The 115,343-nt window shown below is 31.7% G+C and carries 107 protein-coding genes, 5 tRNA genes and 2 pseudogenes (2 of these 114 only partly in view); 70 read left to right on the top strand and 44 right to left on the bottom strand.

Annotated features, from left to right (window positions below; all coding sequences use genetic code 11):
- Positions 1–969 carry the 3' portion of a hypothetical protein gene (locus ACTPNM_RS07325; protein WP_440121182.1) on the top strand. Its footprint begins 528 nt before the window's first position, so the window shows 969 of its 1,497 coding nt (coding positions 529–1,497); the start codon falls outside the window, past its left edge; the stop codon is at positions 967–969.
- 339 nt (positions 970–1,308) lie between these two features.
- Here ACTPNM_RS07325 and ACTPNM_RS07320 read toward each other — a convergent pair whose 3' ends face one another.
- Entirely contained in the window at positions 1,309–2,595 is a 1,287-nt protein-coding gene (locus ACTPNM_RS07320) for an amidohydrolase family protein (protein WP_440121181.1), read from the bottom strand.
- A 74-nt stretch (positions 2,596–2,669) separates the two neighbouring features.
- Here ACTPNM_RS07320 and ACTPNM_RS07315 point away from each other — a divergent pair, with 74 nt between their 5' ends.
- From ACTPNM_RS07315 to ACTPNM_RS07300, 4 genes are all read left to right on the top strand, one after another.
- The gene (locus ACTPNM_RS07315; RefSeq protein ID WP_440121180.1) at positions 2,670–3,350 is read left to right on the top strand and encodes an SDR family NAD(P)-dependent oxidoreductase; all 681 of its coding nucleotides are present in this window, start codon (positions 2,670–2,672) and stop codon (positions 3,348–3,350) included.
- A gap of 151 nt (positions 3,351–3,501) precedes the next feature.
- On the top strand, positions 3,502–4,089 hold the full coding sequence (locus ACTPNM_RS07310; protein WP_440067341.1) for a SprT-like domain-containing protein: 588 nt from the start codon (positions 3,502–3,504) through the stop codon (positions 4,087–4,089).
- Positions 4,090–4,096: 7 nt separating this feature from the next.
- On the top strand, positions 4,097–5,158 hold the full coding sequence (locus ACTPNM_RS07305) for a mannose-1-phosphate guanylyltransferase (RefSeq protein ID WP_440121179.1): 1,062 nt from the start codon (positions 4,097–4,099) through the stop codon (positions 5,156–5,158).
- A 33-nt stretch (positions 5,159–5,191) separates the two neighbouring features.
- Complete coding sequence (locus tag ACTPNM_RS07300; RefSeq protein WP_440121178.1) at positions 5,192–7,177, top strand: GTP-binding protein; 1,986 nt, start codon at positions 5,192–5,194, stop codon at positions 7,175–7,177.
- Here ACTPNM_RS07300 and lpxK read toward each other — a convergent pair.
- Positions 7,174–8,208, bottom strand: a complete 1,035-nt coding sequence (lpxK, locus tag ACTPNM_RS07295; RefSeq protein ID WP_440121177.1) for a tetraacyldisaccharide 4'-kinase — start codon at positions 8,206–8,208, stop codon at positions 7,174–7,176. The genes ACTPNM_RS07300 and lpxK overlap by 4 nt on opposite strands.
- A 102-nt stretch (positions 8,209–8,310) precedes the next feature.
- Here lpxK and ACTPNM_RS07290 point away from each other — a divergent pair, with 102 nt between their 5' ends.
- The 21 genes from ACTPNM_RS07290 (at position 8,311) to ACTPNM_RS07190 (ending at position 30,509) form a co-directional block, all read left to right on the top strand.
- Positions 8,311–9,405 (top strand): Nif3-like dinuclear metal center hexameric protein, encoded by a 1,095-nt coding sequence (locus ACTPNM_RS07290; RefSeq protein ID WP_440121176.1) that lies wholly within the window; start codon positions 8,311–8,313, stop codon positions 9,403–9,405.
- Positions 9,406–9,408: 3 nt separating this feature from the next.
- The gene (locus tag ACTPNM_RS07285; protein ID WP_440121175.1) at positions 9,409–10,179 is read left to right on the top strand and encodes a zinc ribbon domain-containing protein; all 771 of its coding nucleotides are present in this window, start codon (positions 9,409–9,411) and stop codon (positions 10,177–10,179) included.
- Between the two features lie 145 nt (positions 10,180–10,324).
- Positions 10,325–11,722 carry an FAD binding domain-containing protein gene (locus ACTPNM_RS07280; RefSeq protein WP_440121174.1) on the top strand — a complete coding sequence of 466 codons (1,398 nt, stop codon included), beginning with the start codon at positions 10,325–10,327 and terminating at the stop codon, positions 11,720–11,722.
- An 8-nt stretch (positions 11,723–11,730) separates the two neighbouring features.
- Complete coding sequence (locus ACTPNM_RS07275; RefSeq protein ID WP_440121173.1) at positions 11,731–13,983, top strand: xanthine dehydrogenase molybdopterin binding subunit; 2,253 nt, start codon at positions 11,731–11,733, stop codon at positions 13,981–13,983.
- Between the two features lie 120 nt (positions 13,984–14,103).
- A complete protein-coding gene (locus ACTPNM_RS07270; RefSeq protein WP_440121172.1) occupies positions 14,104–14,478 on the top strand; it encodes a hypothetical protein in 375 nt (124 codons plus the stop codon).
- A gap of 6 nt (positions 14,479–14,484) precedes the next feature.
- Positions 14,485–15,429 (top strand): XdhC family protein, encoded by a 945-nt coding sequence (locus ACTPNM_RS07265; RefSeq protein WP_440121171.1) that lies wholly within the window; start codon positions 14,485–14,487, stop codon positions 15,427–15,429.
- Positions 15,430–15,444: 15 nt separating this feature from the next.
- The gene (locus ACTPNM_RS07260) at positions 15,445–16,047 is read left to right on the top strand and encodes a Crp/Fnr family transcriptional regulator (protein ID WP_440121170.1); all 603 of its coding nucleotides are present in this window, start codon (positions 15,445–15,447) and stop codon (positions 16,045–16,047) included.
- A 51-nt stretch (positions 16,048–16,098) separates the two neighbouring features.
- Positions 16,099–16,548: a DMT family transporter gene (locus tag ACTPNM_RS07255; protein ID WP_440121169.1), complete on the top strand. Its 450-nt coding sequence runs from the start codon at positions 16,099–16,101 to the stop codon at positions 16,546–16,548.
- Complete coding sequence (locus ACTPNM_RS07250) at positions 16,545–17,276, top strand: GNAT family N-acetyltransferase (protein ID WP_440121168.1); 732 nt, start codon at positions 16,545–16,547, stop codon at positions 17,274–17,276. The genes ACTPNM_RS07255 and ACTPNM_RS07250 overlap by 4 nt, the downstream gene beginning before the upstream one ends.
- 76 nt (positions 17,277–17,352) lie before the next feature.
- Complete coding sequence (locus tag ACTPNM_RS07245; protein WP_440067362.1) at positions 17,353–17,934, top strand: Crp/Fnr family transcriptional regulator; 582 nt, start codon at positions 17,353–17,355, stop codon at positions 17,932–17,934.
- A 405-nt stretch (positions 17,935–18,339) separates the two neighbouring features.
- Positions 18,340–18,918, top strand: a complete 579-nt coding sequence (locus tag ACTPNM_RS07240) for an NAD(P)H-dependent oxidoreductase (protein WP_440121167.1) — start codon at positions 18,340–18,342, stop codon at positions 18,916–18,918.
- Between the two features lie 70 nt (positions 18,919–18,988).
- Positions 18,989–20,077, top strand: coding sequence for a serine hydrolase domain-containing protein (locus ACTPNM_RS07235; protein WP_440121166.1), 1,089 nt, complete (start codon positions 18,989–18,991; stop codon positions 20,075–20,077).
- An 817-nt stretch (positions 20,078–20,894) separates the two neighbouring features.
- The gene (locus tag ACTPNM_RS07230) at positions 20,895–21,749 is read left to right on the top strand and encodes a hypothetical protein (RefSeq protein WP_440121165.1); all 855 of its coding nucleotides are present in this window, start codon (positions 20,895–20,897) and stop codon (positions 21,747–21,749) included.
- A 155-nt stretch (positions 21,750–21,904) separates the two neighbouring features.
- Entirely contained in the window at positions 21,905–22,621 is a 717-nt protein-coding gene (locus tag ACTPNM_RS07225; RefSeq protein ID WP_440121164.1) for a hypothetical protein, read from the top strand.
- Positions 22,622–22,706: 85 nt separating this feature from the next.
- Entirely contained in the window at positions 22,707–23,117 is a 411-nt protein-coding gene (locus ACTPNM_RS07220) for a hypothetical protein (protein ID WP_440121163.1), read from the top strand.
- Positions 23,118–23,209: 92 nt separating this feature from the next.
- Entirely contained in the window at positions 23,210–23,761 is a 552-nt protein-coding gene (locus ACTPNM_RS07215) for an HD domain-containing protein (RefSeq protein ID WP_440121162.1), read from the top strand.
- A 393-nt stretch (positions 23,762–24,154) separates the two neighbouring features.
- A complete protein-coding gene (locus ACTPNM_RS07210; protein WP_440121161.1) occupies positions 24,155–26,293 on the top strand; it encodes an amino acid permease in 2,139 nt (712 codons plus the stop codon).
- Positions 26,294–26,412: 119 nt separating this feature from the next.
- Positions 26,413–26,811, top strand: a complete 399-nt coding sequence (locus ACTPNM_RS07205; protein ID WP_274640180.1) for a DUF6678 family protein — start codon at positions 26,413–26,415, stop codon at positions 26,809–26,811.
- Positions 26,812–27,054: 243 nt separating this feature from the next.
- Positions 27,055–27,870 carry an AraC family transcriptional regulator gene (locus tag ACTPNM_RS07200; protein WP_274640181.1) on the top strand — a complete coding sequence of 272 codons (816 nt, stop codon included), beginning with the start codon at positions 27,055–27,057 and terminating at the stop codon, positions 27,868–27,870.
- A 74-nt stretch (positions 27,871–27,944) separates the two neighbouring features.
- A complete protein-coding gene (locus ACTPNM_RS07195; protein WP_274640182.1) occupies positions 27,945–28,439 on the top strand; it encodes a VOC family protein in 495 nt (164 codons plus the stop codon).
- 225 nt (positions 28,440–28,664) lie between these two features.
- Positions 28,665–30,509, top strand: a complete 1,845-nt coding sequence (locus ACTPNM_RS07190) for a cystathionine beta-synthase (RefSeq protein WP_440121160.1) — start codon at positions 28,665–28,667, stop codon at positions 30,507–30,509.
- 300 nt (positions 30,510–30,809) lie between these two features.
- On the opposite strand, the gene rlmF is transcribed toward ACTPNM_RS07190, so the two are convergent.
- From rlmF to ACTPNM_RS07175, 3 genes are read right to left on the bottom strand one after another with little or no spacing between them, the layout of a single operon-like run.
- On the bottom strand, positions 30,810–31,664 hold the full coding sequence (rlmF, locus tag ACTPNM_RS07185; RefSeq protein WP_440121159.1) for a 23S rRNA (adenine(1618)-N(6))-methyltransferase RlmF: 855 nt from the start codon (positions 31,662–31,664) through the stop codon (positions 30,810–30,812).
- Positions 31,664–33,259 (bottom strand): bacillithiol biosynthesis cysteine-adding enzyme BshC, encoded by a 1,596-nt coding sequence (gene bshC, locus ACTPNM_RS07180; RefSeq protein WP_440121158.1) that lies wholly within the window; start codon positions 33,257–33,259, stop codon positions 31,664–31,666. Before bshC ends, rlmF begins: the two co-directional genes overlap by 1 nt.
- Positions 33,259–33,924, bottom strand: coding sequence for a class I SAM-dependent methyltransferase (locus ACTPNM_RS07175; protein WP_440121157.1), 666 nt, complete (start codon positions 33,922–33,924; stop codon positions 33,259–33,261). Before ACTPNM_RS07175 ends, bshC begins: the two co-directional genes overlap by 1 nt.
- Positions 33,925–34,045: 121 nt before the next feature.
- On the opposite strand from ACTPNM_RS07175, the gene ACTPNM_RS07170 reads away from it, so the two are divergent.
- From ACTPNM_RS07170 to ACTPNM_RS07150, 5 genes are read left to right on the top strand one after another with little or no spacing between them, the layout of a single operon-like run.
- Complete coding sequence (locus ACTPNM_RS07170) at positions 34,046–35,980, top strand: BatA domain-containing protein (protein WP_440121156.1); 1,935 nt, start codon at positions 34,046–34,048, stop codon at positions 35,978–35,980.
- Positions 35,977–37,236: a dihydroorotase gene (locus tag ACTPNM_RS07165; protein WP_440121155.1), complete on the top strand. Its 1,260-nt coding sequence runs from the start codon at positions 35,977–35,979 to the stop codon at positions 37,234–37,236. The genes ACTPNM_RS07170 and ACTPNM_RS07165 overlap by 4 nt, the downstream gene beginning before the upstream one ends.
- 4 nt (positions 37,237–37,240) lie before the next feature.
- Positions 37,241–37,567: a hypothetical protein gene (locus ACTPNM_RS07160; protein WP_099213844.1), complete on the top strand. Its 327-nt coding sequence runs from the start codon at positions 37,241–37,243 to the stop codon at positions 37,565–37,567.
- A 3-nt stretch (positions 37,568–37,570) separates the two neighbouring features.
- Positions 37,571–38,209, top strand: a complete 639-nt coding sequence (locus tag ACTPNM_RS07155) for an alpha/beta hydrolase (protein ID WP_440121154.1) — start codon at positions 37,571–37,573, stop codon at positions 38,207–38,209.
- Between the two features lie 54 nt (positions 38,210–38,263).
- Positions 38,264–39,235, top strand: coding sequence for a sterol desaturase family protein (locus tag ACTPNM_RS07150; protein ID WP_440121153.1), 972 nt, complete (start codon positions 38,264–38,266; stop codon positions 39,233–39,235).
- A gap of 33 nt (positions 39,236–39,268) precedes the next feature.
- Here the strand turns inward: ACTPNM_RS07150 and bcp are convergent, their stop codons facing one another.
- Positions 39,269–39,721, bottom strand: coding sequence for a thioredoxin-dependent thiol peroxidase (bcp, locus tag ACTPNM_RS07145; protein ID WP_274640191.1), 453 nt, complete (start codon positions 39,719–39,721; stop codon positions 39,269–39,271).
- A gap of 109 nt (positions 39,722–39,830) precedes the next feature.
- Here bcp and ACTPNM_RS07140 point away from each other — a divergent pair, with 109 nt between their 5' ends.
- Positions 39,831–40,487, top strand: a complete 657-nt coding sequence (locus ACTPNM_RS07140; protein WP_440121152.1) for an endonuclease III domain-containing protein — start codon at positions 39,831–39,833, stop codon at positions 40,485–40,487.
- A 242-nt stretch (positions 40,488–40,729) separates the two neighbouring features.
- Here the strand turns inward: ACTPNM_RS07140 and ACTPNM_RS07135 are convergent, their stop codons facing one another.
- Entirely contained in the window at positions 40,730–41,311 is a 582-nt protein-coding gene (locus ACTPNM_RS07135; protein ID WP_274640193.1) for an RNA polymerase sigma factor, read from the bottom strand.
- A gap of 234 nt (positions 41,312–41,545) precedes the next feature.
- Between ACTPNM_RS07135 and uvrA the strand changes: the two genes are divergently transcribed.
- Positions 41,546–44,338, top strand: a complete 2,793-nt coding sequence (gene uvrA, locus ACTPNM_RS07130; RefSeq protein ID WP_440121151.1) for an excinuclease ABC subunit UvrA — start codon at positions 41,546–41,548, stop codon at positions 44,336–44,338.
- 76 nt (positions 44,339–44,414) lie between these two features.
- Here the strand turns inward: uvrA and ACTPNM_RS07125 are convergent, their stop codons facing one another.
- Together ACTPNM_RS07125 and ACTPNM_RS07120 are read right to left on the bottom strand one after the other, a co-directional pair.
- On the bottom strand, positions 44,415–45,023 hold the full coding sequence (locus tag ACTPNM_RS07125; RefSeq protein WP_440121150.1) for an HmuY family protein: 609 nt from the start codon (positions 45,021–45,023) through the stop codon (positions 44,415–44,417).
- 15 nt (positions 45,024–45,038) lie between these two features.
- Positions 45,039–47,105 (bottom strand): TonB-dependent receptor plug domain-containing protein, encoded by a 2,067-nt coding sequence (locus ACTPNM_RS07120; protein ID WP_440121149.1) that lies wholly within the window; start codon positions 47,103–47,105, stop codon positions 45,039–45,041.
- 95 nt (positions 47,106–47,200) lie between these two features.
- Between ACTPNM_RS07120 and ACTPNM_RS07115 the strand changes: the two genes are divergently transcribed.
- From ACTPNM_RS07115 to ACTPNM_RS07070, 10 genes are all read left to right on the top strand, one after another.
- The gene (locus tag ACTPNM_RS07115; RefSeq protein ID WP_440121148.1) at positions 47,201–48,103 is read left to right on the top strand and encodes a DUF6607 family protein; all 903 of its coding nucleotides are present in this window, start codon (positions 47,201–47,203) and stop codon (positions 48,101–48,103) included.
- A gap of 34 nt (positions 48,104–48,137) precedes the next feature.
- Positions 48,138–50,561, top strand: a complete 2,424-nt coding sequence (locus ACTPNM_RS07110; protein ID WP_440121147.1) for a TonB-dependent siderophore receptor — start codon at positions 48,138–48,140, stop codon at positions 50,559–50,561.
- Between the two features lie 11 nt (positions 50,562–50,572).
- Positions 50,573–52,066, top strand: coding sequence for an ankyrin repeat domain-containing protein (locus tag ACTPNM_RS07105; protein WP_440121146.1), 1,494 nt, complete (start codon positions 50,573–50,575; stop codon positions 52,064–52,066).
- Between the two features lie 107 nt (positions 52,067–52,173).
- Entirely contained in the window at positions 52,174–52,605 is a 432-nt protein-coding gene (locus tag ACTPNM_RS07100; RefSeq protein ID WP_440122824.1) for a DUF2271 domain-containing protein, read from the top strand.
- A gap of 28 nt (positions 52,606–52,633) precedes the next feature.
- Complete coding sequence (locus ACTPNM_RS07095) at positions 52,634–54,811, top strand: PepSY domain-containing protein (RefSeq protein WP_440121145.1); 2,178 nt, start codon at positions 52,634–52,636, stop codon at positions 54,809–54,811.
- A 249-nt stretch (positions 54,812–55,060) separates the two neighbouring features.
- Positions 55,061–55,276, top strand: coding sequence for a hypothetical protein (locus tag ACTPNM_RS07090; protein ID WP_099213850.1), 216 nt, complete (start codon positions 55,061–55,063; stop codon positions 55,274–55,276).
- Between the two features lie 32 nt (positions 55,277–55,308).
- On the top strand, positions 55,309–56,403 hold the full coding sequence (locus tag ACTPNM_RS07085; protein ID WP_440121144.1) for a hypothetical protein: 1,095 nt from the start codon (positions 55,309–55,311) through the stop codon (positions 56,401–56,403).
- A 110-nt stretch (positions 56,404–56,513) separates the two neighbouring features.
- The gene (locus ACTPNM_RS07080) at positions 56,514–58,580 is read left to right on the top strand and encodes a sensor histidine kinase (protein WP_440121143.1); all 2,067 of its coding nucleotides are present in this window, start codon (positions 56,514–56,516) and stop codon (positions 58,578–58,580) included.
- A gap of 3 nt (positions 58,581–58,583) precedes the next feature.
- Positions 58,584–59,333 (top strand): LytR/AlgR family response regulator transcription factor, encoded by a 750-nt coding sequence (locus ACTPNM_RS07075; RefSeq protein ID WP_440121142.1) that lies wholly within the window; start codon positions 58,584–58,586, stop codon positions 59,331–59,333.
- Between the two features lie 96 nt (positions 59,334–59,429).
- A complete protein-coding gene (locus ACTPNM_RS07070; protein ID WP_274640206.1) occupies positions 59,430–59,987 on the top strand; it encodes a YqgE/AlgH family protein in 558 nt (185 codons plus the stop codon).
- A gap of 2 nt (positions 59,988–59,989) precedes the next feature.
- Here ACTPNM_RS07070 and ACTPNM_RS07065 read toward each other — a convergent pair whose 3' ends face one another.
- Together ACTPNM_RS07065 and ACTPNM_RS07060 are read right to left on the bottom strand one after the other, a co-directional pair.
- Positions 59,990–60,820 carry an aminotransferase class IV gene (locus ACTPNM_RS07065; RefSeq protein WP_274640207.1) on the bottom strand — a complete coding sequence of 277 codons (831 nt, stop codon included), beginning with the start codon at positions 60,818–60,820 and terminating at the stop codon, positions 59,990–59,992.
- A 105-nt stretch (positions 60,821–60,925) separates the two neighbouring features.
- Positions 60,926–61,309, bottom strand: a complete 384-nt coding sequence (locus tag ACTPNM_RS07060) for an START-like domain-containing protein (protein ID WP_274640208.1) — start codon at positions 61,307–61,309, stop codon at positions 60,926–60,928.
- A gap of 104 nt (positions 61,310–61,413) precedes the next feature.
- Between ACTPNM_RS07060 and ACTPNM_RS07055 the strand changes: the two genes are divergently transcribed.
- Positions 61,414–61,487, top strand: a tRNA-Met gene (locus ACTPNM_RS07055).
- Between the two features lie 34 nt (positions 61,488–61,521).
- Here the strand turns inward: ACTPNM_RS07055 and ACTPNM_RS07050 are convergent.
- Together ACTPNM_RS07050 and ACTPNM_RS07045 are read right to left on the bottom strand one after the other, a co-directional pair.
- The gene (locus tag ACTPNM_RS07050) at positions 61,522–62,406 is read right to left on the bottom strand and encodes an MBL fold metallo-hydrolase (RefSeq protein WP_440121141.1); all 885 of its coding nucleotides are present in this window, start codon (positions 62,404–62,406) and stop codon (positions 61,522–61,524) included.
- Between the two features lie 46 nt (positions 62,407–62,452).
- Positions 62,453–62,887: a GNAT family N-acetyltransferase gene (locus ACTPNM_RS07045; RefSeq protein WP_440121140.1), complete on the bottom strand. Its 435-nt coding sequence runs from the start codon at positions 62,885–62,887 to the stop codon at positions 62,453–62,455.
- 29 nt (positions 62,888–62,916) lie between these two features.
- On the opposite strand from ACTPNM_RS07045, the gene ACTPNM_RS07040 reads away from it, so the two are divergent.
- The 3 genes from ACTPNM_RS07040 to ACTPNM_RS07030 all read left to right on the top strand — a co-directional run bounded on the left by ACTPNM_RS07040 (position 62,917) and on the right by ACTPNM_RS07030 (position 64,324).
- Positions 62,917–63,363, top strand: coding sequence for a GNAT family N-acetyltransferase (locus tag ACTPNM_RS07040; protein WP_440121139.1), 447 nt, complete (start codon positions 62,917–62,919; stop codon positions 63,361–63,363).
- Positions 63,364–63,475: 112 nt separating this feature from the next.
- Positions 63,476–63,631 carry a hypothetical protein gene (locus ACTPNM_RS07035; protein ID WP_274640212.1) on the top strand — a complete coding sequence of 52 codons (156 nt, stop codon included), beginning with the start codon at positions 63,476–63,478 and terminating at the stop codon, positions 63,629–63,631.
- A gap of 486 nt (positions 63,632–64,117) precedes the next feature.
- Positions 64,118–64,324, top strand: a complete 207-nt coding sequence (locus ACTPNM_RS07030) for a hypothetical protein (RefSeq protein WP_099213860.1) — start codon at positions 64,118–64,120, stop codon at positions 64,322–64,324.
- Between the two features lie 165 nt (positions 64,325–64,489).
- Here ACTPNM_RS07030 and ACTPNM_RS07025 read toward each other — a convergent pair.
- Positions 64,490–64,666, bottom strand: a pseudogene (locus ACTPNM_RS07025) (cold-shock protein).
- A 456-nt stretch (positions 64,667–65,122) separates the two neighbouring features.
- Here ACTPNM_RS07025 and ACTPNM_RS07020 point away from each other — a divergent pair.
- The 3 genes from ACTPNM_RS07020 to ACTPNM_RS07010 all read left to right on the top strand — a co-directional run bounded on the left by ACTPNM_RS07020 (position 65,123) and on the right by ACTPNM_RS07010 (position 65,425).
- A tRNA-Gly gene (locus ACTPNM_RS07020) sits at positions 65,123–65,195 on the top strand.
- Between the two features lie 42 nt (positions 65,196–65,237).
- Positions 65,238–65,310: transfer RNA gene (locus tag ACTPNM_RS07015), tRNA-Gly, on the top strand.
- A gap of 42 nt (positions 65,311–65,352) precedes the next feature.
- Positions 65,353–65,425 (top strand) — tRNA-Gly (locus ACTPNM_RS07010).
- 31 nt (positions 65,426–65,456) lie between these two features.
- On the opposite strand, the gene ACTPNM_RS07005 is transcribed toward ACTPNM_RS07010, so the two are convergent.
- Positions 65,457–66,104, bottom strand: a complete 648-nt coding sequence (locus ACTPNM_RS07005; RefSeq protein ID WP_440121138.1) for a rhomboid family intramembrane serine protease — start codon at positions 66,102–66,104, stop codon at positions 65,457–65,459.
- 89 nt (positions 66,105–66,193) lie between these two features.
- Here ACTPNM_RS07005 and ACTPNM_RS07000 point away from each other — a divergent pair, with 89 nt between their 5' ends.
- On the top strand, positions 66,194–67,105 hold the full coding sequence (locus tag ACTPNM_RS07000) for a lysophospholipid acyltransferase family protein (RefSeq protein ID WP_440121137.1): 912 nt from the start codon (positions 66,194–66,196) through the stop codon (positions 67,103–67,105).
- A 70-nt stretch (positions 67,106–67,175) separates the two neighbouring features.
- On the opposite strand, the gene ACTPNM_RS06995 is transcribed toward ACTPNM_RS07000, so the two are convergent.
- The 4 genes from ACTPNM_RS06995 to ACTPNM_RS06980 form a co-directional block, all read right to left on the bottom strand.
- Positions 67,176–67,251, bottom strand: a tRNA-His gene (locus ACTPNM_RS06995).
- Positions 67,252–67,306: 55 nt separating this feature from the next.
- Complete coding sequence (bshB1, locus tag ACTPNM_RS06990) at positions 67,307–68,023, bottom strand: bacillithiol biosynthesis deacetylase BshB1 (protein ID WP_440121136.1); 717 nt, start codon at positions 68,021–68,023, stop codon at positions 67,307–67,309.
- Entirely contained in the window at positions 68,024–69,181 is a 1,158-nt protein-coding gene (locus tag ACTPNM_RS06985) for a trans-sulfuration enzyme family protein (protein WP_440121135.1), read from the bottom strand.
- Positions 69,182–69,256: 75 nt separating this feature from the next.
- Entirely contained in the window at positions 69,257–70,666 is a 1,410-nt protein-coding gene (locus ACTPNM_RS06980; protein WP_440121134.1) for an MATE family efflux transporter, read from the bottom strand.
- A gap of 152 nt (positions 70,667–70,818) precedes the next feature.
- On the opposite strand from ACTPNM_RS06980, the gene ACTPNM_RS06975 reads away from it, so the two are divergent.
- From ACTPNM_RS06975 to ACTPNM_RS06950, 6 genes are all read left to right on the top strand, one after another.
- Positions 70,819–71,577, top strand: a complete 759-nt coding sequence (locus ACTPNM_RS06975) for a Rossmann-like and DUF2520 domain-containing protein (protein ID WP_440121133.1) — start codon at positions 70,819–70,821, stop codon at positions 71,575–71,577.
- A complete protein-coding gene (locus ACTPNM_RS06970; protein WP_440121132.1) occupies positions 71,561–72,088 on the top strand; it encodes a KdsC family phosphatase in 528 nt (175 codons plus the stop codon). The genes ACTPNM_RS06975 and ACTPNM_RS06970 overlap by 17 nt, the downstream gene beginning before the upstream one ends.
- Positions 72,089–72,133: 45 nt before the next feature.
- On the top strand, positions 72,134–72,559 hold the full coding sequence (locus tag ACTPNM_RS06965; protein ID WP_440121131.1) for a DUF2147 domain-containing protein: 426 nt from the start codon (positions 72,134–72,136) through the stop codon (positions 72,557–72,559).
- Positions 72,560–72,675: 116 nt separating this feature from the next.
- On the top strand, positions 72,676–73,116 hold the full coding sequence (locus ACTPNM_RS06960) for an RrF2 family transcriptional regulator (RefSeq protein WP_099213869.1): 441 nt from the start codon (positions 72,676–72,678) through the stop codon (positions 73,114–73,116).
- Between the two features lie 66 nt (positions 73,117–73,182).
- Complete coding sequence (ric, locus tag ACTPNM_RS06955) at positions 73,183–73,902, top strand: iron-sulfur cluster repair di-iron protein (protein ID WP_440121130.1); 720 nt, start codon at positions 73,183–73,185, stop codon at positions 73,900–73,902.
- Positions 73,903–73,912: 10 nt separating this feature from the next.
- Positions 73,913–76,132, top strand: a complete 2,220-nt coding sequence (locus ACTPNM_RS06950; RefSeq protein WP_440121129.1) for a nitric-oxide reductase large subunit — start codon at positions 73,913–73,915, stop codon at positions 76,130–76,132.
- Positions 76,133–76,187: 55 nt separating this feature from the next.
- Here ACTPNM_RS06950 and ygiD read toward each other — a convergent pair whose 3' ends face one another.
- From ygiD to ACTPNM_RS06935, 3 genes are all read right to left on the bottom strand, one after another.
- Entirely contained in the window at positions 76,188–77,018 is an 831-nt protein-coding gene (ygiD, locus tag ACTPNM_RS06945) for a 4,5-DOPA dioxygenase extradiol (protein WP_440122823.1), read from the bottom strand.
- Positions 77,019–77,151: 133 nt separating this feature from the next.
- Complete coding sequence (locus ACTPNM_RS06940) at positions 77,152–77,727, bottom strand: YceI family protein (protein ID WP_440121128.1); 576 nt, start codon at positions 77,725–77,727, stop codon at positions 77,152–77,154.
- Between the two features lie 17 nt (positions 77,728–77,744).
- Positions 77,745–78,257 (bottom strand): NAD(P)H-dependent oxidoreductase, encoded by a 513-nt coding sequence (locus ACTPNM_RS06935; RefSeq protein ID WP_440121127.1) that lies wholly within the window; start codon positions 78,255–78,257, stop codon positions 77,745–77,747.
- Positions 78,258–78,369: 112 nt separating this feature from the next.
- On the opposite strand from ACTPNM_RS06935, the gene ACTPNM_RS06930 reads away from it, so the two are divergent.
- The gene (locus ACTPNM_RS06930) at positions 78,370–78,726 is read left to right on the top strand and encodes a winged helix-turn-helix transcriptional regulator (protein ID WP_099213874.1); all 357 of its coding nucleotides are present in this window, start codon (positions 78,370–78,372) and stop codon (positions 78,724–78,726) included.
- 155 nt (positions 78,727–78,881) lie between these two features.
- Here ACTPNM_RS06930 and ACTPNM_RS06925 read toward each other — a convergent pair.
- Together ACTPNM_RS06925 and rimO are read right to left on the bottom strand one after the other, a co-directional pair.
- Positions 78,882–78,956: pseudogene (locus tag ACTPNM_RS06925) on the bottom strand (ATP-binding protein); the annotation flags it as partial.
- Positions 78,957–79,000: 44 nt separating this feature from the next.
- Positions 79,001–80,353, bottom strand: coding sequence for a 30S ribosomal protein S12 methylthiotransferase RimO (rimO, locus tag ACTPNM_RS06920; protein WP_440121126.1), 1,353 nt, complete (start codon positions 80,351–80,353; stop codon positions 79,001–79,003).
- 127 nt (positions 80,354–80,480) lie between these two features.
- Here rimO and ACTPNM_RS06915 point away from each other — a divergent pair, with 127 nt between their 5' ends.
- Both ACTPNM_RS06915 and ACTPNM_RS06910 read left to right on the top strand, forming a co-directional pair.
- Positions 80,481–81,056 carry a Crp/Fnr family transcriptional regulator gene (locus ACTPNM_RS06915; RefSeq protein WP_440121125.1) on the top strand — a complete coding sequence of 192 codons (576 nt, stop codon included), beginning with the start codon at positions 80,481–80,483 and terminating at the stop codon, positions 81,054–81,056.
- A 67-nt stretch (positions 81,057–81,123) separates the two neighbouring features.
- A complete protein-coding gene (locus ACTPNM_RS06910; protein WP_440121124.1) occupies positions 81,124–82,227 on the top strand; it encodes an SMP-30/gluconolactonase/LRE family protein in 1,104 nt (367 codons plus the stop codon).
- A gap of 46 nt (positions 82,228–82,273) precedes the next feature.
- Here ACTPNM_RS06910 and ACTPNM_RS06905 read toward each other — a convergent pair whose 3' ends face one another.
- Together ACTPNM_RS06905 and ACTPNM_RS06900 are read right to left on the bottom strand one after the other, a co-directional pair.
- A complete protein-coding gene (locus ACTPNM_RS06905; protein WP_440121123.1) occupies positions 82,274–83,920 on the bottom strand; it encodes an amidase family protein in 1,647 nt (548 codons plus the stop codon).
- A gap of 111 nt (positions 83,921–84,031) precedes the next feature.
- Entirely contained in the window at positions 84,032–84,388 is a 357-nt protein-coding gene (locus ACTPNM_RS06900) for a winged helix-turn-helix transcriptional regulator (RefSeq protein ID WP_274641188.1), read from the bottom strand.
- A gap of 96 nt (positions 84,389–84,484) precedes the next feature.
- Here ACTPNM_RS06900 and ACTPNM_RS06895 point away from each other — a divergent pair, with 96 nt between their 5' ends.
- The gene (locus ACTPNM_RS06895; RefSeq protein WP_440121122.1) at positions 84,485–85,084 is read left to right on the top strand and encodes a nitroreductase family protein; all 600 of its coding nucleotides are present in this window, start codon (positions 84,485–84,487) and stop codon (positions 85,082–85,084) included.
- A gap of 67 nt (positions 85,085–85,151) precedes the next feature.
- Here the strand turns inward: ACTPNM_RS06895 and ftsY are convergent, their stop codons facing one another.
- From ftsY to ACTPNM_RS06860, 7 genes are all read right to left on the bottom strand, one after another.
- Positions 85,152–86,105: a signal recognition particle-docking protein FtsY gene (gene ftsY / locus ACTPNM_RS06890; protein ID WP_440121121.1), complete on the bottom strand. Its 954-nt coding sequence runs from the start codon at positions 86,103–86,105 to the stop codon at positions 85,152–85,154.
- 253 nt (positions 86,106–86,358) lie between these two features.
- On the bottom strand, positions 86,359–86,511 hold the full coding sequence (locus ACTPNM_RS06885; RefSeq protein ID WP_274641185.1) for a DUF4295 domain-containing protein: 153 nt from the start codon (positions 86,509–86,511) through the stop codon (positions 86,359–86,361).
- A gap of 28 nt (positions 86,512–86,539) precedes the next feature.
- On the bottom strand, positions 86,540–86,722 hold the full coding sequence (rpmG, locus tag ACTPNM_RS06880; RefSeq protein WP_013070733.1) for a 50S ribosomal protein L33: 183 nt from the start codon (positions 86,720–86,722) through the stop codon (positions 86,540–86,542).
- Between the two features lie 27 nt (positions 86,723–86,749).
- Complete coding sequence (gene rpmB, locus ACTPNM_RS06875) at positions 86,750–86,989, bottom strand: 50S ribosomal protein L28 (RefSeq protein ID WP_047790661.1); 240 nt, start codon at positions 86,987–86,989, stop codon at positions 86,750–86,752.
- Between the two features lie 166 nt (positions 86,990–87,155).
- Positions 87,156–88,400 (bottom strand): competence/damage-inducible protein A, encoded by a 1,245-nt coding sequence (locus tag ACTPNM_RS06870; protein WP_440121120.1) that lies wholly within the window; start codon positions 88,398–88,400, stop codon positions 87,156–87,158.
- Between the two features lie 41 nt (positions 88,401–88,441).
- Positions 88,442–89,050, bottom strand: a complete 609-nt coding sequence (locus ACTPNM_RS06865; RefSeq protein WP_099216545.1) for a fumarylacetoacetate hydrolase family protein — start codon at positions 89,048–89,050, stop codon at positions 88,442–88,444.
- 100 nt (positions 89,051–89,150) lie between these two features.
- Positions 89,151–89,990 carry a 1,4-dihydroxy-2-naphthoyl-CoA synthase gene (locus ACTPNM_RS06860; protein ID WP_047790629.1) on the bottom strand — a complete coding sequence of 280 codons (840 nt, stop codon included), beginning with the start codon at positions 89,988–89,990 and terminating at the stop codon, positions 89,151–89,153.
- 94 nt (positions 89,991–90,084) lie between these two features.
- Here ACTPNM_RS06860 and ACTPNM_RS06855 point away from each other — a divergent pair, with 94 nt between their 5' ends.
- A complete protein-coding gene (locus tag ACTPNM_RS06855; RefSeq protein WP_440121119.1) occupies positions 90,085–91,323 on the top strand; it encodes an alpha/beta hydrolase-fold protein in 1,239 nt (412 codons plus the stop codon).
- 1 nt (position 91,324) lies between these two features.
- Here the strand turns inward: ACTPNM_RS06855 and ACTPNM_RS06850 are convergent, their stop codons facing one another.
- From ACTPNM_RS06850 to ACTPNM_RS06835, 4 genes are all read right to left on the bottom strand, one after another.
- Positions 91,325–91,735: a DNA-binding protein gene (locus tag ACTPNM_RS06850; protein ID WP_440121118.1), complete on the bottom strand. Its 411-nt coding sequence runs from the start codon at positions 91,733–91,735 to the stop codon at positions 91,325–91,327.
- Between the two features lies 1 nt (position 91,736).
- Positions 91,737–93,389, bottom strand: coding sequence for a 2-succinyl-5-enolpyruvyl-6-hydroxy-3-cyclohexene-1-carboxylic-acid synthase (gene menD, locus ACTPNM_RS06845; protein WP_440121117.1), 1,653 nt, complete (start codon positions 93,387–93,389; stop codon positions 91,737–91,739).
- A 109-nt stretch (positions 93,390–93,498) separates the two neighbouring features.
- Positions 93,499–94,152, bottom strand: a complete 654-nt coding sequence (gene fsa / locus ACTPNM_RS06840) for a fructose-6-phosphate aldolase (protein ID WP_440121116.1) — start codon at positions 94,150–94,152, stop codon at positions 93,499–93,501.
- A gap of 125 nt (positions 94,153–94,277) precedes the next feature.
- Positions 94,278–95,078, bottom strand: coding sequence for an SDR family oxidoreductase (locus ACTPNM_RS06835; RefSeq protein WP_440121115.1), 801 nt, complete (start codon positions 95,076–95,078; stop codon positions 94,278–94,280).
- 91 nt (positions 95,079–95,169) lie between these two features.
- Between ACTPNM_RS06835 and ACTPNM_RS06830 the strand changes: the two genes are divergently transcribed.
- A complete protein-coding gene (locus ACTPNM_RS06830) occupies positions 95,170–96,840 on the top strand; it encodes a M1 family metallopeptidase (protein WP_440121114.1) in 1,671 nt (556 codons plus the stop codon).
- A 9-nt stretch (positions 96,841–96,849) separates the two neighbouring features.
- Entirely contained in the window at positions 96,850–97,257 is a 408-nt protein-coding gene (locus ACTPNM_RS06825; RefSeq protein WP_440121113.1) for a hypothetical protein, read from the top strand.
- 55 nt (positions 97,258–97,312) lie between these two features.
- On the opposite strand, the gene ACTPNM_RS06820 is transcribed toward ACTPNM_RS06825, so the two are convergent.
- The 5 genes from ACTPNM_RS06820 to ACTPNM_RS06800 form a co-directional block, all read right to left on the bottom strand.
- Positions 97,313–99,157 (bottom strand): DUF349 domain-containing protein, encoded by a 1,845-nt coding sequence (locus ACTPNM_RS06820; protein ID WP_440121112.1) that lies wholly within the window; start codon positions 99,155–99,157, stop codon positions 97,313–97,315.
- An 86-nt stretch (positions 99,158–99,243) separates the two neighbouring features.
- Entirely contained in the window at positions 99,244–100,005 is a 762-nt protein-coding gene (locus ACTPNM_RS06815) for a shikimate dehydrogenase family protein (RefSeq protein WP_440121111.1), read from the bottom strand.
- Entirely contained in the window at positions 99,986–100,993 is a 1,008-nt protein-coding gene (locus ACTPNM_RS06810) for a DUF368 domain-containing protein (RefSeq protein ID WP_440121110.1), read from the bottom strand. Before ACTPNM_RS06810 ends, ACTPNM_RS06815 begins: the two co-directional genes overlap by 20 nt.
- Positions 100,994–101,026: 33 nt before the next feature.
- Positions 101,027–101,950 (bottom strand): DUF368 domain-containing protein, encoded by a 924-nt coding sequence (locus tag ACTPNM_RS06805; RefSeq protein WP_440121109.1) that lies wholly within the window; start codon positions 101,948–101,950, stop codon positions 101,027–101,029.
- Positions 101,951–101,962: 12 nt separating this feature from the next.
- Complete coding sequence (locus ACTPNM_RS06800; protein ID WP_440121108.1) at positions 101,963–106,351, bottom strand: translocation/assembly module TamB domain-containing protein; 4,389 nt, start codon at positions 106,349–106,351, stop codon at positions 101,963–101,965.
- 196 nt (positions 106,352–106,547) lie between these two features.
- Between ACTPNM_RS06800 and tsaD the strand changes: the two genes are divergently transcribed.
- The 6 genes from tsaD to ACTPNM_RS06770 all read left to right on the top strand — a co-directional run bounded on the left by tsaD (position 106,548) and on the right by ACTPNM_RS06770 (position 113,683).
- On the top strand, positions 106,548–107,576 hold the full coding sequence (gene tsaD / locus ACTPNM_RS06795) for a tRNA (adenosine(37)-N6)-threonylcarbamoyltransferase complex transferase subunit TsaD (protein WP_440121107.1): 1,029 nt from the start codon (positions 106,548–106,550) through the stop codon (positions 107,574–107,576).
- An 18-nt stretch (positions 107,577–107,594) separates the two neighbouring features.
- On the top strand, positions 107,595–109,448 hold the full coding sequence (locus ACTPNM_RS06790) for an LTA synthase family protein (protein WP_440121106.1): 1,854 nt from the start codon (positions 107,595–107,597) through the stop codon (positions 109,446–109,448).
- A 57-nt stretch (positions 109,449–109,505) separates the two neighbouring features.
- Positions 109,506–110,171: a M15 family metallopeptidase gene (locus ACTPNM_RS06785; protein ID WP_440121105.1), complete on the top strand. Its 666-nt coding sequence runs from the start codon at positions 109,506–109,508 to the stop codon at positions 110,169–110,171.
- A 67-nt stretch (positions 110,172–110,238) separates the two neighbouring features.
- Complete coding sequence (locus ACTPNM_RS06780) at positions 110,239–110,913, top strand: hypothetical protein (protein ID WP_440121104.1); 675 nt, start codon at positions 110,239–110,241, stop codon at positions 110,911–110,913.
- Positions 110,914–111,055: 142 nt separating this feature from the next.
- On the top strand, positions 111,056–112,051 hold the full coding sequence (gene pdhA / locus ACTPNM_RS06775; RefSeq protein ID WP_099216561.1) for a pyruvate dehydrogenase (acetyl-transferring) E1 component subunit alpha: 996 nt from the start codon (positions 111,056–111,058) through the stop codon (positions 112,049–112,051).
- 3 nt (positions 112,052–112,054) lie between these two features.
- On the top strand, positions 112,055–113,683 hold the full coding sequence (locus ACTPNM_RS06770; protein WP_440121103.1) for a pyruvate dehydrogenase complex dihydrolipoamide acetyltransferase: 1,629 nt from the start codon (positions 112,055–112,057) through the stop codon (positions 113,681–113,683).
- A 72-nt stretch (positions 113,684–113,755) separates the two neighbouring features.
- Here ACTPNM_RS06770 and ACTPNM_RS06765 read toward each other — a convergent pair whose 3' ends face one another.
- A complete protein-coding gene (locus ACTPNM_RS06765; protein ID WP_440121102.1) occupies positions 113,756–115,009 on the bottom strand; it encodes a nuclear transport factor 2 family protein in 1,254 nt (417 codons plus the stop codon).
- A gap of 101 nt (positions 115,010–115,110) precedes the next feature.
- A protein-coding gene (locus tag ACTPNM_RS06760) for a helix-turn-helix domain-containing protein (protein WP_440121101.1) crosses the window boundary here: on the bottom strand, positions 115,111–115,343 show its final stretch. Its footprint extends 721 nt past the window's final position; only the last 233 of its 954 coding nucleotides appear in the window; its start codon lies off the right edge, out of view — the gene reads right to left on this strand; it ends in the stop codon at positions 115,111–115,113.

Below are 115,343 nucleotides of genomic sequence, written 5' to 3'. Positions count from 1 at the left end.
GAAGAACTCACTTTTAGCAATGAAAAGCCCTATGTTATTTACGGTTATGCAGCAGTACCTTCTAGTAAAACACTAACAATTGAAGCGGGAGCTAAAATTTACTTTCACAACAATTCTGGATTAATTATTGATAAAGACGCTAGCTTAAAAACCAATGGAACTTTAGATGAAAAAATTATTTTTGAAGGTGACCGATTAGAACATCAGTTTAGTGAAATTCCAGGACAATGGGGAGCTATTTGGATACGCGAAGGTAGTTATAACAACGAACTAAATCATACTCAAATTAAAAATGGAACTGTTGGAGTTCTTGTTGACGGACAAAATACTTCCTCTCCTACGCTAACTATAAAAAACACTGAGATATATAACAGTTCAAATTATGGTGTTTTAGGTAGAAATACTCATATCGAAGGAGAGAACTTAGTAATAGGTAGTACAGGACAATCTGCATTAGCTTGTACTTTTGGAGGAAAGTATAATTTTACCCATGCCACTTTTGCTAATTTTTGGAATAATAGTGTCCGTCAATTACCTTCAGTATTAGTAAATAATCATATCACTTATATCAACGATAGCAACCAAGAAGTTACTGAAGTTAATGATTTAGTTAGCGCTAATTTTACAAACTGTATTATTGAAGGAAATAACAATATAGAGTTTATACTTGATAGAATTGATGGAACAACTTTTAACTACATGGTTGAAAATTGCCTAATCAAATTTGATGATTTTAATAATTCATTTGTAGATAATAATGAATTAAATTTTGATGACACTTCACATTATCTAAACAACATTTTAAACGGAGAACCTAACTTTAAAGATGTTACTGAAAATGGATTTGTCATTGATAAAAACAGTGATGCTATTAATAAAGCAAAACCTTCCGCTGTTTCTGAAGATATTTTAGGTACTCCTCGAAACTCTATGCCAGATATTGGCGCTTATCAACATACTGAATTTTAAGCCAATAAGGTTTATCTACAAAAACACTTCCATTTAACGATTAAAACAATCCATTCATCGAATTATAACTAATTATACTACTAAGTAAATATATATTTGTAGTGTATTTGTTTCATTCATAGTAATAAAATAAATAGATTAATTAGTTTGGTTAGTTGAGAGCTATTCTTCTTAACCGTAATGAATAGCTCTTTTTTTAGAGGAAAATTAATAGTAATATATATAAAAATATTTGTCGGGGGGCAATACTAATAGATTGAGGAATCTATACAGGGTAAAAGAAGGAATACGTAGGTATTCCTTTTTTACTTATTATTATAAGCTGTAAGCTTTAAAACACTACTTAACTTTTTTAAATACTTTTCCGTTTTTCATCACAAATACTACATTTTCCATCGTATGTATATTTTGGATAGGGTCTTCATCTACTGCGACGATGTCTGCTAAAAAACCTTTTTTAACCTGACCTAGCTCATTTTTCATATCTAACAATGCTGCATTAGTTACTGTAGCAGATTGAATGGTTTCCATAGCTGGCATTCCTGCCTCTACCATATAGCCAAATTCTTTTCCATTCTTACCGTGTTCAAATACTCCAGCATCAGTACCAAAAGCTATTTTTACTCCTCTTTTGTAGGCTCTACTAAAAGTTCCTTGTATTTGCGGACCAACAGCTAAAGCTTTAGGTACTACAATTTCTGGATAAAATCCTTTTACTTTTGCTTTCTCTTCAACCTCTTTTCCTGCTGTAATAGTAGGCACTAAGTACGCATCATGCTTTTTCATCAACTCCATGGTAACATCACTCATATAGGTTCCATGCTCTATAGTTTTTACCCCTCCAATAATAGCTCGCTGCATTCCTTCATCTCCATGAGCATGAGCTGCCACATGCATTCCGTAGTCTTTTGCAGTTTCACAAATCGCTTTTATTTCATCAATATTAAATTGTGGATTATCGCCACTTTTAGCCACACTTAGCACACCTCCTGTTGCTGTAATTTTTATACAGTCAGCTCCATTTTTATAACGTTGACGTACTGCTTTTTTAGCATCTTCAACCGAATTCACAACCCCTTCTTTCGGACCTGGATTACCTATTAATTCTCTACTACTACCGTTTGTTGGATCTGCATGCCCACCTGTAGTAGCTAAAGATTTCCCTGCTGTAAACACTCGTGGACCAGTTATTTTTCCAGCTTTTATTGCCTTTGCTAATGAAATATTCACTCCTGTTCCTCCTAAGTCTCTTACTGTCGTAAAACCATTCAATAAAGTTGTTTCTGCAAACTTTACAGAGTTATACGCTCTATCAGCTTCATTTAAAATATATTTTTCCAACCTTGATTTCGGACTATGTTCACTTTCAATATGCACGTGCATATCAATTAGTCCTGGCATTACTACCTTATCTTTTAAGTCTATAACAACATCTTCTGAATTTTCAGGACTCACATATCCTTTTAAAACATCAATAATTTTATTTCCATTTACTACAATGGTTTGCTCTTTATTTATTTTACCTTTTTCCGTATCAATTAACTTTCCGCAGAATATATAGGTATTCTGAGCAAATGAAACAATCGACATCGTTAAAAACAGTGCTAAAAAAAATCTTTTTTTCATGATAATTTAAGAATGATTAAGCAATAAATGTAGTGATTTTTATGTAGCTTGCCTTTTTAAATTTTAACAGTTACATGAAGAACGTTGTTATTACAGGAACCAGTAGAGGTATTGGTTTTGAATTAGCACAGCAGTTTGCTAATCAAGGACATCAGGTATTAGCATTATCTAGAAACACAAAACCTTTAGAGCAAATAAATCATTCAAACATCACAACTATTTCTGTTGATTTATCTAACGAAATAGATATAGAAAAAGCGGTTAGTTTTGTTACTACTGAATGGAAAAAGGTAGATATTCTTATCAATAACGCAGGAAAACTGATTAATAAACCTTTTGAACAATTAACTACACAAGATTTTGAAGAGGTATATAGAGTAAATGTTTTTGCAGTTGCTGAATTAACTAGAAACCTTTTACCGTTTATGCAAAAAGGAAGTCATGTAGTAACTGTGAGTAGCATGGGTGGAATACAAGGAAGTATGAAGTTCCCTGGATTAGCTGCCTACAGCTCTGCCAAAGGAGCAGTAATTACTTTATCTGAATTACTAGCTGAAGAATATAAAGAGCAACAAATAGCTTTTAACGTCTTAGCCTTAGGTGCTGTACAAACAGAAATGTTAGAAGAAGCTTTCCCTGGTTATGAAGCTCCTTTATCGGCTAAAGAAATGGCTAACTACATTTTTGATTTTGCTTTAACAGGTAATAAGTATTACAACGGTAAAGTTTTACAAGTTTCTAGTTCTACTCCTTAGAGAAATAACGATTGTCACTTCGAGTGATTTTCGTTCAACATAATTGAAAAGAAAATTGTATCGAGAAGTATTAGCTAGTTCTCGATGCAATTTTTATTTTTCCATTTTATTTCAAAATAAAAACCACTCGAACTGACATTTGAAAAAGACATTGATTAAATACATCCCTGAAGAAGCTATTCCATTAGTTGAATATTTAATTATTGAGCATAAAATCAATTTAAAAATAGTGAGTGAACGTCAGACCAAACACGGTGATTTTCGTCGCTTACCAAATGGACACATGCAGATTACGGTCAACAATAATTTGAATCCTTATCAGTTTTTACTAACTCTAATTCATGAAATTGCGCATCATGTAACGTATCAAAAATTTGGAAGAGTACAACCGCATGGTAAAGAATGGAAAACAGTATTTCAGCATTTAATGCTCCCTTTTTTACAACCAGAAATTTATCCAAAAAACATTCTACCATATTTAGCCAACTACCTAAAAAACCCAAAAGCTAGTACCGATGCTGATGTAAATTTATCACTGGCATTACGAGGTGGAAAATCAGAAGACGGAAAGAACTTTATCTTTGAAATACCTAATGGAAGCGTTTTTCAATTCAAGGAAAAACTATACAAAAGAGGTGATAAACGAAGAACACGCTATGAATGTTTAAATTTAGAAAACAAGCGTGTATATTTATTCAACCAAAATGCAGAAGTGAAACTAGTAGCTTTAAACAAATAACACTTGTATGAATACTAATTATTACGCAGTAATTATGGCAGGCGGTGTAGGTTCTCGCCTTTGGCCTGTAAGTACTGAAAAGTACCCTAAGCAATTTCATGATTTATTAGGAACTGGAGAGTCTTTGTTACAAAAAACCTTCAACAGAATTAATCAATTAATTCCAGCAGAAAATATTTTAATTGCCACGAATGAACGCTACGAAGAGTTAGTATTAGAACAACTTCCTGAAATTAACAACAAACAGCTACTACTCGAACCTACAATGCGCAACACTGCTCCTTGTATTTTGTATGCTGCGTTAAAAATTCATCAGCAAAATAAAAATGCAGTGATGTTAGTTGCTCCATCGGATCATTGGATAGAAAACGAAACTGAATTTATTAAGAATATTGAGACTTCTTTTAACGCTTGTGCTAAAGAAGACATATTAATGACTTTAGGAATTCAACCAAATCATCCTAATACAGGGTATGGTTATATTCAGTTTGAAGAAAATTCTTCTGAAATAAAAAAAGTAAAAACCTTTACTGAAAAACCTAACCTAGAAAAAGCTACGCAATTTTTAGTAAATGGTGATTATCTGTGGAATGCCGGTATTTTTGTTTGGTCAGTCTCAAGTATTTTAGACGCTTTTAAAAAGCATCTTCCAAAAATGGTTGACATTTTAGATAATGGAAACAATGTATACAACACCGATCTTGAAGGCGATTTTATAAAGAATAACTATGAAAAGTGTGAAAACATTTCTATTGACTTCGGAATTATGGAACGCTCAGAAAAAGTACATGTACTCCCTGTAAATTTTGGTTGGGACGATTTAGGTACTTGGGGTTCTTTATACAACAAACTAGGTAAAGACAAGTATCAAAATGCAACTGTTGGAGCTAATACTATTTTTAAAAACGCTAATGGAAATATGATTAGCACTCAAAATGGCAAGAAAGTAGTGGTTCAAGGTTTACAAGATTTTATTATCGTAGAAAAAGACGATGTCTTGGTTATTTGTCCACGCAAAGACGAGCAAGATATAAAGCAATTACAAGCAAAAGCTAAAAATCAATTTTAACAAACACTTTTTTTTTACACCTTATATTGATTTATGGAATATTCTAACATTCTTAACATAGGTATTTTAGCTCATGTTGATGCTGGTAAAACTACCTTGACAGAACATTTATTATACCATACAGGAGCCATAAGAAATATAGGAAGTGTAGATAAAGGCTCAACTGTTACTGACAGTCTAGCATTAGAAAAAGAACGTGGAATTTCCATAAAAGCAGCCACTACCTCTTTTATTTGGAATAACACCAAAGTTAACTTAATTGATACTCCTGGGCACGTAGATTTTTCGAGTGAAGTTGCAAGAACATTATGTGTGGTAGATGCGGTTGTTTTGGTAATTTCAGCAGTTGAAGGTGTTCAAGCACATACTTTAACTATTACGGATGCTTTACAAAAGCTAGAAATTCCTACGATAATCTTCATTAATAAAATTGACCGACAAGGAGCCGATACTGAGAATGTTTTAGATCAAATAAAAAATGAGCTTAAATTTAAAATTGCTCCCATTTACACTGCTCATGATGAAGGATTAGATACTACATCCATCAGTCCTGTTTTTAATAACAGTTCAGTAACCAAAGAACAAAAAGAAACCTTTTTAGAAGAGTTAATTGAAACCAATGAAAGTTTGTTAGAACATTACTTAAACGGCGATACTATTACTGATGAAACTTACATAAATACTATTATAAGAAACACTTCTAAAGCTTCAATATCTCCTGTGTTTACAGGAATTGCAAAAAACAATATTGGTGTAAAAGAACTACTAGATGGACTGACCAATTTTATCAAATCTGGCAAAAAAAACACTTCTCAAGAAGCCTCTGCTTATGTTTATAAAATAGAGCACCATAAAGTTCATGGCGTTATGGCACATGTAAAAGTGTTTTCTGGTGAATTATCTTCTAAATCGGTTATTTACAACCACACCCAAGTCTTAGAAACTAAAATAAACCAATCAAAAGTTTTCCATCATACAAAACATATTGACGCTACCATTAAAACTGGTGATATTGGAATTATTACAGGGGTCGTTGACACAAAAACTGGAGATATTTTAGGTAATCCCGAAGGAATTCCAAAATTACCCGAATTAAACACACCTGTTTTAAGTGTTCAAGTACTACCTGATAATGATAAAGATTATAATGCCTTAGCACAAGCATTACAGATCATTGACAAAGAAGACCCTACCCTTCAATTCAAATGGCATAAACCTGAAAAGGAACTCTTATTATTGTTAATGGGAGACATGCAAATTGAAGTACTAACCCATATATTACTAGAACGGTTTTCAATCCCTGTTCGTTTTACCGAACCTCAAATTGTATACAAAGAAACCATAAGCAAAGCTGCAGAAGGTTATGTTCGCTATTGGATGCCTAAACCTTGTTGGGCTATTATGACTTTTTTAATTGAACCTGCTCCCTTAAACTCTGGTGTTAGTTATCAATCTATTGTATCTAAAAATGATATTCATAACAAATATCAAAACGAAATAGCTAGAACGATTCCAAGAGCCTTAGAGCAAGGGTTATTAGGTTGGGAAGTTACCGATGTAAAGATAACGTTGATTAAAGGTGAAGACCATAATGTACACTCAAGACCTGGTGATTTTAATTTAGCTACCCCAATGGGAATCATGAAAGGTTTACAAGCTGGCGGAACTCATTTGTTAGAACCCTTAGTTCGCTTTGAAATAAAAACCAATGAAGAGTTTTTAAGTAAAATTATTTCTGAACTTACAACTAGAAGAGCAACAATCAACTCTCCTACTTTTCAAAATGAAATGATGCATCTTACAGGAACAATTCCTGTAGCCACTTCTTTAGATTTAAGTATTAAGTTAAATACTATTTGTAGTGGTCGTATACGTTTACGAATGGTTTTTCATGGCTATGATGTATGTCCTGAAGGAGAAGGCAAATCGAGAGATTTTAAAGGAGTGAATCCATTAGACGAAGCGCAATGGATACTACACCGTCGTGGTGCTTATAAAGCTGACGAACGAGTAATTTAGCTCCTCTTTTTTATTTCTTCTAATACCAAAGAATTAAAAACTTTCTCTTCACTTAAAAACTTACTTTTTATAGAAATATAGTTTAGTTGATCAATCTTCCCCTCCAATCGCATATAATCCTTTTCAGTAGTTAAAATGATTTTTTGTTGAGATGGTAATCCTTCAAAAGATTTCTTAATATTCTCAATATCTTGATGAGTAAAATTGTGGTGGTCTGGAAAATTTAAATGCTTAAAACCTACTTTCTTTTCCTTTAAAAAGTTCAATAATGGTGTCGGATTTGCAATTCCAGTTATTAACAATATCTCTTTATGCTGCAAATCAGCAATTGCTAATTCATCATCTGTACCTTTTATATTTTCATCGTAAGCAATCGTAGTAAAGAACACTTTTTGATAAGCCTTCGGATTAATCTTGCGCACTATCTTTCCTTGCTCCGATTTCGATAAATTCTCAGGACATTTAGTAACCACAACTACACTTGCTCTTTTAGCTCCTCTCCTACTTTCTCTTAAATTTCCTGTAGGCAATAAAAAATCATCCACATACAAATCGTTGTATTTTGTTAGTAAAATATAACTACTTGCAGTTACTTTTCTGTGTTGATAAGCATCATCTAACAATACTACTTGTGGTGGATTATCATTCTGTAACAACTGCTGAATTCCGTTTGTTCTATCAGCATCCACAGCCACTATAATATCTTTTTTAAATTTCTTATAAAACTGTAAAGGTTCATCACCAACATCTTCTGCGGTATGGGTATCGTTCACCAACTGAAAACCTTCTGTTTTACGTTTGTACCCACGACTTAACACCGCTATTTTATAATCATCCTTTAATAAACGTATCAAGTATTCAATCTGCGGAGATTTTCCTGTTCCACCAACACTTAAATTTCCAACAGCAATCACAGGAATATCAAAAGAAGTAGATTTTAAAATGCCTACATTAAAAAACCAATTGCGAATTCTCGTAATAGCATCGTACAAAACAGCAAACGGAAATAATAAAAATCGAAGTAGCTTCATTACACCAAAAGTAATAATTTAAGCATTAATGTACAGGATACTTTTATTTTCATTTTTCTACTTTGTAACTTTGCTATAGTAATATTTTGAAAACGTACCCAAATGCAAATAAAAGACGTCACCAACTATATTGAACAATTAGCACCGCTTTCGTATGCTGAAGATTTTGACAATGTTGGTTTATTAATAGGTAATTACAGTACTGAAGTTACAGGAGTTTTAGTTACGCTAGACACCCTTGAAGAAACTGTAGATGAAGCAATTGCTAAAAACTGTAATCTTATTGTAAGTTTTCATCCTATTGTATTTAGCGGATTGAAAAAGATTAACGGCAACAATTATGTAGAACGCGTTGTATTAAAAGCTATTCAAAATAACATTGCTATTTATGCTACTCATACTGCATTAGATAATGTAAATAATGGTGTCTCAGCAAAAATGGGAGAAGTTTTAGGTTTAGAAAACATGAAAACCTTAATTCCTAAAAAAGGAATCATTAAAAAACTAACAACGTATGTTCCTTCTCAAAATGCTAACAACCTTCGTAACAAATTATTTGAAGCAGGTGCAGGAAACATTGGTAATTACGACAACTGTTCTTTTAATACAGAAGGAAAAGGAAGCTACAAAGGAAACGAGAACTCTAACCCTACTATAGGTAAAAAAGGAGAACTCATGTTTGAAGAAGAAACCTGTATTACGGTAACTTTCGACTCTTTTTTAGAAGTAAAAATACTTTCTACTCTCTTTAAAAACCATCCGTATGAAGAGGTTGCCTATGAAGTTATAACCTTAGACAATCAAAATCAACATGTGGGTATGGGTATGATTGGAGAACTTCCATCAGCTATGAAGGAAAAAGATTTTTTATTATTTGTAAAAAAAACATTTAAAACTGGCTGTGTTAGACATTCTGAATTACTCGACAAACCTATTAAAAAGGTAGCTGTATTAGGAGGTTCAGGAAGTTTCGCTATTAAAAATGCGATGCGAGCTGGAGCAGATGCTTACATTAGTGCTGATTTTAAATATCATGAGTTTTTTAAAGCAGAAAAAAGAATATTACTTGCAGATGTAGGACATTATGAAAGCGAGCAATTTACAAAAAACATTTTAGTTGATTATCTTAGCAAAAAATTTAGTATTTTTGCAATTATTTTAAGCGAAAAAAGTACAAATCCAATACACTATATTTAACAGATGGCAAAAAAAGAAGTAACGGTAGAAGAAAAATTAAGAGCGTTATACGATTTACAGTTAATCGATTCTAGAATTGACGAGATTAGAAACGTTCGCGGTGAATTACCTTTAGAAGTTGAAGATTTAGAAGATGAAGTTGCCGGATTAAACAAAAGACTTTCTAATTTAGCTGAGGATGTTAAAAATTTAGAAACTGATATTAGTAACAAAAAGTTAGCTATTGAAGAATCTAAAAACTTAATTACTAAGTACGAAGAACAACAAAAAAATGTTCGTAATAACCGTGAATTCGACTCTTTATCTAAAGAAATTGAGTATCAAGAATTAGAAATTCAATTATCTGAAAAGAGAATTAAAGAATACAAAGCTAAGATTTCTCAAAAGAAAGAGGTTATTGATAATACCAAAGAAAAATTAGCTCAACAAGAAGCACATTTAGCTCACAAAAAAGGTGAATTAGATGCTATCTTAAAGGAAACTGAAAAAGAAGAGCAATTATTAAAAGAAAAGTCTGAAGAATTTTCTCAATCTATTGACAAACACTTGTTAACAGCATACAAAAGAATTAGAACTAAAGTAAGAAACGGATTAGCAGTTGTTGCTATTGAGCGTGGAGCTGCTGGAGGTTCTTTCTTTACTATTCCACCACAGGTGCAATTAGAAATTGCAAACCGTAAGAAAATTACAATTGATGAGCACAGTGGTCGTATTTTAGTAGATCCAGCCTTAGCACAAGAAGAAAAAGAAAAAATTGACAGCTTATTTGCTTAATATTTTTCTTAAAACATATACAAAGCCTCCAAATTGGAGGCTTTTTTGTTGCTATAAATTTTTAATTATAAAATTGGTGACTGTTAAAAATCAAAGCCTCTCGCTTTTCACCTAACGTTACATTTTCGTATCTTGCATTCTGCTTATGATACAATTTATATTAAATAATCAGGTAATAAAAACTACAGCAAACGCTGGTATTACCTTACTCGACTTTATTCGAGAACATCAACAATTAAAAGGTACAAAAATAGGATGTCGTGAAGGCGATTGTGGAGCTTGTACTGTCTTAATTGGTGAATTAAAAGATAATAAACTTAGCTACCAAAGTATAACTTCTTGTATTTCTCCCTTAGGAAATGCTAACGGAAAGCATATTGTTACGGTAGAAGGAATAAATTTATCCAAAGAACTAAACACTGTTCAAAAAGCGATGACTGACAATTATGCTACTCAGTGTGGGTTTTGTACCCCTGGTTTTGTAGTTTCTATGACTGGTTATGCTCTTGACGACAAGCAAACAACCTCATGTAACGATGCTATTAGTGGAAATATTTGTCGTTGTACAGGCTATAAATCAATTGAAAAAGCAGGTTTTGAAATAGAACAAAAACTGCAACAAAAAGATAACAACCAGCAAATCGACTGGTTAATCAAGGAAGGTTTTATTCCTAATTATTTTGTAACTATTCCAGAAAAATTAGCTCAATTACAACCAAAAACCTTTGAAAAAACAGGTGTAAAAGTAGCCAACGGAACCGATATATATGTACAGCATGCAGATAAAATGGCTGAAGAAGATGTACATTTATTAACCGATAAAAATGCTTTAAAAGAAATATCTTTTACTGAAGGATTTTGTACACTGGGTGCTAATACAACCGTTACCGAAATTGCAGAAAGTAAACAACTGCAAACCCTTTTCCCTAAACTCAAGCAATTTTTAAAACTTGTTTCTTCTGAGCAAATCAGAAATATGGGAACTATTGGAGGTAACTTTGTAAATGCCTCACCTATTGGTGATATGTCTATTTTCTTTTTAGCATTAAACTCAACGTTAACCATTCAGAAAGAAGATGGAAACACGCGACAAATTCCGTTTCAAGAGTTTCATCAAGACTACAAAACATACGACTTACAAGAAGGCGAAATCTTACAGTCTATAACATTTAAAGTTCCGCAGGCAGAAGACAATTTTAATTTCGAAAAAGTAAGCAAGCGAACGCATTTAGACATTGCAAGTGTAAATTCCGCAGGAAGAATTACACTAAAAAATAATATAATTACAGATGCACATTTTTCTTTAGGAGGTGTAGCTGCAATTCCGAAGTATTTATACCAAACCAATACCTTTTTAGTAGGAAAAGTAATCAGTTCTGAAATCATCAAAGAAGCAGAAGCTATTTTACAATCAGAAATTTCTCCTATCAGCGATGTTCGTGGAACTACTGACTATAAACGTTTATTGGCAAGACAATTATTTTTTGCTCACTTTTTAGAGCTATTCCCTAATCAAGTTGAACTTAAAAAACTAATTGCCTAATGAAAACGATGAAGAACATAGACAGTTTCACCCATGTTAGAGGAGAATCATTATTTGTTGACGATTTAATGCTGCGTCAAGATACCTTATTCGGTCTGGTTTTTGATTCACCAAAAGCACACGGAAAAATAAAGTCGGTAGACTATTCCAAAGCTGAAGCGCTAGACGGCGTTGTAAAAATATTTACCTATAAAGATGTTTTAGGCGAAAATCAAATTGGTGGTATTATTCCCGATGAACCTTTATGGGCAGAAGATGAAGTACATTTTTGGGGACAACCTATTGCTTTTATCGTAGCTAAAAGTGAAGCGATTGCTAAAAAAGCGAGAACTTTAATTACCATAGATATTGAAGAACTTCCTGTGATTACAACAGCCAAAGAAGCCAAAGAAAAAGGTAGTTTTATCAATGCTCCTCGCTCATTTAACTTAGGGAATACTCAAAACGCATTTAGCGAATGTGAATATGTGTTTGAGGGCGAAACTTTTTCTAACGGACAAGAACATTTATACCTAGAAACACAAGGTTGTTATGCAGTACCACAAGAAAACGGAAATATAAAAATTACTTCCTCTACGCAAGGACCTACTGCTGTACAAAAAACAGCTGCCAAAGTGTTGGGTATCCCAATGCATAAAATTGAGGTAGATGTAATTCGTTTAGGTGGTGGTTTTGGAGGAAAAGAAGACCAAGCTACTCCATGGGCGGTAATGGCTGCTGTTGCAGTACAACATTTGAATCGTCCAGTAAAATATATGTTAAATCGACATGACGATTTACGTATGACAGGAAAACGTCATCCGTATTCATCTTTTTATAAAATAGGGTTAACAAAAGACCTAAAAATAAAAGCTTTTGAAGCAGAGTTCTTGCAAAACTCTGGTGCTGCAGCTGATTTATCTCCTGCAATTGCCGAGAGAACTTTGTTTCATGCTACCAATAGTTACTTTGTTCCCAACGTGCATACCACCGTGTATAGCTGTAAAACCAACTTACCACCTAACACGGCTTTTCGTGGATTTGGTGGTCCGCAAGGTATGTTTGTCATTGAAAGTGCTATTGCCGATGCCGCTGATAAAATGGGCATTAACAAAAGAGAAATACAAGAAGCAAATTTATTGGCTGAAAATGATGAGTTTTCTTACGGACAAATTGCTACTGAAGTACAAGCACAAAACTCATGGTTTAGTGCAAAAGAACAATATCAACTTGAAAAATTAGAGCAAGAAGTTGCAGGTTTTAATAGTAAAAATGACCATTACAAAAAAGGTATTTCATTAATGCCCATCGCTTTTGGTATTTCGTTTACCAATACCCCAATGAATCATGCACGTGCATTGATACATATTTATCAAGATGGAAGTGTTGGCGTCTCTACAGCTGCCGTGGAAATGGGACAAAGTGTAAATACTAAAATGTTGCAAGTAGCACAAAGTGTTTTAGGAATTTCGGCAAATAAGGTTAAACTGGAAACAACTAACACTACGCGTGTTGCCAACACCTCACCTTCTGCTGCGAGTTCTACTGCCGACCTCAACGGAAAAGCAGTTGAAATGGCTTGTAATTCGTTAGTTGAACGACTAACAAAAGTTGCCGCTGACATGCTTTCTTCCGAAGAAAAAAACATTTCCTTCAAAGAGAATTTTGTTTTTGTAAACGATAAAAAATCAGACTTAACATGGGAAGCTTTAATTACTGAAGCGATGCTTCGTCGTGTGGCATTGTCTGAAAATGCCCATTATGCTACTCCTGTAATTCATTTTGACAAGACCAAAGAAAAAGGACATCCGTTTGCCTACCATGTATACGGTACTGCCATCACAACAGTTACTGTAGATTGTATCCGCGGTAATTATGAAATTGACAGCGTAAAAATTGTACACGACTTTGGTAAAAGTATGAATATGGGTATTGATTTAGGGCAAGTTGAAGGTGCTTTAGCACAAGGAATCGGCTGGATGACCTTAGAGGAAATTGCCTATAATAATGATGGACGCTTGCTTTCGAATGCGTTATCTACTTACAAGGTTCCTGATATTTTCTCAGCTCCCAAAACAGTAGAAACCATTCCGTTAAAAACGGAAGGAAATCAAATGGCTATTAAAAAATCGAAAGCAGTTGGTGAGCCTCCATTAATGTATGGTATTGGAACGTATTTTGCCATCCAGCAAGCAGTAAAAGCCTTTAACCCTAATTATAAATTAAAATTCCACGCTCCTTTTACACCTGAAAAAGTATTAATGGGATTATATGAAAAATAAAAGCTTATCAAACTACAATACACCAAACAGAATATATTTAGGGGGGCGTTAATTTATAGCATTGGAGATACCGTTGCATCCCTGTTACTAAACGAGTTTTCAATATACAGACTTCTCGGAATGGTACTTATTGGTGCTACCGTTTATGCTTTTGAAATCCCTAATTATTTTAATTGGATAGAAAAAAAGACAGCCAACAATAGCGGACTCAAAAGAACTATAGCGAAAACAATATTAGCCATTGCTTACTTTAATCCGCTTTGGATTTTTAGACATTTACTGTTTATCAAGCTATTTTCTGGGAATTTTGAACAAATAACCAGTAACTTATTCATTGTTGCTTGTTGGTCATTTTTGGTAAACATCCCTATTTCGTTTATCGCTAATTTTATCATTCAAAATAAAGTAAAACTCGATTGGCGTTTTTTAGCAAGTGCTATATTCTCAGCTCTTATGGCTATTTATTATGCACTAAGCGAAACCATTTTTAATTAGACGTTTATGGAATTTTGGCAACAGTTACACACAAAACTTCAAAATAGGCAAAAGGTATACCTACTAACGGTAATTGAAAACCTTGGTAGTTCTCCTGGTCGAAAAGGTTTTAAAATGTTAATTGCTGAAGATGGTTTTATTTTTGGCTCTGTAGGTGGTGGTGTGATGGAGTTTGCGCTCGTTGAAGAAGCCAAACAACTAGTACAACAAGAGAATCCGCCAACCTTTAGTAAAAAACAAATTCATAAAGGAACTATCAAAGATGGTTCGGGTATGATTTGTTCTGGTGAACAAACGGTGGCCTTTCATTGCTTAGATGCTAAGCATATTTCAATAATCTCAACCATTATTTCTTCTTTACAACACGGTAAAAAAGGAACTTTACATTTATCTCCTATCCTATTTGATTTTACTACTGATATTCTAGAAAATCAGTTTGAGTATGACATCAACTCAAAAGAAGATTGGTATTTTAAAGAACATATCGGTTTTAAAGAAACCTTGTACATTGTTGGTGGTGGACATGTAGGTGTTGCTGTTTCTGAACTCTTTGTAAAGCTAGGTTTTTATGTGGTAGTTTTTGACAATAGAGAAAACCTCAACACCTTAGAAAACAACCAAACTGCTCATAAAAAACAGGTTATTGATTATAATGATATTGAAAACTACATAGAAGAATCTTCTTCAAGCTATGTAGCTATTATGACCAATAAATATACTGATGACAAGTTGGTATTGAGTAAGCTCCTTAAAAATAACTATCAATTTTTAGGTGTTTTGGGTAGCAAAGCAAAGTTGCAAACGATGTGGGAAGTTCTGCAAAACGAAGGATTCACTCAAAAAGAATTGAGCAAAGTATATGCACCTATTGGACTTTCTATAAAAAGTGAAACGCCTGAGGAAATAGCAGTAAGTATTGCGGCACAAATCATACAAATAAAAAACACTTAAACCGTATAAAGAGTAATGGATCAACCTAATGAATATAAAGCCTTTTTAGCAAGTGTTTTTAATCGTTATGCTACGGTGAGTGACGAGGTGATTTCTTCTTTGTTTTCAGCTGCAAAAGTGCACGATTTAAAAAAGGGAGCTACTTTATTACCCTTCGGAAAGGTGTCAAAACACATACACGTGCTATACAAAGGCGCAGTAGTTTCTTGTTTTTTACATAAAAACGGTACGGTATATCATAAAAACATCTTTTTATCAGGTAGTTTTATAGGTTCTGTAGTATCATCACTTACCAACACACCTTCTCAGTTTTCTCTAGAAGTTATAGAGGATTCTACAGTTATTAGCTTTCCGTATGATGTATACAGGCAACTTATTAAAGAAAACCAAGATTTGCAAAACTTCTATATTGCTTATCTTGAAAAGAACTGGGTAATTGATAAAGAAAAACGAGAAATTGACATTGTTTTAAAAGAAGCTAAAGAACGGTATCTTGATTTTGTAAACGCTAACCCAAACATAGAAAATAGAATACCATTACACTATATTGCCTCTCACTTAGGCATCACTCCCACTCAGTTAAGCCGAATTCGTAAAAGCATTAAAAAAAATGTGTAGCAATCAACATATGTAAAGAAAAAGGTTTTATTTCCTTTCCATCTTTGCAGTATGAAAATATTCTTTATATACTTTTTAGCCTTTATTGGAGGAGTATCACTAGCTGTTCAAGCAGGATTTAACACGCAACTAGGTACTATTGTAAAACAACCTGTTATTGCTGTTATAGCCACTTCTATAGCCAGCGCTATTTTTGGATGCTTATTCATATATCTATTCAAAGAAGAAAGTATTCAACTAACTATAGCGCAACAAGTACCTTGGTATTTATGGTTCATTGGCGGACTTTTTAGCATGATTGGTATTTCTCTTTATTTTTACACCATACCAAAGCTAGGTATTTCAAAAATGATTGCTTTTGGTCTATGTGGTCAATTGATTTTTTCGTTATTCGCAGGAAAATTTGGTTGGTTAAACTTGCCTGTTGAACCCATAACTACCCAAAAGTGTATTGGAATTGTTTTCATGGCAATTAGTATTATTTTAATCAACTCAAAATGAAAAAAGTAGTATCAAACATTAACAATTTAACCTCTTTATGGAAGTCTGCTGCGGTTCCATACCAAGGTTACCATAAAGAAACATTTTTTGAAAGCGCTTATATACAAAACACTCAATGGCCTAATAGAATTTGGACCAACCTCTCTCCTTCTGAGAATCAGCTAAAGGAGATACAAAAGCAAATGATTAGTAAAAACAACCGTTTTACATTTTCTTTATTTACACTTCCCTATCAAGAAAACAATATGGAGCTTGACGCTAAAATTCAGTTAAAGTCAACTCAATACGGAATGAGTTTAGAACTAAAAGAAAAGTTTGAAACTCAAAGACAGATCGATTTTAAAAGAGTAGAAAACACAGAAGAAGCTGACATTTGGAGCAACGCTTTTTTTAAAGCCTTTAATTACGAAATAAGCACAGCAACTATTTTAAAAACTAAAGAAACCATACCCTACTATCTTGTTTATTTTGAACAAGAACTTGTTGGAACCGTAATTTTATACACTACTAATACTGTTGCCGGCTTACATAGTTTGGGTATTATACCTGAAAAAAGAAAACAAGGTTTTGCTACCGAAATTATGCGTCACACATTGAACAAAGCCATTGACCAGAATTTATCGTTAGCTACATTACAAGCCTCAGAAATGGCTAAAGAAATGTATTTAAAACTAGGGTTTTCTTTAGACTTTTTAATGAAAAATTATGGTATTGTCAATCCTTCTTAAAAGTACAACATATTAACACACATAACTTTTGAACTTGGTAAAAAAATAGTAGGTTTGAAGCTACTAATGAGAAAGGATGAATTATAAAGAAGTCTTTAAAACAATTGAGGAAACTTACACTCCGCTATCTACTGAGTGTCAACAAGAATTAACTGCCAGTTCAAAAGTTTGTGTATATAAAAAAGGAGACATTGTTGTACGAGAAGGGCAATTCTCTAAAAAAGTCTTTTTCATTGTACAAGGATGTTCAAGAGCATATTACTTAAAAGATGGTAAAGACATTTCTGATTGGTTTACTTTCGAAAATCAGTTTATGGCTTCCATCGTTAGCTTTTTTAGCAATGAACCAAGTCCGCATTATGTTGAATTTATTGAAGATTCAACTGTTTTGGAATTTTCAAAAGATACTGTTGATAAGCTTTCTCAAAAGCATCACGACTTTGAACGCTTAATTAGTAAAATAGTCACTGAGACCATGTTGGGGCTATGCGAGCGATTATACACCATTCAATTCAACAAAGCAGAAGAAAGATATAAACACCTGCTTAGTATTTATCCTTTTATAACCAACAGAATTCCTCTTACACATATTGCCTCTTATTTAGGAATAACTCTAGAAACGTTGAGCAGGATAAGAAACCCCAAAAAACGAATTTGATTTATATCAAATGATAAGCCTTCCATTTACAGCAATTTTGCTAACAAATACAATAACAATGGAAGATAACAATAAACAACAACTAAAGTCAATCTGGGGAAAATGGTGGGAACCTATTAGAAAGTGGTTTTACCCCGCTTGGTTAATCTACGAAACTTCAGTTCGGTTTTATGAGTATGCCTTATCGGTTCATATGTACTTTAAGAATCCGCAAAACAATATCGCTTCCTATATAGGAGAAGCTAGCACCCAAATTTTAGGCATATTTTGTAGCCTTAGCACTTTTATAATCTGCATAGTCTTTTTAACAATACCTACCTGTTTTATACTGTATAAGTTTTTTAAAACAAAAAACTTAACAGGCTCTCAATTTGAAGCAACATTAAAACCTATATTTTAAGATATATGAAGAAAATACTCATTATAAACGGACACCCAGACAAGGAAAGTTTTAATTATGCCCTTTCTGAAGCTTATAAAACAGGCGCTAAGAAATCGACTGCTGAAGTACAAGAAATCAACATCCGAGAATTAAACTTTAACCCTAACCTTCAATTTGGCTATCGAAAACGAACAGAACTTGAACCTGACTTATTAGAAGCACAAGAAAAACTAAAGTGGGCAGACCACTTAGTATTGGTATACCCTATTTGGTGGGGCTCAGTACCTGCAATTATGAAAGGTTTTTTAGATCGGGTTTTACTCCCTGGCTTTGCTTTTAATAAAAAAGAAAACTCTTTATGGTGGGATAAATGTTTTACAGGAAAAACAGCCAGAATAATTTGTACGTTAGATCAACCTGCTTGGTACTATAAGTGGATATATAGAAGCCCGAGTCATAATGCGATTAAAAAACTAACATTAAACTATATAGGAATAAAAAAAGTGCGAATTACTACTATTGGTCCTATAAGACTCTCAAAAGAAAAGTTTAGAAGTAAATGGTTGAAAAAAGTAGCAACTCTTGGAACAATGAACAAATAAAAAATAACAGTTATTTTTTATAAACTGTAACAATTTCGAATCTCATCTGTCATTGAAAAAAACAGAACTAATGAAACTAATTTTACAATTATTACTAATTACTTGTTTAATAGGTAAATCTTATGCTCAAAAAAATGACAAAAGTGTTTATAGTAAAACTGATGCCTATTTAGAAAGCACCATAGATAGCCTAAATATTATTGGGTTAAACTATGTAATACTTATTGATAATAAAGTAGTACACAAAAAATCATTTGGTTTAGCACATGCGCAACTTAAAGTACCTATGACTATAGATAAGTCTTTCCCTGTTGCTTCAATATCTAAATTATTCAGTTCAATTGCACTTCATAAATTATTAAGCACTCATAAACGAGATGTAAGTGAAACTTTAGAAGATTTTCTTCCAAACAGAAACGACTTCCCTGAGTCTTGGAAAAAATTAACTCTCAAACAACTACTATCTCATACTTCTGGTATTCCAGACCAAATAGATTATCAAATTTATTTAGCTCCTGATAGTGAAAAAAGTGTTATTGACACTCTAAGAGATAAACCATTTAGTTCTGAGCCAGGAACGGAGTCAAAATATAATGCAACAGGTTTTTTACTAGTTCGTGCTATAATTGAAAAATTAGCAAATCAGGATTTTGAATCCTATATGCTAACTGAATATTTCGACAAGTTCAATTTAAGTACAGCTAAGTACGGTGGGTTTAAAAAAGTTATTCCTAATAGGGTTACTTGTTACCAAAAAAGAAATGGGAGTTTAGAAATGTTTCCTCTAAATTATTCTTCTCCTATGTATGCTGGTGCTGGTTTAAATATCTCAATAGATGATTTAGTTAAATGGTTTCAAGCTATTCAGGAAGAAAAAATCATCACAAAAGAACAACTCGAAAAAGCTTGGACACCTGTAAAGTTAAAAAATGGAAAAGATGGCTATTTTGGATTAGGTTGGGAGTCTTACAGACTTCAAGATGGTTATAGAATGGTTGGACATGGAGGAGCTGGTATTTCCTCTTTCAGACATTACTGGAACGAAAAAACCAATCAAAATATTACAGTTATTTTATTAACTAACGGTGCTTTAAACTGGACTATTAGACCAAATCAAATTAACTCACAAATTGCAACTATAATACTTGAAAGTGAGTAAAATACTTTGTGTAGTACTATACATACTCTTGCTTCTTAAAACCAAAATTATACATTTAATATACTAACTAACATTTTTCTACACAATACGATATTTTATCTTTTTATTGTTTGGTAACACTCCTCTTAGGCGGGGAGCATCGTTCCCCTTAGGTGTATGGTATCACTTTCCTTAGGCTTCGTGTGTTGACCCGATTAGGCTTCGTGTGTTGACCCGATTAGGCTTCGTGTGTTGACCCGATTAGGCTTCGTGTGTTGACCCGATTAGGCTTCGTGTGTTGACCCGATTAGGCTTCGTGTGTTGACCCGATTAGGCTTCGTGTGTTGACCCGATTAGGCTTCGTGTGTTGACCCGATTAGGCTTCGTGTGTTGACCCGATTAGGCTTCGTGTGTTGACCCGATTAGGCTTCGTGTGTTGACCCGATTAGGCTTCGTGTGTTGACCCGATTAGGCTTCGTGTGTTGACCCGATAAAAAAGTTACACTTTTTTATCTTACTTTTTTTATATTTGAGAGTGTTAATAAAATTGCTAAAAGTTCCACATACCCTACCGTAAAAGGAATATAATAGTAGTTTCATTATGTATATAAACTAGTTGCCAACAAGCTGAAAAATGCCCAGAAACTTCATCAAAAATATTATATTTTCCAGAACACCACTAAATTCCTGTTATAGATTTGGAGACAAATTTCAGATTTATCCAGTTAATTTAGAAAATGCACCAAGTTCTACTCACGCAATACATTTTCCGATGATTATTGAATTTTATGTGGATGATTCCGAAATAAAAGAAGTAAAGGAATTCGATTCAAAATCTGTGAATCAAACAGTCGCTGAATTAACAGCTCAAACCAATAAATTAATTCAATTAACAAATCTTATTTCGACAATTTCGAATTATCGTATATTCTTTTATAGACACATAGAAATGATGTGGACAGTTCCAGTACCAGAAGAAATAACAGAAGAAGTCAAAAAGGAATTCAATAAAATTTCAAGTTCTACTTCAATGCCTTCATTTACATATGAAAACATTAGTAAGGATATGTTCATTACTGAATTCTCTAATCCAGATTTTCCGAAAATTGAATTGCTAAATCAAAGATCATACTATTTCTACGAACCTTTAGAAAGCAAGAAAAAGAGCATTAATTTTCCAAATACAATAGACATAATTTTTGAGAATTACTTCAATTTAGATAATAAGGAACTCAAAATAATTAATTCTGCTATGCATCAGTTTTGTAATGGATTAGATTTATTCAAAACTATGAAAAGTCTATCATTTTTCTCTATTGTTTCTAGTATTGAAACATTAGTTAATTTGGAATTTAAGAATGAGAAAATAGAATTTGAATGTAATGATTGTAAAACAATAAAAACATCGAAAAGACATTGTCAAAAATGCGGAAGACCGATTTGGGGAATAGCTGCAAAATTTAGAGAATTTCTTTTTAAATATGTTTCTGACAAAAAAGAAGCCAAAAAATTATACAATCAAATTTATACAATTAGGTCAAGAATTACACACACGGAATATTTATTAAACGGAGATAATTTCTCAGATTGGGAATTTAATAACAAGACAGAAGAAATTAGTATGCTACATTTAAAAGCAATGCAAATCGCTAGAAGAAGTTTTGCTAATTGGTTATTTAGTAAATCCGAATAAAACCAGTTGGCAACAACGTATATAATCCATTGCTAGTACTCGCCCACTTACGAAAATCCTCGCGGATTTTCTATTCGGTTTTTATTTGCTAAATTACGTGCTATACCACGCAACGTATCATATACAAACCCGTTAGATTTCATTAGAAAAAAATTATGAAAGGACAAGATTTAGTTAAAAAGTATCAAGAAGTTTGGAATGAATACATTGAAACCTCCATAAATAATTCTACATCTACAAGTGAAGACAATCTTTTAGATAGAGGTTTTGTTTTCCAATTTGATGAAAACCAAAAAGATATAGATATTTTATTTGTAGGTATCAACCCTTCTTATGGAGGTGATAAATCCGAAGGACTATTCTATAGTAAAAAAGATATTGGAAATTTAAACTACTTTAAACCTTTTAACAATATAATAAAAGAGCTTGATGATAAAAGAACAGGTTTTAGGAGCCTTACCTGGTCTCATTTAGATATGTTGGTTTTTCGAGAAACACAACAATCCTTTATTAAAAACCAATTATTAAAAACAGAAGAAGGAAATAAATTCATTGATAAACAATTAACTATATCTAAACAAATTCTTGAATATTTAAACCCTAAAATTATGGTTGTATCAAATACTGCTGCAAGACACTTTTTAGGTAGAGATAAATACGAGAAAAAGGGTGAAAATTTTGCAGTTTGGATGGGATATGATTTTGAATTTGATTATAGTTTAGGTACAGATAAAATTATAAATAACTCCAAAATAAACTCTTATGTCTTTTTCTCTTCAATGTTGTCGGGACAAAGAGCTTTAGATAATGGTAGTAAACAACGATTGATTTGGCATATAGATAATGTTTTGAATAAAATAACGAAAACCTAACAATATATAACTACAATTACGGCAGATTCAACTACGTCCAAATCTACTCTATACAATTAACAAAACAGCAACTCAATCAAAACAAATGAAAATAGACACCGATACACTACCTAAATGCTCATTAGAAGAGAAGAAATTTTCTTGGGGAGAGCCATACTTAGTTGTAACCCCAATATTTGACATGGTAATACCACAAGAATTATCTAATCTTGAATTTTCTATTGAAATATTTATAAAAAATAACTTCCGAAATCAACTATTAGAGTTTTACAATGTTTTGATTAATTATGAAGAAAACAATCGGATTGAAAATTTCGAGGATACCATACCAGAACAACTTCGTAAAGAAGTGTTAGCAAAAATTAAAAGCTTTCTTGACTCTGAAAAAAAATTAACACCTTGGGAGAAATACAATGAATATAGAAAAGAACTAGATTTTTTGTATGAGTTTGAAGAAGAGTTTAACCGAAAAATATTATTTATCAACCCAAAATAGAGCCACTTACTGTAATTATTATAAGTAATTCACTAACTCTCGCCTACTTTTTATCCTTTTGAACAATAATATACTGAAAAACTCTTCTCTAAATGGAAACACCTCAAATGACACAAGAACTCTATCAAAAAGCAATAAAATTTGCTGGAGAAAAGCACAAAGATCAAAAAGTTCCTGGAACGAACTCTAACTATTTGCTACACATCTCTAACGTTGCTATGGAAATAATCATAGCATATAATGCAAATAACAACTTCGATTTGAATTATGCTGTTCAATTAGCGCTACTCCACGATACATTAGAAGATACTGATACTGACTTTTCGGAGTTATTGAACATGTTTGGAGAAAAAGTTACTATTGGAGTTCAAGCATTGACTAAAAATAAAAATCTGGATTCTAAAAAAGAGAAAATGACAGACAGCTTGAACCGAATAAACAAACTTAAAAAAGAAGTTGGAATGGTAAAATTAGCAGACAGAATTACAAACCTTCAAGAACCACCAAAACATTGGAAAAAAGATAAAATTCAAAACTATTTATCTGAAGCTATCGTAATTAATGAAGCACTAAATAACAAGAATGAATATTTAAATAAAAGATTAGACAATAAAATTACTGAATACAAAAAGTATATTAAATAAAAACATTCCACGCTACCAACCCTTAGTATAAGTAGCCAATTCCCCCCTATTCTGAAAAATTGCTACCATATCTTTAAACTACATTTCTTTACTAACATTTTTCTACACGGTAGCATATACCACTGTTTAAAATAGCTCCCCTTACTATGGGAGAGTCACTCCCCTTAGGCAGGGAGTATCGCTCCCCTTACCATTGGGGTGTCATCCCGATAAAAACCACACCCTATTTCCACCCCATAAAAACAACCAACAAAGCTAGCCTTTTTAACAAAAAACACTCTAAAAGAGCATATTACAAACACTTTCTTAATCTAACCACGCTTAAAAAGTGTAATTTTTTTCATATCTTCTCATGGTCTAACCACTTAATAATAAGCCTTAAACGCAAAAGTCATGAGGAACAAACTAAAAAAAGACTTAGGATTATTTGATGTTTTTGCCATAAGTACTGGAGCTATGTTTAGTTCTGGTTTCTTTTTACTACCAGGAATCGCCTCACATTACACAGGACCTTCTGTATTTTTAGCCTACTTACTTGCAGGTGTATTAATACTGCCCACCATGTTTAGTATTGCTGAAATATCAACAGCCTTACCACGATCAGGTGGAGCATACTTTTTTTTAGATAGAAGTTTAGGACCACTCATGGGAACCATTGGCGGACTGGGTACCTATTTTGCTTTAATGCTTAAAACAGCCTTTGCTATTATTGGTATTGGTGCTTATGCCGCTATATTTTGGGAAGTACCTACCAAAATAGTTGCCATTGTGGCTACTCTCTTTTTTATGGCGTTAAACTTAGTAGGTGCTAAAAAAACCTCCGCCTTTCAAAAAGTATTTGTCATATTTCTATTAGTCATTTTGGTTGGTTTTATTGCAGATGGTCTTTTCTCCATCTTTACCTCAGATACTATTACCAACGAATCTATCAACAAACAATTTACTCCCTTCTTTTCAAACGGATTTGGAGGAATGTTTACCACTATAGGTTTTGTTTTTGTTTCCTACCTAGGGCTCACTCAAATAGTAAGTGTTGCAGAAGAAATTAAAAACCCTGAAAGAAATATTCCTTTAGGTATGATACTTTCTTTAGTCGTTACAGGATTAATTTATGGTTTGGGTGTTTTTATTATGGTAACTCTTATTGAGCCTACTGCCTTTGCTAACGAACTAGCACCAGCAGCTACAGCCGCAGAACAACTTTTTAAATGGTTACCCGATAATGTAGGAGTTTTATTAATGTCGGTAGCAGCACTTGCCGCTTTTGCCTCAACAGGAAATGCAGGATTATTATCTGCATCGCGATATCCGTTTGCCATGGGACGCGATAAACTGTTTCCTGCTATTTTAGCTAGAATTGGTAAAAAGGGAAGTCCTATAGTCGCTATATTTTTAACCACAGCATTAATTATAGTATTCATTCTAGTACTATCAGAAGAAGGTATTGTAAAGCTTGCTAGTACCTTCCAACTGTTAATTTTTATCTTTATCAATTTCTCTGTTATCGTTTTTAGAAAAAGTAAAATAGAATCGTACGACCCTGGCTATTTATCTCCATTATATCCTTTTATGCAAGTTATCGGAATTGTTATTTCATTCATCCTTATTATTTATTTAGGATGGATGCCTATACTTTTTACCTCAGGTATTATTGTAATAGGCCTACTTTGGTATCACTTCTATTCCAAAGGAAAAGTAAAACGAGAAGGCGCTATTTTTCATTGGTTTGCGCTTTTAGGGAGGCATCAGTACGACGAGTTGGAAAATGAATTAATGACTATTTTAAAAGAAAAAGGACTTCGTGAAGGCGATCCTTTTGATGAAACCGTAATTAAGTCGAAAATAAAAATAATTAAGGATACTACTAACTTTGACAAGGTCTTAAATATCGCTTCCGATTACTTTTGTAGAGAGTTAGACCTCAACAAAGAAGGAGTACTACACAAATTTTTCCAATCTATACCCGATGAATCTGTAATAGCGTTACCTGGTATTTTAGTTTTTCATGCCAAGTTTAAGAGTGTTACGCATCCTTCCATGAAAATTGTTATTTCTAAAAACCCAATTAAAGGCGCATTTCCATCTGAAGATTATGAGTTTAAAAAGCCCATACAAATCTGTGCTTTTCTAATTAATTCTGATGAAAACCCAAAACAGCAATTGCGCATGCTATCGAGACTTCTTGATATTTTAGAACGAGAGCACATCGTAAAAACCTTGCTTAAAATGAATAGTCACAGAGAAATTAAGGAGTTTTTACTACAAAACGAACGATTTGTAAGCATCAAACTACTCGAAGGAACTCCGCAAGACACCATGATTGGAAAACAGCTAAAGGAAATTCAGTTACCAAAAGATGTTTTAGTAGCTTTGGTTGAAAGAAACGACAAAACGTTTACCCCTAACGGTTCAACTGTTTTTCTAAAAGATGATGTACTTACTATACTTGGGGAAACCAAATCTATCGCAAAACTGTATAAGGAATACATGAGTTATGAAATAGATAAGCTGGATACGGAGGAGACTACTTAATTTTTGGTTTGATTTCTAAGGTTTAAAATAGCTATATTCGCTACCAGACTATATCGGTTTATTAAAACGGCAGATACTTTAAACCCTTTTTAAATAATAAAAACAGCTGAGCTCAGAAAGTGAACTTAACAGAAAAAAATATAGATGATATCATCCAAAAAAGTAATTTTTCATCATTTATGAATAATTCAAAATGGGAAAAACTATTTGATAATTTAGTTAAGGAATTTGACTCCGTATTTATCAAGTATAAACTTATTGGACGGGAAAAAGTTCTGGAAACTGAATTTGATTTTGTTGATTTCTATCCTTTTTTCATAGAACCTATTTTATATAAAGAAATTGAATGGGTTGAATTTCCTGAAAAAATGCAAATGATTAATAATAAACGGATTTCAAAACAAACAATTTCTGAACATAGCCAAGACATTACTAAAATTAAAAATTTGATTAATAAAATTGGAGATTTTGATATAGAGAAATATAATGGAATTTTAAGATTATATGGGTATAAATAATGCTATACTATAATCCACAATTATAATTCCTTTGAATTCAACTATACCCAAATCTACTCGGAATCACTAATACAAATTCTTAAACAAAAACCATTCTTTTTAACCCAATAATTAAACAGTAAAAACTCCCTCTCCCAACTTTCCAAAAAAATCTAATTAACGTATCTAATAGTATTATTCTATACTTCTTAAGTTATATCTTTGGTAAATCGTATCTCATGCTGAAAAAGATTAAACTACAAAATGGACTACCAAACATACGAACCACATACAGATTTAAGCTCCATTATTAGTTGTTATTGGACTTTGGAAGTACCTATACTTTCCGAACCACAAAAACAACGAATTGTACCAGATGGTTGTATAGAGATGGCATTTATTCTTGGAGACGATATCAAACGGTACACTTCCGAAAATGACTTTATACTTCAACCACGGGCAATGATATTGGGACAAACAATTGAGCCATTTTATATTGAACCAACAGGTTATGTCAATACTTTTGCCATTAGATTTTATCCTTATGGGTTTGCCAATTTTATTTCTGGACCAATCAACAACTTGGCAAATAAAGAAACGTCACTAGACCTACTTTTTGACAAGAAAACCGCAGATGGTTTACAACAAAAAATAATCAACGCTGAAAATACGATACAACGTATAGACATAATCGAAAAGTTTCTTTTGGATACGTTTAACGACCAAAAAACAATTCATAATATTGTAAAAAATACTGTTGATGCCCTTCTAACTACAAACGGAAGTGTTTCTATAAACTCAATCCTCCAATACGACCTATCTAAAAGAAGACAGCTTGAAAGAAACTTTAAAAAACAAATTGGAGTAAGCCCCAAACAATTAGGGAAAGTAATTCGATTGCAAACAGCTTTAAAATTGATGCTTAACCAAAAGTCTAAAAACCTAACCGATGTTGCCTATAAAAGCGACTATTTCGATCAAGCTCACTTCATCAAAGACTTTAGAGAATTTACAGGAATAAACCCCAAAGAGTTTCTTACTGACGAAAGCTTGAAGCTTTCTACTCTTTTTTACAAATAAGCTAAGGTGTCGCATTTTTACAATTTCAACTAATTTTCTGCTCTTAGTTTTGCATCAATAATACTAAGCTGAAAATGAAAAACAACACACTTATTGCCATTATTACCCTACTTTTTTGCTTTGTGTCTTGCAAAAACAAAGACACTACAGTCGCTAAAACAACGCAATCTCAAGAATCAATCACTAAAAGCATACAACAGATGAAAAGTTATGTCTCAATTTTCGAAATTCCAGCAACCAACATTACACGAGCCGTTAATTTTTACAAAGAAATTTTAGGAATAGAAATTGAAAGATTCCATTTTCCAGAAATGGAAATGGGGGTATTTCCTTACCAAAATCAAATGGTTACAGGAGTAATTATACAAGGCGAAGGTTATGAACCTTCTGCTAGCGGAGTTACCATTTACCTCAATGGTGGAGACAACCTGCAAACTATTATTGATAAAGTAGGAGAACATGGTGGAAATATTGTGATACCTAAAACACCTCATGCTGACGAAAACGGGTACTTTGCTATTTTTCTCGACTCAGAAGGAAATAAAATTGGACTTCATTCGCCAAATTAAAAAAACAAACTCCTAACAATAAAGGGAAGTAATAATGGTTTGGGTACTAACTCAAACCGTTATTTCTTTTTATTAAAGTGTCTTAAAAACAAACCCATAAATTTATAAAGTCAGCTACAACTCATATATCAAACGAAAGCAAAACTCCCTGTATAAAACCATTCCTTCCCCTTTTCAAAAAAATCTAATTAACGTATCTTGCAGTCTTATTAAAAGACACCTATAATGCAAGACAAAAACTTACATACTTATATAAAAAATGTTGTAGAAAATATGCCGGCAGATTGGTTAAACCTAACCACGCACCGTCTGGATATTTATGTAGAAAAACTAGCCAAAACCCAGTTTTTAGAACAGTTTGAAGATTTGTATAAAAACAACAATACTGCTGCTTCTGCTTTAAACGAGTTACCAACTGCGTACGATTATATTCGTTTAGGGCATCCGTTATCATCTGTATTAGAATGGACGATTGCCAAACTATACCATACAAAAGCAGAAAATGTAATTAGTTTTTCGTCACAAACAGTTCCTGTGTTGGCTGTATTAAGAGCGAATTTGTTTGCTAATAAAAACACGCAAATAGTGTACACCAATGAAATCCCTAGCTTTTTTGATGCAGAAGTAATTAAAAATGTATACGGATATCAGTTTGAATTAAAAAAGGTGGATAGTGTTGAAGCTATTCCAGAGTTTGATGGTAGCACCGTATTGATGATTGTTGAACAAGAAGCTATTTGCAACTTTACCTTTGTACCAAACGTTGATTTTTACATCAATACACACCCAGAATTAGGAAGCCTTTTATTGGTAAACGGTGCACAAAACGATTCTTATATTTCAGATATTCAACATGTAAGAAGAAGAGAAACTATTGCCATGACTCCTGCTAATTCGTTAAAAGCGTTAAAAAGCCTTATCGATGAGCTGTATGATGTTACGGTTACTGATGTAGCACAAAACAAAGCGAAGGTTGAGAAATTAATCAATGAAATTACCAATACCAGTACAAAAGCATTAGTAGCATCAAGTGGACTTTCAATACAATATGCCATTTTAATGGGATTAATTGATGATGCTCTTGAAAACCATCAAGGAAAAGCGATTAAAATTGTAGTGCCTCCAAACTGTTATGGTGGTACAAACGACCAAGCAAGACGTGTTGCTGCTTGTTTAAACAATGTAGACATTGTTGATTTACCTGTTGATGGAGACAATGATATGGTAGAAAGTATTGACACCGTGTTAACTAACATTGCAGCACAAGATGCGGTTCCTTATATCATTGCTGAAATTCCAACCAACCCAAGAGTAGAAGTACCAAATCTTACCGATTTAAGAGATGTTTTGAGTAAAAAACGTACGACTCCTACTGGTGAAACAGCGGTTGATCCTGTGTTTATTTTAGACCAAACTTTCTGTCCGAATGTTCACTTTTTAGGAGATACAGACATGTTAGCCAATATTAGAACTATTTCGTTTGCTAGTGGTTCTAAATTCCCAAGTGGTGGAAAATGTACTGCTGGATACTGTGTTGGAAACAAAACAACGAATGCTTTAATTGAAAAAATAGAAAAACACTTACACATTTGCGATAACGAGGCTACACCGCTTCAATATGAAATATTGGCTGCACAAATGCCTTCTATGACGCAACGAATTAGCGATGCTTATAAAAATACTCGTGAGTTTGTAAACTTTATTCATGAAGTGTTACCTGATGCTAAAATCAATTTTGTTTCTGAGGAATTAGCAGCACAAGGGTTTACGCCATCGGTATTTTCGTTAGACCTTCCTACCAAAGGAAATACTGCGGAAGAAAAAGAAGCGTATAAAAGAACTTTAAACTTAAAACTTATCAATTTAATGATTACTGAAATACCAAATGAAAGTAAGTATTGTGTAAGCTACGGACAGTTAAAAGGTTGTTACTGGACGATTCCTGCAACCTCAACACAAGGAACTACCAAAGAAGGTGATAAAGATTATATTGCTCGTGTAGCACTTTCTCCTAATATGGATTTAGAGCTTCATAAAAAAGTGTTCTTAGACTTTGTAAAAGGTATTTAAGAACTATAAAACGTCATAGCGAGGAGTGGTAACGACGTGGCTATCTTACTCTCTACATAAAGATTACTTCGTTATCACTCGTAATGACAAAACAAAACGTCGTTTCGATTATATGAGTGACTCCTTTTTTAAAGATTTCTCCTTTCGTTACACTTCAGTTCGAAATAACAAAACAAAACGTCATTTCGAAGGAGGCTACGACTGAGAAATCTCAATAATCAGAGTAACCAACCTTAGTGAGATTTCTCCCTTCGGTCGAAATGACGTTTATTTATTATTTTAGAAAGTTTCTTTCCTTTTCTAAAACCTCCAACACACAATGCGTGTTACCTTGTTCCCTTGATGCATAGGAATTACTTTAAACTCTTTAACTCCTAACTTTTTTCCTGAGTTTTGTAAGCTTTCTACGTTTTCTTTTTTAGAAACCAAACTCGTAAACCATTTACTTACTTTCGGAAATTTAGAACTCTCATATAAATAGGTATGTAAAAAAGCTTTCTCTCCACCTATATACCATAATTCATTAGAGTTTCCTGCAAAATTACGGACAGCATTATTTCCTAAGTTTCTTGATTTTCTTCGGTTGGCTCCTCTAGCCTCTTCTGCCGATTTATAGAATGGTGGATTACACATAGTTACAGTAAATGCATCATCTGCTTCTATGATTCCTTCTAAAATATGCTCTTCTTTAAACTGTTGCCTTAATTCAACCTTATCCGTAAAACCATTATCATCTATAATGTCTTGAGAATAATCTAATGAATCTAAATCGATATCAGTAGCAACAAAATTCCAGTCATATTCTGCAATTCCCAACAAAGGATAAATACAACTTGCTCCTGTGCCAATATCTAACACCGTTACGTTTTCCTCATCTGCTACCAAATCGGCTAAATGATGAATGTAATCTACTCTTCCAGGTATTGGCGGACATAAATTATCATCAGAAAAATTCCAATGTTTAATATTATAATGAGCAGCTAATAATGCCTTATTAAACTCCTTTACTGCTATTGGGTCAGAAAAATCGATGGTTTCCTTCTCAAATTTTTCAATAACAAACTCCTCTATTTTTGGATACTTTTCTTTTAAGAGTTTAAAATTATATCCGTTTTTATGTTTGTTTTTTTTGTGTAATCCTTTTTTATCTGCCATTAAAGTGTAATAACTGTAAACTCTAGTTGTAACGGATGTAAATTTTCTTTCAGAACTTTAATAAAGTCGGCTCCATATTCTAAATAGAGCTCTGAAAAATTACGTTGACGTTCTTCTAAACTTTGATTAGGTAACAATTCGTTTTGCAAAGCTACGATTCTTTCAACCATTTCTTTCTGACGTCTTTTTTCTGCTCTCAACCATCTTTTCTCGAGGTTTTCTAGTCCTTTTATCTGCTTTTTTTCTTGTGCATTTACTGCACCTACAAAAGAAACATCGGTTTTTTGAGCTAGCTCACGTAAATCGTCAAATTGTTCTTGTAAAAACTGCTTTTGCTTGGTAAAATCTACCTTAGTATCGCCATTAGCTAACACTTTTCTTGCTAGTAAGTCGTCTTGTTTTAAAAATAGTTCTTCTTCTGAAACGTTTAGTTTCTCTAACTTTCCTAATTGTTTTTCTGAAAGTATTTGAGCTGAGTTTCTCAATAACAAAATAGGAAACGGAACATTTACTTTATCAAAATATGCCTTTAACTCTAACCAGTAGGCTAACTCTCCTCCTCCACCTATGTAACATAGGTTCGGTAAAATTACCTCTTGGTATAGTGGACGCATAATTACGTTTGGTGAAAAGCATTCTGGCTGACTATGTAAATGGTCTAGAATTTCATCTTTTGTCCAAGAAATATCTGTATTATTTACTTTGTAAATTCCGTTTTCAAGAACAATACGTTCGCGAATCCTATCGGTGATATAAAACAAGTTTATCTCACGCGGATTTACTTGTATTTTATATGATTTCTCTAGTTCTGTAATTGTTTTCGATACTTCTTTATAAGAGGTTTCGTGTAACAAATCGTATTCTACATACGGTGTTAGTGCTCTTTTTAATTCTCTTTCATCAGCATCTAAAATTACCAAACCATACTTTCCAAAAAGTTTATCGGCTATATATCGGGTTGCATCTGCTAATGTTTTGTGTTGCAAGTATCCTTTTTCAAATATCTCTTTTATTTGAACAGCATTTTTTGAACTTCCCAAATGTTCTGCAAACACTTCAAAAACATCTTGTAACCCCTCGGTTGTAAAACGCCCTACTGGTCCTGCTTGGTCAGAGTTCCACTGTACTTTTTTACCTTTAAAGTTAAAGAAGTTAATTTCTTCAAAATCGTGGTCTTCAGTTGCCATCCAATATACGGGTACAAAATTCTCATTCGGAAATTGCATTGACAAATGTTCACACATATTTATAGTTGATATAATCTTATATAAAAAGTATAACGGCCCTGTAAATAAGTTCAGCTGATGCCCTGTTGTAATAGTAAATGTATTCTCTTCTAGTAAGCTTTCTATATTTTTTTGCGTGTCGAACGACAAATCAATGTCTTTGTATTGTTTTCTCAATACTTCAACCAATCTTTTTCTTTGAGTGCTTGAAATAGGATTTGCTTTCTTATCTTCTAGTTGCTTTTCAAAGTTTCGTAAACTCGGATAACGGTTATAAAAAGGTTGAATATTTTCATCAGCCTTTAAATAATCCTCCATTGTTTTAGAAAAGAATCCTGTGTTTTTATAAGGTATATTGGTTATGTTCATTACTTGTGCGTTCTTTGAAATAAGGTGTAAACATACGGACGTTCTCCTCCGTACGGATTTACAAATGTGTGATTAAAACTATTGACTAAAACAAAATCGTTTCCTAATTTTTCTTGTAACATTTCCGTATTGTAACGTTGTAATTGCAGTCCACAACATTTTTCTGCTCCGTCTAAAGCAAAAACAGCAATAATTACAAATCCGTCAATTTTTACAAGCTTCTTTAATAAATTAAAATAGGCGTTTTGTTCTTCGTTTTTTAAAAAGAAGTGTAGTACCGCTCTATCATTCCATACATCAACTTCATCAAGCTCATGCAACTTAGTTGGAGTCACTAAATCATCAGCTATAAAATTAACTTTTGATGCATCTTTTCCTAATCGATTTTGTATATCAATTAAAGCTTTTTCAGATAAATCATTTGCTATTAAACCTGAATATCCATCAGCTACTAGCTCGTCAATTAACATGGATGAACCAACGCCTACATTTAAGATTTTAGCGTCTTTAGGTACTTTGGATTCTTTTAATAATTGAATAGTTTCTTTCGAACTTTCTTCGAACCAGCCTAGTTTTTCTGTTGGATTTTTTACGTAGGCAGCATTCCAGTGTTTTTTATAATTAATTTCTTCCGGAATGTTACACTCACTCTCTTTTGTAGTCATAGTCCAAAAATAGGAAAATTTAATCCTTTGTCGAAAACTTACCAGACTTCTAACAGATTTTTAACTACATTCTTTTTTTAACCATCTATTTAGGTATTTTTACAGTTAGTAAATTACAATTATGCAGTTTAAACATCCTGAGATTTTATATTTCTTAGCTTTTTTACTCATTCCTATTTTGGTACACCTGTTCCAACTACAGCGATTTGTAAAAGTTCCGTTTACCAATGTAGCTTTTTTACAAAAGTTAGTGTTGCAAACACGTAAAAGTTCTCGTATAAAAAAATGGCTGATTTTAGCCACTCGCTTACTGTTACTTACTGCTCTAATTTTTGCTTTTGCTCAACCCTACTTTAGTAATCATAAATTAGATGAAGAGCAGCATTTCTTTATATATCTAGATAATTCTTTAAGTACTAATGCTGTTGGAGAAAAGGGTAATTTACTACAAATTGCTACACAAGAAATTATTGAAAATTCTACAGAGAAAACAAGTTATTCTTTACTTACAAACAATCATTTTTACGCTAATAAAACAGCTTCTGAACTAAAAGAAGAGTTGTTAAAAACAACAAATACCGCAAAAAGTAGAGACCTTGCTGATGTTTTTTTAAAAATGACTAGCGAACATAAGTCTATAACTTCTCCTACCAAAAACATTGTAATTTCTGATTTTCAAAACATTAAAAAAGAGGAAATTGACAATGCTCCTAAAAATACTTCTTTTGTAAAGTTAGTACCTGAACAAAAAAGTAACATTTCTATTGATAGTGTTTTTGTTGACGATAATGGTGGCTCTAATTTTAACGTCCATATTGTTGTTAAAAATCAAGGAAGTGCTAAAAATGATATTCCTGTTGCTATATATAATAATGACAAATTGTTGAATAAACAAACCTTTAGTATTGAGGAAAACAAAACTACAGAGGTTACTTTTTCTGTTGTAAAAGCACCTGTGTTTTTAGGTAGAGTTGCTATAAATTTTAACGACACTTATGGGTTTGATAATTCGTTTTATTTTACCATTAATGCTAACGAAAAAATTAATGTACTAGCAATTGGAGAATCAAATAACTTCCTACAACGAATTTATACCAAAGAAGAATTTAATTTTACTTCTTCTACGCTACAAAATGCCAACTATAATTTGATAGACAAGCAACATCTTATTGTATTAAATGAGTTAGAAAGTATTCCTGAAACACTTCTGAACAGCTTAGAAAGCTACACTAAAAAAGGTGGAAATCTTGTTATAATTCCAAGTAAAGAGTCTACACTTTCTTCTTATAACAACTTTTTCAATAAGCTAAATACAGGAAGGTTACTTTCTAAAAAAAATGATAGTTTAAAGGTTACTTCGATTAATTATAATCATCCTCTTTTAAAAAATGTTTTTGAAAAGAAGGTAGCCAACTTTCAATATCCATTTGTAAAAACCTCATTTAATACTGAGTTTAAAAATGCTAGCAATATTGTTTCTTTTGAGAACAAACAAGGTTTTATTAAACAGATTAGTTTACCAAATGCTTCTATGTATTGGGTAGCTGCCCCTCTAAATAAAGACAATAGTAATTTTACAAACTCTCCTTTAATTGTTCCTGTTTTTTATAACATAGGAAAACAGAGTTTACAACTTTCTGAATTGTATTATACAATAAACAAACAAAATACTATTGATATTGATAAGCAACTAGGTAAAGATGAAGTTTTAAGTATTGTTAATAGCAAAGGCTCTTTTATTCCTTTACAGCAAACTTTTCAAAACAAAACACGTATCACAACCAAAGACCAGCCTTTAACTGCTGGGTTTTATCAAGTACAACAACAAAATAATGTGCTTAGAAATATTGCTTTTAATTACAATAAAGATGAAAGTATCTTAGACTTTTTAATGCTTTCTGAAGCTAATGACATGACCATATCTACTTCAGTTAAAAACACCTTAGAAAATATTAATAATGAAAACAAAATTCAATGGCTTTGGAAATGGTTTTTGGGCTTAGCTATTGTATCTTTGCTTTTAGAAATTTTGATTTTAAAATTCTTTAAACCATGACAACGCTGCTTAAATCGGCAACAATAATAGATGCTTCTAGTCCTTACCACCAACAAACTAAAGATATTTTAATTACTGACGGTATTATTACCAAAATTGACAACAACATTACTAGTGAAGAAAACTATACTGTTGTAGCGCTTGATAACCTTCACGTATCTCCGGGTTGGTTTGATACTAGTGTTTCTTTTGGTGAACCTGGTTATGAAGAGCGAGAAACCTTGCAACACGGTGTACTAGTAGCGGCTAAAAGTGGTTTTACACATGTAGCTATTAATCCAAACACACACCCTATAGTTGATAATAAATCGGCTATTGAGTTTTTAATTAATAAAGTAAACGGAGCTGCAACTAGCATTCATCCTATTGGAGCTTTAACACAGCAAAGTAAAGGAGTTGAAATGTCTGAAATGTTCGACATGCAACAATCGGGTGCTATTGCTTTTGGTGATTATAACAAACCTGTTAGCAATGATAATTTGTTAAAGATAGCTTTGTTGTATGCTCAAAACTTTGACGGATTGGTACTAAGCTTCCCTAAAAACAACTTAATTGCAGGTGAAGGTGTTGCTAATGAAGGTAAAAATAGTACTCTTTTAGGGTTGAAAGGAATTCCTGCACTTGCAGAAGAAATTCAAATTTCTCGCGATTTATTTTTATTGGAATATACAGGAGGAAAATTACACATTCCTACTATCTCAACAGCTAAATCTGTTCAACTTATTAAAGAAGCGAAAGAAAAAGGCTTAGATGTAACGTGTAGTGTCGCTGTACACAATTTAATATTAACAGATGATGAACTACATGGCTTTGAAGCTAATAAAAAGGTAAATCCTCCTCTACGTACAGAAGAAGATAGAAAAGCTTTAGTACAAGGATTAAAAGAGGGTGTTATTGATATAATTACTTCAGACCATAATCCTATTGACATTGAACATAAAAAAGTAGAGTTTTCTACCGCAAAAGACGGAACTATTGGTTTAGAAAGTGCTTTTGGTGCTTTAAATACTGTATTAGATTTAGAAACTATTATTAACTGCTTAACAAGCAACCCGAGAAAGCGTTTTAATGTTGAATTGGCTTCCATAAAAGAAGATGAAAAAGCTAGTTTGTCTATTTTTAATCCTGATGAAGCGTATACTTTCTCTAAGGAAAATATTGTTTCTACCTCGAAAAACAGTATCTTTCTAGGGAAAAATCTAGAAGGAAAAGTTTATGGTATTTACAATAATAGTCAACTAATTTTAAACTCATAAAATCATGGAAAACTTAACAGTAAACGAAGGAAAAACCGAAGCAATCATTAGTCATTTTACAGTTATAGGCCTTATTATTGCCTTTGTTTTAAACATGAACAAAAAGAATGCTTTTGCTAGTTTTTACATTAGGCAAATGCTTGGTTTAAATGTTCTTCAGCTTTTAAACGGCTGGGTTGTTTATAAATATTTAGGTAGTAATGCTGGTTGGATTGTTGGCGTGCTACTATTTGTACTTTGGTTAATTAGCCTTTTAGCTGTTTTAAAAGGAGAAAAAAAGCTTGTACCAGTTGTTGGAGAGCAATTTCAAAACCTATTTAAAGGAATTTAATACATGAGTTTACAATATATTGTAAGAGAACCTAAAACCTCAAATGCTAACCCTCCATTATTAATTTTATTACACGGATATGGTAGCAACGAACAAGATTTATTTTCATTTGCAGAAGAATTACCAGACGATTTATTAATTATAAGTGCCAGAGCTCCTCATGATATGGGGTATGGTGGCTATGCATGGTATGCTATAAATTTTGATTCAGTTAACGGTAAGTTTTCTGATTTAAAACAAGCAGCTGAATCGGTTGATAAGATTGCGTCTTTTATAGATGAAATCAAAGAGAAGTACAATACAAACCCTGATAAAACATTTTTATTAGGATTTAGCCAAGGAGCTATTTTAAGTTATGCATTAAGTTTTAAGTACCCTAACAAGGTAAAGCACGTAGTAGCTTTAAGCGGTTATATTAATGAAGAATTGTTACCAGCCGAAATAGACAACTCAATTGCTACAGATTATTATATCTCTCACGGAACTGTAGATCAAGTTCTTCCTATAGATTGGGCACGTAAAGCTCCTATTATACTGAAAGACTTTAAGTTGGATAACAAATATTCAGAATACCCTGTTGGACATGGTGTAGCTCCTCAAAACTTTTATAGTTTTAAAAGTTGGATTGAGGAAAGACTATAAACTTTAACAGTTAAATTGAGTAAAATTAAATATTTTTGCAACTAAAAAAATAGCATGAGCAACATATTTAATCAAGATATATTATACTACTGGAGTGCTCCGTTTTTCATTTCTGTAATCTTACTCGAAATGTTCTTTAGCTATCGAGCTAAAGCCAAAAACTACGAATTTAAAGATACAGCTACTAATGTTTACTTTGCCCTAGTAAATTTTAGCCTAGACTTGTTAATGAAGGTTACTTCATTTGCTATTATGGGCTTTTGTTATCAATACAGAATTATTGATTGGGAAGGTAATATGTTGTGGACATATTGGTTATTGGCTTTTATAGGTCAAGACTTTTTGTACTACATTCACCATTATGTAGATCATCATTCAAGATTTTTCTGGGCTGTACACGTAACACATCACAACTCTGAATTTTACAATATTTCAACTGGTTTTAGATCTCCAGTTTTACAGCCTTTATTTAGGTATATGTTCTTTTTACCATTAGCTTTTCTAGGTGTTATGCCATTGCACATTATGTTTGCATACGCCATGAATCAAAACTACGGAACTTTGTGCCATACTAACTTTATTAAAAGTAAATTAGGTTGGTGGGGATATATTTTTGTTACTCCATCTCACCATAGAGTTCACCATGCTTCTAACACTAAGTATTTAGATAAAAATATGGGAATGGTGTTGATTATTTGGGATCGTATTTTTGGAACTTTTCAAGCTGAAGAAGATGAAACTGAATACGAAAAATTACGTTATGGTTTAACTAAGCCTTTAGAAGATAAAGGCCCGATTAATATTATTTTTCACGAGTGGAAAGAAATTTTCAAAGACTTCTTTAACCGAAAAAAGGATTTACCTTTAACAACACGTTTAAAATATGTGTTTATGCCTCCTGGTTGGAGTCATGATGGTAGTACTAAAACAAGTAGAGAATTACAAAAAGAACTTGCTACCACTACAGAAGTAATAACAACTCCTAAAGAATTAAGAGTAAGTCCACAAAAAATAAAAGTCGAGTAAATACTCGACTTTTTTCTTTTATTAGATATACTATTACTTTAATATCTGATTTGCGTGTTCTTTTGTTTTTACTTTCGTAATAACATCTTCAATTACTCCATTCTCATCAATTACAAAAGTGGTACGGTGAATTCCATCATACTCTCTTCCCATAAACTTTTTAGGTCCCCAAACACCAAAAGCATTGATTACATCTTTACTTTCATCTGCTAACAAAGGAAAAGGTAATTCATTTTTATTAATAAAGTTTTGTTGACGTCTTGCTGAATCTGCACTCACCCCTAAAACATCATACCCTTTTGCTAAAAAAGTTTTGTAATTATCTCGTAAGTCACAAGCTTCTGCTGTACAACCAGGCGTACTTGCTTTTGGATAAAAGAATAATACTAGTTTTTTTCCTGCATAATCAGAAAGCTTTACTGCATTCCCTTTTTCGTCTACCGATTCAAAATTTGGTGCCTTATCTCCTATTTTTAGTGTTGTCATATTATTTTGCTTCAAAGTTATAAAGTCAAAGTTACAAAGTTGATTTTGATTATCCATAAAACATACGAAGCTTCTTTGTACCTTTGATTTTTTCAAATTTTATAAAGCAATGACGAAAGCAGAAAAAGTTCAATTTGTTATAGATACTTTAGAAGAGTTATATCCTGAAACTCCAGTTCCTTTAGACCATAAAGATCCTTACACATTATTAATTGCTGTATTAATGTCTGCTCAAAGTACTGATGCGCGTGTAAACACCATTACTCCATTATTATTTGAAAAAGCTGATAATCCGTATGATATGGTAAAGCTTACTGTTGATGAAATTAGAGAGATTATCAAACCTGTTGGTTTATCACCAATGAAATCAAAAGGAATTCACGGTTTATCTAAAATCTTAATTGAAAAGCATAATGGTCAAGTTCCTGTTGATATAGAAGCCTTGGAAGAATTACCTGCGGTGGGGCATAAAACTGCTAGTGTGGTAATGTCGCAAGCTTTTAACATTCCTGCTTTTCCTGTAGACACACATATTCATAGATTGATGTTTCGATGGAATTTATCTAACGGCAAAAGTGTTGCTCAAACCGAAAAAGATGCAAAACGCCTATTTCCAAAAGAATTATGGAATAGACTGCACTTACAAATTATTTATTACGGACGAGAGTACTCTCCTGCTCGTGGTTGGAAGTTAGAAAATGATATTATTACAAAAACAGTTGGAAGAAAATCGGTAATAGACGATTATAATAAAAAGAAAGCATAAAAAAAGCCCCAACCTTTGTTGAAGCTTTTTCCACTCTTAATTCAAATTCAATTCAATGAGATAGTTTGATTTCGTTTTAACTACTGTTAGCGATTTAGAAAAATTAATCAAATATTGAATTGTTTCTTGTTTAGGTTTCATTTTAAAGTCAGGAGACTTCTTTGAGTAAATTTGCATCATATATAATTCCCTTATTATTACTTATAATCAATGATTTAACGATGCATTTTTTCAAATATTGTTTAACTGACCAAAATAATTTTATTTTTTTCAATTATTTTTCTCAAATTAATTAAAGCGTAGCGCATTCTACCCAATGCTGTGTTGATACTAACACCTGTATTTTCTGATATTTCATTAAAACTCATATCGTTATAAATACGCATTTTTAAAACTTCTTTTTGTTCTTCTGGTAGCTCTTCAACTAACTCTTTAACATCATTTAAAATTTGTTCTTTTATTATTTTACTTTCTGCATTTAAAGTTCCATCACTTAATACTGAAAAAATATCAAACTCTTCTGTATTATTAAATGTAGGCATGCGATTATTCTTTCTAAAGAAGTCAATAATTAAATTATGAGCAATACGCATAACCCAAGGCAAAAACTTACCTTCTTCGTTATAATTTCCTTTTTTTAGCGTTCTTATTACCTTTATAAAGGTGTCTTGAAAAATGTCTTCTGTAGTATCTCTATTCTGTACTTTACTGTAAATAAAGCTATAAAGACGTTGTTGGTGGCGCTTAATCAATAATTCTATGGCGTATTCATTACCATTAATGTAGTTTTTTACTAAAACACTGTCATCTACTATGTTTTGCATAATAATTACTTTTTTAAAAGAGCAACTAGCTAGTTCTCTTTTGGTTAGGGGATATTAAGTTATAAAAGTAATTATCTTGCTATAGGCTATTATTTATTGATTAATAACGAGTTACAAATATTAAATTTTTTATTAATAAATACAAAAAAAACTAAAAAAAAAGAGAAAAACACTATAGTTTATTCATTAAAACCACTTGAAATTGGTATTTTTATCGCTTATTTTTTTGAGTATATGAAGACTGATATTTCAACTGTTAATCCAAAGGAAAATATTATAATTAAAGGGGCTAAACTGCACAATTTAAAAAACATTGATGTAGTAATTCCTCGTAATAAATTAGTAGTAATTACTGGACTTTCTGGTTCAGGTAAGTCTTCTTTGGCTTTTGATACTTTATATGCGGAAGGACAACGTCGTTATGTAGAAAGTTTAAGTTCGTACGCACGTCAGTTTTTAGGAAAACTACATAAACCTAAAGTAGATTATATCAAAGGAATTGCGCCTGCCATTGCTATTGAACAAAAAGTAAACTCTACTAACCCGCGTTCAACAGTTGGTACTTCTACTGAAATTTACGATTATATCAAGTTACTCTTTGCTCGTATTGGTAAGACCTTCTCTCCTATTTCGGGAAATGAAGTAAAAAAACATACTGTTTCTGATGTTATCAATCATGTAAAAACTTTTGAGGAACGCACAAAATTATTATTACTTGCTCCTATACATATTAATAAAGACAGAGATATAAAAACTGTTTTACAAGTACTAACACAGCAAGGATATGCTCGTTTAAAATATCAAGACACTGTATACAGAATTGATGAATTTCCTATAAAAGATTTTAAAGGGAATGAATTACAGCTAGTCGTAGATAGAATTGTTGTAAAAGACGAAGAAGATTTTTACAACCGCTTGGGAGATGCAATACAAACAGCATTTTTTGAAGGAAAAGGTATTTGTTATATCGAAAACCTATCAGATAATAATACTGTTGAATTCAGTAATAAATTTGAGTTAGACGGAATTTCTTTCTTAGAACCTAACACTCATTTATTCAGCTTTAACAATCCTTACGGAGCTTGCCCTACTTGTGAAGGATATGGAAATGTGATTGGTATTGATGAAGATTTAGTAATTCCTAATACAGGACTTTCTATCTACGAAAATGCTATTTTTCCTTTTAAAACAGATAGTTACAAAAAATATAAAAACGATTTAATTCTAAATGCTGAAGAATTCGGAATTTCTATACATAAACCATGGTTCGAACTTACTGATGAACAAAAAGACTTGGTTTGGAATGGAACTAAAAAATTTAAAGGAATTAATCATCTATTCAAAAAACTAGAAGAAAAAAGTTACAAAATCCAAAACCGTGTAATGCTCTCTCGTTATCGCGGAAAAACAAAGTGTACCGAATGTAACGGAAAACGTTTACGTAAAGAAGCTAACTACGTTCAGGTATATGGTAAAACTATTGATGAATTAGTAACCTTGCCTTTAGATGAGTTGGCAGTATTTTTCAATAATATTCAATTAAACAAATACGAAGAAAAAATTGGTAAACGTTTACTTACCGAAATTAATAATCGTTTACAGTTTTTAACAGATGTTGGTTTAAGCTATCTAACTTTAAATAGAACGTCTAACACGCTATCAGGTGGTGAAAGTCAACGAATTAATTTAGCTACTTCGTTAGGTAGTTCGCTAGTAGGTTCTATGTATATTTTAGATGAGCCTAGTATTGGTTTACACCCAAAAGATACGGAAAGATTAATTGGAGTCTTAAAAAATCTACGTGATTTAGGTAATACTGTAATTGTAGTTGAACATGATGAAGATATCATGAAAGAGGCAGATTACATTATTGATATTGGTCCCGAAGCAGGAACTTATGGTGGAAATGTGGTTGCAGAAGGAACTTTTGAAGATATCCTACAATCTGAATCGCTAACAGCTAAATATCTATCAGAAGAATTAAAAATTGAAATCCCTACAAGTAGAAGAACATCAAAAAATTCTATTGATATTATTGGTGCTCGTGAAAATAACTTGAAGAACATTGATGTTTCTTTCCCTCTTAATAATTTAACCGTAATTACTGGAGTTTCAGGTAGTGGTAAAAGTACCTTGGTTAAGAAAATCTTGTATCCTGCGATGCAAAAAAAGCTAGTTGGATATGGCGAAAAACTAGGACAACATACAGATGTTACGGGAAGCTTTGATTTGTTAAAACATGTAGAGTTTATCGATCAAAACCCTATTGGTCGTTCTTCACGCTCAAACCCTGTAACATATATAAAAGCGTATGATGATATTCGTAAATTACTTTCAACTCAAAAACTATCTAAAATTAGAAACTACCAACCAAAACATTTTTCTTTTAATGTAGATGGTGGTCGTTGTGAGGTTTGTAAAGGTGAAGGAGAAGTTACTATAGAAATGCAATTTATGGCAGATGTGCATTTAGAATGTGAAACCTGCGGAGGTAAACGCTTTAAAAAAGAAGTACTGGAAGTAACTTTTGAAGAAAAATCAATCGATGATATTTTGAATATGACCATTGATGATGCTGTTGCTTTTTTTACAAAACATCAGCAAACCAAAATAGCTCGTAAATTAAAGCCTTTACAAGATGTTGGATTAGGTTATGTACAGTTAGGACAATCGTCTTCTACCCTTTCTGGTGGTGAGGCACAACGTATAAAACTAGCTTCTTTTTTAGTAAAAGGAAACACTAAAGACAAAGCTTTGTTTATTTTTGATGAGCCTACTACTGGATTACACTTTCACGATATTAAAAAGTTATTAGCTTCTTTTAATGCTTTAATTGAAAGAGGACACTCAATCATTGTTATTGAACACAATATTGAATTGATTAAGTGTGCTGATTATATTATTGACCTTGGTTTAGAAGGTGGAAAAAAAGGTGGAAATTTAATCTTTGCTGGCACCCCTGAAGAGTTAGCGAAAAACAAAAAATCATATACCTCTAAGTATTTAAAAGAGAAGTTACATTTTTAAAGAGAAAAGCCACCCAACCTCTCAGTCGGACAGCCTTTCACAACAAAAATTAACAAAATTTAATAACTAAAGATTACTAAAACTTCGTGTCTCCAATATTTGGATTGTATACGTAATTAAAGGTGTAATATTTTGAACCTTCTAGCGATGGTGTACTATCCTTGTAATAACTTAAAATCTCCATTTTAGCGTAATTTCCATCAATTGTTTTTACTACAATAACTTTTCCTGCAATAGGTGCTATTGTATGATTTTCTTGATTATAAGTATACCAACCTAGGTCACTTCCTGTTTTTATAACTAATTCTTCCTCTGAATCCTGTTTTAACTCTGTTTCAGCTGGTGCAGTGGTAACTCCTTGTAAACTTGTACTTGAAAGTAGCATCATGCTTGCATTACCTGTTCTATCTATATCTTCTAAAAGAGCACCTTTTTTACCTCCGTTAACAATAATTTCTGTAGCTCTAAACGCAATATCCCAATTATCACCAGTTACCTGTTTCCCTTCTTTAAAACTAAACTTTGTAAACTCACCTGTGTAGTTACCTCTACCCTCTCCTGGTGCATACAAGTTCTCTATCTTTTTTGCTACTACATCATCTAAAACAACATCATCATTGTCATTACATGAAACAGCTACAAAAGCTAACATAGTCATTGCTAAAATTGATTTTAAAATTCTCATTTTTATTGATTTATATTAAAAATTAAATTGAATTCTTCCGTAATAAGTTCTACCTAAACGCAATACACTATCGTTGTTTGTAAAACTGTCTTTATTTTCTAACCCTCTTTCATTAAAAAGGTTATCAACACCTATCTGAACATTCATTAACTTGAAAAGAGTTTTATCTACTGCCATGTTTACCTGTGTGTTATCAGAAACAAAATCATCAAACTCGTCTACGATACCTTGACTATCGTTCGTATCAAACAAAGCATATTTACTTCGGTATACCGCTCTAATATTTGCCGAAAAATCATATTGAAAATTCTCATAGAATAACTTTAGATTTCCCATATGTTTTGATCTATTTGGTAATCCGTAGTAATTAGATAGCATCATTCTTTGAGCAGGTGAAGCAGGAGTTTTTCTAAAAAAAACAGTTCCAGATTTAATCTTCTCTTCCTGATTTTTATCTCCAGTATCCAAAAACTGATATCCTCCTAAAATTCTAAAGTTGTCATTAATCTTATAATTAGCATCTATCTCAACTCCTTGAGTATATACCTCATCAACATTTCGATATGAAAACGTTCTTGTTCCAACTGGCAAGTTTAATTCTGAGACTTCTAATTGTGTATCAAAAGTGTCTATCAAATCTTTAATATCATTTCTAAACAAATTGATATTTAATTTTAAGTTTGATACTGGTTGTACTTGAAATCCGAAGTTATAACCAATAGAACTTTCTGGTTTTAACTCATTTTCTATTGTTTGTACTGCTGGAAAATCTCCATACAAGTCGTGCAAAGTTTGTGTACCCAACACAATATAGCCACTTGATGTATTTTTAAAATTGAAGTATAATTGACGGAAATCTGGAGCTTTAAATCCATAACCTACGGAACCTTTAACCATTAACCAATCATTTATTTTATAGCTAGAAGATATTTTAGGTGTAAATGCTGATTTATACTGATTACTATCTTCAAACCTAGCTCCTACAACTATATTTAAATTGCTAACTGGATTAAAATCAAACTGACCAAAAACATAAGGAGTATTAAACTCTTTCACTCCTTCAAACTCCGTTCTTTCTAAGCTTTCTAAATTAGCTCCAACTCCTAGAATTAAGGTACCCGTACTGAAGGCATTTTTGGATTTTACTTCTGGCCTTAACAGCGTTTGGTTATAATTTGTTTTTTCATTATTGAAAGTACTCTCAGCATGATACTTAGTTGCATAAAAAGTATAATCTACATCCCATTTATTTGTTATTTCATGAGATAATTTTGTAGTAACATTCCAATCTTCTTGACTATTCTCCTCAGAGTTATCGCCTTGGTTTTGAAAGAAGTAACGTTGAAAAACTACTCCTTTTAACTTATCAGAAAAATCATACATTACCTTTAGATTTCCTGTAAAATTTTGATGTGGTGCTGTTGTTCTTGAAGCTGTTTCCGGCGATAAATCAAATCCTTCGCTAGAATTTAAGTTGACTCCAGCCACAATCCCTAGTCTTTTCTTTTTCCAAACAACATTGGTATTTATATCCAACTCGTTTTTTGATCCGCTTCTTGCAAAATAACTTAATGAACCTTTAAACTGTTCATACTTTGGTTTTTCAGTAATTATATTAATAACCCCACCAATAGCTTCAGAGCCATATAAAGAAGATGAAGGACCTTTTACTATTTCAATTTGTTTGATATTATTTACCGTTAATCTATTTAGATCAATATTTCCTGAAGTTCTTCCAACAATTGGTACACCATCAATTAAAATTAATGTGTAATCAGCAGCAACTCCCTGTAACTGTACTCCTTCTGAATTTCCAAAATCAGAAACTATCGTAATTCCAGTTTGCTCTAATAAAATATCTTTCAACCTAACTGACCCAGATTTTTGTAATTGCTCTTTTGTTATTAAAGTAACTGGCATTGGAACTGAAGACAATTGACGCGATGTTCTTGTGGCAGTTACAATCACTTCATCTAAATCATAGCTAGAAGTTACATTCTTCTCAACACTAGTGTTTTCTTGAGAAAAAGCCATAAAACTAATCAGCATAAAACTTAGTAGCACTCCTTTATTTAGAAACATTCTTAATAATTTTTCCGCAAATATATCTTTTATTTTTAATCAATCTAAATAAAAGTTATATTTTTGTCGAAAAATAAATTCAAACAAATCTTACGATGAAAAAAATACTATTTGGTAGTATATTAATACTATCTGCACTTACAATTAACGCCCAAAACAAGAAGAAAAAAGATAGAGAAGCTATTAAAAAAATGTGTGGTTGCTATGAAGTAACTTTTAATTTCGCGGAAACTTTTAACAACAGTAAAGACTCACTTTACAAACCTTCAAAAACAAAAAAAGATAAAGCTTTAGAATGGGCAGGATTAGTTGTTGACGAAAGCAACAAAATTTCAATTCAACATTTATTACAAGTGGGTAATCCTTCAAATCCACATATAGTTAAACACTGGAGGCAAGACTGGTTATATGAAAACACTGATTTTTACATGTATAATGGTGATAATAATTGGTTATTTCAAACCAAACCAAAATCAGAAGTTAAAAAACAATGGACACAAAAAGTATATCAAGTAGATGATAGTCCACGATACGAAGGTTCTGCCACTTGGGTTCATGTAGACGGAAAAAGTTACTGGGAAAATACTACAGACGCCCCATTACCAAGAAGAGAATACACAAAAAGAAGCGATTACAATGTAACAGAGAGAGGAAATCGTCATGAAATTACAAGCTACGGTTGGTTACATGATCAGGATAACAGAAAAATTATAAGAGAAACTGGTAAAGAGGATATTGTTATTGCCCATGAAAAAGGCTACAATACTTATGTAAAAGTAGCTGATAGCAAATGTAAAGCTGCACAAGACTGGTGGAAAAAGAACTCAAATAAATGGAAAATAATTAGAAATAAGTGGTCTGAAGTTTATGGGAGAAACACCAACCTTTCTTTAGAACAAAAAGTAGATAACAAACCTTTGTATAAACACTTGTTTTCTGAAAACACTTCTGAAGAAGAACAAATTAACAAAGCAATAGAGTCTTTTATAAAAAAGTAACCAAAAAAAATAAAAACCTCTCAAATAAAAAGAAATGAGAATTATAGTGTCTCTACTACTAATATGTAGTTGTATCCAAACAATATACAGTCAAGCAACCATAAAAGGTATTGTAAAATCAAAAGATAATGAACCTATTCCGTATGCTAATGTTTTTATCAAAGGAAGTAAAATAGGTACTGAAACTAATGAAAATGGTAATTTTACTATCAAAAATGTACCATACTCAAACTACAAGCTTGTTGTAAGCGCTGTAGGTTTTATTCAAGTATCACGAAAAATAACGGTTAAAGAGAATATAAATAACTTAGTAATCATTTTAAAATCAGATACTCAATTAGATGAAGTTGAACTTTTTGGGGCAAGAGATAAAAGAGCTGAAAAACTAGAAACACTTACTAGGTTACCTTTAGCTCCTAATGAGCAATTACAAAGTATCTCAGTATTATCTCACAAACTAATCGACCAACAAAATGCTTTAAGTCTTAGTGATGTTACCAAAAATGTAGCAGGTGTTTATACGTTTGCCACTTATGGTAATACTAAAGAAAGTATGTCACTAAGAGGTTTTAGAGGTATTCCTTTATTAAAAAATGGCGTTCGTATTAACTCTGACTTCAGAGGTACTGGGATTATCACTGATATGGCAGGTGTCGATAACATTCAAGTACTAAAGGGAGTTTCAGCTATTAGTCAAGGATTAGGTGGTGACTTAGGTTCTGCTGGTGGAGTCATCAACGTTGTTACTAAAACCCCTAAATTTTATACAGGTGGTGAAATTACATTTAGGGCAGGTAGTTTTGGTAAACTACGTCCTACTTTTGATGTCTACAGACCAATAGATACTAACAAAAAACATGCTTTTAGAATTGCTGGTTCTTACGACAAGGCTGATAGTTTTAGAGACCACGTTGGTTCTGAGCGTTTTTATGTAAATCCATCTTATGCCTGGAGACCAAATGATAAAACGACCATTACCTTAGAAATGGATTATATGCATGACAGTAGAACTCCAGATCAAGGAACCATTAATTTAGGGACTTATGATGTAAATAACATATATAAGTTGCCTAGCAATAACTTTATAGGCTTTGATTCAGATAATGTTACTACTAAAAACCTAACTTATGCTATTAGAGCAGACAGAAAGTTAAATGATAAATTAAGTTTAAAAGCAGGATATTTTGTTTCTTATTTAGATATTGATACTAAGTCCTCATACGCATTTCAAGGAAGTCCTAGAAATGGTTTACCTGTTTTGTCAGACTCTCAACGTTATAGAGAATATACTGCATCTGGTAGAAAAGACAATAACAGTGTATTACAACTAGACTTAGTAGGTAAAGATGTTAAAACAGGATTTTTAAAACATACTTTCCAAATTGGGGCTGATTTTAGAACTTCAGAGTTTGATAATATAAGATATACAACAAACTATAATACAGGTAACGATTATGTAGATATTATAGATGTACTACAGCCTGTAAATAACACCCTAACTAATGATATTAGCGTTACAAGAAATTCTAGTGGAGATACAGGGTCTAAAACAGAGTCTTACGGAATTACGATACAAGATAAAATTAGCCTAACCAATTGGGCAGATGTTTTCTTAGGGTTACGCTATACCTCTATGAAGAGAACCAAAGGTAACTTTATTGGGAGACCTTTAGACGAATCTAAAAGCGATGACGCTTTTAACCCATTAGTAGGTTTTAATCTAAAACCAAATGAAAATATTATTGTTTTTGGTTCATATGCCAGTAGCTCAGACCCTAGGACTTCTTTTTATATGGATGTTGACGGTAACGAATTAGGTACAGAGCGTTGGGATCAAATTGAAACCGGTATTAAGTCTACTTGGTTAAACAATGCTTTACGTTTTAATATTACTACGTTCTACACGTCAAGTAAAAACTTAAACCTACCAGTTTATGACAATGCTGGTAATGATTTAGGTTATTATACACAGGGAGGTGATGATGTTAGAAATGGTGTAGAAATTGAATTAGTTGGTCGTATCCTTCCTAATTTAGAAGTTATTGGTGGGTATTCATATTTAGATGCTAAATATAAAGACCATGTTTCTTATTATTACAACTCTCGTCCAATGAATACACCAAAACATACAGCAAACTTCTGGGCTCGTTATGCATTTAGAAAATCTTTAGATGGTTTATCAATTGGTGCAGGAGCTTATTATTTAGGAGAGCGACCTCATAATGTATGGTCTAGAAACTATACACATACAGGCGTGGTTCCTGGTGTTAAACCTTTCGATTTAAAAGCTTACACTACTGTTAATGTACAAGCATCTTATAAATTCAATGAAAAATTAAGTATTGATGTATTTGGAAATAATATCTTTGGCGAAGTTGGCTACAACGCTTACCGCACAAGCTATATTAATAGAATTGAACCTGCTAATTTTGGTTCTACATTACGCTATAAATTTTAAAAAACAGAAACATGAAAAAACAACATATAACATTTGCTCTTGTACTCTTTATTAGTACAATTCAAGCACAAACAAAAAACATCTTTTTTGAAAGATCTTTTTGGCAAACTAACCCTACAATAAAAACTGTTGAACAAAAAATAAAAGAAGGGAATGATGCTACTGCCTTAAATCCGAATGGATTTGATGCTGTTACTTATGCTATTCTTGCAAGTGCACCTAATAAAACAATCAAACATTTACTTACTAAAAAAGGAAATGGTGTCAACAAAATTACACACGATAAAAGAACCTATGTTTTTTGGGCTGCTTATAAGAACAATGTTGAAATAATGAAGCATTTAATAGCTAATAATGCTCGTATGGATCTAAAAGATTCTCATCAGTTATCTCCATTAACTTTTGCTGCAAATGCAGGACAAACTAATAAAGAAATTTATGAATTGTGTATTCAAAACGGAATCGACATCAAAACAGATGTTGACGAACATGGGGCTAATGCTTTGCTATTAGTTTTACCTAGTTTAAAAGACCTATCTTTTATTGAATATCTTTCTTCTAAAGGTTTGAGTTTACATAGTGTTGATAGTGATGGTAATGGTGCTTTTAACTATGTTGCTAAAAAAGGAAATAAAAAAATGTTAGAGTTTCTTATAAAAAAAGGATTACCTTATAAAAACCTAAATAAAAAAGGAGGAAATGCAATGCTATTAGCTACGCAAGGTTCTAGAAGTGGCTACAACTCTTTAAAGTTTTTTAAATATTTAGAGAGTTTAGGTATCAAGCCTAACATTACTAACAAAGAAGGAAAAACACCGCTTCATAATTTAGCACGTGGAAACAAAGATGTAAATACGTTTAACTATTTTCTTAATAAAGGTGTAAATCCTAATCAATCTGATGACAATGATAACACTCCTTTAATTATCGCTGCTAGTAGAAACTCTTTAGAAATTGTTCAGCTTTTATCAGAAAAAACAAAGAATATTAATCACACTAATAAAAAAGGACATTCAGCACTTACGTATGCAGTTGAATACAACTCAGAAGCTGTTGTAGATTATTTGGTAAAAAACGAGGCTAATATTGAAGTAAAAGACAACAAAGGAAATTCTTTAGCTTATTATTTAGTCAAAAGTTATCACCCTAAAAAAGTGAACGATTTTACTGAAAAAATGAATCTTTTAACCAATAACGGATTAAACTTAACAAAACTCCAAGCTAATAAAAATACGTTATTCCATATAGCAATAGAAAAAAACAACATCGATTTACTTAAGAAAATCAACACTTTAAAAATTGATGTAAACGCTAAAAATAGCGAAGGTTTAACTCCATTACACTTAGCGGTTATGCAGGCTAACAACACTGATGTAATCAAATATTTATTAAGTATTGGAGCTAAAAAATCAATTACTACTGATTTTGATGAAACTGTACACGATTTAGCTAAGGAAAATGAAATCTTAAATAAGAAAAATATAGATATTAACTTTTTAAAATAAACTTATATACCAAGTTGTGTAATTTTATTTGCGCACAACTTGGTATTAAAATAAACCAATAAAAAATGAAAAAAATCATAGCTCTTTTTATTACTGTATTCACAATAATGGCTTTTAACACAAATGATAGTGCCACGTACAAATGTATGATTCAAATGAAAAATTATACTGGTGAAGGTGCTTACATCGCTATTTCTTTATTAAACCCAACTGGAGAATACGAAAAAACATTGTACGTTCAAGGTGATGATGATGAATGGTATTCTGACATAACCGAATGGTGGAAGTTCCAAGGAAAAGTTCGCACAGATATTGACGCTATCACAGGAGCTACCATTAGCGGAGGTAATCGAGCTATTACCGTATTAAAAGTTGACAATGATAAAATTGATAAAGGGTATAAAATTAGATTTGAATCGGCTGTAGAAGACCAAGAATACTACAAAAATGACGTAGAATTTGAACTCACTACCGAAAACCTTAAAGGTAAATTTCAAGGAAATGGGTTTATTCGTTACATCCGCTTAATGCCTCAATAATTTTACTAAATAGAAATAGCTAACAAAAATGACCACTTCTATATGGAGATATAGCCACTTAACATTGGCTATATCTTCTTTCCTTTTCATACTCGTTGCTGCCGTTACAGGTATTGTTTTATCTTTTGAACCTATCTCAAAACAGCTTTCAGATTACAGTATTTCTAATACTGAAGAAATTACACTTGCTCAAACAATTTCTGAACTACAAAAACAATACGACGAAATAATTTCTATCACTATTGATGAGAATGATTTTGTAACAGCTTCGGTAGTTACCAAAGAAGGAAAAAGTGACACATTTTATGTAAATCCAACTACAGGAGAAAAATTAGGTAGTATTGAAAAAAAGAAACCTATTTTTCAGTTTGCTACTAGCTTACACAGATCTTTATTTTTAAAATCTACAGGAAGATTTATCGTTGGCTTTATTTCATTTTTACTTTGTTTAATTGCGGTAACTGGACTCGTACTAATTGCTAAACGACAAGGTGGATTCAAACAACTTTTTTCTAAAATTGTAAAAGAAAATTTTGAACAGTATTATCATACTATAATTGGTAGGTATACACTTATTCCTATCATCATCATCACGCTAACGGGGGTGTATTTATCGCTAGATAGATTTTCAGTTTTACCTAAAGAAAAAATTAATCACTCTTATAATTTTCCTTCAGCTTCTTCTAACAAAAAAATAGCAGTTGCTGATTTCCCTACATTTAAAAACACCTCTCTAAACGAAGTAAAAAGTGTAGAATTCCCTTTTTCTGAAGATGAAGAAGATTACTTTTTTATGAAACTTAATGATAGTGAAGTACTAATTCACCAATATACAGGGAACATAATCAGTAAAGAGAATCTTTCGTTAACAAGTATGCTTTTAAACTGGAGCTTGTTATTACACACAGGAAACGGAACAATTATTTGGTCAGTTGTATTACTACTTTCTTCAATATCTATCCTGTTTTTTATCTATTCAGGGTTTGCAATGACCTTAAAAAGAACACAGAAAAGTTCACTGCCTAAAAATAAAACTAGTAAAGACAAGGCTGAAATTATCATTTTAATAGGTTCAGAAACAAACAACACCTACCCTTTTGCTTCTTCCTTATTCAATGCTTTAATTAAAAACGGGAAAACTGTTTTCATTGACATCTTAAACAATTACACTTCTTATAAAAGTGCAAAACATCTAATCATATTAACCTCAACTTACGGAGAAGGTGAAGCCCCTTCTAATGCTACTAAATTTATACAACTTGTTCAGCAAACAACTACTACAAACCCAATAAACTATTCAATAGTTGGTTTTGGTTCAAGAGCTTATCCTCATTTTTGTCAATTCGCTATTGATATAGATAATAAACTACAACAACTTTCAAATTTTAAAGTTCTTTTACCTGTTTATAAAATTAACAACCAATCGTTTCAAGACTTTAAAACTTGGGGGCTCCAATGGAGTCAAAAAACGGACATACAATTTCAACTAACACAAGAGATTAAAAAAACTAAAAAACAACAAACTTTTACAACTGTTTCTAAAACTGAATTAAACAACGACGATTCTTTTTTAGTTCGTTTACAACCAACCAAAAAGCTACGCTTTAACTCAGGTGATTTACTCGCTATTACTCCCAAAAAAGATAATATTGAACGTTTATATTCTGTTGGGAGAATAGATAATGATATTATACTAAGCATAAAAAAACATGAACTCGGTGTGTGCTCTAATCTACTTTATCAATTAGAAGAAAACGAACCGCTTCAAGCAAATATCAAACAAAATAAAGATTTCTATTTTCCAAAAAAGAACAAAGAAGTAATCTTAATTGCTAATGGAACTGGTATCGCTCCTTTTTTAGGAATGTTACAACATAAAAATGGCACAAAAGCGCATTTATTCTGGGGAGGAAGAACTAAAGAATCATTAAAAATATATACTCCTTTGTTAAAAAACATAGAACAAAACGATATTCATATTGCATACTCTCAAGAGCAACATAAAGAATATGTTCAGGACTTGTTATTAAAGAAAGAAACTACTGTTTCTTCTGTTCTGCAAAATGGTGGAACTATAATGATTTGTGGCTCTATTAAAATGCTAAAAGGTGTTGAAAACGCATTAGAACAAATCACTTCAAAAAGACTAAATACTTCTTTAAATCACTTCAAAAAGAATAATCAAATTAAAACAGATTGTTATTAATAAGATAAAAGAACCACCTTATTATTACAAAGGAATTAAGATATAAATGTTCTTTGATTAATAAATTGTTAAATAGATCTGTTTCACTCAAACCACCTTTCTCTTTTATCCTATATACTTTTCTCTAACGGCTAAATATTAAAATCCGAAGACAAAACAACGAATTCTAATTTATCCACTACGAATTCTAATTTACTCCAAATTTGCCTGTACATCTGTGGTAATTTTGATCATATAAAAACAACAATTATGTGGTCAAACAACAATTATTCATCAGTATTAAAAATGTATTTAGAAAAATACACAAGCTTAAAATTACAAATAAACACAAGCGGATTAATCGCTTCTGTTGAAAAACAAGAAAACGGTCAGTGGATTAACGACCGAAACCTTCCTAACATTTTAAATAAACTATCATCTAGTATGAATTTAGGGAAGGATGTAACCATCATTTTACAACAATAACAGTAACTATAATAACCTTAAAACAAAAAACTATGAAACAAAACATTTTAAAAGTAGGTACAGTAATGGGATTACTACTACTAATCGGAGTATTTTCAAGTTGTAACAACACAAAAAGTGACAACAAAAACCAAGAACAGGGAAACATTGCTACCATTGAGGAAACTATTGAAAAACCAGCTGTGGAATACAGAAAACCTGTGGTGTTTATTACAGGAAACGACAAAGGAAACAGTCATTTTTACGATAGTGCCAGAGTATATTTCAAAGAAAAAAACTATGAAATAATAAACGGTAAATATTCAGTAGAAGAAATTATTTCTTGGATGAACAACAATGCTACTGAAAACCCTTACGGAGAAGTTCATATTGTAAACAACAACAATCCGTTCAAAGCAATGAATTTAGAAACAGTAATTAAAGGAGATAAAGTAACTGCTGAAACTTTGCAAAAAACAATAAATAGAGGCTCATTACCTTCAGTAAAAAGTGAAGCAATTACAGATGATACTAGAATTATTTTTCATACCAATCAATTGGCTGAAAACACTGATTTAGTAAACACATTAAAAAGTGCTTTTATAACTGAAGAAAAAATTCCACAAGTAGTTGCTTCACCTTACTACAATGTTTTTGGAGGTGAGTTTTCTAATCATTATTTAGCACAACCATACTATGTGTTTTACCCAACAGCAAATTCACCTGGTAAAGTAGATTTATCAAAAGAAATTGCTAAAAAATATCCAGAAGAAAAAGAAATTTCTTGGTACGATGCTTTAAATAATGAAAAAGAACGTTATGTGGGAGAACCGTATACAATTCAGTATACTATTCCTGTAAATCTGGAATTGGATTACCATAACTCTGATAATGAAATTCCTCAATTTGTAATGCAAGAAGAAATTATGGATTTTATTGCCAGTGAGGAGGCTTTAATGAAAGAGGTAGAAAAAACAAATATTCCTGTGGAAAAATTTAGATGGACCTACACTGTAAAAAACAGTCAGTTAATTATAAAAGGTAAAGCTTCTGCTCTATGTGTTTTAAAACCTTTAACTAAACCATACGGAGAATTAGAACACGTAAAACCAGATACCAATAATAAACGTTTATACGCTATGAAATAACTAATAATTGTTGAACAAACGTCATTACGAACTTAGGAAAACCTCATAATAAAAGTAATTGCTTCAACCATTCCCCTTTCGTAATGACGTTTTATTTAAGTATTTTTGTTATGATGAAAATGCAACACTATACTACAAAAACAGCTATGAGAAACAGTTTTGTATTGAGTATTAAAAAATACTCAATACAAAACTTTGTTTTTTTATTACTCTGTTGTTTTTTTTATGGATTCATAAATGTTTCTGCTCAAAATCAACCTTTAAAAACTTATACTAAAAATAACGGATTACCTAGTTTACATATAAATAGTGGTGCTCAAGACAAAACTGGCTATATATGGCTTGCTTCTAATAACGGATTAATTCGGTTCAACGGAAATAAGTTTACGACTTTTACTACTAAAAATGGGCTTCTATCAAACAATATCAATACCATTGCTACAAAAGGAAATACTGTTTTTATTGGTACTGATAAAGGTTTAAGTATAAAAAGCCATCGCGGATTCACTAATTTAGAACGTAACAATGTTAACTGTATTCTAACCGCTAAAAACCATACTTTTTTAGGCACTGACAAAGGAATTTTTAGAGTTCGTGAAGATTACCTCTCTCCTCTTCGTACCAACTTTCAAATTGACCTAAATCAGATAAACGATATGTTGTTTGATGGAAATTTTTACTGGATAGCCACAAATAAATCTTTATGGAAGCTAGACAAGCTTATCAATCCTGAAGTTTTAAAAAGAATTGATGTAAACAATTACACTTCCATTTTAATTAATGGAAAAACAATCATTGCAACCACCTATAATAATGGCATTAAATTTATTAAGGATAATGAAATAGAAACACAAACCATCTCAGCACAAAATGTAACCGAGATAAAAAAAATTAATAATCAATTTTGGATTGTTTCAGAAAGTGAAGGTATTGAAGTACTCGATGCTAATTTTAATTTTGTTAAAAGCATTAATAAATACAATACCTTAACAACTAATAAAATCACCAGTGTTTTTCAAGACGATAAAAATAACACATGGATTTCTACAAAAGATAAAGGGGTTTACTTTATTAAAAGCGATAAAGTCATACAAAAGAAGCCAACCATTTCTTTTGAAAGTATTGAAGTTGTTTTTACTCCATTAGATAGTATCAACATAAATAACTACAACAAAACTTTACAGTTACCTGCTGATAAAAACCATATTTCTTTTTATTATAAAACAATTGACATTAATAACTCAAATAATTTAGAATATCGCTACATTCTTAATGGTAAAAAAAGCCCTTGGAGTACTAAAAGCGCTATTGATTTGGCTTATTTATCACCAGGAAACTATACCTTTTCTGCTCAATCAAGAGTAGGAAAAATAGAAAGCACCCCTATTGAGTTTAATTTTTTTATCGATACGCCTATCTATAAGAAAAATTGGTTCATTTGGTCTGTTGTTGGATTAGTCTGTTTAATTTTAGCACTTATTATTTGGTCTTACATTCGAAGAATTCAGGCTAAAAACAAAGCAAAAGTTGCAAAATTAGAGTTAGAAAACCATTTGATTTCTTTAGAACAAAAAGCCTTGCAGCTACAAATGAATCCACATTTTATTTTTAATGTTTTAAACGGGATTAAAGCTTTAGGAAACTCAGGAAAGTCAGCTGAATTAAATACTACCATTAGTAAGTTTGCTACACTTTTACGTGGTGTTTTACATAACTCTAGACAAGAAGAAATTAGCTTAGCTGAAGAAATTACTACGCTTAAAAACTATATTGAATTAGAACAACAGATAAACTCTAATACATTTGAATATTCTATAACTACAAATCTTACCATAGATTCTGAAGAAATTTTAATTCCTCCAATGCTCATACAGCCTTTTGTTGAAAACAGTATAAAACATGGAATCTCATCTGTTGAAAATGGAAAAATTATGATTAATTTTTCTATAAAAAGCAACCTTTTACATTGTGAAATAGTAGACAATGGTATAGGAATTCATCAATCAAAAGAACTCAAAAAAACAAGCTCACATAAATCAGTAGCATTAAAAGTTACACAAGAGCGAATTCAAAATTTATCAAACAAAAGTACTTTTTCTATTAGTGAAATACGTGAAGAAGGTAAAGTAACAGGAACTAAAGTACTATTTAAAATTCCTTTAAAAACTGATTTTTAAAACATGAAAAAACTTTCTGCAATTTTAGTAGATGATATGCCTACAGCATTGGAAATGCTACAAAACGATCTTACTCAATTCCATCCTGAAATTGAAATCATTGGCACTGCTAAAAGTGTGGTTGAAGCATCAAAAGCTTTACGAAAACAACAACCAGATATTTTATTTTTAGATATTATGTTAGGAGATGGTACAGGTTTCGATGTTTTAGAAATTCACCCAAACTTAACTTCAAAAATTATTTTTGTTACAGCAAGCGACGAGTATGCTATTAAAGCTTTTAAATTTGCTGCTATTGATTATGTGCTAAAACCATATTCTAATGAAGATTTAGCAAACGCTATTAATAAGGCTAAAGATCAAATTAAACCCGATAAAGAGCAGTTAACAGTACTACAACAATCTATTACAAAACCAAATCAACGTCCTAAAAAGATATCTTTAAACACTTCTGACAAGATAATGGTGGTAAATTTAGATGATATTGTTCGTTGTCAATCCGATAATAATTACACGGAGTTTTTTATGAATGATGGTCAAAAAATATTGGTTGGAAAAACTTTAAAACACTTTGCCGACATGTTAAAGGAATATGATTTCTTACGAGTACACCAAAGCCATCTTATTAATATTCAATTTATTAAAGAATTTATAAAATCTGATGGAGGATATTTAGTTTTAAAAAACAAAACAACGGTTCCTGTTTCTGTTCGTAAAAAAAATGAAGTTATTAACGTTTTAGAAAAAATGTAACCACAGTTTTTTCCCTATTTCCTCTGGTTTTTTAACACTTTTGTTAAAGTTTTATTAATATTTTATTTATCTTAGTGTTTATAAACTAAAAAAATTATGGTTGCATTTAAACCGGAAAAAGGTAGGTTATTAATTGCTGAACCAGCAATTTTAAATGATAGTTCTTTTAAACGAACTATTGTTTTACTTACTGAACATAATGAAAAAAGTTCGGTAGGTTTTATTTTAAACAGACCTTTAAACCATGTACTCAGCGATTTAGTTCCTGAGATAGACTGTGATTTTACAGTATATCAGGGCGGACCCGTAGAACAGGATAATTTATATTTTATCCATAAAGTTCCACATTTACTTCCTAACAGTATTGAAGTTGCAAACGGTATTTACTGGGGTGGAAATTTTGATCTTTTAAAAGAGTTATTAAACAATAAACAGTTAAAAGCTAGTGATATTCGCTTCTTTTTAGGCTATTCTGGCTGGGGGACAAACCAACTAGAAGAAGAACTGTTAATGAACTCTTGGTTTATAGCAGAGAATGACTACGAAAATATTTTAACTACCAATGACCAAAGCTTTTGGAAAGACAAGTTGTTGGAACGAGGTGGTAAGTATAAAATTTGGGCTAACGCTCCTAGCGATATTCAAATGAACTAGTTCTAACTAGTAACTATTGCAAGCTTTAGGCTACTTTTTATTTTATTAGTTATATCTGTTGAAAATTCTTTTTTACGATAATTAGTAACTGATTGAATTCCTACAATTGCATTCGTTATAAAAACTTCGTCTGCTTTTTGGATTTCAAAAGGGGAGATAGTTGTTTCTTCTATTGTATATTCTGGGTGTTTTTCTATAATTTCAATTACTTTTTTTCTGATAATTCCCTTAATACATCCTTCTGTTAAAGCTGGAGTTTTTATTGTATTTCCTTTTACTATAAAAATATTTCCATTAATAGCCTCAACAACTCCTTTGCGTTCATTTAGTAAAATACAGTTATCTAAATCGTTTTCTTCAGCAAAAACAGCTGCTAAAGTATTCAGCATTCTGTTGGTTGTTTTTATTGTTGAAAGCAAACCTGAATAATTATAAAAATCTTTAAAAACATCCATTCTATAGGTCTCTTTTTCTACATTTTCTAAAGGAGTTCCTTCAATAATATAATCTATCTCGTTTGTAACAGGCGCATACAAACCTCCGTCTTTCCTAAAAACAGTTAATCGTACTCTGTAAGTAGAAGATTCTGGTAACTCTTTAGTCACCTTAAGAATTTCCTCTTGTAAAAATTCAAGAGTAAACTTCATTGGTATTTTCATACGGAGCATTCGCATTGAAGCCATTAACCTAAAATAATGGTCTTCTACAAAAACAACTTTACCATTTAATACTTTAATTGTTTCAAAAATAGCATCGCCATACTTAAAAGCTCTATTCTTTGTTGAAATTTGTACTTCGCTATCAGAAATTAAAGTTCCATTAAAGTTTACCATTTCTTAAAAATTTTAATTGCAAACTTACAATTTAGGTGAATATTAGCCACAAAAAAACTCGACAAAATTGTCGAGTTTATCTTTTAGTTCTTTTCTCCTTGTTTGTTAAGCTCCTATTGTATGTTTTAATTCTTCTATTTGGTTTTGCCAAAGCATTTTTGCTTCTTCAGCATCATCTTCATCATCAGCAAAATCTGTAACAATTACAGCAACGTCTTTTGTTAACGGATCTACCTGTATTTTAAATTCAAAATAACTATCATCACCTTCACTTTCAGTCCATTTAAACTTAATACGCTCATCTGCCTTTTTTGTAATAATCTTTGCCTCTTCTTCAGAGTCATCCCACATAAAAGTAATAATCTTTCCTCGTGAATTTACTCTATCAGCAAACCACTCTTCTAAACCTGCTGGTGTTGCAAAATATTGATATAACATGCTTGGAGATGCATGAATAGGAAACTCTAATTCAAATTTAACTTTGCTCATTTATTTTTTTGTTTAAGTGCCAATATAGATAATTATTTTTTAAAAAAAAATTTAAATGTTTGTTGCCTAAAACTAAAAAGTAATTATATTTGCACCCGCAATCAGGCGAGGTAGCTCAGTTGGTTAGAGCGCAGGATTCATAACCCTGAGGTCGGCAGTTCAAATCTGCTCCTCGCTACAAAACCCAAATCATTAGATTTGGGTTTTTATTTTTACTTCATTTTCAAACTTTTATAAATCGCTTCTTTTATTTTTTCTTCTGTAATCCAACCATTATAACTTTTATATTTTTCTGTTATTGAAGAATTACTTTTTACTTCTTCTAGGCTTCTTCCTTTTTTTATTTCTGACGATATAGTACTTTTTAAGTCTTTCAACATACTTAAATATACCTTCAATTCTTTTTCTGATGATACATTTCCATGTCCTGGAATTATTTTAGTATCATCATCTGCTATCATTATCATATTTTCAACACCCTTTATATATCCATCTATTGTACCTCCTGAATCTATATCTATGTATGGAAATTTTCCTTGAAAATAAGCATCTCCTACGTGCAATACATTACTATTTCCAAAATACACTAATGCATCTCCATCAGTATGTGCATTATGAATATGGGTAATCAAAATCGGTTCTTCACCAATATAAAACTGTATATCTTCTGAAAAAGTAATCACTGGTAACGCTTCTTTTGGTGATGCTGACTTTTTCTTGCCTCTAACAACTTGATCAATACTCATCCGTTTACGTACATTTTCATGAGATACAATCACTGCTCCTTCTTTTTGAAAATTAGCGTTTCCACCTGTATGGTCACCATGCCAGTGTGTATTAATTAAATAAGTTATTGGGTTATCCGTAATTGTTTTAATAGCTGCTAATATTTTTTTGCTTAAAGGAGCAAATTGATCATCAATCATAAACACACCATTTTCCTCTACAAAAACTCCAATATTTCCCCCTTGCCCTTTTAAAACATAGATATTTTCTGTTAATTTTTCTGAAGTTATTTTAACTTCTTTTTGTTGTGAAAAGGCATTAAATGATAATATAACAAAGAAAGCAGTTAGTAATAATGATGAAGTTTTCATTGTAAAATGTTTTAGTTTTTTTGAATAATGGTCGCTAAACAAACCTCTAGTTTACAATATAATACATTTTAAAATGAGGTCCTACTTTTTGCACCTCGAACTCCTCACCTATTGTTACGAAATTTAAACTTTTATAAAACCCAACTGCCTCTTTTCTTGCATTACACCATAAAACATCAATACCCTTAACTTTTAAAATTCTTTTTGCTTCTTCTATTAATAATCTTCCTGCTCCCATCCCTCTTACTTCTGGTAACGTTGCCATTCCTCTTAATTGATATTGTTCTCCATTACCAACATCTATCCTATTTTGCATAAAAGATGCTATACCTACCAATTTATTGTTGTAAAAAGCTCCTAAGTGAAACGTATTTTCAAGTTCATCTTCCTTAAACTTATAAGGCAAATCAATATTTTTTCGTAAAACAGCTAATCGAATTTCATAGGTCTCTTGAGCTGATATATTTTTTATTTTTATCATCCTAAATTTCTTTAATCCAAAAATACAGAATGAAGATAAGTTTTAACCTAATTAATAAAGAAGATATCCTTACAATTCTTCCTCTTTTACGTAAAGCCAATACTACCACACCTCATGATGTTTTAAAAACTAGAGTTTTAGAAATGGCTCAATATCAAAACTATGAATGTATAGGTGTTTTTGATGATAATAAACTTATAGGTGTTTGTGGACTTTGGTACAGTATGAGACACTATATTGGAAAAAGCGTGGAGCCTGATCATGTCATTATTGACGAAGCATACAGAGGCAACAATATAGGCAAACAACTTTTTAAATGGCTGTATAACTATACCAAGACTAAAGGTTGTGAAGCTGTTGAATTAAACACCTATACTACCAATAGAAAATCTCATAAATTTTACTACAATGAAGGTTTTGAAATCTATGGTTTTCATTTTCTTAAAATTATAAGGGATGAAAAATCTTTTTTCTAGGAGGCTCAAAGAAAGTCTAAAACAAATAATATAAAACCGTACTTTTTTTACGGTTTTATTTCTAATTTTATATTTTAAACAACCTAATTTTGAGAAACTTAAAACTTTTATTATGATAAAGAGTATTTCAAACTTAGGAACTAGTTTAAACAAAAAAGAACAACAATCGATTAATGGTGGTAAAGCACAATGTTTATTACCTGACAATACCTGTTCTCGAATTTGGTTTGGTTGTGCTGAACCGCAATGCCAACCTCAACCATTTTAAAATACTAAGCGGGTTTTCCCGCTTTTTTTATCTTCATTAATACTTTAACCGTAAAATCTGTACTTTTTATTAGAATGATAAAAGTTACAATTCAAAAGTTTTTTTATGGTTTAGCCTTACTTTTTTTACGTTTTTTTCACTCTTTTATTCATTAAATTCTCAGTACCTTTGCAGTACTTAAGAGACGTCTTAAGTTCTTTTTCATAGCAATTTTCCCACTCAATATTTTTGAGTGGGTTCTTTTTTTTACGAATAGATTTTGCATCTTTAAATATCTAAACTTTTTTAACAGGATGATAAATTAAGAATGATAATTAATTAGTTTAACATTCCCTTAATAATGCCCACGCTAGTGGGTATTATTATTTCTGCAGTTTTTTATATGTTAATTTTAGTTAAGTAAGGTTTACCCTTATTCATTTTACGGTTTTTCTTTCATTGAATTATTTTTCACTTTTTAGATTTGAGAAATTTAAAAAACAAATTATGTTAAAAAACATTTCAAATTTAGGATCAGTTCTAAATAAACAACAACAAAAAAAAGTAACTGGTGGATGTGCTTTTGGTAGAAAATGTGAACCATGGGATGACACTTATTACACTACTTGTACATATGGAGATTATGTAGTTACTCATCAAGGATGTGGTTTAAATCTATGTTATGGAGGAGAATTAACATCAACAAACTGTTAATTGAAAGCCCTTATATAAGGGCTTTTTATTTTTATAAATAATTCCATGTTCAAATTATTACAGCTTAAAAATACAACACCCGATTGATACTTCATTTATTGCTCTTAAGCTCTAAATTTGATTATCTTTCAAACAATTCACTTAAAATTTAAGCATAAAAAAAGACTATCTTTTCAGATAGCCTTTTCTACCTTGTTCGGTATCGTAACGTACTTTGTCATTCTCTCTAACATTGTCAATCAACCCTGAATTATATACAAAAATATTTTCTCCTTATTCTGATGATCTAATAAACCCAAATCCTCTTGAGCTGTTAAAAAATTTTACTGTACCTTCTTGCACCTTACTTAAATTATTACATGTGTCTTGTAAAAGACGAACCTTTATATAAACTTTTATAATGCTATTAAACAGTTATGAAAAGCTTTTATGCTTATAAATACTTAAAAAATAAAGGTATAAGAATAATGAAATAAAAAAGGCAAGAAGAGAATAAACTCAAAAAAACTAATTAATATATACTACATTGAAATAATTAAGGCATTCTACTTGAACGTAGCAAAACTGATCTTTTTTAATTTTTAAACCATGTTGAACATTATAATTCTTGATTCTTTACAAGAAAAATAAACTTAATGCTCATATCTATAAAACACTCTTACCTTTTCTAAAATCTTTTAAAAAACCTATCTTATTCACTTTCTGAAAACTACATATTAAAGAAATAGTTTTTGTTATTTTTTTTAAAAATATATTTGTAGATATTAGAAACAGTCTTATATTTGCAACCGCTTTACTGCGGGAGTAGCTCAGTTGGTAGAGCGTCAGCCTTCCAAGCTGAATGTCGCCAGTTCGAACCTGGTCTCCCGCTCTAATTTTTACATAATTGTAAGAAATTACAAAAGTCTTTACCGCGGGAGTAGCTCAGTTGGTAGAGCGTCAGCCTTCCAAGCTGAATGTCGCCAGTTCGAACCTGGTCTCCCGCTCTAATTAAAACATAGCAAGTAATTGCAAAAAACTTTACCAATGCGAGAGTAGCTCAGTTGGTAGAGCGTCAGCCTTCCAAGCTGAATGTCGCCAGTTCGAACCTGGTCTCTCGCTCAAAAAACCGAAACTAACGTTTCGGTTTTTTTTATTCATTAAATTTTAGTTTATCTCCAAAGAAAAACAACCCAACGATAATTAACGCCATTATACTAACCATTATAGTATGGTTTGTTATTACACTTGGTCGTAACACTAATGTTATCAAGTATCCACCAATAGCACCTCCTAAATGAGCCGAATGACCAATATTTCCTACTTGATTTTTCATTCCGTAAATAGAATACAACAAATACCCTACACCAAAAACATACCCTGGAATTGGAACTGGTATTGGCAACATAATTAACTCCATGCTTGGATATAACATTATAGAAGAAAATATTACACCAGACACAGCTCCTGATGCACCAACCGCACTATAATACGGTATTCTTTTATGTTGATACAACGAATACATGCTCCCTGCTATTAAACTTGCAAAGTAAATTAACACGAAGTTTAATGTTCCAAAACTTGAATCAACCACTTTTCCAAACAAATACAAAGCATACATATTAAAACCTAAATGCAACCAATCAACATGTAAAAAACCGGAAGTTAACATTCTTATTTTCTCTCCTCCTAATATTTTTTGAACCTGAAATTTATAACGATCAAAAAAAGCAGCGTCACTAAACCCTTTAAGAGATACTAATACATTAGCTACAATTAATATAATAATAATTTGACTCATAATTTTGTATATACCCACAAACATAAACAAAAGTTAATAAAGTAAATCATTCATTAATTAATACGATATTTGCCTAAAATTAAAACTCAATGAAACTACTCATATTTATAATTGTTTATCCGCTAATATGGATGTTATCAATTTTACCCATGAGATTATTGTATATAATTTCTGATTTTTTTCGTTTAATTGTTTTCAACCTTATTGGATATCGTAAAAAGGTAGTTGTTCAAAATTTAAGAATGGCTTTTCCTGAAAAAAGCGATAAAGAAATAAAAAGCATTGCTAGAAAATTTTACAAGCATTTTATCGACTTAATTTTTGAAAGTATCAAAGCTTTTACAATTAGTGAAAAAGAAGTACTAAAACGCTACAAGTATAAAAACCCTGAACTCGTAAACAACCTTACTAAAGAAGGTAAAAGTATTATTCTATTAGGAGCCCATCAAGCGAACTGGGAATGGTCTTTTAGTCTTCCTTTAGTTTTAGATACACAAGTTTTCGGAGCTTACACTAAACTTACAAATAAGTATTTTGAAAAGGCTGTGAAAAATTCAAGAACTAAATTTGGAATTGAAGGTTTCAAAACCTCAGAAACCATAAAAGGAATCCATAAAAACTATCTAAAAAAAATACAAGGCGCCTATATTCTTTTGAGTGACCAATCTCCTCAGGTACATAAAACTCATTACTGGGCTAAATTCTTTGGTATTAAAGTTCCAATACACACTGGAGCTGAAATACTTGCTAAAAGATATGATTTTACTGTAATTAATTACACTGTTAAAAAAATAAAAAGAGGTTATTTTGAAACTGAATTTGAATTAATTACAGATTCACCGAAGGATTTTGAAAACTATCAGATTACCGATAAATACTTAGAAATAACCGAAAGAAACATAAAAGAACAACCAGAGTGTTATTTATGGACGCATAAACGTTTTAAACACAAAGACAAATATGAACAATGGCTAGAAAACAGAAAAGCTTCTCAAAAATAACTGAGAAGCTTTTTTTATTCAATACTAATTTTAAATCACAAAAAAAACCTTCTCATTTTGAGAAGGTTTTGGGTGAAAGACCGGGTTCGAACCGGCGACCTCCGGAACCACAATCCGGCGCTCTAACCAGCTGAGCTACAATCACCATGTAACTTGCGGGTGCAAATATACAAGCTTTTAGTATTTTGGCAAAACTTTTTTTTAAATTAATTTACTTAAATTTTCCACTGCCACGTAACGTTCTGATGTAAAGCCCTCTGCAAAATCAACTCCTATTAATCTTCCTAAGTCTCTTGCTCTATATTCTATACTATCAGTAAAATTTTTGCTGGTTATAGGCGTTTCTGGCTCATTGCTTTTCGGATCAAAAAACTGTGATGAATACGCCATAACTGAGCTTATCTTTTTATCCATGAATCCAGTAACATCTACTACAAAATCAGGTTCAATGTTTTTCCATTGTATGTAATGGTATATTTGTTTTGGCCTCCACTTTTCTTGCTGAACTCCATCTAGTTCAGTTACTATTTTAAGTAAACCGCTTAAAAAGCAAGCATCTGACACTAACTGACTTCCTTTAGGGTGATCAATATGACGATCATCTATAGCGTTACACAGTACTATTTCTGGCTGATACTTACGTATCATTTTTATAATTTCTAGTTGATGTTCTTTATCATTCTTAAAAAAGCCATCTGCAAAACCTAAATTTTCACGTATTGAAACTCCTAAAATTTCGCCTGCTATTGCAGCTTCTTCATCACGCAATTCAGCTGACCCTCTTGTTCCTAGTTCTCCACGAGTTAAATCAACTATCCCTACTCTTTTTCCTTGTGAAATTTCTTTGGCTATGGTAGCAGCACATCCTAATTCTACATCATCTGGATGTGCTCCAAAAGCTAATATATCTAGTTTCATTTATTGTATTGTTTTTTGTAATGCTTGTTCTATATCTTTAATTAAATCTTTTGTTTCTTCTATACCAACCGAAAAACGAATAAGTCCATCTTTTATTCCTTGTTTTGCTCTTTCTTCAGGTGAAAGCAAGGCATGTGAAGTTTGGGTAGGGCTCAACACAGTACTTTCTACTCCTGCTAAACTCATAGACGGTTTTATAAGTTTTAAATTACGTTGAAAAGTCATAGCATCTATTTCTTCCTGTAACTCAAAAGACAACATGCCTCCAAAATACTTCATTTGAGATTTAGCTAACTCATAATCTGTATGCGATTTTAACCCTGGGTAGTACACCTTAGTTATGTGTTCATGCTTCTCTAAGTATTTTGCCATTTTCATCGCATTTTTACTTTGGCGCTTTACGCGTAAATTCATCGTTTTTAAACTACGTTCTAACATCCACACTGTAAAATCACTTAGGCTACCTCCTAAATTCTTTGCTAAATTCCATATTAGTTGTATATGTTCTTCTGAAGCAGCTACTGCTCCTGCCAAAATATCTGAATGACCTCCCATATATTTAGTCGCAGAATGTATCATAATATCAATTCCAAAATCAACTGGTGTTTGATTAATTGGAGAAGCAAAGGTATTATCTATCATTGTTACAATACCATGTTCCTTTGCCGAATTAGCAACAGCCTGTATATCCACCACTTTTAATAAAGGATTGGATGGAGTTTCAATAAAAATTACACGCGTATTTTGCTGAATTTCTTTTTCAAAGTCTTCAATAGCTAAACTATTCGTAAACGAATATTCTATTCCGAATTTATCAAACTCTTCTACTACAAAATTATAGGTTCCTCCATACAAAGTTTCTTGTAATACCACATGGTCTCCTTTTTGTAAAAACGCTAATAACGAAGTACTAATCGCTGCCATACCTGAACCAAATAGCAAACCTGCTTCTGTTTTTTCTAAAGCCGCTATCTTTTTAGACAAAGCTTCCTGATTAGGCGTATTGAAATAACGTGGGTATCTTTTTACGTTAACATTATCAAATTGATAAGAGGTTGACATATAAATTGGTGAAATAGCTCCTTTAAATTGTTCATCTTTTATTTCGCCAACATGCGTACATATAGTATTAATGCCTAATTTAGGTTTAGTATTCATAGTTATAAGAGGTTTTAAAATCTTAGACTTTAGATTTCTTTACAGAACTTTAATAGCTAAGTTACAAAAACTACCTTATACCTTAACAGATTTCCATTTTCCTTTTTTAAACAACCAAATACCTACAACAGCTATTAAAATTTCTGCTAATGTTATTGCTAAAAAGACTCCAATAGGGCCAAAATCTAATGTAATTGCCATTAGGTATGCAAATGGTAATTGAAATAGCCAAAAACATACAAAATTGATATAGGTTGGTGTTTTTGTATCTCCTGAACCATTAAAAGATTGAATTACCACCATTCCGTAGGCATAAGCTATATATCCTGCTGCCATTATTTGCAAACACAATGCTCCATTTTCAACAACTTCAGTATTTTCAGAAAACCATCCTAAAAAGGTTGGAGCAAAAACTATATAAATCAATGAGACTGCTCCCATAAAAATCGCACAGTACTTACTAGTTATCCAAACAGATTTCTCAGCCCTTTCTGGTTGTTCAGCTCCTAAGTTTTGGCCTACTAATGTTGCTGCAGCATTACTCATTCCCCAAGCAGGCATTAAGGTAAACATCATTATTCGAATAGCAATGGTATATCCAGCAAGTACTTCACTTCCAAATTCAGACATAATTCGCATTAAAAATACCCAGCTTGAAGTTCCGATAATAAATTGTCCTATTCCACCTAATGACACTTTAATTAAGTTTATCATTACAGAAACTCTCACTACTAAATCTTTAATAGCCAATTTAACTTTACCTGCTCCAAAAAATAAAACTGCTAATTGAGTTACTACTGCCGTACCTCTACCAATTGTCGTTGCTATAGCTGCCCCTTCTACTCCGTATGCCGGTACAGGACCTAAACCGAAGATAAAAATAGGATCGAGAATAATATTTAATCCGTTTGATAAAATCAACGTCCACATTGCGATAGAAGCATTTCCTGCTCCTCTAAAAATTGCATTGATTAAAAAGAGTAGCATTACAGTAATGTTTCCTCCTAACAATACTTGGGTATAACCAAAGCCTTCAGTTATTAAGTCTGGCTCACCTCCCATTAATCCTAATATCTCTTTCGGATATAAAATCCCAACAACACTAATAAGAATTGAAATAAATACTCCTAAAAAAATAACTTGTACTGCTGTTTGATTTGCTCCTTCTGAATCTTTCTCTCCTGTTCTTCGAGCAACTAAAGCAGTTGCCGCCATACTTAACCCTATCGCTACTGCATATACTAAAGTTAGTACTGACTCAGTTAATCCTACAGTAGCTACTGCATTTACACTTACTCTCGATACATAAATAATATCTACCAGAGCAAAAATAGATTCCATTAGCATTTCTAAAATCATCGGAATTGCTAATAAAAAAATAGCTTTACGAATACTTCCTGTCGTAAAATCTTGCTGTCTTCCTAAAACAGCATCTTTAAAAAGTGAGAATATGGTTTGTTTTGATGTTTGATTGTTATCAGTCATTATAAAGTTTTATAAATACATAAAATTGTCTTAAAAAGAGTAAGACATAACTATTTGTTGCTCAGGCAACACTTCTATTTTAGACGACTCATACAATCATAATGGAGCAAATATGCGAAAATATTTTTAATTAATTTCAATATCTTCGTGCTATGATTAAAGTTGCCATTATAGGAGGCGGTAATGTAGCTACACATTTAGCCAATGCTTTTAGTAAAACAGACGAAGTATCGTTGGTGCAAGTATATGCTCGAAATATAGAGCAAGTAGAGCATTTAAAAGAGGTTACTTCTATTACAAATAGCATAGAGCTTTTAACAAAAGCTGATGTATATATCATTGCTGTTTCTGATGATGCCATTGGTGATGTTTCTCGTAAAATTGAACAAAAAAATGGTTTGGTAGTACACACTTCTGGTAGTGTAGCTATGCAGTCGTTACAAAACACTGGACGTAAAGGTATTTTTTACTTATTACAAAGCTTTTCTAAAGACAAAAAGGTTGACTTCAATAAAATTCCATTTTGTTTAGAAGCTGAAAATGAAGAAGATTTACAATTATTGGAAACGCTTGCTAAAACTATTGGAAAAAAGATATACCGTATTAACTCAGAACAACGTAAACGATTACACGTGGCTGCCGTTTTTGTAAACAATTTTACCAATCACATGTATAAAATTGGTGCTGATATTTGTAACGAACACCAAGTTCCTTTTGAAGTATTACTTCCATTAATTCAAGAAACAGCTCAAAAAATAACCGAATTGAGTCCTGATGCAGCACAAACAGGTCCTGCTAAAAGAAACGATCAAAAAACTATTCAAGATCATTTAGCATTGTTAAATGCCGAACAACAAGAAATTTATAAACTTATTACAAAATCAATCCAACAAAATGGAAAAGAGTTATAAAGAATACTTACCTCAAATAGACACTTTTATTTTTGATGTAGACGGAGTATTAACTAACGGAATTGTAACCGTTTTTCCTGACGGACAATTGGTACGTCAAATGAATATTAAAGATGGGTATGCCTTAAAATCTGCTGTAAAAGCTGGTTACAGGGTTTGTATTATCTCTGGTGGAAAAAACGAAGGTGTACGCACACGTTTAAAAGGTTTAGGTATTACCGATATTTATTTAGGTGCTCACGATAAAATTCAACAGTTTAATGAATTGGTTGAAAAATACAAATTGAATCCTGAAAATGTTGTGTACATGGGAGATGATATTCCTGATTACCCTGTAATGAAACTTGTTGGTATGCCGTCTTGCCCTAACGATGCGGCTCGTGAAATACAACAAATTTCAAAATACATTTCTGATAAAACAGGCGGTAACGGTTGTGCTCGTGATATTATAGAACAAGTATTACGTGTGCAAGGAAAGTGGGATAGCAACTTTGACGCACAATACGACTAATTGGAATACTTTTTGAAAACGATATACTATTAAAACTTTTAAATTATGAAAAAAATACTTTTTGCTTTATTATTCACAACCGTTAGCTTATCTATGAGCGCACAAACTATTTTCGGAAAATGGGAAAACCGAGATGAAGAAACCAATAAGGTTGATTCTGTAATTGAAGTATATAAAAAAGACGGAAAGGCATACGCCAAAATTGTAGAAATTACTGACAAGAACCGTCAAGAAGCTGTTTGTGATAAATGTAGCGGAAAGCGTAAAGACAACCCTATTTTAGGTATGAATATTTTAACAGGTCTAAAAAAAGATGGTGACGAATGGAGTGGCGGAAAAATTTTAGATCCAAAAAACGGAAAAGAATACAAGTGTTATATTAAACTTGAAAATAACAACAAGTTAAAAATTAGAGGTTATATAGGTTTTGCTGCCTTTGGTAGAACAGCTTATTGGCACCGAAAAAACTAAACACAAAACAAAATTCAAAAGCATCATTTTTTAATGGTGCTTTTTTTATAAAAAAATAAAAGACTCTAGTGTCTTTTTTAAAGAAAACTAATATCTTTGTAGCATATTATTTTTATATGTTTTCAAAATCTTGTGAATACGGTTTAAGAGCAACTATTTTTGTTGCAGAGCAATCTAGCTTAGATAATAAAGTTGGTGTTAAAGCCATCGCTGCTGCTATTGATTCTCCAGAAGCTTTTACAGGAAAAATATTACAAATTTTAACGAAAAATAATATTATCGACTCTATTAAAGGTCCTTATGGCGGATTTGTAATTAATAAAGCTGACCTTAAAAAAATCCGTTTAAGTGATGTGGTTCGTGTATTAGATGGAGATAGTATTTATACAGGTTGCGGATTGGGTTTAAAACAATGCGATGATAGCTCTCCTTGCCCACTCCACTTTAAGTTTGTTGAGATTAGAGATAATTTGAGAAAAATGTTAGAAGAAAACACACTCCACGATGTATTATACACCCAAGATAAGAAAAACACTTTCTGGTTAAAACGGGAATAAAAAAATTTACAACTATAAAGGATAAAAAGGTCTTTTTATAATTTATAAACAATAAACAGAAACAAAATGGAAATAAATAACAACACAACAGTGGCAGATATAGTTGCAAACAACTATAAAACAGCTACAATTTTTAAACTATACGGAATTGATTTTTGTTGTAATGGTAACAGAACTATTCAAGAAGTTTCAACAAAGAAAAATATTGTTCCAGATACATTAATCAATAAACTCATCCGAATTGATAGAGGCTCAAAATCTACTAACGATTATCAAAACTGGTCGTTAGATTTTTTGTGTGATTACATCTATCAAAATCATCATACCTATGTAGAAAAACAAATTCCTGAAATTTTAGAGTATTTAACTAAAATAGCTAAAGTACATGGTAACAATCACCCTGAGCTACACGAGGTTTTGCAACTCTTTAAAGAAAGTGCCGGAGAACTTACTACACATATGAAAAAAGAGGAACTTATTTTATTCCCTTTTATAAAAAAGTTAGTTGAGGCAAGTAACTCAAAAACTCTCCTTTCTCCTCCTCCATTTGGTACGGTAGAAAACCCTATAAACATGATGCATACTGAACATGACAATGAAGGAAATAGATTTAGAACAATTGCAGAACTAACTAACAATTATACTCCACCAGAAGATGCCTGTAACACTTACAAAGTTGCTTTAGCTATGCTACAAGAGTTTGAAGAAGACTTACACAAACACATTCATTTAGAAAACAATATTCTATTTAAAAAAGCAATCAAATTAGAAAATCAATTAAATTAAATAATTAATAATGAGAAAAATTTGGACTGGATTTATTGCAGTAGTGGTATTATCATTTATTGCATTAATATGGGTAGGCACAGAAATTTACCAAACCCAACCCCCTATACCTGAAACAGTAAAAGTTAACGGAAGTAATGAAACTATATATACAAAAAAAGATATTCAAGATGGACAAAATATATGGGAGTCTATTGGAGGAATGGAAGTGGGTTCTATTTGGGGACACGGAAGTTATGTAGCTCCAGACTGGACTGCCGATTGGATTCATAAAGAAGCTGTTTATTTATTAGACTATTGGGCTAAAAAAGACTTCAACAAAAATTACGATGCTTTAGATGAAGAAAATAAAGCTGCTTTAAAAGCACGTTTGGTAAAAAACATTAGAACTAATACGTTTAATGAAAAAGACCAATCAATAACAATTTCAAAAGAGCGAAAAGAAGCTATTGAAGCAAACGCTGCACACTATGCGAATATCTTTTCAAAAGGTCATGAAAAATATGCTATTCATGAAGGTGCTTTAACCGATACTGAAAAACTAGCTAAGCTTAATGCCTTTTTATTTTGGACTTCTTGGGCTGCCAGTACAGAAAGACCAGATCAAGAATATACCTATACTTCAAACTGGCCTCACGAACCGTTAATTAATAATACAATTACTCCCGATTCACAACTGTGGTCAGGCTTCTCAATAATTTTATTACTACTGTTTATAGGTGTGTTAACCTATTACTACATCAGAAATCATGAAAAAGGAGAAGCAGTAACAAACCCAAACAATGACCCTTTATTAGACTTAAAATTATTCAAATCTCAAAAAGCGGTATTAAAGTACTTTTTAGTCATTTCACTCTTGATCGTATTACAAGTTGTTTTGGGTATTGTTACTGTACACTATACAGTAGAAGGTCAAGCATTCTTTGGTTTTAACTTATCTGAATACCTTCCATATTCAATCTCTAGAACCTGGCATACACAACTTGCTGTATTTTGGATTGCCGCTACATGGTTAGCAACAGGATTATTCTTAGCTCCAATTATTAGTGGTAAAGAAATGAAGTACCAAGTTTTTGGCATCAATTTCTTGTTTATTGCCTTGTTAATTATTGTTTTGGGCTCTATGCTAGGTGAATGGTTAGGTGTACACCAATTTTTAGACTTAACCACCAACTTCTTCTTTGGTCACCAAGGATACGAATACATGGATTTAGGTAGGTTTTGGCAAATATTCTTAGGTATTGGTTTAATTTTATGGGTAATTATGGTTGGTAGACATGTGCTGTATGGTATCCGCAAAAAAGACGACTCAAAACATTTACTTTCTATTTTATTAATAGCTGTAGTTGCTATTGGTATGTTCTTTTTCTCTGGATTAATGTATGGAGAAAACAGTTCATTACCTGTAATTAATTATTGGAGATGGTGGCTCGTACACCTATGGGTAGAAGGATTTTTTGAGGTATTTGCTACGGTAATTATCGCCTATATTTTCTCTCGTATGAAAATTATTTCAACCAAAACAGCAGGAAAAACAGCTATCGCTTCAGCAACTATTTTCTTGGCAGGAGGTATTATTGGAACCTTACACCATTTGTATTATTCAGGAACACCTGTACAAGCTATTGCTTTAGGAGCTACATTTAGTGCTTTAGAAGTGGTACCATTAACCTTAATGGGATTTGAAATTAGAGAAAACTGGAATTTATTGAAAAAGAATGCTTGGATTCAACGTTATAAATGGCCTATTTTCTTCTTTATTGCAGTTGCCTTTTGGAACATGGTAGGTGCTGGTGTTTTCGGGTTCTTAATCAACCCTCCTATTGCTCTATATTACATTCAAGGATTAAACACAACTGCTGTACACGCACATACTGCACTATTTGGAGTATATGGAATGTTAGGTATGGGCTTTATTTTAATCTGTTTACGCTTGTATTCAAATATTTCTTGGAACGAAAAACTCGTAAAAAATGCGTTTTGGTTTTTAAATGGTGGGTTAGTTTTAATGGTTGTGTTAAGCTTACTACCTGTTGGTATAATTCAAGCTTACACTTCTATTACCAAAGGATATTCTTTTGCTAGAGATCCTGAATTATTATACAACCCTACAGTACAAACCTTAAAATGGATGCGAATGATTGGTGATATTGTATTCTCTTTAGGTATTGTATGTTTCTGCTGGTTTGTGGTAAGAACAACGATTAATGCGATAAAACAAAAATCGTAACCCTTATTGTTTTTATAAAAAGTCTGTGTAGCCCCATCTATACAGACTTTTTTTATTACCCTATTTTTAAGGAAGTCATACTTAAAGAGCCCGCCAATAACTTGTCATTAAAAAGCTGAATTTCTTCATTTTTTTGCTGCAAACCTAAACTATAAATCAACGGTAAATAATGGTCAGGTGTTGGAATTGCTAACTGAAATGCTTTTGACTGTTTTGTATAGTCTATCAATGGTTTAAAATTTCCTTCTAGCAAATATTTATTAACCGTTTCTCTTGTCTCAATAGCCCAATCATATCCATAATCATCCTTAGCAAAATTCTTCCAATCAACTAATCTTAGATTATGAACAATATTTCCGCTTCCAATAATTAATATGCCTTTTTGCCTTAAAGAAGCTAGCTGTTTAGCTAATTCAAAATGATAATTGGCATCTTTGGTATAATCAATACTCAATTGAATTACAGGTATATCAGCCTTCGGAAATAAATGCTTTAATACAGTCCAAGCACCATGATCTAATCCCCAATGTTCATCTAGCTCTACAAAATTAGGATGCAATAATTGTTTTGTTTCTTTAGCTAATTCAGGACTTCCATTAGCAGGATATTGTTGTTCAAATAATTCTTGTGGGAAACCTCCAAAATCGTGAATTGTCTTAGGCATTTTCATCGCAGTTACTTTTGTTCCTTTAGTAAACCAGTGTGCCGAAACACAAATAATAGCCTTGGGTTTTGGTAGTGTTTTTGAAATATTTTGAAAACCTCTCGTAAACTCGTTTTCCTCAATAGCATTCATAGGACTCCCATGCCCCAAGAACAATACTGGCATTGTTTGAGAAACCGGCAAACTATCTGATAACCTTTTTAAACCGCTTAATGTTCCCATACTCAAATTTACTGATGCTAACCCTAATAACTGTAAAAACGTTGTTCGTTTCATAAGGGATTCTTGTTTAACTCTATTTTAAAAACATACCCCAAACCAATGTTTGAGGCATGCATACAATCTTAGTTGGGTTTTAAAAAACCAAATCAACTACCAAATCAAACTCGTCGTAAATTGCTTTATCTTTTAAACCATCAAAAAAGCTAGTAGAACCATATTTTACATTATACTTTGTTCTATCAATTTTTAATGAAGCTGTTGCTTTTCCTCCATACACAGAAATTTCAAAAGTTACAGGGTTTGTTTTATTCTTAACAGTCAAATTTGCTGTTACTTTGTATGAGTTCTTTCCTTTAGCTTTCACCTTAGTAAAAACTAATTTAGCTGTTGGATGATTATTTATACCAAAAAAATCGTCTGATTTTAAATGTCCCTCTAATTTCTTTTGGTAATCTCCTGATAAATCTGTTACCGCAATAGATGTCATATCTATTAAAAACTCCCCTCCTACTAATTTGTCTTCATCAAAGTGTAAGGCTCCTGATTGTAAACTAACTGTTCCTTCATGAGAGCCAGTTACTTTATAACCTTTCCATACCACTTTACTCTCTTTGGTATTTACTTTCTTTATTTCTTTTGTAATGGTAGTAAACGATAATGTTGCAAATGCTATTAATACTAACACTAAAGGATTTTTAAAATTTTTCATTGTTATATAGGTTTTAATTAATTTAAGATTAAATCTGCGTATTGTTTTGAGTTTACTTTAATATCTTCATGCTTTGGGTTGTCATTTGCTCCATAAAACACATGCGATGGTAAAACTTCTGTTCCACAAAACTCAAACGAAACAGTTACCGATTTTAATAAGTCTTCTAAAGATACAAAACTATTATAGGTTTGCTCCGTACCCCCTGTTGATACGGATAGACGAAACTTTTTCCCTTTTAATTTATCTCCTCCTGGACCAAAAGCCCAACCATATGTTAATACCTCATCCATCCATTTTTTTAATAAAAAAGGAGTGTTAAACCAATGCAACGGGAATTGAATAACGATACTATCATGATTCAATAACAACTCTTGCTCTTTTGCTACATTGATATTTAAATCTGGATATTCTTTATATAGTTGATGAATTCTTACTTTATCATCGTGCTGTTGCAACTCATCTATCCAGGACTTATTTACGTTTGACTCCTCAATATTTGGGTGTGTTACAATTACTAAGTGTTTCATTTTTTTTATTTTTACTTGTTTTTTATATCACAAAAGTATGTATATTTGCTATACAAAAGTAACTACTATACTTTAGTATACCAGTATACAAAAGTATACCAACTCAATAAACATGGAAACAGTTGTTCAAATGGAAGAGCTAAAAAGGTGCTCTGTTCAATATGTATTAGCATTAAGAGATACTTTAAATGTAATAAGCGGAAAGTGGAAACTATCTATTATTGGTAGCTTGTTATACGGAAAAATGCGCTTTAAAGAACTACAACGAAACATCGGTAAAATCTCTCCAAGAATGCTATCTAAAGAATTAAAAGATTTGGAAGCTAACGGAATCATTAAACGTACTATTTACGATACTAATCCTGTTACTGTTGAATATGAATTAACAGAATCTGGAATGCGATTACATACTACCCTAGATGTTATGGTTAAATGGGGAATTGAGCATAGAGAATTAACTTTAAAGTAAGTTAACGCTTCTTTATTAATCTCTCAACATTACATAACGTCATTTCGAACAAATTCAACTGAAATAAACATAATTCCTTCAATGAAAGTGACTATCATTTCTAGATAGACTAAAAAACAAGTTAACGTGTAACTATATCTATACTATGATTTAGTTGTTTGTTGTAATATTTTATACAATGCTAATGAAGAGTCTTTTCCTGAACTCCAATTAAAATAGGCTTTTTTCATACAGCAAATATGCATAAAAAAACCTGCTTTTAGCAGGTTTGATTTTATTTCCTCTTTTGATTTAAAGGAACTGGTCTTTCTTGTTTTACTACTGGTTTTCCGTGTAAATCAAAATCACCAGCTTCAAAAATTTCTATATCAATAAACTCACCTAGCTTAATATAATGTTCACGAGCATCCACAATTACGTCATTATCTACATCTGGAGAATCAAACTCAGTACGTCCGTAATAGTATTCTCCATCTTTTCTATCAAATAAACATTTGAACGTCTTTCCTATTTTCTCTTGATTCAATTCCCAAGAAATTTGAGACTGCACTTCCATAATTTCGTTTACACGTCTGAACTTTACATCAGCAGGAACATCATCTTCTAAGACATACGCTCCTGTGTTTTCTTCGTGAGAATATTCAAAAGCACCTAAACGCTCAAAACGCATCTCTTCTACCCAATCTTTCAATTCTTGAAACTGTTCTTCAGTTTCTCCTGGATATCCAACAATTAACGTTGTACGAATTGCCATGTTTGGCACTGCTTCACGAAACTTATGAATCAATGCTGTGGTTTTTTCATGTGTTGTACCACGCTTCATCGATTTTAAAATCTCCGTATTGATATGCTGCAATGGAATATCTAAATAATTACAAACTTTTGGTTCGTTCTTCATTACTTCTAACACATCCATTGGAAAACCAGTTGGAAAGGCATAGTGTAAACGAATCCATTCAATTCCATCAACTTTTGCCAATTCTTTTAATAAATCCGCTAAAGCACGCTTTTTATAAATATCTAATCCGTAATAGGTTAAATCTTGCGCGATTAGCATAATTTCCTTAATCCCTTTTTCCGCCAACTTCGTAGCTTCGGTAACCAAATCTTCTATTGGAGTAGATTTATGTTTACCACGCATTAACGGAATGGCACAAAACGAACACGGACGATCGCAACCTTCTGCAATTTTTAAATACGCATAGTGTTCTGGAGTTGTAGTTAGACGCTCACCAATTAGCTCATGCTTATAATCAGCTTCTAAAACTTTTAATAAGTTTGGTAAATCGTGTGTACCAAAATACTGATCTACATTCGTTATTTCAGCTTCTAAATCTGGTTTGTAACGCTCACTTAAACAACCGGTAACAAACACTTTATCTACTTCACCTTCTTCTTTCTTCTGTGCGTAGTGTAAAATAGTTTCTACACTCTCTTCTTTGGCTTTACCGATAAAACCACACGTATTAATTACTACAATATTACCATCGTCATTTTCATCTTCATGAACCACTTCTTTACCATTGGCTTTTAACTGCCCCATTAACACTTCACTATCGTAAACGTTTTTTGAGCAACCTAAAGTAACTACGTTAATTTTGTTTTGTTTTGTTGTTTTGGTACGCATACTATAAAAATTCGGTGTGCAAAGATACGTTTTAATTGAACTTCTTTAACTTTAAACCCTTAAAAATTAGTTTGATTCTTAGCCTTACTTTAGATAACTTCGCTGTTATTGAACTTTACATAAAAAAATGAACGAACTAAAAAGATTGCTACATGACTTAATTGGACTTACTGAGAATGAGTTTCAAATATTTTATAATCGATTAGAAAGAAAAGAATACAAAGCAAAAACATTAGTTATTAAAGAAGGGAGAAAAGCGAAGGATTTATACTTTATTGAATCTGGTTTTTTTAGAACTTTTAAAAATATAGAAGGTAAAGAGTTTACAACCTATTTTTCTTGTGATAACCAGTTTATAACAGTTTTTGATAGTTTTATATACCAAACTCCTTCCCTTGAGTTTCTAGAAGCTATTGAAGACAGCGTAGTTTATAAAATTTCTTTTGATAGTTTAACTCAATTATATAAAGAATCTCCCAATTTTGAGAAATTTGGAAGAATTTTAGCTGAGCAAAATCACCTTTGCGCACAACAAAGAGCTCTAACTATGCAAACAAAATCGGCTAAGAAAAAGTATCTAGATTTTATTAAAAATTACGATAAAAAAATTGTTTTGAGAGCTCCTCAATATCAAATTGCTAGTTTTCTTGGTATAGCTGCTGAATCTTTGAGTAGAATTCGAAAAGAGGTTGTCATTTCCTAACATTTGTCAAGATAAAAATAGTTTTCCCTCATTTTCTTTGTCTTTATAAATTATAAAAACAAATACAATGAAAATTGCATCATTAGTAAAATACGCTACATTATTAATCTTACTCATTTTTATAACCAGTGTTACTTTTAAATCGTGTTCAATTAATCCAGAAGCTTGGTCTCCTCTCACACCTCCTAAGTTAGTAGGCGCACTTCTTGAAAATGAGCTCTTAAGCTCAACCCAACACATCGACTTAGACGGTTGGTATGGACCTGAGGATATTGCTGTAGATAAGCAAGGAAACCTATATTGTGGTGTACATATTTCTGAAACAGATTTTTCAGATGGTAGAATTTTAAAAATTGACACATCGGGAAAAGTTTCTGTGTTTTGTAATACTGAATCTTGGGTTGCTGGTTTACATTTTGACAGCAATCAAAATCTAATTGCTTGTGACTTAGAAAGAGGTTTAATCAGTGTAGATAAAAAAGGGGAAATTACCACTTTAGCAAGTGAAGATGAACATGGAAACAAATTTTTAATTCCGAATGATGTAGACATTGCTTCGGATGGAATTATTTATTTTACCAATACTTCTTCAAAACTCCCTTTTAGCAAAACCCATATTTGGAAATTGTTAATGGAAGCAAAACCCGATGGAGGTCTTTATAGTTACAACCCTAAAACCAAACAAGTAAAAACACTTATAGAGGGTACTTATTTCGGAAACGGAGTTGCTGTTTCTCAAAATGATGACTTTGTTTTAATGGTAGATTTAGCAAAATACAGAATCCTAAGACACTGGTTAAAAGGCAGTAATAAAGGAACAACAGATGTTTTTCTAGACAACCTACCTGGTTTTCCTAATGGAGTCTCTAGAAGAGTCGATGGTAGCTTTTGGCTTGGTTTTTCAACTAAAAGAGATTCTTCTTTAGATGAAATACATTCTAAACCTCTTGTAAAAAAGTTAGTTTATGGTCTTCCTCTATTTTTACAACCTAAAGTAGCTCGCTATGGAATGATTATGCATTTGAGTGCTAATGGAGAGATTTTAAAAACTTATTATGACACAACTGGTAAAGTTGTGTCAGAAGCTAGTTCAGTTGAAGAGCATGAGGGATATCTTTATCTCGGCGGAGATGTGTCTGGTTATATTGGCAAATACAAATTAGAAGATTAAAATAAAAACTCCCAAATTGGGAGTTTTTATTTTATATGTAGTCCTATTAATAATAATCAACAGGAGTCTTTCTTACTTTTGTTAGTTGTTCAAATGTATACCCTAGCTGCAATAATTCTTTTTCAGTAAAAGGCTTCCCTATAAACGTTAAACTAACAGGTTCTCCTGAGTTTTTGTATCCCATAGGAACTGTTAATGTCGGATACTTCGCTACTGCTGCAATACCAGAATGATAATTATTAATAGATAGAATAACATCTAAATTTTGCGTTTTTAAATCTTGTAAAAACTTTTTACCATTAAAACTTAAACTATCTTTTACGACTTCTAACTGTACTAAAGTTGTTGTGTCTTTTACTATTCCTTCAAATAGCTGTTGTCCGTAAGGAGCTCTTTTAATAGAATCTTTTTTGTTGTATGCAACTACATCTTCTATGTCTTTTACTGTTAGCTTTTTGTTTGCATAAGTAGATAGGTACTTTGGTAAATCATGTTTCATATCTATATTCAGCAGCGTAATAAATCCATCAAATGATATTTCTGGTGGAGTTATCTCTATAATTTCTGCTCCAGCTTCTTGTAACTTTTCTACACTTGCTTTATAGATAGAATCTGTTAATATAGGTTTTAGTACTCCTATTCTTTTTCCTTTAATTGTGTAGCTTTCATTAAGCAATTCTTTAGGTTTAAAATCTTCTATTTCTAAAGAAGCAGCATCTTCATTATCTTTACCTAGCATTGCTTCAAATAAAATAGCATTATCTACTATGCTTTTAGTCATCGGTCCTGGTGTATCTAACGTACTTGAAATCGGAACAATTCCTGAGCGACTTAAAACACCAATTGTTGGTTTTAACCCAACTACTGAGTTTTGACTTGATGGTGAAGTTATAGACCCTGCTGTTTCTGTACCTACAGCAGCTACTGCATAGTTAGCTGCTACTGAAACTCCACTTCCTGAACTTGAGCCTCCTGTTTCAAAAACTTTTCTTCCATAAGGATTTAAGGTTTGCCCTCCTGTAGCGCTATAACCTAACGGGCAATCTTCACAAAAGAAATATGCCCATTCACTTAAGTTTACTTTTCCTAAAATCAACGCTCCTGCTTCTTTTATTTTTTTAACAATAAAAGCATCGCTATCGGTTAAATTGTTTTGTAAGGCTACAGCTCCTGCTGTAGTTATCATTCCAGCTGCATCAATATTATCTTTTATTAGAATAGGAATTCCACTAAGCGAATATTCATTAACTTCTTTAGCTTCTTTATCTTTTGCTCTCGCTTCTTCTAAAACTTTTGGATTTAGTGATATGATTGCATTCAAATACTTTGTGCTATCACTTTCATATTTTCGAATTCTATATAAATAGAATAATGTTAGTTTTTCGTAGGTGAGTTTTTTATTTGTTATGCTTTTTTGAATAGTTGGAATATCTTTTTCTAAAATTAATGATTTTAGTTGTTGATATTCTTCTTCTGAAAATTTTGATAACTCCTTTTCAAAAGGTTTGAATTCTTTATTTAAATCTAAAAAATTAGACTGTAGTAGCTTAAACTGCATTCTCTTCTTTTCATGCTCTTGCTGTGCTTCTATTTCTGAAGATTCATCATACTTTTTAAAGTACAATTTACTGGGTGTTTGCTTGCATGAATTAATAAATAAAGTGATTAATAGTAATAGTAGTATTTTTCTCATGGAGTCAAGTATTTGATTATCAAATGTAATTATAAAAAACGAAAAAATTCTTTTCCTTTAAAAAGAAGCTTTCTCGTATATGAATTCAAATAACTTGCGGTTTACTAACTTTTACTTGGAGTAGTTGTTTACTACAAAATCTCCCCAATCTGCAATAGACTGCACTACTGGAATCAATGTTTTTCCTAAATCAGTTAAAGAATATTCTACTTTTAAAGGAGGTTTTGATGTATACACCTTTCTTTTAATTACTCCGTCCTCTTCCAACGATTTTAACTGCAAGCTGAGCGTTCGTTCTGTAACCATTGGAATTTCTTTTCTTAATTCACTATAACGAAGTGTTCCTTTTATTAAATGAAAAAGAATAACAGTTTTCCATTTCCCTCCAATAATTCCCATGGTAAGACTTGTGCAACAAGGAAACTCTTTTCCTTTAAATTTAAGTGTTTTAGATGTTTGTACCTCCATAATTTATACTATCCTTTTTGACCGTTATTGCAAAGATAAAATACTATAATTACTTTTGCTACTATAATTTTTATAGTTTAATTAAAAAAATAGAATATGAGCTTTATAACATCAATGCAACAACGTTATACTACCAAAAAATACAATGCTTCAAAAAAAATTGAATCGGAAAAAATTAAAGAGTTGCAACAGGTTTTACAACTAAGTCCTTCATCAATAAATAGTCAACCTTGGAAATTTATTTTTGTTTCTGATGCTGATACTAAGCAAAAACTTTCAGAGGTATCTTGGCTAAACACTAGTAAGGTTCTTGAAAGCGATACTGTTGTGGTGTTTAACAGAATTAATGACGTAGCATTATTTGAAAAACAAATTGAGGAAGAACTACCAGAAGGAGCTGTAAACTACTATAAAGAGTTTATAAAACCAAAACCTGAAGAAGAGATTAAAGCTTGGTTTGATAAGCAGGTATATTTAGCTTTAGGAGTCTTTTTAAGTGCTTGTGCTGAAATGGGAATTGATGCTACACCAATGGAAGGTATTGAACCTGAAAATTATGACAAAATTTTGAATAACGAAGGTTATTCCACTCTTGTTGCTGTAGCTATAGGCTATAGAGATGAAGAAGACTCTAACCAACCTGATAGAAAACCTAAATCGAGATTAACTCTTGATAAGGTTATTGAGACAATTTAAAAAATAAAAAAAACTCCCAAATTGGGAGTTTTTTCTATGATTGTTTCCTGTCTTTTCGGGAATAATGTTACTTAAAGAAAGAATCTACAAATTCGTGTTTATTAAACACTTGTAAATCATCAATACCTTCTCCTACTCCGATATATTTAACTGGAATTTGGAATTGATCTGAAATACCAATTACCACTCCTCCTTTTGCTGTTCCGTCTAATTTTGTTACTGCCAATGAAGTAACTTCTGTTGCTTTAGTAAATTGTTTTGCTTGTTCAAAAGCATTTTGCCCTGTTGAACCATCTAATACTAACAATACATCGTGTGGTGCATCTGGTATTACTTTTTGCATTACACGCTTTATTTTTGTTAGCTCATTCATAAGGTTTACTTTGTTATGTAAACGTCCTGCTGTATCAATAATGATTACATCTGCATCTTGGTTAACTCCTGACTGAACAGTATCAAAAGCTACAGAGGCTGGGTCTGATCCCATTTCTTGACGTACAATTGGTACGTCTGTTCTATCTGCCCAAACTTGTAACTGGTCTATTGCTGCTGCTCTAAACGTATCAGCTGCTCCTAAAACCACTTTTAAACCTTTCTTTTTAAATTGTGAAGCTAGCTTACCAATGGTTGTTGTTTTTCCTACTCCATTAACTCCTACAACCATCAAAACATATGGTTTTTTATTAGCTGGAATAGTAAACTCTGTTTCGTCACCAGTATTTGTTTCAGATAACAAACCTGCTATTTCTTCACGTAAGATTTGGTTTAACTCATCTGTACCTAAATACTTATCTTTAGATACACGCTCTTCAATTCTATCAATAATTTTTAAGGTAGTTTCTACACCTACATCTGACGATACCAATACTTCTTCTAAATTATCTAATACATCATCATCAACCTTTGCTTTTCCTGCAACTGCTTTTGATAATTTAGAGAAAAAACTTGTTTTGGTTTTTTCTAACCCCTTATCTAAGGTTTCCTTTTTCTCTTTCGAGAAGATTTTCTTAAAAAAACTCATTCTTAAATTTTATAATCGCTTACATAGGTTAAAAACTATACCGTTTTATTAATACGGTCAAATTGTCATTACTCTTGCGTTAGGGATTGAGGCATTTGTTGAAGCTCTCCCGATACTTCGGGAAGCGACTGCCGAAAGCCCGACCCGCTAGGGGTAACGCCCAACTTATACTTATGTTGTTAATACAAACGTGTAAATATAAAAAAAGCTACTCTCTAATGAAAGTAGCTTTTCTTTAAACTGTATACAAGAATTACTTTTTTGCTAAAAAGTCGCTTACTTGTGTTGGATCCATAATAGCTTCAACAAAAGTGTAAGCTCCAGATTTAGGAGACTTTACCATTTTGATAGCTTTGGTTAATCTTTTCGAACCTGTTTGTAACGATGCTACTGATTTCTTTGCCATTTTATATTAAAGTTTACGCCGTAGCTTATTATTTAATTTCTTTATGAACTGTCATCTTCTTTAAGATTGGATTAAATTTCTTTAATTCCATTCTATCAGGAGTATTTTTTTTGTTCTTTGTTGTAATATAACGAGAAGTTCCTGGTTGACCAGAAGCTTTATGCTCAGTACACTCTAAAATTACTTGAACTCTGTTTCCTTTTTTTGCCATCTCTCTAAAATTTTATCTAGTAAGGAATTATTTAGTTAAGAAACCTTTTTCTCTAGCTTCTTTAATAACCGCAGAGATTCCTTTTTTATTAATATTTTTTAATGCAGAAGCAGATACTTTTAAAGTTACCCATTTATCTTCTTCTGGAATATAGAAACGCTTAGTCATTAAATTAGCGTTAAATCTTCTTTTAGTTCTATTTAAAGCGTGAGATACATTGTTACCTACCATCGCTTTTTTTCCTGTTAATTCACAAACTCTAGACATCTTCTTGACAGTTTTTAGTGTTATTTCTAAACGAGGTGCAAATTTATGCATTTTAATTTACTGCACAAAAATATTCTCGATTAAATTTTTAATTAATTTTAATCTTTTCAAAACTAGGTTCAGCATCTAACCTATTTGGAAGCGTAACGGGCGCAAAAATACTAATTTATTTTAATATGGCAGCCTGTAATAGTTCTAAAGATTTGGTTACCGTTCTATTAATAACTTTTTCTCTCGGTTGCCCAAAATTAAACTCATAAACTTCCACTCCGTTTTTCGTTGCTATACCAATATACACCAAGCCTACACTTTTATCGTTATGATCAGTTGTTGGGCCTGCATTTCCTGTTACAGCGATGGCATAATCTGTTTGTAATTTTTCTAAACATCCTTTAGCCATTTCCTTTGCTACCTCTTTACTTACCACAGTAAACTTATCTATTGTTTCTTTAGAAACCCCAAGTAGTTGTTGTTTTAACGCTGCTGTATACGTAACAAATCCACCCATAAAATAGGATGACGCCCCTGAAACGGAAACAATAGTTGACGCTATTTTTCCTCCTGTTAAACTCTCTGCAGTAGCTACGGTTTTACCATATTGTTTTAACAATATCCCTACCTCTTTTTCTAATGAGGTTTCATTATCATCACCTACAATTATCTCAAGAATTAATTCATATAGTGCAGCAACCTGCTTCTCCATCTCTTTCGCTAATAAATCTTCATCGTTTCCTTTAGCTGATAATCGTAAACGAACACTTCCGTAAGATGGTAAATATGCTAATTTTATAAAATCAGGTAAATTATCTTCCCAATCAGAAATTCTTTCAGCAATAATTGTTTCACCTGTACCTACTGTCATAATGGTTCGGTGTAAAATAAATGGCAATTTAAAAGTAGACTGTAACTTTGGTAGTACATCATACTTCATTAATCCTTTCATTTCATAAGGAACTCCAGGAAGTGACACAAAAACCGTATCGTTTTCATAAAACCACATTCCGGGTGCGGTTCCTAAACGATTCATTAATAAGGTTGCTTTTGATGGAAGCTGTGCTTGGTATTTTTGAATTTCGTTGAATGGGTGATTAACTTTTTTGAATAAATATTTAATATTATCAATCACCTCTGGATATTCAACAATCTTATCGTCTTGAAAATATTCAGCAATTGTTTTTTTTGTGATATCGTCTCTAGTAGGCCCCAAACCTCCAGTTATTATCACAATATCTGCTCTACTTTCTGCTTCTTTTAACGCATTTAATATGTGTTGTTTTTCATCCTGAATTGAGGAGATTTGATAAACCGAAATTCCAATTTTATTAAGTTCTTGACCAATCCATTGAGAATTGGTATCTACAATTTGTCCGATAAGAATTTCATCTCCTATCGTAATGATTTCTGCATTCATTTATATATCTAAAAAAGAATCCCGCCGAAGCGGGATATATTTTATTTTACTTTTATTTGAAAAGCTTGTTTTCCTTCAATAGTTCCTGTTAAAATGTCATTCTCAGCCACCTTACCAACACCTGCTGGTGTGCCTGTAAAAATAATATCTCCTTTTTTCAACGTGAAATATTGCGACACATAACTAATCAATTCATCAATTTTCCACAACATACTAGATGTATTTCCATCTTGCACAACCTCATCGTTCTTCTGTAATTGAAATGACAAGTTTTCTAAGTCAAAATCTTCTTTTGGAAAAAACTCTCCTACTATAGCACTACCATCAAAAGCTTTTGCTTTTTCCCAAGGCAATCCTTTTTCTTTACATTGCGCTTGTACATCACGAGCTGTAAAATCAATCCCTAATCCAACAGTGTCGTAATACTTGTGTGCAAATTTTGGAGAAATATGTTTTCCTACTTTGTTTATTTTTACCAATACTTCTACCTCATAATGAATATCATTTGAAAATGGTGGAATGAAAAATGGCATTTTCTTAGGAAGAATAGCCGAATCTGGCTTTAAGAAAACGACTGGGTTTTCTGGTCTTTCATTTGCTAATTCTTCTATATGTTTTGCGTAATTACGCCCTATACAAATTATTTTCATAAGCCCCTTTTAATTTCCCCAAAGGGGAAAAATCATACTCTTTTATTTTTATAATTTACTCAAACTAATCCCCTCCCTTTGGGAGGGTTAGGATGGGCTTTTAAGGTATCCAAGTTTTAGGAAAATTTGGCTTACGTTTTTCTAAAAACGCATCACGTCCTTCTTTAGCTTCATCCGTCATATATGCTAAACGAGTTACTTCTCCTGCAAATACTTGTTGCCCTACCATTCCGTCATCCGTTAAATTCATTGCAAACTTTAACATTTTAATAGAGGTTGGTGATTTTGCTAAAATTTCTTGTGCCCAATCAAAAGCTGTTTGCTCTAACTCGTCATGAGGAATTACTGCATTTACCATTCCCATTTCATAAGCTTCTTGTGCTGAGTAATTTCTTCCTAAGAAAAAGATTTCACGAGCTTTTTTTTGTCCTACCATTTTAGCTAAATAAGCAGAACCATATCCTGCATCAAACGAAGTTACATCTGCATCAGTTTGTTTAAAAATAGCATGTTCTTTACTTGCTAAGGTTAAATCACAAGTTACATGCAAACTATGTCCTCCACCTACTGCCCAACCTGGAACTACACAGATTACTGCTTTAGGCATAAAACGTATTAAACGTTGTACTTCTAAAATATTCAAACGGTGGTAACCATCATCTCCAACATATCCTTGATGTCCACGTGCATTTTGATCTCCTCCAGAACAGAAACTCCAAACTCCATCTTTTGTTGATGGTCCTTCAGCTGATAATAATACAACTCCGATATTGGTATCTTCATGTGCGTCATGAAATGCATCTAATAACTCTGAAGTAGTTTTTGGTCGAAACGCATTACGTACATTTGGTCTGTTAAATGCTATTCTTGCAACGTTGTGTGACTTTTTATAGGTAATATCTTCGTACTCTTTGGCAACTTTCCAGTCTGGTTGTATCATAATTTTAAAATATTGTCGTTATTTAGTTGTACAAAAATAACATAATAACTTTATTTTTCTTTTCTATATTTGAACGATATAATTTACCCCTAATATGAAACAAGTTTATTTATTATTTACCTTATTAATTAGTACTAGTCTTTTCTCTCAAAAAGTTGTTACTCAAAATGTCAATTCAAAAGAGCTAGGAAAAGATAGAAACATAAAAGTCTACCTTCCTAAAGGATATGATGTAGATGAAACCACTAATTATCCTCTAGCTATTGTTTTAGGTGATGAGTACCTTTTTGATTTATATGTAGGAAATGCTAAGCTTTATGCAAATGTAGATAAAGCGCCTAGACAAATTGTGGTAGGAATTGATATGAAAAACACTTATGGAAAAGATATTTCTATTATACCATCTAATAATTCCTTAACAAGTACTGGTGTACATTTTTTTAATTTTATTAAACATGAATTGATTCCTTTTATGGAAGGGAATTTTAGAACTTCTCCTTTTATGACAATTGTTGGTGAAGGAAAGGCTGCTAATTTTATCACTCATTATTTAAAGGATGAAAAGCCAGTTTTCAACTCATATATCTGTATAACACCTGACTTTCCTCAGTTTGCTCCTGCAATAATGGAATCATACTCTCTTAACAGACTAGGTTCTATAGATAACACTTACTTCTTGTATACAAGTAATAATAAAAAGTATATTGATACTAAGCAATATAATAGATTTAGTGATATTAGAACTTTGTTAACATCTTATGAAGCTAAAAACTTTAATGTTACTTTTGATGAATTTGATTCTTCTCCTAGCTATTTAGCTATGATTGGAGAAACTATTCCTAGAGCTTTTACACAAATGTTTAGTTTATATTCTAAGATTACTAAAGAGGAATATGAAGCTAATGTAAAAGATCTAGCTCCTTTAGATGCTATTAAGTACGTTGAGAAAAAATATTTAGACATTCAATATTTATACGGTTCTAACTTAAATGTTCGTTTGGATGATATTTTTGTTATTGAAGATATTGTAATTGACAGACAAGATGGTGATTACCTTAGAGTTTTAGGTGATTTTGTAATGATAAAGTATCCTGATTCTCACATGGGTGATTTTTACATAGGTAAGTATTACGAGTTAGGAAAGGATTATGAAAAGGCTGATTTTTACTATAAAGCTGCTTATGGTAAGATGGATCCTTCTGACCCTAATGCAAATGCTTTTTACGAAAATATTAAGCGTGTAAACGATTTAATGGGAAGTAAGAAGAAAGAAGAAATTAAAAATAATGACGAGGAAATTATTGAAGAACAAGAGGAAGAAGGACAAGAATAGGTTATTTTAACACTATTCTGTCTTCTTGTAATTCTATTTTTTTACTCTTATACAAGCTGCCAATAGCTCTCTTGAATGCCTTTTTACTCATTTGTAAGTGAAATTTAATTGATTCAGGAGAGCTTTTATCTGTTAATAATAAAAAGCCTTTTTCTTCTAACTTTTTAAGTATTTTTTCTATATCTGAATCAATTACATTTTTAAATCCTTGTGGACGTAATGATACATCTATCTTTTCATCCTCACGTATCTTTTTAATGTACCCTACTGTTCGCATTCCTTCTTCTACATCACTAAAAACTTCATTATTATATAGCAAACCTTCGTAAGCTTCATTAATCAAAACCGTATAACCTAACGCGGTTTGAACTCCGATAACTAAATCTACCTTATCACCTTCTTTTAATTCCATCTTATAAGTTTTTAAAATAGTTTTTTAAAACTACATCATTTATTTCTTTTGGAGTAAAAACCTCCATTATTTTTGGTTGATTCGATTCTGAATAAAACGAAGTCAAACTTGTTTGCAAGCTCTTTAAATCTTTTACTTGAACATATTCAAAACCATACGTTTTTGACAAGTACTCTGCTGTTAAATTATGTGGGGTTTCAAAATACTCAGTCGCATTTGTTGTTAACGGTCCTGGGATATATCTAAAAATACCACCTCCTGCGTTGTTTAAAATAATAATTCTAAAATTCTTCGGAATATTTGTATTCCATAACGCATTGCTATCGTAAAAGAAACTTAAATCTCCAGTTATAAATACCGTTTGATTTTTTGAAGCAAATGCAGCTCCTACAGCTGTACTAGTACTCCCATCAATTCCACTTGTTCCTCTATTACAAAATACTTGCAGTGTGGAGTTCACATCAAACAATTGCGAGTATCTGATTATAGAACTGTTACTAATTTGTACTTGTGAATTATCAGGAATATTATTTAAAATGATTTCAAAAGATTTTAAATCCGAATATTCACAATTTTTCAAATATTCTTCATGCTTAATAGCTCTAAGTTTTTTCTCTTCCAGCCATCTTGTTTGATAATTACTTTCAACATTTCTCTTTTCCTCAGAGAGTTCTGTTAAAAATGTAACTGGTTTTATCTTTATAAACTCAGACAAACAATGATAGGTATCCATTGCTTTTAACTCATCAACATGCCAATGATGTTTTGGTTGTAACTTTCGTAAGAATTGTTTTATTCTTTTTGATATTACCATTCCACCTAAAGTAACTAATACTTCAGGTTGTAGTTCTTTATACTCGTCTTCAGTTAGCTTAGATATTAATTTATCAATACTATTAATGAATTTTGAATGGTATATATTTGATGTTGTTTCTGTAAACACTAAAACAGAAGTATCTTCAGCGTACACATTCAATATTTTTTGAAGTTCAGCATCTGGAAAACTACTTCCTACCAAAATCATTTTTTTAGTTGAAGTATTCCATATAGAAGTTAATTTGTTTAAATCAACAAACTGATTCTTTTTGCTAGCAATAACACTTGAAAAATCAAAAGGTGTTAGTTCTTCTACCGTTTCGTATAAAGGCTCATCAAACGGAACATTTATATGAACTGGCCCTTTTTGAGTGATTGAAGTTTGCAATGCTTCAATTAATAAACTGATATTATTTTTTAACTGACTTTCTTCTTCAATCAAATTAGCAGAAAACAAAATATGGTTTTCAAACACATTTTCTTGGCGAATAGTTTGTCCGTCACCAATATCAATTAAATGTTTAGGTCTGTCTGCTGAAATTACAACTAATGGAATGTTACTATAAAAAGCTTCTGCTATCGCAGGATAATAATTCAACAAAGCTGACCCTGAAGAGCATACAATAGCTACAGGTTGTTGCTTTTGTTGTGCTATTCCCATTGCAAAAAAGGCTGCACAACGCTCATCTACCACACTTAATGTTTTTATTTCTGGGTGATTTGAAAATCCGACAGTAAGTGGTGCGTTACGAGAGCCTGGAGAAATTACAACAGTATCAATATTAAATTGATTACATGCTGAAACTACTAATTGCGCGAGTTCTTTTTTTGGGAACATTTATTTTTAAGTTAAAAAATGTCATTTCGAAAAAACGAAAAACCTTTTTGATTAAGTAGATTTTTCACTTCTGTCGAAATGACATTGTATTTTTTCCAACTAAAGTTGGTTAGTTTCCTTTTTTATAATCTGCTAAAAATTTAGCTAAACCAATATCTGTTAAAGGGTGTTTTAATAATCCTTCAATAGCACTTAAAGGTCCAGTCATAACATCAGCACCAATCTTAGCACAATCAATAATGTGCATAGTATGACGTACAGATGCTGCTAAAATCTCTGTTTCAAATGCGTAATTATCAAAAATCTGACGAATTTCAGCTATTAGATTTAAACCATCTGTAGAAATATCGTCTAAACGACCGATAAACGGAGATACATACGTTGCTCCTGCTTTTGCAGCCAATAATGCTTGACCTGCAGAGAATACTAATGTTACATTGGTTTTTATTCCTTTATCAGAAAAATATTTACATGCTTTAATACCATCTTTAATCATAGGTAATTTTACTACGATTTGAGGGTTTAAAGCAGCTAACGCTTCACCTTCCTTCACCATACCGTCAAAATCAGTAGAGATTACCTCAGCAGAAACATCTCCTTCTACTATTTCGCAAATTGCTTTGTAGTGATTGATAATGTTATCTTCTCCTGTTATTCCTTCTTTAGCCATTAATGACGGGTTTGTTGTTACTCCGTCTAAAATACCTAAAGCCTGTGCTTCTCTAATTTGATCTAAGTTAGCTGTATCAATAAAAAATTTCATCTGTATATTTATTATGTAGTTGTGTCCTAATTTTTAAATTTTATGAGAGTACAACTCTCTTTAAAACAACGTATAAAACAATATTTTATGCCGTAATTTTCTTTCATTACTAATCTTCTGCGAATTTACAATTTATAATGATTCATTAGTAATTTTTCATAAACTTTATCAGGTAAGATTCTTTTTAATACAATTGAAAATTTCTCCATAAATCCTCCTACTTTATAGTGAATTTTAGGACTCTTATTTTCAATTATTTTATAAATTGCTTCTGCCATAAGTATTGGGTCTGCACCTGAATCAACATGAGCATCCATTAAAGCTAAATTTTCAGCATATTTTTCTTTGTAAGCAGAGTTTTCAAAAACAGGTGTGTGGTATCTTCCCGCAGCAATATTCGTAGCAAAATCTCCTGGAGCTACGTTTACAACTTTAATTCCAAAACTTTTTACCTCCATACTCAACGCTTCTGTTACTAACTCTAATGCTCCTTTACTTGCAGAATAAATCCCTCTAAAAGGTAACCCCATGTAACCTGCTATTGAGGTTGTGTTAATAATCGTTCCTGATTGTTGCTTTCGCATATAAGGTAACACTTCTTTAACGACATCAATTACTCCAAAAAAATTTGTATTAAAGTTATCTTTCATTTCTTCTGTTGGAGTATCTTCAATAGGACCTGTAATTCCTTTTCCTGCATTATTTATTAACACATCAATCTTTCCTTCAGCAGTAATTACTTCTTCTATAGCTTTCTTTATCGACTCTTGATTAGTTACATCTAATGCTACCATCTGAAATGAAGTATTTACTTTTTGTGGATTTCTACTTGTTCCGTAAACTTTGAACCCTCTATCATGTAAATAAGTAGCAATTGATTTCCCTATTCCTGAAGAAGCTCCTGTTATGAAAACTATTTTTGACATTCTTATAATTTTAAGCAAATATCTTAAAGTTGCCTCCAATAAAAAAACTTTAAAACTTATCTTAGCGTTTTATCCATCAAGAACAAATACTATGCATAAAAAAACATTTTCTTTATCAGTTTTTATGACATCTTTGGCAATATTAATTGCTGGATGTTCTTCTTCTACTGCTCAAAAAAGCACATCTTTATTTTCTAAAAGTGAAACATTTACACGCCAAGATTCTTTGCGTGGTTCTATTACTCCAGAAAGATCGTGGTGGGACTTAACATATTACCACCTTAATGTAGCTGTGAATCCTGATAAAAAATTTATTAAAGGAAAAAACACTGTACAATATAAAGTTTTAAAACCTCATCAAGTTTTACAAATAGATTTACAACCTCCATTAAAAATTACCAAAGCAACTCAAAACAACGAAGAGCTAAAAGTTGTTTCTGAAGGCAATGCTCATTTTATTCAGTTGAAATCTCCTCAAAAAAAAGGAGCTATAAATTCTGTTGATGTGTATTATGAAGGAAACCCTAAAGAAGCAATTAGAGCTCCTTGGGATGGTGGTTTTTCTTGGAAAAAAGATAGTAATGGAAATCATTTTGTTGCTACTTCATGTCAAGGGTTAGGCGCAAGTGTTTGGTGGCCAAATAAAGACCACATGTACGACGAGGTGGATAGTATGGCGATTAGTGTTCGTGTACCTAAAAACTTAATGGATGTTTCTAATGGTCGTTTACGTAATATTGAACAACACAATGATAACACAACTACCTACCATTGGTTTGTTGATAATCCGATTAACAACTACGGAGTAAATGTAAATATTGGAGATTACGTGCATTTTTCTGAGAAATACCAAGGTGAAGATGGAGAGTTAGACATGAATTATTATGTGTTACGTGATAATCTTAAAAAAGCCAAAAAGCAGTTTAAAGATGCTCCTAAAATGATGAAAGCATTCGAACATTGGTTTGGTAAATATCCTTTTTATGAAGACGGTTTTAAGCTAGTAGAAGTTCCGTATTTAGGAATGGAACATCAAAGCTCAGTAACCTATGGAAATCAATATAAAAATGGATATTTAGGTAGAGACTTATCTGGAACTGGCTGGGGATTAAAATTTGATTTTATTATTATTCATGAAGCAGGTCACGAATGGTTTGCCAATAACATAACTGATAAAGACATTGCTGATATGTGGATTCATGAAAGTTTTACGGCTTACTCTGAAAACTTGTTCTTAGATTACTATTACGGAAAAAAAGCGTCTGCTGAATATGTTATAGGAACACGAAGTTCTATCCAAAATGACAAACCTATTATTGGTCATTACGATGTTAATAATGAAGGTTCTGGAGATATGTATTACAAAGGAGCTAATATGTTACACACCATTCGTCAATTGGTAAACGATGATGAAAAATGGCGTCAAATTTTACGTGGTTTAAATGCTGATTTTTACCATAAAACAGTAACAACTCAAGAAATTGAACAATACATGATTGAGAAATCTGGAATTGATTTAAGTAAAGTATTCGATCAATATTTACGAACGGTTAAAATTCCAAAATTTGAGTACACAATCAAGAACAAAGAATTAAAATATCGTTGGAATAATGTTGTGGAAGGATTTGATATGCCTTTAAGAATAAACGTTAACGGAAAATCTATACTATTAACTCCAACAGAAAATTGGCAAACAAAATCAATTAATAACAATTCTATTGAGATTGACAACAACTTTTATGTTTATTCAAAGTCTATCTAAAGTAACCTTATGGTTAGACTATTAATAAAAAACTTACTCCTAAACCCAAAAAAGCTGTTCTTAATTGATGGATTAGGAGCAGTTTTATCTGCTTTTTTATTGGGTATTATATTAGTAAAGTTTGAAAGCATCATAGGAATTCCTCCTTCTACCCTCTATTTCCTAGCGGTTTTCCCTTTGTTGTTTGCTATCTATGATTTTTACTGTTACAAAAAAAAGCACAATAACCTTAAATCTTTTTTAAAAGGAATTGCAGTTATAAACCTACTATACTGCTGTCTTTCTATTGGAATAGCATTCTATCACAGAAAAACTATTAGTAACTTAGGATGGACTTATATTATCGTTGAAATCTTTATTATTATCATTCTATCAAATTTTGAACTTACAGTAGCCAAACAACTTGCTAAAAATTAAACATAAAAAAACTCGAACTTTGAAAAGTTCGAGTTTTTTTGATTACTGAATTACCTTAGTAATCTAATCTTTTTAAGTAGTCTAGTTTTTCTTGCCAAAGGTCTAATTGGTCTTTAAACTCTTGGATTCCCTTACGAACATTTTGTACTAAAGGATTATCTTCTGTAGCGTTTGAGATAAAACTTAAATTGTTTTCTAACTGTTGCATTTCGCGTACAGTTTCATCTATTTTCTTTCTAATAAAGAACTGTTCGCTATCTAACTTTCTATAGTCTTCTTGCGATAAATACGTATCAACAACACCTTTAAACTTCATCATTTCAATATCAATTCTGCCCATATCTAATTTATCTAGATGTGCATCCATTGCTTTATTGAATTTTTCGTCTAAGTAACGTGCATTTCTTGGTAAAGCTCCTAGTGCCCTCCAATCTGCTAATGTTTTTTCTACATCTTCTTCTGTAGATATTTCAGCTGTTTTAATTTGTTCTATAAATTCTTTTTTAGCTTCTACTACAGCTAACTGCTCTTTATTTTCTTCATTTTTACGTGCGTGTAACCTATCGAAATAATGATTACATGCATTCTTAAATCGCTTCCAAATATCATCAGAAAACTTTCTTGGCACATGCCCTATTTTTTTCCAATCAGATTGAATACGTTTCATTGTATTGGTAGTTTCACTCCAGTCTTCACTATCTTTTAAGCTTTCAGCAAGCTCTACCAATTCCATTTTCCTTTTTAAGTTCTCATTTTGTGCACTTTTTTCATGCTTATAAAAAGCATTTTTTGCTGAATTAAACTTTTTGGTAGCTGCCTTAAACTCTTGCCAAACTGCTTCGCTTTTACTGTAAGGTAACTTTCCTATGTCAAAGTATTTTTTACGTAGCTTTTCTATTTCTACAATACTTTTTTGCCAGTCGTTATGTGTTTTATTGTTTGATGTATCGTATGCATTAATCTCTGCCGCAACCGCCAGTTTTGCATCAATCATTTCTTGATGTTTAGACTTCAGCTCTCTATAGTGTTGATGGCGTCTATCATGAATTTTTTTAGTAGCTTCACTAAATCTACCCCAAACATCTTCTCTATGTTCTCTTGACACAGGTCCAATGTCTTCTTTCCACATACGATGCAATTCTTGTAACTCTTTAAAAGCCACATTAACATCTTCTACATCACTTAAAGCTTCTGCTCTTTCTATTAATCGTAGTTTTTCTTCTAAATTATGTTTGAAGTCTAACTCTCTAAAATCTTTATTTAAGTGTAGTAAATCGTAAAAGCGTTCTACATGATGATGGTATGTTCTCCAAGTATCGTTGTACTTTGTTTTTGGCACTGCTCCTACACTCTTCCAACGATTTTGAATTTCTTGAAAATCATTATACATCGTTTTAGGGTCAGCATCTTTAATTAAAGTCTTTAACTCTTCAATTAAATTATTTCTTCTCTCTAAATTTTCTTTTAGTTGTTTTTCTAACTGAGAATAGTAAGCATCGCGTTTCGCTTTATACTCACCTAATAAATTATTGTATTCTGTTTTTACTGGGCTAGAAAACTGGAAGTCTATAGAATTTCCTCCATCTGCTAAAAATGCTTCTTTTTTCTTTGCTAATAAAGCTCCAAACTTTGAGTTAAATGCTGTTTTGATAGCATCTACGTTTGATTTTAATTGTTGTATTGGGTGGCTTTTTAGCAGTTTTTTTAATTCATCAACCAATTTCTCTAACTCCATTGAAGCGTAGTCTAGCATTGGAATTTCATGCTTTTCATCTGCTTTTTCAGACTCATTAGCTACTTCATTTTCAACCTCATTAACAGCATTTTCAGTATCGTTATTTGCCTTCGTTTGCTCTTCTGTAATTGGTTTTTCTACTTTCTCTTCGTTATTTTCTAACATATCTACAATGTTTAAGTTCCTTTGATTTAGATTATAAAGATAAGGATTCTTAGAGAATAGCAAATTTTATTTTAGTTTTTAAAATTTTAGCTATCGTTCCATATTTTCCAAGCTTTTTCTGCTTGAAGCTGTAACATCTCTAATCCATTTTTAATAGTTGCCCCTTGCTCTCTCCCTTTTCTTAAAAAAGTGGTTTCTGGCGGGTTGTATATTAAATCATACAATAAATGTTTGCTTGATAAAAACTCATATGGAATATCAGGAGAGTTCTCCACATTTGGGTGTGTACCCAAAGGGGTGCAATTTACAATAACGGTGTACGACTCTATAAGTTCTTTATTAATATCTTGATACGAAATTTGCTTTTTTCCTTCAGGGGTTCTAGAAACATATTTATACTTTATCCCTAAACCTTCAAGTACATAAGCTACTGCTTTTGATGCTCCTCCTGTTCCTAATACCAAGGCTTTTTTATGTCGTTTCTTTAATAATGGTTTTAATGATTTTTTAAACCCATATACATCCGTATTATACCCTTTTAATCTTCCTTTTTTAGTTATTTTAATAGTGTTTACTGCACCTACTTTTAAAGCTTTTTTATCTATTCTATCTAAAAAATTAAAAACATCTAGTTTATATGGAATGGTTACATTCATTCCTTTTAGCTGTTTTTTATTTTCTTTTATTTTTTGAGGAAGCTCATGTATTGATTGAATATCAAAATTGATATACTCATGATTTTTTAAGTCTAGTTTATCAAACTTTTCGGTAAAGTATCCACGAGAAAATGAGTACGAAATATTCTTTCCTACTAAAGCATATAAATGCTTATTTTCTTTTTTGGTCATAAAAATCAATAATTAGTATTAATGCGATTCCAATAATAATGAATCCTATTGAAATCCATGTTTCTTGATTGTTAAAATTGGGAATAAATCTCTGGTAGTTTTCTATAATTTTATTTCCGCTTTGATCAAGCAAAAACACACCTTCTTCTTTTTTATAAATAGTTTCTTTCCATGGCCAAACAACTCCAAGCGATCCAGTGATAAAACCTATAATAATTGCGGTTACAATTTGATGCCATCTTTTTAATACATAACCTAAAACATGTGAAATAGATACAAGTCCAAAGGCTGACCCTGCTGTAAAAACACCTATTATCTTTAAGTAACGAACTTTTACTTGATTATTTAAAACTTCAAAGTTTCCAGACAATAGGTTTGTAATTACACTTCCTAACACGTTTACACTATCTACCAACAACAGTACATAGTTCCCTAGTAATATAAGAATAAATGAGCCTGAAAGCCCTGGTAATGTCATTCCTGAAACTCCTATAATTCCACACAAAAACACAAACCACAAATTATCATTTTCTGTAGCTGGTGTCATAAAACTAATAGAAATTCCAACTGAAGCTCCAATAAGTAACCCTAAAATAGTTTTAGGTTTCCAGTCTCCGAAATCTTTTGATATATAGTAAATAGAGCCTATAATCATTCCAAAGAACCATGACCATACATATAATTGATAATTTCTTAAGAAGTAATCTAAAACAAGGGACACACTGAAGTAGCTAAACATACTTCCAGCCATTACCCATACTAAAAATTGTAAGTTGGTATAACTAGCGAAACTTTTAAAACGCCCGTTAAATAACAGCTTAAAAGCTTTGCCGTTAATTCTTTGAAAAGTATAAATAAGTTCTTCATAAAACCCCATCACAAAAGCCACCATACCACCTGAAACTCCTGGTACTTTATTAGCTCCTCCCATTATTAATCCTTTTAAAAAAAGGTTTATTCTTTGTGATAGCGTGCGCTCTTTATACATGCGGTTTGATTAGAACGCTAAGTTAGTTATTTTCTAGTGCTTTTTTACTGCTAATTTTTCTAGTAATAAAATAAGCCCGAAACCAATTATAGCTAACACTGTTGCATACATTAATTGAGGGTTTCCGTCGTAAGAAAATGGAGAAATAGACAACTCATTAAAAGGCACTTGTTCTCCATGTGAATTGGTTCTGTATGTCAAAACTTTTTTCCAAGGCCAAATTTTATTTAATGAACCTATTATAAATCCTGTTAACACAACTAGAGTAAGGTTTTTATAGTTTTCAAACAGGTATTTTAAAATTCTTGAAAACGTTAACAAACCTACTATTGCTCCTAAACCAACAAATGCAATAGTTGTAAAATCACGGTTATTTACAGCCGCTAAAACTGGTTTATAAGCTCCTAATAAAACCAAAATAAAAGACCCTGAAATACCTGGTAAAATCATAGCACAAATAGCTATCGCTCCTGCTAAAAACATAAACGACATTGAGGAATGTTCAGAGACTAACGGGTTTAAAGTTGTGATATAATAAGCTAATATAGCTCCTAATATTAGTAAAATTCCTGAAGCTAAATTCCATTGAGTAACTTGTTTTGCTATATAAATAACACTTGCTAATACTAATCCAAAGAAAAAAGACCATACTAAAATTGGATGATGTACTAATAACCAGGAAATCATTTTTGCTAATGAAACAATACTAATAAAAATTCCAACAAAAAGAGCTGCTAAGAAATTACCATTTACTTGTTTCCAAGCTGATTTAAGACCTTCATTTTTTAAAGTTTTAAGCAGCTTTAAATTAATATTACTAATAGAACCTAATAGCTCTTCATAAATTCCTGAAATGAATGCAATAGTCCCTCCTGAGACACCTGGAACTACATCAGCAGCTCCCATAGCCATTCCTTTCAATGTGATTACAAGGTAATCCTTATTTGTTCTATTCATAAAATAGTTTGGTTATTTTTCTTCTTTAGATTTAAAGTTTATCAGTCCTTTTTTCTTTGGTTTCAACGTATCTTTTTTAACTTCTTTCTTCTTGTCTTTTTTATTAAAACCTAGTTTTTTTCCTAAGTCGCGCAAGTTATTAAAATTAACCTGATAAGAAATACCTATTCCTTGTGTATATCCTTCTTCTTCGGTAGAATACTGTACTTCATTTTGACGGTTAAATACTGTCCCCCTTAAATTACCTTCTTCATTTAAAAGCACCTCTACTTTTACCTCTCCTACAACACTGGTTTGTGTGTTAGTCCCTACCGGTACTCCTACTTTTCCATTAACCAATACTCTATCACTTAATTGCGTTGATACAGATACATCTACCTGATCGTCTGAATTAAGGTTGTCTACATTTCCTCTATCTCCTTGTGTATACCCAACTCCTAATTGAAATTTATTTCCATCACTATTTAACATGTTTGTTAAAATGCTTGAAGCAATTTCAGAGGCTGTTCCTGTAATTCCTGAACTAGCACTACTACCAATAGCATCTGGATTATAAAATGTACCAAAGGCTAACAAGAACGAGAAGTGTTGCATTTTGGTATTTAAATCATTCTCATTCAAAATAAACTCTAACTCTGAACTAACTGTTGAATTTGCATTTGGTATTTTAATATCAAATTCTTGTTTTGAACTAAATAACCCTCCTGTAATTTTCGTGTATAGGTCAATTGGAATTTTACGATTTGAATTGATATTATCTAATAACTGTGCTGGGTTTGCTTTAGTTCTATATACTGCGGTAATATCTAAATCTGCTTCATATGGATCTCCATTCCAAGAAATAGTTCCTCCTTTTTGTACAATAAAAGGTTTTGTTATTCCTGCATATTTAAAATTATAGAAACCATTGTCTACAGTAAAATCTCCAAACATGTTAAACTTACCTCGTGTATCAATATCAATTCTAAGGTTTCCTTCTCCACTTCCTTTTAACTCACTCCCCGAAACTTTATCAATTACCACCTGAGCTACTGCATCTTTAGTTACAGCTAAATTTAATCTTAAGTCAAGACCTTTAATATCTCCAATAACCTTTCCTTTTGTTCCCTCTTCTTCCTCTCCTGTTTTAAATCGAATTAACTTATAATTATCTATCGTTTTAACATCACTTAGCGGAATTACAAATAAAGTCCCTTTGTTTGTTTTTCCGTTAACCTCAATATCTAAATAACTTGTAAGCCCTCTGATTTTAGCTTCTCCATTTAAAAATCCTGTTCCATAATACTGAGACTCTTCAGTTTCTTGTGTATCCAGAATCAATAAATTTTGAGTGTTAATGTCAAAATTCAAAAACCAGTCTTTAAAATTTTGGTGCACAATACTTCCTGATAAATCCCCTTGTGTTAAGTGCTTTGTGTCTTCTAGAATTATGTCTTGAAAAATAAATTCTTGTTTATCTAAAACAACACTTGTATTTCCTTTTAAGTCAAAATCCACATTTAAATATGGAAAAGCTAATCCTGCATTCTCAAAATTTAAGATTCCTTTAAAATCAGGATTTCTCAAATACCCTTTTGCAGTAAAGTCTCCTGTTACTTTTCCTCTTAATTTAGACAAAACATCTTCTCCTAATGGACTGAAAGCAGCAATATCATACTCTTTCAGATAAATATCTAGGTCAATAACTGGTCTCTCTGTAGAAAAGTCAATTCCTCCAGTAGCGGATATATTCTTTGCGTTTTCATTTTCTAAAGATAAATTGACATTATATTTTTCGTAAGAGTTATCTCCCGTAACATTCAGTGCTAAATTTCCTTGTGAATAATCGTTTATGTAAAAATCTTCTACATATAAGTTTCCTTCTGGAGCTACAATTTCATTTTCTTGTTTAAACTCTAGTCTCCCGTTCAGTTTTCCATCTAACTTTAAACTATCCACTGGTGGTAAAAAACTAGCTAGTTTTACTTTATTAAAGTTTGCTTGTATGTCTTTATAAGTACTGTCTCTTACAATTCCTTTAAAATCTATTCTTTGTTCTCCTGATTTAAAAACAAACGGACTAATTGTAAAATCATCTTTTTGTAAATCAAATGTTACTTTATTATTTCTGTCATCATTAGGGTTTATTACCCAATCAAAACCTTTATAGTGTAATTTAGATTTTTGAATTCCCACAACAGATTTTTGAAATTCATTTATTGTATAAAAGAAATCTAAGCTAAAACTCTCTGCATAATCTTTTCCTCCTTTGAATAACGATTTAAAAAATAGTGTATCGTTCTGAGTACGGTTTAATAAGTTTAATTTTTCAATATTGTAATACTTTGTATTAACCTTATTAGCTGTTAAGTGAGTACTGTATAAAGGGTTCTTATTATCTAACCTCAGTACTACTCCTTCAATTATATTTCTATATGCATTTATTTCAGGAGACTCAAATGTAAGTTTTAACGAGTTTTTATCTGAATTAATACGACCTTTTAATCGTGTATTTTTTCCTATTGAAATATTTGGTAAAAAAACATCTATAATTTGATTATAAATTGTGAAGTCAAAATCTAAAAACTGATTTGGTGCTACTTCATGCGGACGATAGTTTGTATACACACTACCCAAAGCATTCTGTGTAATTGGTAATAACTCTTCAAAAGAAAATTTTCCTTTTACATACCCTTTTACAATATCTTCCGAGTTTACTTCTATATTTTTAATACTATCTTTTACTGATGAGTTTACTTCAAAACTCTTAAAAGGGTAACTCTGTTTTTGATTTCTGTATACTAAATTTTTAAAGGTTGCTTTCCCTACAATATCATCAAATGTGTTTCCAGAAATGTTTAAGTTAATATTTCCTTTTAACTCAGAAATGCTATCACGAGTAAATAAGTTTGTTTTCTTCAAGTCAATTCTATCAACATCAGCAATAAAATCAAACTTGTTAATCTCTGATGAGAAATCTGCTAGTCCTTCAAATTTTAACTTGAAGTTATCATCGTCTGCATTTAGTAAACCGTCAAATTTTTTATTTTGGAACTGTCCGTTTACTTGTAAGTTTTTATATTCATATTTATTAAAAAACAGACTACTTATTCTCCCTATAATTATGGTATTGACATTATCAACATTAAATCCACTTCCATTAACATCTGCTTTTAACGAAACGGTTCCCAGTACAGGGTCGTTAGCAAAAACACCAAGGTCAAAATCTTTAAACTCTACCTCTCCTGTGTACTCTGCTTTATCTATATTATCAATATTTGTTAATTGAAGATCTGAAATTGCAGTTCCGATTTCTGATTTTACTGATACAGTAGCATCCATTTGTTGTGGAGTTACTCTCACTATCCCATTCAAAGTAAAATTCCCAAGTCTTTGAAATTCTGTTGGTAATGTTCTCCCTAATAAGTTTGGTAGTACATTTCTTAATTGGAAGTAATTTGCTGTAAGATTATCCAAATCTGCATCAAACACAAAACCTCTACTGGTTTTAACGGCATTAACAAACCCCATATTTCCAATAATTCTCATACCTCCCCTTGAATGTACTCTTACATTATTGGCACTAAAATTATTTAGAACTCCATCAATATCTCCGCTTATATATAAAAAATCATGCCCACCAATTTCATTGTATAGCTTATTTAAATCTTTTACTGAAACTACACTTTCTTGGAACTTAGCTTTTATTCTTACCTTATCATTAAAGTTTACAAAATCTTTTCTGTTATAAGTAAACTTAACTTTAGCTTGGAGTTTAGTTTTATTATCTGTTTCTAACGTTGTATTTTTAAAATCCATGTAGGATCTTGTATACGTGAAGTCTGTCGATAAATTTGACACGTTAACCCCTCTGTTTCCTGTGAAAAACATATTTCTTATTTTCATAGAAACATCAGGACCTATAATCGAGAAATCGTTTAATTCCGCTCCTGCTTTATATGCTGCAAACTCAAGTGGATCTTGCTTATTTTCATCCATTAACTTAAAAGTTAAATCTTCTAAAGTAATTTTATCACTTTTAAGAATAAATGGTGCAGCTAAACTGTCTCTGGGCTTTCCATCTTCAAAACTGTCTACAAAAATAGACATGTTATCATTCTTTTCTCCTTTATAGGTCTTCATATAAAAATGAACTCCACTTAAAGAGGCTTCACCTAAATCTACTTTATTTTCTAATATTCGTTTGGCATTCTGTAAGGAAGTAGTTAGATTATTTACAAAAATTAAGGTGTCTTTATGATGGTCTCTAATCTCAATTTCTTTTAACTGAACACTTCCTAACCATGATAAATCAATTTTTTTTACAACAATATTGGTATTAAACTCTTTGTTTACCCAATTCGTTGCTTGTTTAGCAAGTTGACTTTGTACAAAAGGTAACGATAGTAAAAGAAAAAGCAAGAGCAGAAAAAGTACTGCGTACTTTATTATTCTACCTATTATGTTCCCTAATCTTTTAATAACTTCCCTTATTTATAATCCTATTAACAAAAGTAATCAGCAAACTGCAAAAATGCTGCCTTATTTTAAAGAAATGTTATTTTTAACGAAAATCTAACGTAATATCAATATTTTTGTAACCTAAATCCGGAAAGATTTGAGTACAGAAAACATCTATATTTTAGGTATTGAAAGTTCTTGTGACGACACAAGCGCTTCGGTAATTTGTAATGGTAAAGTGTTAAGCAATGTTGTGGCAAACCAAGAAGTTCATGCCAAATATGGCGGTGTGGTTCCTGAACTAGCTTCAAGGGCACATCAACAAAACATTGTTCCTGTTGTACAACAAGCTATTGAACAGGCGGGCATAACAAAAAACGATTTAAATGCTATAGCTTTTACTCGTGGTCCAGGATTAATGGGCTCTTTATTGGTTGGTACTTCTTTTGCTAAGTCTTTAGCGTTAGGACTAAACATTCCTTTGATAGATGTTAACCACATGCAAGCACATATTTTAGCTCATTTTATTAAAGAAGAAGAAAGTAAAATACCTCCATTTCCTTTTGTTTGCTTAACTATTAGTGGCGGTCACACACAAATTGTAAAAATCACTAATTATTTTGAAATGGAAGTTTTAGGTGAAACAATTGATGATGCAGTTGGTGAAGCCTTTGATAAATCTGCTAAAATTTTAGGTTTGCCTTATCCAGGAGGACCTTTAATTGATAAATATGCTCAATTAGGAAATCCTAAAGTTTTTAAATTTACGAAACCTAAGGTTGGTGATTTGGAGTTTAGTTTTAGTGGCTTAAAAACTGGAATCTTATATTTTGTTCAAAAAAATGTAAAAGAGAATCCTAATTTCATAAAAGAAAATCTTAATGACATCTGTGCTTCCATTCAATATACTATTATTGAAATTTTGATGGATAAGCTTAAAAACACTGTAAAACAAACTGGCATTAAACATATAGCAATTGCTGGTGGTGTTTCTGCCAATTCAGAAATAAGAAAACGTTTAACTTTAGCAGAAAAGCACTGGGGGTGGACAACTTACATTCCAAAGTTTGAATACACTACTGATAATGCTGCAATGATTGCTATAGCTGGATATTTAAAATATTTAAACAATGATTATTCTGATATTTCTGTAACTGCTAAAGCTCGTTTAAAAGTTACTGAATAAATCTCTTTATATACTACAATGACTAATTTTAAAAACAGATTTCTTTTTAGTATTACATATTATTCTTTGTGGGTAGTATATTTTTTACTCGCTCGCTTTTTGTTCTTATTATATTACTTCGATAAAACTTCTGAATTAAGTTTTTTTACTACGTTAAAAACATTTGTATATGGTATTCAGTTAGACTTTTCTTTTGCAGCTTACTTAGCTGCTATTCCTTTTTTAGTTATTTTACTCTCAATATGGATTCCTAAAAAAGTTATCGGTTACATTATTAAAGGATACACTTTTCCTATTCTTTCAGTAATTAACTTGTTTATGTTGACAGATATTTCTTTGTATAAATTCTGGGGAGTTCGTATAGACGTTACTGTCTTAAATTACATTAACACTCCTAAAGCAATGCTGGCTTCAGTAAGCTCTTTACAATTGATTAGCGGTTTATTTGCTTGGATTTTACTTTCTGCGATTGCTATTTACTTATTTAATAAAGTTTTAAATAAAGCACTAGATAAATTAAATAAGAAACATTTTTTAGAAGCCCCGGTGTTTTTATTACTAATAGGAAGTTTAATAATCCCTATGCGAGGTGGTTTTGCCAATATTCCTATTAACCAAAGTAATGTATACTTCTCCAAAAACATGTTTGCTAATCACGCTGCGGTAAATTTCATCTGGAACTTTGCTAATACGATTAGTCATAAAACTGATGGTAAAAATCCTTATGTACACTATAAGAATAATATTGCTAAAGACATCATCAATAAAACTAAGAATCAACTTTTAACAGCAAGTACAGACTCTATTTTAAATACTAAAAAACCTAATGTTATTATCCTTATTTGGGAAAGCCTTTCAGCAAAAGCTGTGGGGGCTCTAGGTGGTGAGCCTGATGTTACCGTAAACCTAAATAAACTAGCTAAAGAAGGTATTTTGTTTACTAATTTCTATGGAAATGGGGACAGAACAGACAAAGGGGTTCCTGCTATTTTAAGTGGTTATTACCCTCAGCCAACAAAAAGCATCATGAAAATCCCATATAAAGCAAGAAAACTACCAATGCTTACCAAGGAAATGAAAAAATTAGGGTACAATACTAGTTTCTACTATGGTGGTGATAGTAATTTTGGAAACATGATTACTTATTTACGTAATGGTAGAATTGATAAAATTGTAGATGGAACTGAGTTTGACAAAGAAAACTGGAACTCAAAATGGGGAGCACATGATCATATCTTTTTAGATCGATTTATGAAAGATTTATCTTCACCTACCCTTAGAGAACCTTTTTTTGAAGTAGCTCTTACATTAACTAGTCATGAACCTTATGAATTTCCTGGAGAATATAAATTCGGTAAAAATTCTGTAGAAAATTTATACAGAAGTGCTCAAGCTTATACAGACAAAGCTATAGGTAAATTTATTGACGAAGCTAAAAGACAATCTTGGTGGGATAATACATTAATTGTTATTTTATCTGATCACGGACATCCATTACCTAAACATAAAGGATATTTTAATTCTCCTAAAAGATTTCAAATCCCAATGGTTTGGTTGGGTGGAGCTCTTAACAAAACAGGAATTACTATTGACAATTTTAGTGCTCAAAGTGATTTAGCATATACTTTAACAGACATGTTGGGGGGTAAACCAGAACAATTTAAGTTTGGAAAAAACATTTTTAACACTTCTGAAAATCAATATGTACATTATGTCTTTAATAAAGGATTTGGTACTGTATATAAAAACGGAACTTTTGTTTATGATTATGTAAGCAATAAACCTGTAATACAAGAAGGCAATTATCAGCCTCTAGATTCTTTAGGAAGAGCTATCAGTCAGGATGCCTATCAAGATTTTTTAGATAAATAAAAGTTAATCTTTCATTAAGAGAGAAACTGTTAAAATCCATTTCATTACTTTTACCCTATGAAATGGATTTTATCGTTATTTTTACTTACCTCACTAGCAGTTCAATCTCAGAAATTACCAAAAGGATTTTCATATATAAAAGATATATCTCCTACCATTCAAGGCGAATTAAGATACTGTCATAACAACAACTTTATGGGAGTTCCAGTTAATGGATATGAAGAAAATACTCTTATAGCTACTACTCCTACTGCTAAAGCTTTAAAAAAAGTTCAAGATGAGTTAGCAAGTCAAAAATTAGGCTTAAAAGTTTATGATGCTTATCGTCCACAAACAGCAGTAAACCATTTTGTAAAATGGGCTCGAGTAATGAACGATACATTAATGAAGCAACAATACTATCCTGAGATTAATAAACGTCATTTATTTAAAAAAGGATATATTTCTTCAAAATCTGGACATTCTAGAGGAAGTACTGTCGATTTAACAATTATACATCTAGAAACAGGTAAAGAACTAGACATGGGGAGTCCATATGACTTTTTTGGAGTTTCTTCTCACATTACTTATCATAATCTTACTAAACAACAAAAAAAGAACAGACAATTACTACAAAAAGTAATGCGTAAATATGGTTTTAGATTTTATAGTAAAGAATGGTGGCATTTTACCTTAAGAGGAGAACCATTTCCTAAAACCTTTTTTGATTTTCCTGTAAAATAATTAGTTTTAACTCTAAATTTTAAAAACACTTAAAAATCGGCATTATATTTGCCTTGATTTGTTTCCAATGATGAAAATAGTACCAACACTTGTAATCGTTTTTTTATGTAGCGTAACATCCAATGTTTTTGCACAGATGGATGGTACAATTGGTGGTAAAAAAAAGGAAAATTCTTCTTTTGGTGTTATTACTGCGCCTGGTAAAGAAGTAAAAAAGCCTAAAACGCTAGATTTTGATAATAATAACGGGTTTAAAACCGCTCATCAAAAACAACAAAAAGAACTCCAAAAAAAGCAAGCTCAAAAAGATTTAGAAAATAAAGGGATTTTAACCAAAGCTAAAATTGCAGAAGAACAATACTTAAAAGCCTTCAAACAAATTAATGGTATGTATCAATACCCTGTTATTGATCAAGATTTAGGTAGTTTTAGTACTAAGTCAAAAAGTGTTAATATTATTTGTAGAGATTATCAATATCCAGATGGAGACAAGGTCACTATCTATATAAATGATGTTCCTGTTGTTAGTAATCTTACACTAAAACAACGTTATCAATCTTTTAACCTTCCCTTAGATGAAGGAATAAATACTATAAAGATTGTTGCTTTAAATCAAGGAACCTCAGGTCCTAATACAGCTGCTTTTAAAATATATAATGACGCTGGTATGTTAATTTCATCTAATGAATGGAATTTGGCTACAGGTGCAAAAGCCACAATTATTGTAGCTAAGGAGCAGTAATTACCGTCTTTTTTTTGTCTAAAACCTTTCTTCAACTTTTAGTAATAAGTTTTTTTAAATTACTAAAAACTACTTATTTTTGTAGCTACGTTTTACTATAGGTAAAACAAACAAACATTTAAATAAACAACTAAAGTATATAATGAAGAAAATCACCAAAGAAACCTATATCAACTGGTATAGAGATATGCTATTTTGGAGAAAGTTTGAAGACAAGCTAGCAGCAGTTTACATTCAACAAAAAGTTAGAGGTTTTTTACACTTATATAACGGTCAAGAGGCTGTTTTGGCAGGTTCATTACATGCAATGGATTTGACTAAAGATAAAATGATTACTGCTTATCGTAATCACGTTCAACCAATTGGTATGGGTGAAGACCCAAAACGTGTAATGGCAGAGTTATATGGTAAAGCTACAGGTACTTCTCATGGTATGGGAGGTTCAATGCATATCTTCTCTAAAGAATACCGTTTCTATGGTGGTCACGGAATTGTAGGAGGACAAATTCCTTTAGGTGCTGGTATCGCTTTTGGAGATAAATACAAAGGTAGCGATGCTGTTACTTTATGTTATTTTGGTGATGGAGCTGCACGTCAAGGTTCTTTACATGAAACTTTTAACATGGCAATGAACTGGAAGTTACCAGTAGTGTTTATTGTTGAAAACAACGGATACGCAATGGGAACTTCTGTTGAAAGAACTGCAAACCATACTGATATTTGGAAGTTAGGATTAGGCTATGAAATGCCTTGTGGACCAGTTGATGGTATGAATCCTATCAAAGTTGCTGAAGCTGTAGATGAAGCTATTCAAAGAGCTCGTCGTGGCGACGGCCCTACTTTCTTAGAAATGAAAACTTACCGATATAGAGGTCATTCTATGTCTGATGCTCAACACTATCGTACTAAAGACGAGGTTGAAGAGTACAAAAAAATAGATCCAATTACTCAAGTTTTAGAGGTCATCAAAGAAAAGGAATATGCTACAGAAGATGAAATCAAAACAATTGATAAAGAAGTAAAAGATATGGTTAAAGAATGTGAGAAATTCGCAGAAGAATCTCCATATCCAGAGCTAAATCAATTATATGATATGGTATACGAACAAGAAGATTATCCATTTATAAAATCTAAGTAAACTATGGCTACAATTATAAACATGCCTCGCTTAAGCGATACGATGGAAGAAGGAGTGGTAGCTTCTTGGTTAAAAAAAGTAGGAGATAAAGTTGAAGAAGGAGATATTTTAGCTGAAATTGAAACTGATAAAGCTACAATGGAGTTTGAGTCTTTTCACGAAGGAACTTTATTACATATTGGTGTTCAAGAGGGCGAAACAGCTCCTGTTGATAGTTTATTAGCTATTATTGGTGAAGAAGGAGAAGATTTTTCTTCATTATTAAATGGAAATACTTCTGAGCCTGCTAAAACAAAAACAGAAGCTCCTAAAACTGAAGAACCAAAAACAGAATCTACTAACACAACTGTTCCTGAAGGAGTAAAAGTGGTAACAATGCCTCGTTTAAGTGATACTATGACTGAAGGTACAGTTGCTTCTTGGTTAAAAAAAGTAGGTGACAATGTTGAGGAAGGTGATATTTTAGCTGAAATTGAAACCGATAAAGCTACAATGGAATTCGAATCTTTTAACGAAGGAACCTTATTACATATTGGTGTTCAAGAAGGTGAAAGTGCTCCTGTAGATAGTTTGTTAGCTATTATTGGTGAAGCAGGAACTGATGTTTCTTCTTTAGTAGAAGCTCACAAAGCTGGTACTTTAACTAGTGGAGAAACTTCAGAAAAACAAGAAGAAGCTCCTAAAGCAGTAGAAAACAAAACAGAAACAGTTGCTACCCCAGTAGAGACTGTATCAAATAATAAAGGTGGACGAATTTTTGCATCTCCTTTAGCAAAAAAAATTGCTAAAGACAAAGGAATCAATTTAGCAGACATTAAAGGTTCTGGTGAAAATGGTCGTATCATCAAAAAAGATGTTGAAAACTATACTCCAACTGCTAAAGTTGAAGCTCCAGTAGCTACTAGTAGTGCTGCTCCATCAGCAGTAACTAATTTTGCGATTGCTAGAGAAGAAAACACTTCTGAAGTTAAAAACTCTCAAATGCGTAAAGCCATTGCTAAGGCATTAAGTAATTCTAAATTCTCTGCTCCTCACTTCTACTTAAATATAGAAGTAGATATGGACAATGCTATTGAGTCTAGAAAAATTATTAATCAAATGCCAGATACCAAAGTATCGTTCAATGATATGGTAGTAAAAGCATCTGCTATGGCATTAAGGAGACATCCTCAAGTTAATACTACTTGGAGTGATGATGTAACATTATACAATAAACACATAAATATAGGTGTAGCTGTTGCAGTACCAGAAGGTTTAGTTGTACCTGTTTTACATCATACAGATCATATGAACATTAATCAAATAGATATTGAGGTTCGTGAATTAGCTTCAAAAGCTAGAAATAAAAAACTAACTCCAAATGAAATGCAAGGAAGTACATTTACAGTTTCTAACTTAGGAATGTTTGGTATTGAAAGCTTTACTTCAATTATTAACCAACCTAACTCTGCTATTTTATCAGTAGGTGCAATTGTACAAAAGCCTGTAGTTAAAAACGGAGAAATTGTAGTTGGAAATACTATGAAATTAACCTTAGCTTGTGATCACAGAACAGTTGATGGTGCAGTAGGTGCTCAGTTTTTACAAACTTTAAAAACATATTTAGAAAACCCTGTTACTATGTTAGCATAGTTTTCAGTAAATTATAAATATTAAAAGCTCGCAAATTGCGAGCTTTTTTATTTACTGAATCAGACATTAGCATTATTTTAAGTTAACAATTTTGATTACTTCATTTACCAATTTAGGAACCGACGCAGGATTTTGTCCTGTTACTAATCTTCCATCAACTTCTACATGCGCTTCAAGAGGAGAACTTGAATAAAAGAATTTCCCACCATGTTTTTCTATCGTGTTTCTAATTAAAAATGGGAAACTTTTAAAGTATGCTCTGTCTTTCTTTTCATGATCTTCTGGAAAACCATTTACACGTTTATTTTTCACTAAATATTCTCCATTACTTTTCTTTAAATAAACAATTCCTGCTGTACCATGACAAACAGCGCTTATGACACCTTTTTGCTTTTCATAAATATCTATTGCTATCTTTTGAATTTCTTTATTCTTAGGTACATTAAACATAGCACTTCCTCCTCCTACATAATAAATCGCTTTATAATCTGTCGAATGAACTTGTGTTGGCTTTTTTGTGTTTTTTAAAGCATACATAAAATCACTATCGTATAAATATTCCTTCTTCTTATTTTCTGACGTATTCAAGTATTTTAAAGGAATTGCTCCTCCTTTAGGGCTTATAACATCTATATTAAAGCCAGCATCTTTAAACATTTCATAAGCTAATATTATTTCATCAAAACTATTACCTGTGGGAATATCGGTTCCTAAATAATAATCTGTGTTAGAAACTACAAATAAAATTTTATTTCCAGTTTCATTAGATGATTCTCTCGTTGCTGTTTTACTTATAATTTTCCATTGATTAGTAAATTTCTTCAATAAAAAAAGATCAATAAATCTCCATTTACGGTTAGGTATTAAAATTTCAACTTTAGCAGTGGCAATATCATTAGTGATATCGATAGATATTATTTCTCCTATTCTACCATTAAATTTTCCTTTTTTACCAGGAGAAAAAAAGTTTGCATACTCATCAGGACTGTATTGTTTAAAACCATTTTTTCCTGTTAAATAAAGAGTTGCATCTTTTGAAAAAGATTCTTTTAAAATATTAAGTTTATTATAAGAACTTCCTTCAATATAATTATTAAGTGTTTGCTCTATTAACTCTTTATCTGAAAGTGTTAAATTTACTTCTGGACGATCTATACTTTCATAAAGCAACTTATCATCTGACACAAAACTCTTGTCATAATTAATTACTTTTTGTTGTTTACTTCCATAGATATTAACAAGAAGTTTTTCTTTAATTTCTTCTTTATCTTGTGAAAAACTAGAGATAAAAAAGAAAGCTGAAATTAACGTAGATATAATTTTCATTTTTTAAAAGATTTAAATTTTACTTCAAACCTCTTAAAACAATATTCTATTTCGATGATATGTTATAATTTAGGTGTACTAAATTATAATTCTGCACTAACTTAGTCTTCCAAAAACTGCTTTTGATACTGAGCAGGTGTTTGTCCAACTACTTTTTTAAAAGTGGCATAAAAGTTTGATTTTGAAGAAAAACCAGCTTCAAAACCTATACTCTCTAATGTTATTTTATGGTTTTTACTTATGATTTTCTTTGCTTCTTCAATTCTATATTCATTTAAAAACATAGCAAAGCTTTTCCCTAAATTATCATTTAAAAATTGAGATAATTTATGAG

Source organism: Tenacibaculum sp. Ill (genome assembly GCF_051938915.1).
GTDB lineage: Bacteria > Bacteroidota > Bacteroidia > Flavobacteriales > Flavobacteriaceae > Polaribacter > Polaribacter larymnensis.
The sequence above is the reverse complement of the archived record's forward strand: the minus strand, read 5'-3'. Positions and strand labels throughout refer to the sequence as shown.

Bases quoted from the DNA above. Each gene is read 5' to 3' on its own strand.
- ACTPNM_RS06805 (WP_440121109.1), bottom strand. From the start codon at position 101,950: ATGAATAGAACAAATAAGGATTACCTTGTAATCACATTGAAAGGAATG.
- ACTPNM_RS06785 (WP_440121105.1), top strand. From the start codon at position 109,506: ATGAAATGGATTTTATCGTTATTTTTACTTACCTCACTAGCAGTTCAA.
- uvrA (WP_440121151.1), top strand. From the start codon at position 41,546: ATGAAGACTGATATTTCAACTGTTAATCCAAAGGAAAATATTATAATT.
- ACTPNM_RS07035 (WP_274640212.1), top strand. From the start codon at position 63,476: ATGATAAAGAGTATTTCAAACTTAGGAACTAGTTTAAACAAAAAAGAA.
- ACTPNM_RS07235 (WP_440121166.1), top strand. From the start codon at position 18,989: ATGAAACTAATTTTACAATTATTACTAATTACTTGTTTAATAGGTAAA.
- bshC (WP_440121158.1), bottom strand. From the start codon at position 33,259: ATGAACATAACCAATATACCTTATAAAAACACAGGATTCTTTTCTAAA.
- ACTPNM_RS06950 (WP_440121129.1), top strand. From the start codon at position 73,913: ATGAGAAAAATTTGGACTGGATTTATTGCAGTAGTGGTATTATCATTT.
- ACTPNM_RS07195 (WP_274640182.1), top strand. From the start codon at position 27,945: ATGAAAAACAACACACTTATTGCCATTATTACCCTACTTTTTTGCTTT.
- ACTPNM_RS07070 (WP_274640206.1), top strand. From the start codon at position 59,430: ATGGTTGCATTTAAACCGGAAAAAGGTAGGTTATTAATTGCTGAACCA.
- ACTPNM_RS06860 (WP_047790629.1), bottom strand. From the start codon at position 89,990: ATGATACAACCAGACTGGAAAGTTGCCAAAGAGTACGAAGATATTACC.
- ACTPNM_RS06905 (WP_440121123.1), bottom strand. From the start codon at position 83,920: ATGAGAAAAATACTACTATTACTATTAATCACTTTATTTATTAATTCA.
- ACTPNM_RS06780 (WP_440121104.1), top strand. From the start codon at position 110,239: ATGATGAAAATAGTACCAACACTTGTAATCGTTTTTTTATGTAGCGTA.
- ACTPNM_RS06915 (WP_440121125.1), top strand. From the start codon at position 80,481: ATGAACGAACTAAAAAGATTGCTACATGACTTAATTGGACTTACTGAG.
- ACTPNM_RS07250 (WP_440121168.1), top strand. From the start codon at position 16,545: ATGAAAAAAGTAGTATCAAACATTAACAATTTAACCTCTTTATGGAAG.
- ACTPNM_RS07085 (WP_440121144.1), top strand. From the start codon at position 55,309: ATGAAACAAAACATTTTAAAAGTAGGTACAGTAATGGGATTACTACTA.
- ACTPNM_RS07080 (WP_440121143.1), top strand. From the start codon at position 56,514: ATGATGAAAATGCAACACTATACTACAAAAACAGCTATGAGAAACAGT.
- bshB1 (WP_440121136.1), bottom strand. From the start codon at position 68,023: ATGAAACTAGATATATTAGCTTTTGGAGCACATCCAGATGATGTAGAA.
- ACTPNM_RS06900 (WP_274641188.1), bottom strand. From the start codon at position 84,388: ATGGAGGTACAAACATCTAAAACACTTAAATTTAAAGGAAAAGAGTTT.
- ACTPNM_RS07210 (WP_440121161.1), top strand. From the start codon at position 24,155: ATGAGGAACAAACTAAAAAAAGACTTAGGATTATTTGATGTTTTTGCC.
- ACTPNM_RS06815 (WP_440121111.1), bottom strand. From the start codon at position 100,005: ATGACCAAAAAAGAAAATAAGCATTTATATGCTTTAGTAGGAAAGAAT.
- ACTPNM_RS06855 (WP_440121119.1), top strand. From the start codon at position 90,085: ATGAAACAAGTTTATTTATTATTTACCTTATTAATTAGTACTAGTCTT.
- ACTPNM_RS07135 (WP_274640193.1), bottom strand. From the start codon at position 41,311: ATGCAAAACATAGTAGATGACAGTGTTTTAGTAAAAAACTACATTAAT.
- ygiD (WP_440122823.1), bottom strand. From the start codon at position 77,018: ATGGGAACATTAAGCGGTTTAAAAAGGTTATCAGATAGTTTGCCGGTT.
- ACTPNM_RS07090 (WP_099213850.1), top strand. From the start codon at position 55,061: ATGTGGTCAAACAACAATTATTCATCAGTATTAAAAATGTATTTAGAA.
- ACTPNM_RS06885 (WP_274641185.1), bottom strand. From the start codon at position 86,511: ATGGCAAAGAAATCAGTAGCATCGTTACAAACAGGTTCGAAAAGATTA.
- ACTPNM_RS07060 (WP_274640208.1), bottom strand. From the start codon at position 61,309: ATGAGCAAAGTTAAATTTGAATTAGAGTTTCCTATTCATGCATCTCCA.
- rpmG (WP_013070733.1), bottom strand. From the start codon at position 86,722: ATGGCAAAAAAAGGAAACAGAGTTCAAGTAATTTTAGAGTGTACTGAG.
- ACTPNM_RS07160 (WP_099213844.1), top strand. From the start codon at position 37,241: ATGGAAAACTTAACAGTAAACGAAGGAAAAACCGAAGCAATCATTAGT.
- ACTPNM_RS07170 (WP_440121156.1), top strand. From the start codon at position 34,046: ATGCAGTTTAAACATCCTGAGATTTTATATTTCTTAGCTTTTTTACTC.
- ACTPNM_RS06825 (WP_440121113.1), top strand. From the start codon at position 96,850: ATGGTTAGACTATTAATAAAAAACTTACTCCTAAACCCAAAAAAGCTG.
- ACTPNM_RS07045 (WP_440121140.1), bottom strand. From the start codon at position 62,887: ATGATAAAAATAAAAAATATATCAGCTCAAGAGACCTATGAAATTCGA.
- ACTPNM_RS06980 (WP_440121134.1), bottom strand. From the start codon at position 70,666: ATGACTGATAACAATCAAACATCAAAACAAACCATATTCTCACTTTTT.
- ACTPNM_RS07120 (WP_440121149.1), bottom strand. From the start codon at position 47,105: ATGTTTCTAAATAAAGGAGTGCTACTAAGTTTTATGCTGATTAGTTTT.
- ACTPNM_RS07320 (WP_440121181.1), bottom strand. From the start codon at position 2,595: ATGAAAAAAAGATTTTTTTTAGCACTGTTTTTAACGATGTCGATTGTT.
- lpxK (WP_440121177.1), bottom strand. From the start codon at position 8,208: ATGAAGCTACTTCGATTTTTATTATTTCCGTTTGCTGTTTTGTACGAT.
- ACTPNM_RS06970 (WP_440121132.1), top strand. From the start codon at position 71,561: ATGGAAAAGAGTTATAAAGAATACTTACCTCAAATAGACACTTTTATT.
- ACTPNM_RS07290 (WP_440121176.1), top strand. From the start codon at position 8,311: ATGCAAATAAAAGACGTCACCAACTATATTGAACAATTAGCACCGCTT.
- ACTPNM_RS06790 (WP_440121106.1), top strand. From the start codon at position 107,595: ATGACTAATTTTAAAAACAGATTTCTTTTTAGTATTACATATTATTCT.
- ACTPNM_RS07315 (WP_440121180.1), top strand. From the start codon at position 2,670: ATGAAGAACGTTGTTATTACAGGAACCAGTAGAGGTATTGGTTTTGAA.
- ACTPNM_RS06770 (WP_440121103.1), top strand. From the start codon at position 112,055: ATGGCTACAATTATAAACATGCCTCGCTTAAGCGATACGATGGAAGAA.
- ACTPNM_RS06835 (WP_440121115.1), bottom strand. From the start codon at position 95,078: ATGTCAAAAATAGTTTTCATAACAGGAGCTTCTTCAGGAATAGGGAAA.
- rpmB (WP_047790661.1), bottom strand. From the start codon at position 86,989: ATGTCTAGAGTTTGTGAATTAACAGGAAAAAAAGCGATGGTAGGTAAC.
- ACTPNM_RS07190 (WP_440121160.1), top strand. From the start codon at position 28,665: ATGCAAGACAAAAACTTACATACTTATATAAAAAATGTTGTAGAAAAT.
- ACTPNM_RS07220 (WP_440121163.1), top strand. From the start codon at position 22,707: ATGAAAATAGACACCGATACACTACCTAAATGCTCATTAGAAGAGAAG.
- ACTPNM_RS07150 (WP_440121153.1), top strand. From the start codon at position 38,264: ATGAGCAACATATTTAATCAAGATATATTATACTACTGGAGTGCTCCG.
- ACTPNM_RS07255 (WP_440121169.1), top strand. From the start codon at position 16,099: ATGAAAATATTCTTTATATACTTTTTAGCCTTTATTGGAGGAGTATCA.
- ACTPNM_RS07285 (WP_440121175.1), top strand. From the start codon at position 9,409: ATGGCAAAAAAAGAAGTAACGGTAGAAGAAAAATTAAGAGCGTTATAC.
- ACTPNM_RS06930 (WP_099213874.1), top strand. From the start codon at position 78,370: ATGGAAACAGTTGTTCAAATGGAAGAGCTAAAAAGGTGCTCTGTTCAA.
- ACTPNM_RS07305 (WP_440121179.1), top strand. From the start codon at position 4,097: ATGAATACTAATTATTACGCAGTAATTATGGCAGGCGGTGTAGGTTCT.
- ACTPNM_RS07165 (WP_440121155.1), top strand. From the start codon at position 35,977: ATGACAACGCTGCTTAAATCGGCAACAATAATAGATGCTTCTAGTCCT.
- ACTPNM_RS06830 (WP_440121114.1), top strand. From the start codon at position 95,170: ATGCATAAAAAAACATTTTCTTTATCAGTTTTTATGACATCTTTGGCA.
- ACTPNM_RS06870 (WP_440121120.1), bottom strand. From the start codon at position 88,400: ATGAATGCAGAAATCATTACGATAGGAGATGAAATTCTTATCGGACAA.
- fsa (WP_440121116.1), bottom strand. From the start codon at position 94,152: ATGAAATTTTTTATTGATACAGCTAACTTAGATCAAATTAGAGAAGCA.
- ACTPNM_RS07095 (WP_440121145.1), top strand. From the start codon at position 52,634: ATGACCACTTCTATATGGAGATATAGCCACTTAACATTGGCTATATCT.
- ACTPNM_RS06820 (WP_440121112.1), bottom strand. From the start codon at position 99,157: ATGTTAGAAAATAACGAAGAGAAAGTAGAAAAACCAATTACAGAAGAG.
- ACTPNM_RS06910 (WP_440121124.1), top strand. From the start codon at position 81,124: ATGAAAATTGCATCATTAGTAAAATACGCTACATTATTAATCTTACTC.
- pdhA (WP_099216561.1), top strand. From the start codon at position 111,056: ATGAAGAAAATCACCAAAGAAACCTATATCAACTGGTATAGAGATATG.
- ACTPNM_RS07030 (WP_099213860.1), top strand. From the start codon at position 64,118: ATGTTAAAAAACATTTCAAATTTAGGATCAGTTCTAAATAAACAACAA.
- ACTPNM_RS07050 (WP_440121141.1), bottom strand. From the start codon at position 62,406: ATGAAAACTTCATCATTATTACTAACTGCTTTCTTTGTTATATTATCA.
- ACTPNM_RS07240 (WP_440121167.1), top strand. From the start codon at position 18,340: ATGAAGAAAATACTCATTATAAACGGACACCCAGACAAGGAAAGTTTT.
- ACTPNM_RS07280 (WP_440121174.1), top strand. From the start codon at position 10,325: ATGATACAATTTATATTAAATAATCAGGTAATAAAAACTACAGCAAAC.
- ACTPNM_RS07100 (WP_440122824.1), top strand. From the start codon at position 52,174: ATGGCTTTTAACACAAATGATAGTGCCACGTACAAATGTATGATTCAA.
- rimO (WP_440121126.1), bottom strand. From the start codon at position 80,353: ATGCGTACCAAAACAACAAAACAAAACAAAATTAACGTAGTTACTTTA.
- ACTPNM_RS07040 (WP_440121139.1), top strand. From the start codon at position 62,917: ATGAAGATAAGTTTTAACCTAATTAATAAAGAAGATATCCTTACAATT.
- ACTPNM_RS07110 (WP_440121147.1), top strand. From the start codon at position 48,138: ATGAGAATTATAGTGTCTCTACTACTAATATGTAGTTGTATCCAAACA.
- ACTPNM_RS07275 (WP_440121173.1), top strand. From the start codon at position 11,731: ATGAAGAACATAGACAGTTTCACCCATGTTAGAGGAGAATCATTATTT.
- ACTPNM_RS07175 (WP_440121157.1), bottom strand. From the start codon at position 33,924: ATGACTACAAAAGAGAGTGAGTGTAACATTCCGGAAGAAATTAATTAT.
- ACTPNM_RS07225 (WP_440121164.1), top strand. From the start codon at position 21,905: ATGAAAGGACAAGATTTAGTTAAAAAGTATCAAGAAGTTTGGAATGAA.
- ACTPNM_RS07115 (WP_440121148.1), top strand. From the start codon at position 47,201: ATGAAAAAAATACTATTTGGTAGTATATTAATACTATCTGCACTTACA.
- ACTPNM_RS06810 (WP_440121110.1), bottom strand. From the start codon at position 100,993: ATGTATAAAGAGCGCACGCTATCACAAAGAATAAACCTTTTTTTAAAA.
- bcp (WP_274640191.1), bottom strand. From the start codon at position 39,721: ATGACAACACTAAAAATAGGAGATAAGGCACCAAATTTTGAATCGGTA.
- rlmF (WP_440121159.1), bottom strand. From the start codon at position 31,664: ATGGCAGATAAAAAAGGATTACACAAAAAAAACAAACATAAAAACGGA.
- ACTPNM_RS06935 (WP_440121127.1), bottom strand. From the start codon at position 78,257: ATGAAACACTTAGTAATTGTAACACACCCAAATATTGAGGAGTCAAAC.
- ACTPNM_RS07000 (WP_440121137.1), top strand. From the start codon at position 66,194: ATGAAACTACTCATATTTATAATTGTTTATCCGCTAATATGGATGTTA.
- ACTPNM_RS06975 (WP_440121133.1), top strand. From the start codon at position 70,819: ATGATTAAAGTTGCCATTATAGGAGGCGGTAATGTAGCTACACATTTA.
- ACTPNM_RS06850 (WP_440121118.1), bottom strand. From the start codon at position 91,735: ATGGAATTAAAAGAAGGTGATAAGGTAGATTTAGTTATCGGAGTTCAA.
- ACTPNM_RS07005 (WP_440121138.1), bottom strand. From the start codon at position 66,104: ATGAGTCAAATTATTATTATATTAATTGTAGCTAATGTATTAGTATCT.
- menD (WP_440121117.1), bottom strand. From the start codon at position 93,389: ATGTTCCCAAAAAAAGAACTCGCGCAATTAGTAGTTTCAGCATGTAAT.
- ftsY (WP_440121121.1), bottom strand. From the start codon at position 86,105: ATGAGTTTTTTTAAGAAAATCTTCTCGAAAGAGAAAAAGGAAACCTTA.
- ACTPNM_RS06765 (WP_440121102.1), bottom strand. From the start codon at position 115,009: ATGAAAATTATATCTACGTTAATTTCAGCTTTCTTTTTTATCTCTAGT.
- ACTPNM_RS07105 (WP_440121146.1), top strand. From the start codon at position 50,573: ATGAAAAAACAACATATAACATTTGCTCTTGTACTCTTTATTAGTACA.
- ACTPNM_RS06965 (WP_440121131.1), top strand. From the start codon at position 72,134: ATGAAAAAAATACTTTTTGCTTTATTATTCACAACCGTTAGCTTATCT.
- ACTPNM_RS07270 (WP_440121172.1), top strand. From the start codon at position 14,104: ATGGTACTTATTGGTGCTACCGTTTATGCTTTTGAAATCCCTAATTAT.
- ACTPNM_RS06895 (WP_440121122.1), top strand. From the start codon at position 84,485: ATGAGCTTTATAACATCAATGCAACAACGTTATACTACCAAAAAATAC.
- ACTPNM_RS07140 (WP_440121152.1), top strand. From the start codon at position 39,831: ATGACGAAAGCAGAAAAAGTTCAATTTGTTATAGATACTTTAGAAGAG.
- ACTPNM_RS06940 (WP_440121128.1), bottom strand. From the start codon at position 77,727: ATGAAAAATTTTAAAAATCCTTTAGTGTTAGTATTAATAGCATTTGCA.
- ACTPNM_RS07075 (WP_440121142.1), top strand. From the start codon at position 58,584: ATGAAAAAACTTTCTGCAATTTTAGTAGATGATATGCCTACAGCATTG.
- ACTPNM_RS06865 (WP_099216545.1), bottom strand. From the start codon at position 89,050: ATGAAAATAATTTGTATAGGGCGTAATTACGCAAAACATATAGAAGAA.
- ACTPNM_RS07245 (WP_440067362.1), top strand. From the start codon at position 17,353: ATGAATTATAAAGAAGTCTTTAAAACAATTGAGGAAACTTACACTCCG.
- ACTPNM_RS06960 (WP_099213869.1), top strand. From the start codon at position 72,676: ATGTTTTCAAAATCTTGTGAATACGGTTTAAGAGCAACTATTTTTGTT.
- ACTPNM_RS07215 (WP_440121162.1), top strand. From the start codon at position 23,210: ATGGAAACACCTCAAATGACACAAGAACTCTATCAAAAAGCAATAAAA.
- ACTPNM_RS07200 (WP_274640181.1), top strand. From the start codon at position 27,055: ATGGACTACCAAACATACGAACCACATACAGATTTAAGCTCCATTATT.
- ACTPNM_RS06985 (WP_440121135.1), bottom strand. From the start codon at position 69,181: ATGAATACTAAACCTAAATTAGGCATTAATACTATATGTACGCATGTT.
- ACTPNM_RS07155 (WP_440121154.1), top strand. From the start codon at position 37,571: ATGAGTTTACAATATATTGTAAGAGAACCTAAAACCTCAAATGCTAAC.
- ACTPNM_RS07260 (WP_440121170.1), top strand. From the start codon at position 15,445: ATGGATCAACCTAATGAATATAAAGCCTTTTTAGCAAGTGTTTTTAAT.
- ACTPNM_RS07125 (WP_440121150.1), bottom strand. From the start codon at position 45,023: ATGAGAATTTTAAAATCAATTTTAGCAATGACTATGTTAGCTTTTGTA.
- ACTPNM_RS07065 (WP_274640207.1), bottom strand. From the start codon at position 60,820: ATGGTAAACTTTAATGGAACTTTAATTTCTGATAGCGAAGTACAAATT.
- ric (WP_440121130.1), top strand. From the start codon at position 73,183: ATGGAAATAAATAACAACACAACAGTGGCAGATATAGTTGCAAACAAC.
- ACTPNM_RS07300 (WP_440121178.1), top strand. From the start codon at position 5,192: ATGGAATATTCTAACATTCTTAACATAGGTATTTTAGCTCATGTTGAT.
- ACTPNM_RS07265 (WP_440121171.1), top strand. From the start codon at position 14,485: ATGGAATTTTGGCAACAGTTACACACAAAACTTCAAAATAGGCAAAAG.